This is a genomic window from Variovorax sp. KK3 (assembly GCF_001984055.1).
In the GTDB taxonomy this organism is placed as follows: domain Bacteria; phylum Pseudomonadota; class Gammaproteobacteria; order Burkholderiales; family Burkholderiaceae_C; genus Variovorax.
Genome location: NZ_LYVO01000020.1, coordinates 1 through 95,682 on the forward strand (window position 1 = coordinate 1; position 95,682 = coordinate 95,682).

At 67.0% G+C, this 95,682-nt stretch carries 79 protein-coding genes and 2 pseudogenes; 23 read left to right on the forward strand and 58 right to left on the reverse strand.

Features of this window, described 5'->3' with window-relative positions:
• The 4 genes from B0W80_RS11915 to B0W80_RS11930 form a co-directional block, all read right to left on the reverse strand.
• Positions 1–671 (reverse strand): hypothetical protein (locus tag B0W80_RS11915; protein ID WP_076999355.1); only part of this gene is annotated, 671 nt, incomplete at its 3' end.
• Positions 672–699: 28 nt separating this feature from the next.
• Positions 700–2,127, reverse strand: a complete 1,428-nt coding sequence (locus B0W80_RS11920; RefSeq protein WP_076999356.1) for a sensor histidine kinase KdpD — start codon at positions 2,125–2,127, stop codon at positions 700–702.
• On the reverse strand, positions 2,127–3,503 hold the full coding sequence (gene miaB / locus B0W80_RS11925; protein WP_076999357.1) for a tRNA (N6-isopentenyl adenosine(37)-C2)-methylthiotransferase MiaB: 1,377 nt from the start codon (positions 3,501–3,503) through the stop codon (positions 2,127–2,129). The genes B0W80_RS11920 and miaB overlap by 1 nt, the downstream gene beginning before the upstream one ends.
• Positions 3,504–3,631: 128 nt before the next feature.
• The gene (locus B0W80_RS11930) at positions 3,632–4,096 is read right to left on the reverse strand and encodes a hypothetical protein (protein WP_076999423.1); all 465 of its coding nucleotides are present in this window, start codon (positions 4,094–4,096) and stop codon (positions 3,632–3,634) included.
• 219 nt (positions 4,097–4,315) lie between these two features.
• Between B0W80_RS11930 and B0W80_RS11935 the strand changes: the two genes are divergently transcribed.
• Positions 4,316–5,569: an efflux RND transporter periplasmic adaptor subunit gene (locus tag B0W80_RS11935; protein WP_083745331.1), complete on the forward strand. Its 1,254-nt coding sequence runs from the start codon at positions 4,316–4,318 to the stop codon at positions 5,567–5,569.
• Positions 5,566–8,730, forward strand: coding sequence for an efflux RND transporter permease subunit (locus B0W80_RS11940; protein ID WP_076999358.1), 3,165 nt, complete (start codon positions 5,566–5,568; stop codon positions 8,728–8,730). The genes B0W80_RS11935 and B0W80_RS11940 overlap by 4 nt, the downstream gene beginning before the upstream one ends.
• Before the next feature lie 21 nt (positions 8,731–8,751).
• Here B0W80_RS11940 and B0W80_RS11945 read toward each other — a convergent pair whose 3' ends face one another.
• Entirely contained in the window at positions 8,752–9,195 is a 444-nt protein-coding gene (locus B0W80_RS11945) for a VOC family protein (RefSeq protein ID WP_076999359.1), read from the reverse strand.
• Positions 9,196–9,316: 121 nt separating this feature from the next.
• Between B0W80_RS11945 and B0W80_RS11950 the strand changes: the two genes are divergently transcribed.
• Positions 9,317–10,216, forward strand: a complete 900-nt coding sequence (locus tag B0W80_RS11950) for a LysR family transcriptional regulator (RefSeq protein WP_076999360.1) — start codon at positions 9,317–9,319, stop codon at positions 10,214–10,216.
• On the opposite strand, the gene B0W80_RS11955 is transcribed toward B0W80_RS11950, so the two are convergent.
• The 7 genes from B0W80_RS11955 to B0W80_RS11985 are packed head-to-tail and all read right to left on the reverse strand — an operon-like array spanning position 10,194 to position 27,565.
• The gene (locus tag B0W80_RS11955) at positions 10,194–12,233 is read right to left on the reverse strand and encodes a hypothetical protein (protein ID WP_143684586.1); all 2,040 of its coding nucleotides are present in this window, start codon (positions 12,231–12,233) and stop codon (positions 10,194–10,196) included. The two genes, B0W80_RS11950 and B0W80_RS11955, sit on opposite strands and share 23 nt — an antisense overlap.
• A 40-nt stretch (positions 12,234–12,273) precedes the next feature.
• Positions 12,274–12,732, reverse strand: coding sequence for a hypothetical protein (locus B0W80_RS11960; protein WP_076999362.1), 459 nt, complete (start codon positions 12,730–12,732; stop codon positions 12,274–12,276).
• A gap of 54 nt (positions 12,733–12,786) precedes the next feature.
• Positions 12,787–13,734: an alpha/beta fold hydrolase gene (locus B0W80_RS11965; protein ID WP_076999363.1), complete on the reverse strand. Its 948-nt coding sequence runs from the start codon at positions 13,732–13,734 to the stop codon at positions 12,787–12,789.
• Positions 13,727–14,533, reverse strand: coding sequence for a serine aminopeptidase domain-containing protein (locus tag B0W80_RS11970; RefSeq protein WP_076999364.1), 807 nt, complete (start codon positions 14,531–14,533; stop codon positions 13,727–13,729). Before B0W80_RS11970 ends, B0W80_RS11965 begins: the two co-directional genes overlap by 8 nt.
• Positions 14,530–15,261 carry a 4'-phosphopantetheinyl transferase superfamily protein gene (locus B0W80_RS11975; protein ID WP_076999365.1) on the reverse strand — a complete coding sequence of 244 codons (732 nt, stop codon included), beginning with the start codon at positions 15,259–15,261 and terminating at the stop codon, positions 14,530–14,532. Before B0W80_RS11975 ends, B0W80_RS11970 begins: the two co-directional genes overlap by 4 nt.
• Positions 15,262–15,272: 11 nt before the next feature.
• Complete coding sequence (locus B0W80_RS11980; protein WP_076999366.1) at positions 15,273–20,285, reverse strand: non-ribosomal peptide synthetase; 5,013 nt, start codon at positions 20,283–20,285, stop codon at positions 15,273–15,275.
• A complete protein-coding gene (locus tag B0W80_RS11985) occupies positions 20,282–27,565 on the reverse strand; it encodes a type I polyketide synthase (RefSeq protein WP_076999367.1) in 7,284 nt (2,427 codons plus the stop codon). Before B0W80_RS11985 ends, B0W80_RS11980 begins: the two co-directional genes overlap by 4 nt.
• A gap of 20 nt (positions 27,566–27,585) precedes the next feature.
• Here B0W80_RS11985 and B0W80_RS34870 point away from each other — a divergent pair, with 20 nt between their 5' ends.
• Positions 27,586–27,891 carry a hypothetical protein gene (locus B0W80_RS34870; RefSeq protein WP_218668893.1) on the forward strand — a complete coding sequence of 102 codons (306 nt, stop codon included), beginning with the start codon at positions 27,586–27,588 and terminating at the stop codon, positions 27,889–27,891.
• Positions 27,892–27,934: 43 nt separating this feature from the next.
• Here B0W80_RS34870 and B0W80_RS11990 read toward each other — a convergent pair whose 3' ends face one another.
• From B0W80_RS11990 to B0W80_RS12010, 5 genes are read right to left on the reverse strand one after another with little or no spacing between them, the layout of a single operon-like run.
• Positions 27,935–28,576 carry a histidine phosphatase family protein gene (locus tag B0W80_RS11990; RefSeq protein ID WP_076999368.1) on the reverse strand — a complete coding sequence of 214 codons (642 nt, stop codon included), beginning with the start codon at positions 28,574–28,576 and terminating at the stop codon, positions 27,935–27,937.
• 41 nt (positions 28,577–28,617) lie between these two features.
• Positions 28,618–29,253, reverse strand: a complete 636-nt coding sequence (locus B0W80_RS11995; RefSeq protein WP_076999369.1) for a DUF4136 domain-containing protein — start codon at positions 29,251–29,253, stop codon at positions 28,618–28,620.
• A gap of 38 nt (positions 29,254–29,291) precedes the next feature.
• Positions 29,292–30,215 (reverse strand): tRNA 2-thiocytidine(32) synthetase TtcA, encoded by a 924-nt coding sequence (gene ttcA / locus B0W80_RS12000; protein WP_076999370.1) that lies wholly within the window; start codon positions 30,213–30,215, stop codon positions 29,292–29,294.
• On the reverse strand, positions 30,212–30,604 hold the full coding sequence (locus B0W80_RS12005; RefSeq protein WP_076999371.1) for a dihydroneopterin aldolase: 393 nt from the start codon (positions 30,602–30,604) through the stop codon (positions 30,212–30,214). Before B0W80_RS12005 ends, ttcA begins: the two co-directional genes overlap by 4 nt.
• A complete protein-coding gene (locus B0W80_RS12010; RefSeq protein WP_076999372.1) occupies positions 30,601–31,398 on the reverse strand; it encodes an SDR family oxidoreductase in 798 nt (265 codons plus the stop codon). The genes B0W80_RS12005 and B0W80_RS12010 overlap by 4 nt, the downstream gene beginning before the upstream one ends.
• A gap of 20 nt (positions 31,399–31,418) precedes the next feature.
• Between B0W80_RS12010 and B0W80_RS12015 the strand changes: the two genes are divergently transcribed.
• The 5 genes from B0W80_RS12015 to B0W80_RS12035 all read left to right on the forward strand — a co-directional run bounded on the left by B0W80_RS12015 (position 31,419) and on the right by B0W80_RS12035 (position 36,308).
• Positions 31,419–32,519, forward strand: coding sequence for a class I SAM-dependent methyltransferase (locus B0W80_RS12015; RefSeq protein WP_076999373.1), 1,101 nt, complete (start codon positions 31,419–31,421; stop codon positions 32,517–32,519).
• A gap of 124 nt (positions 32,520–32,643) precedes the next feature.
• Positions 32,644–33,528: a TauD/TfdA family dioxygenase gene (locus B0W80_RS12020; RefSeq protein WP_076999374.1), complete on the forward strand. Its 885-nt coding sequence runs from the start codon at positions 32,644–32,646 to the stop codon at positions 33,526–33,528.
• A 19-nt stretch (positions 33,529–33,547) separates the two neighbouring features.
• Positions 33,548–34,561, forward strand: a complete 1,014-nt coding sequence (locus B0W80_RS12025) for an ABC transporter substrate-binding protein (RefSeq protein WP_143684589.1) — start codon at positions 33,548–33,550, stop codon at positions 34,559–34,561.
• A 71-nt stretch (positions 34,562–34,632) separates the two neighbouring features.
• The gene (locus B0W80_RS12030; protein WP_076999426.1) at positions 34,633–35,442 is read left to right on the forward strand and encodes an ABC transporter ATP-binding protein; all 810 of its coding nucleotides are present in this window, start codon (positions 34,633–34,635) and stop codon (positions 35,440–35,442) included.
• The gene (locus tag B0W80_RS12035; protein WP_076999375.1) at positions 35,439–36,308 is read left to right on the forward strand and encodes an ABC transporter permease; all 870 of its coding nucleotides are present in this window, start codon (positions 35,439–35,441) and stop codon (positions 36,306–36,308) included. The genes B0W80_RS12030 and B0W80_RS12035 overlap by 4 nt, the downstream gene beginning before the upstream one ends.
• Positions 36,309–36,318: 10 nt before the next feature.
• Here B0W80_RS12035 and B0W80_RS12040 read toward each other — a convergent pair whose 3' ends face one another.
• Positions 36,319–36,699, reverse strand: coding sequence for a DUF5329 family protein (locus B0W80_RS12040; RefSeq protein ID WP_076999376.1), 381 nt, complete (start codon positions 36,697–36,699; stop codon positions 36,319–36,321).
• Positions 36,700–36,847: 148 nt separating this feature from the next.
• Between B0W80_RS12040 and hisN the strand changes: the two genes are divergently transcribed.
• From hisN to B0W80_RS12060, 4 genes are all read left to right on the forward strand, one after another.
• Positions 36,848–37,630, forward strand: coding sequence for a histidinol-phosphatase (gene hisN / locus B0W80_RS12045; RefSeq protein WP_076999377.1), 783 nt, complete (start codon positions 36,848–36,850; stop codon positions 37,628–37,630).
• Between the two features lie 171 nt (positions 37,631–37,801).
• Complete coding sequence (locus B0W80_RS12050; RefSeq protein ID WP_076999378.1) at positions 37,802–38,347, forward strand: helix-turn-helix domain-containing protein; 546 nt, start codon at positions 37,802–37,804, stop codon at positions 38,345–38,347.
• 82 nt (positions 38,348–38,429) lie between these two features.
• Positions 38,430–38,624, forward strand: coding sequence for a DUF2905 domain-containing protein (locus tag B0W80_RS12055; protein WP_076999379.1), 195 nt, complete (start codon positions 38,430–38,432; stop codon positions 38,622–38,624).
• A 56-nt stretch (positions 38,625–38,680) separates the two neighbouring features.
• Positions 38,681–39,610: an ROK family protein gene (locus tag B0W80_RS12060; RefSeq protein WP_076999380.1), complete on the forward strand. Its 930-nt coding sequence runs from the start codon at positions 38,681–38,683 to the stop codon at positions 39,608–39,610.
• Here B0W80_RS12060 and B0W80_RS12065 read toward each other — a convergent pair.
• Positions 39,531–41,066: a PLP-dependent aminotransferase family protein gene (locus B0W80_RS12065; RefSeq protein WP_083745333.1), complete on the reverse strand. Its 1,536-nt coding sequence runs from the start codon at positions 41,064–41,066 to the stop codon at positions 39,531–39,533. The two genes, B0W80_RS12060 and B0W80_RS12065, sit on opposite strands and share 80 nt — an antisense overlap.
• A 188-nt stretch (positions 41,067–41,254) precedes the next feature.
• On the opposite strand from B0W80_RS12065, the gene B0W80_RS12070 reads away from it, so the two are divergent.
• A complete protein-coding gene (locus B0W80_RS12070; protein WP_076999381.1) occupies positions 41,255–41,581 on the forward strand; it encodes a hypothetical protein in 327 nt (108 codons plus the stop codon).
• Between the two features lie 7 nt (positions 41,582–41,588).
• On the opposite strand, the gene otsA is transcribed toward B0W80_RS12070, so the two are convergent.
• The 14 genes from otsA to B0W80_RS12135 form a co-directional block, all read right to left on the reverse strand.
• Positions 41,589–42,974 carry an alpha,alpha-trehalose-phosphate synthase (UDP-forming) gene (gene otsA / locus B0W80_RS12075; protein WP_076999382.1) on the reverse strand — a complete coding sequence of 462 codons (1,386 nt, stop codon included), beginning with the start codon at positions 42,972–42,974 and terminating at the stop codon, positions 41,589–41,591.
• 25 nt (positions 42,975–42,999) lie between these two features.
• Positions 43,000–44,943: a glycoside hydrolase family 15 protein gene (locus B0W80_RS12080; RefSeq protein ID WP_256856553.1), complete on the reverse strand. Its 1,944-nt coding sequence runs from the start codon at positions 44,941–44,943 to the stop codon at positions 43,000–43,002.
• Positions 44,940–45,701 carry a trehalose-phosphatase gene (gene otsB, locus B0W80_RS12085; RefSeq protein WP_143684590.1) on the reverse strand — a complete coding sequence of 254 codons (762 nt, stop codon included), beginning with the start codon at positions 45,699–45,701 and terminating at the stop codon, positions 44,940–44,942. Before otsB ends, B0W80_RS12080 begins: the two co-directional genes overlap by 4 nt.
• A gap of 184 nt (positions 45,702–45,885) precedes the next feature.
• Positions 45,886–46,263: a hypothetical protein gene (locus B0W80_RS34875; RefSeq protein ID WP_143684591.1), complete on the reverse strand. Its 378-nt coding sequence runs from the start codon at positions 46,261–46,263 to the stop codon at positions 45,886–45,888.
• Positions 46,264–46,419: 156 nt separating this feature from the next.
• Entirely contained in the window at positions 46,420–46,797 is a 378-nt protein-coding gene (locus B0W80_RS12090) for a hypothetical protein (RefSeq protein WP_076999384.1), read from the reverse strand.
• A gap of 2 nt (positions 46,798–46,799) precedes the next feature.
• The gene (locus B0W80_RS12095; RefSeq protein ID WP_076999385.1) at positions 46,800–47,324 is read right to left on the reverse strand and encodes an RHS repeat-associated core domain-containing protein; all 525 of its coding nucleotides are present in this window, start codon (positions 47,322–47,324) and stop codon (positions 46,800–46,802) included.
• A 59-nt stretch (positions 47,325–47,383) separates the two neighbouring features.
• A complete protein-coding gene (locus tag B0W80_RS12100) occupies positions 47,384–48,265 on the reverse strand; it encodes a transglutaminase family protein (RefSeq protein ID WP_083745335.1) in 882 nt (293 codons plus the stop codon).
• Between the two features lie 346 nt (positions 48,266–48,611).
• Positions 48,612–49,664 (reverse strand): response regulator, encoded by a 1,053-nt coding sequence (locus B0W80_RS12105; protein WP_076999387.1) that lies wholly within the window; start codon positions 49,662–49,664, stop codon positions 48,612–48,614.
• The gene (locus tag B0W80_RS12110) at positions 49,661–51,010 is read right to left on the reverse strand and encodes a sensor histidine kinase KdpD (RefSeq protein WP_256856554.1); all 1,350 of its coding nucleotides are present in this window, start codon (positions 51,008–51,010) and stop codon (positions 49,661–49,663) included. The genes B0W80_RS12105 and B0W80_RS12110 overlap by 4 nt, the downstream gene beginning before the upstream one ends.
• Entirely contained in the window at positions 50,974–52,239 is a 1,266-nt protein-coding gene (gene cqsA, locus B0W80_RS12115) for an alpha-hydroxyketone-type quorum-sensing autoinducer synthase (RefSeq protein WP_076999389.1), read from the reverse strand. Before cqsA ends, B0W80_RS12110 begins: the two co-directional genes overlap by 37 nt.
• A 161-nt stretch (positions 52,240–52,400) precedes the next feature.
• Positions 52,401–53,654: a multifunctional CCA addition/repair protein gene (locus tag B0W80_RS12120; RefSeq protein WP_076999390.1), complete on the reverse strand. Its 1,254-nt coding sequence runs from the start codon at positions 53,652–53,654 to the stop codon at positions 52,401–52,403.
• Positions 53,655–53,691: 37 nt separating this feature from the next.
• Entirely contained in the window at positions 53,692–54,387 is a 696-nt protein-coding gene (locus B0W80_RS12125) for a glutathione S-transferase family protein (protein WP_076999428.1), read from the reverse strand.
• A 78-nt stretch (positions 54,388–54,465) separates the two neighbouring features.
• Complete coding sequence (locus B0W80_RS12130; RefSeq protein ID WP_076999391.1) at positions 54,466–55,050, reverse strand: MgtC/SapB family protein; 585 nt, start codon at positions 55,048–55,050, stop codon at positions 54,466–54,468.
• A 55-nt stretch (positions 55,051–55,105) separates the two neighbouring features.
• Complete coding sequence (locus tag B0W80_RS12135) at positions 55,106–57,127, reverse strand: lytic transglycosylase domain-containing protein (RefSeq protein WP_076999392.1); 2,022 nt, start codon at positions 57,125–57,127, stop codon at positions 55,106–55,108.
• Positions 57,128–57,136: 9 nt separating this feature from the next.
• Between B0W80_RS12135 and B0W80_RS12140 the strand changes: the two genes are divergently transcribed.
• Positions 57,137–57,751 (forward strand): 5-formyltetrahydrofolate cyclo-ligase, encoded by a 615-nt coding sequence (locus B0W80_RS12140; RefSeq protein WP_076999393.1) that lies wholly within the window; start codon positions 57,137–57,139, stop codon positions 57,749–57,751.
• A gap of 12 nt (positions 57,752–57,763) precedes the next feature.
• On the opposite strand, the gene B0W80_RS12145 is transcribed toward B0W80_RS12140, so the two are convergent.
• Positions 57,764–58,747, reverse strand: a complete 984-nt coding sequence (locus B0W80_RS12145; protein ID WP_076999394.1) for a LysR substrate-binding domain-containing protein — start codon at positions 58,745–58,747, stop codon at positions 57,764–57,766.
• A gap of 168 nt (positions 58,748–58,915) precedes the next feature.
• Here B0W80_RS12145 and B0W80_RS12150 point away from each other — a divergent pair, with 168 nt between their 5' ends.
• The gene (locus tag B0W80_RS12150) at positions 58,916–59,239 is read left to right on the forward strand and encodes a DUF2917 domain-containing protein (RefSeq protein ID WP_076999395.1); all 324 of its coding nucleotides are present in this window, start codon (positions 58,916–58,918) and stop codon (positions 59,237–59,239) included.
• Positions 59,240–59,261: 22 nt separating this feature from the next.
• Here the strand turns inward: B0W80_RS12150 and B0W80_RS12155 are convergent, their stop codons facing one another.
• Positions 59,262–59,654, reverse strand: coding sequence for a BLUF domain-containing protein (locus B0W80_RS12155; RefSeq protein ID WP_076999396.1), 393 nt, complete (start codon positions 59,652–59,654; stop codon positions 59,262–59,264).
• Positions 59,655–59,744: 90 nt separating this feature from the next.
• Between B0W80_RS12155 and B0W80_RS12160 the strand changes: the two genes are divergently transcribed.
• Positions 59,745–60,515: a Crp/Fnr family transcriptional regulator gene (locus tag B0W80_RS12160; protein WP_083745336.1), complete on the forward strand. Its 771-nt coding sequence runs from the start codon at positions 59,745–59,747 to the stop codon at positions 60,513–60,515.
• Between the two features lie 123 nt (positions 60,516–60,638).
• Positions 60,639–61,943 (forward strand): lipopolysaccharide biosynthesis protein, encoded by a 1,305-nt coding sequence (locus B0W80_RS12165; RefSeq protein ID WP_076999397.1) that lies wholly within the window; start codon positions 60,639–60,641, stop codon positions 61,941–61,943.
• On the opposite strand, the gene B0W80_RS12170 is transcribed toward B0W80_RS12165, so the two are convergent.
• Together B0W80_RS12170 and B0W80_RS12175 are read right to left on the reverse strand one after the other, a co-directional pair.
• Entirely contained in the window at positions 61,928–62,860 is a 933-nt protein-coding gene (locus tag B0W80_RS12170) for a hypothetical protein (protein ID WP_076999398.1), read from the reverse strand. The genes B0W80_RS12165 and B0W80_RS12170 overlap by 16 nt on opposite strands.
• A 114-nt stretch (positions 62,861–62,974) precedes the next feature.
• Entirely contained in the window at positions 62,975–63,856 is an 882-nt protein-coding gene (locus B0W80_RS12175) for a DUF6279 family lipoprotein (RefSeq protein WP_256856555.1), read from the reverse strand.
• Here B0W80_RS12175 and glmU point away from each other — a divergent pair.
• Complete coding sequence (gene glmU / locus B0W80_RS12180) at positions 63,855–65,279, forward strand: bifunctional UDP-N-acetylglucosamine diphosphorylase/glucosamine-1-phosphate N-acetyltransferase GlmU (protein WP_076999399.1); 1,425 nt, start codon at positions 63,855–63,857, stop codon at positions 65,277–65,279. The two genes, B0W80_RS12175 and glmU, sit on opposite strands and share 2 nt — an antisense overlap.
• A gap of 33 nt (positions 65,280–65,312) precedes the next feature.
• On the opposite strand, the gene B0W80_RS12185 is transcribed toward glmU, so the two are convergent.
• The gene (locus B0W80_RS12185) at positions 65,313–65,795 is read right to left on the reverse strand and encodes an Lrp/AsnC family transcriptional regulator (protein WP_076999400.1); all 483 of its coding nucleotides are present in this window, start codon (positions 65,793–65,795) and stop codon (positions 65,313–65,315) included.
• Between the two features lie 137 nt (positions 65,796–65,932).
• Between B0W80_RS12185 and glmS the strand changes: the two genes are divergently transcribed.
• Positions 65,933–67,813: a glutamine--fructose-6-phosphate transaminase (isomerizing) gene (glmS, locus tag B0W80_RS12190; RefSeq protein ID WP_076999401.1), complete on the forward strand. Its 1,881-nt coding sequence runs from the start codon at positions 65,933–65,935 to the stop codon at positions 67,811–67,813.
• A 474-nt stretch (positions 67,814–68,287) separates the two neighbouring features.
• Here glmS and B0W80_RS12195 read toward each other — a convergent pair whose 3' ends face one another.
• The 4 genes from B0W80_RS12195 to B0W80_RS12215 form a co-directional block, all read right to left on the reverse strand.
• A complete protein-coding gene (locus B0W80_RS12195; protein WP_076999402.1) occupies positions 68,288–70,936 on the reverse strand; it encodes an excinuclease ABC subunit UvrA in 2,649 nt (882 codons plus the stop codon).
• 907 nt (positions 70,937–71,843) lie between these two features.
• Complete coding sequence (locus tag B0W80_RS12205) at positions 71,844–72,983, reverse strand: glutathione-independent formaldehyde dehydrogenase (RefSeq protein ID WP_076999404.1); 1,140 nt, start codon at positions 72,981–72,983, stop codon at positions 71,844–71,846.
• Positions 72,980–73,504: a hemerythrin domain-containing protein gene (locus tag B0W80_RS12210; protein WP_083745337.1), complete on the reverse strand. Its 525-nt coding sequence runs from the start codon at positions 73,502–73,504 to the stop codon at positions 72,980–72,982. The genes B0W80_RS12205 and B0W80_RS12210 overlap by 4 nt, the downstream gene beginning before the upstream one ends.
• Before the next feature lie 487 nt (positions 73,505–73,991).
• Positions 73,992–74,294, reverse strand: a complete 303-nt coding sequence (locus B0W80_RS12215; RefSeq protein WP_076999432.1) for a putative quinol monooxygenase — start codon at positions 74,292–74,294, stop codon at positions 73,992–73,994.
• Between the two features lie 442 nt (positions 74,295–74,736).
• On the opposite strand from B0W80_RS12215, the pseudogene B0W80_RS12220 reads away from it, so the two are divergent.
• Positions 74,737–75,873, forward strand: a pseudogene (locus tag B0W80_RS12220) (IS1182 family transposase); the annotation flags it as partial.
• A 448-nt stretch (positions 75,874–76,321) separates the two neighbouring features.
• Here the strand turns inward: B0W80_RS12220 and B0W80_RS12225 are convergent.
• From B0W80_RS12225 to iaaH, 5 genes are read right to left on the reverse strand one after another with little or no spacing between them, the layout of a single operon-like run.
• Positions 76,322–77,008, reverse strand: coding sequence for an ABC transporter ATP-binding protein (locus B0W80_RS12225; protein ID WP_076999405.1), 687 nt, complete (start codon positions 77,006–77,008; stop codon positions 76,322–76,324).
• Complete coding sequence (locus B0W80_RS12230) at positions 77,005–78,741, reverse strand: ATP-binding cassette domain-containing protein (protein ID WP_076999406.1); 1,737 nt, start codon at positions 78,739–78,741, stop codon at positions 77,005–77,007. Before B0W80_RS12230 ends, B0W80_RS12225 begins: the two co-directional genes overlap by 4 nt.
• Positions 78,719–79,576, reverse strand: a complete 858-nt coding sequence (locus B0W80_RS12235) for a branched-chain amino acid ABC transporter permease (protein ID WP_076999407.1) — start codon at positions 79,574–79,576, stop codon at positions 78,719–78,721. Before B0W80_RS12235 ends, B0W80_RS12230 begins: the two co-directional genes overlap by 23 nt.
• A 2-nt stretch (positions 79,577–79,578) precedes the next feature.
• Positions 79,579–80,730 carry a substrate-binding domain-containing protein gene (locus B0W80_RS12240; protein ID WP_076999408.1) on the reverse strand — a complete coding sequence of 384 codons (1,152 nt, stop codon included), beginning with the start codon at positions 80,728–80,730 and terminating at the stop codon, positions 79,579–79,581.
• A 28-nt stretch (positions 80,731–80,758) separates the two neighbouring features.
• A complete protein-coding gene (iaaH, locus tag B0W80_RS12245; RefSeq protein ID WP_076999409.1) occupies positions 80,759–82,165 on the reverse strand; it encodes an indoleacetamide hydrolase in 1,407 nt (468 codons plus the stop codon).
• A 178-nt stretch (positions 82,166–82,343) separates the two neighbouring features.
• Between iaaH and B0W80_RS12250 the strand changes: the two genes are divergently transcribed.
• Positions 82,344–83,252: a helix-turn-helix transcriptional regulator gene (locus B0W80_RS12250; protein WP_076999410.1), complete on the forward strand. Its 909-nt coding sequence runs from the start codon at positions 82,344–82,346 to the stop codon at positions 83,250–83,252.
• Here B0W80_RS12250 and B0W80_RS12255 read toward each other — a convergent pair.
• The 9 genes from B0W80_RS12255 to B0W80_RS12295 are packed head-to-tail and all read right to left on the reverse strand — an operon-like array spanning position 83,212 to position 93,536.
• Positions 83,212–84,291 carry an enolase C-terminal domain-like protein gene (locus B0W80_RS12255; protein WP_076999411.1) on the reverse strand — a complete coding sequence of 360 codons (1,080 nt, stop codon included), beginning with the start codon at positions 84,289–84,291 and terminating at the stop codon, positions 83,212–83,214. The genes B0W80_RS12250 and B0W80_RS12255 overlap by 41 nt on opposite strands.
• Before the next feature lie 3 nt (positions 84,292–84,294).
• The gene (locus B0W80_RS12260; RefSeq protein WP_076999412.1) at positions 84,295–85,002 is read right to left on the reverse strand and encodes an ABC transporter ATP-binding protein; all 708 of its coding nucleotides are present in this window, start codon (positions 85,000–85,002) and stop codon (positions 84,295–84,297) included.
• 53 nt (positions 85,003–85,055) lie between these two features.
• Entirely contained in the window at positions 85,056–85,805 is a 750-nt protein-coding gene (locus B0W80_RS12265; RefSeq protein WP_076999413.1) for an ABC transporter ATP-binding protein, read from the reverse strand.
• Positions 85,805–86,734: a branched-chain amino acid ABC transporter permease gene (locus B0W80_RS12270; RefSeq protein ID WP_076999414.1), complete on the reverse strand. Its 930-nt coding sequence runs from the start codon at positions 86,732–86,734 to the stop codon at positions 85,805–85,807. The genes B0W80_RS12265 and B0W80_RS12270 overlap by 1 nt, the downstream gene beginning before the upstream one ends.
• Positions 86,731–87,603 (reverse strand): branched-chain amino acid ABC transporter permease, encoded by an 873-nt coding sequence (locus B0W80_RS12275; RefSeq protein WP_076999415.1) that lies wholly within the window; start codon positions 87,601–87,603, stop codon positions 86,731–86,733. The genes B0W80_RS12270 and B0W80_RS12275 overlap by 4 nt, the downstream gene beginning before the upstream one ends.
• Positions 87,596–88,732: an alpha-hydroxy acid oxidase gene (locus B0W80_RS12280; RefSeq protein ID WP_076999416.1), complete on the reverse strand. Its 1,137-nt coding sequence runs from the start codon at positions 88,730–88,732 to the stop codon at positions 87,596–87,598. Before B0W80_RS12280 ends, B0W80_RS12275 begins: the two co-directional genes overlap by 8 nt.
• Before the next feature lie 13 nt (positions 88,733–88,745).
• A complete protein-coding gene (locus tag B0W80_RS12285) occupies positions 88,746–89,891 on the reverse strand; it encodes an ABC transporter substrate-binding protein (RefSeq protein WP_076999417.1) in 1,146 nt (381 codons plus the stop codon).
• 34 nt (positions 89,892–89,925) lie between these two features.
• On the reverse strand, positions 89,926–91,407 hold the full coding sequence (locus B0W80_RS12290; RefSeq protein WP_076999418.1) for an indolepyruvate oxidoreductase subunit beta family protein: 1,482 nt from the start codon (positions 91,405–91,407) through the stop codon (positions 89,926–89,928).
• Between the two features lie 8 nt (positions 91,408–91,415).
• Positions 91,416–93,536: an indolepyruvate ferredoxin oxidoreductase subunit alpha gene (locus tag B0W80_RS12295; RefSeq protein ID WP_076999419.1), complete on the reverse strand. Its 2,121-nt coding sequence runs from the start codon at positions 93,534–93,536 to the stop codon at positions 91,416–91,418.
• A gap of 103 nt (positions 93,537–93,639) precedes the next feature.
• On the opposite strand from B0W80_RS12295, the gene B0W80_RS12300 reads away from it, so the two are divergent.
• Entirely contained in the window at positions 93,640–94,557 is a 918-nt protein-coding gene (locus B0W80_RS12300) for a LysR family transcriptional regulator (RefSeq protein WP_076999420.1), read from the forward strand.
• 21 nt (positions 94,558–94,578) lie between these two features.
• Here B0W80_RS12300 and B0W80_RS12305 read toward each other — a convergent pair whose 3' ends face one another.
• Both B0W80_RS12305 and B0W80_RS12310 read right to left on the reverse strand, forming a co-directional pair.
• On the reverse strand, positions 94,579–95,328 hold the full coding sequence (locus B0W80_RS12305) for an acetoacetate decarboxylase (protein WP_076999421.1): 750 nt from the start codon (positions 95,326–95,328) through the stop codon (positions 94,579–94,581).
• Positions 95,325–95,682: pseudogene (locus tag B0W80_RS12310) on the reverse strand (hypothetical protein); the annotation flags it as partial. The gene B0W80_RS12305 and the pseudogene B0W80_RS12310, both read right to left, overlap by 4 nt.

Consider the following 95,682-nt stretch of genomic DNA (forward strand, 5'->3'; position numbering starts at 1 on the left):
CATTGGGCGGGCTTGGGCGCGGCAGGCGCAACGCTGGCCGGCGGATTGTTGGGGCGCGAGAAGCTGCGCTCGATGGCCCGCAGCGCCTCGATGCGGTCGCTCAGCTGGTCGATGCGGCGCTGGCTGTCGCGCAACTGCTGCGCCTGGCGGTCGCGGTCGTCCTCGACCCGGCGCTGTTCCTGGTAGCGAGCGGCGAGCAGGCGGGCGAGCGGATGCAGCACCTGCGCGTCGTTCGAGGTGTTGGCGATCACGCGTTGGATGAGCCCCAGCGCGCGCGCGAGGTCCGCCGCCGAGCGGGTCTGCGCCAGGGCCAGCGCCAGCTGCATCTGCGCGACGGGAACGTCGCCGGGCTCGCCCAGGCGGGCGATTTCGGCGCCCAGTTCGTTGCCGCCGAGCGGGCGCACGCGGTCGGCGTACACCAGCAGCGCGGCCACCGGCCCCTGCGTCTGCTGCATGAGGATCCACGCCGGCTGGGTGGCCGGCGCCATCGGTTCGGCCTCGACCGGCTGCACCGGCGGCGGTGCGGGCGGTGGCGGCGGAAGCGGTGCGGGCTGCACGGCCACGGACTCGGCCGGCGGCACGGGCGGTGTGGCGCAGGCGGCAAGCAGCACGGACACGCCGGCGACGGTCAGGGCCAGGGCGGATCTGCGGACGATCGAAGACAGGAACATGGGTCGGATGAATGCGCGTGGAGGGTGGTCAGGCGGAGCGCGGAAGCTCGATGCGAAAGCGCGCACCCGGTCCCTCCGGCAGCAGCGTGATGCGGCCGCCATGAGCTGCAATGTACTCCTGCACGATCGACAGGCCGATCCCGGTGCCCTTGACCGCGTGTTCGGGCTGGCGTTCGCCGCGGTAGAAGGGCTCGAACACGCGGTCGCGGTCGCCTTCGGCGATGCCGGGCCCGGCGTCCTGGATCTCGATGGCGGCGCGGTCGACCGTGCTCGACACGGTGATGGCGATGGTGCCGCCGCGGGCCGAGTAGCGAATGGCGTTCGACAGCAAATTGGCCAGAGCGGTGCCCAGCTTCACCGGGTCGACCACCAGCGCGAGCGGCTCGCCCTCGGCGCGCACCGTCAGGCCGTTGGCTTGCCACTGCAGGCGCTGGGCCTCTATCTGCTCCTCGATCAGCGGCAGGATCGGCGTGCGCTGGCGCCGCAGTTCGCGTGCCTCGAACGCGGCGGCGTTGAAGCGAAGCAGCGCTTCGATCTGGCCCTGCAGCGCGATCGTGTTCTGGTTGAGGATCTGCGCCACCTCGCGCTGGGCCGGGTTCAAGGCGCCGGTCACGCCGTCTTCCAGCAGCGAAACGCCTTCGCGCAGCGCGGCCAGCGGGGTCTTGAGCTCATGCGAGACGTGTCGTAGGAAGCGTGCCTTGTCGGCATCGAGTTCCGTCAGCCGCAGCCGCAGCCATTCGAGCTGCTGCGACACGCGCCGGACGTCGGCCGGGCCCTTGATGTCGATCGGCTCGTCCAGCCTGTTTTCGCCCAGGCCGACGATGGCACGCTCCAGCCGCTTGAAGGGCCGAGCCAGCCAGATGCCGAAGGCCAGTGCGAGCGCCACCGCCAGCGCGCTGGCCGCCATCACCTCGCGCATCAGGCGGCGCCGCGCGCTGTCGAGCCGTTGCGCAAGCGCGTTGTTCTGCGTCTCGATCAGGAACTGGGCCTGCTGCGCGATGTTGGTGTTCAGACCGTCGAGATCGCGAAACTGCATCGCCATCGAGCTTTCGCGCGCCAGCGAGGTTTCGGGCGCGCCGCTCATCAGGCCTTCGATCAGCGCGAGCTGGGCTCGCCACTGGTCGAGGCCGACGGAGGGCAGGCCGTTGGCGCCCAGCCGGTCCAGTACCTGGCGCGCGTCGCGCGCGGCGTCTTCGAAGCGCCGGCGCAGCACGCCGTCGTTGAGCACCAGCGACTGGCGGCCGGCGCGCTCCATGGCGGCGCTGCGCTCCGCCAGCGACTGCGCCGCGCCCGACAGCGTGAGCGCGCGCTCGGCGGCATTGCGGCTCTGGGCCATCAAGGTGTCGTACTGGAACACCGAGCGCAGCGACACGCCCACCAGCAGCGCGGTGATGAGCAGGAACGCGAACAGCAGCAGTTGCTGGAACGAGCCGCGCGCCGACTTCAGGCCCGCCATCAGGCGGCGGCCCCTGCGGGCTGGGCGATCTGCACCAGCCTCGATTCGGCGGTCGGCACCTCGCCGCGCAGCGAATAGGCCAGCGAGCGCGTGACGCGCACGTCGATCATCTGCCCGACCAGCCGCGGGTCGCCTTCGAAGTTGACCACCCGATTGCACTCGGTGCGGCCCATCAGCTCGCTGGCGTCCTTGCGCGAGCGGCCTTCCACCAGCACCCGCTGCAGCGTGCCGACCCGTTCCTGGCCGAAGCGCTTGACGTTGGCATCGATGGCGGCCTGCAGCCTCTGCAGGCGCGCCAGCTTGATCGCGTGTGGCGTGTCGTCGTGCAGCTGCGCGGCCGGCGTGCCGGGCCGCGGGCTGAAGATGAAGCTGAAGCTGTTGTCGAATTCGAGCTCGTCGATCAGCTTCATCATCTTCTCGAAGTCGGCATCGGTCTCGCCCGGAAAGCCGACGATGAAGTCGCTGCTGAGTGCCAGCCCGGGGCGGATGGCGCGCAGCTTGCGTACCGTGCTCTTGTATTCCATGGCGGTGTAGCCGCGCTTCATCGCCATCAGGATGCGGTCGGCACCATGCTGCACCGGCAGGTGCAGGTGGCTCACCAGCTGCGGCACGCGGGCGTAGGCCTCGATCAGCCGCGGCGTGAACTCGTTGGGGTGGCTGGTGGTGTAGCGGATGCGTTCGATGCCCGGGATCTCGGCGATGTATTCGATCAAGAGCGCGAAGTCGGCGATCTCGGCCGTGTCGCCCATGCGGCCGCGGTACGCATTGACGTTCTGGCCGAGCAGGGTGACCTCGCGCACGCCCTGGTCGGCCAGGCCCGCCACCTCGACCAGCACGTCGTCGAGCGGGCGGTTGACCTCCTCGCCGCGCGTGTAGGGCACCACGCAGTAGCTGCAGTATTTGGAGCAGCCTTCCATGATCGACACGAAGGCGGTCGCACCGTCCACGCGCGCCGGCGGCAGGTGGTCGAATTTCTCGATCTCAGGGAAGCTGATGTCGACCTGCGGCTGCCCGGCGCGCTCGCGCGCGTGCAGCATCTCGGGCAGGCGGTGCAGGGTCTGCGGGCCGAACACCACGTCGACGTAGGGTGCGCGCGCGATGATGGCCGCGCCCTCTTGACTGGCCACGCAGCCGCCCACGCCGATCTTCACGCCGCGCGCCTTCAGGTGCTTGACGCGGCCCAGGTCGGAGAACACCTTCTCCTGCGCCTTCTCGCGCACGGAGCAGGTGTTGAAGAGGATCAGGTCGGCTTCTTCCACGTCGGTGGTGAGCTCGTAGCCGTCGGCGGCGCGCAGGACGTCGGCCATCTTGTCCGAGTCGTACTCGTTCATCTGGCAGCCGAAGGTCTTGATGAAGGCTTTTTTGGGGGTGGTCATCGAAATTTCCCGTGAATGTGTTGCGCCATCGCGCGACACCGCGCAACTGGCTGCGCCAGGCCGCTGGTGTCGCCCCCGGCGAGGGGGTTGGCGGCTGCGCGAAGTGAGCGAGCCTGGGGCTGAGCCAGTTACTGGCCGTAGCGCGGAAGTTGGTCGAACGGCGTCTTGCCGTCGTCGCGTGGGCCGGTGTCGGCCACGAAGGGCCAGAAGTTCAGCAGGGGCTTGTCGGCACTCGCCCGCTTGGCCCGCGCCTCGTCGGGCGTGAGGATCCATATCTCGTTGACCTGGCCGGCGGGGTCGCGCCGGTAGTTCACCAGCAGGTTCTGGCCGGTCAGGTTGGCCGGCACCACCAGCATGTTCTGTGCGCTGCGGATGCGCACGCCGGGCGCCAGGCGCTCGGGCTGGCCGTCGAGCTGGATTTCGGGCGAGTTCACGACCATAAAGCGGCCGCGCAGCGTGTTCTGGGGAAAGTTGCGGCCGCCGAGCGCGGCTTCGTTCTGCGTCTGAATAGGCTCTTGCGCCGCAGCCGGCGCGAGCACGGCGCACAATGCTACGAAAACGAGAGCATTCCAGGAAGGTTTGCAGCGGTTCATGGTGTTCATCCAGAGGCTGTGGGGTGGGCGCGATTCTATCGGTCGCCCTCGCCGACGCCGGCCTTCGAACGACGCAGCTGTGCGTTCCTTCATGGCCGCTTTACTTAACTTTACGGCGGTGATAGACGCGGGCCCCACACCACTGCTCCAATAGCCAATGTCAGGCAAAAGTGCGCCTCGCAGAGCTGCGGACGCCTTTCTACCCATACCAAAGCGTTCATGAACAAGAAACTCGTCCTTGCCCTCGCGGGTGTGATCGTCCTGGCCGCGGCCGGCGCCTGGAAATGGTCCGGCAGCCGCACGCAAAGCGCCGCGGCCGGCGGGGCACCCGTGGCTTCCGGCAAGAACGCCGTACCGGCCGCCGGTGGCGGTGCGCCGGCCCTGGTCACGCTGGCCTCGGCGCAGAAGCAGGACGTGCCGGTCACGGTGCAGGTCAACGGCAGTGTCGTCTCCCTCAACAGCGTCGAGCTGCGGCCGCAAGTGACCAACACCGTGCGCGAAGTCCACGTGAAGGAAGGCCAGTTCGTCAAGCAGGGCCAGCTGCTCTTCAGCCTCGACGACCGACCGGACCAGGCCAATCTGGCCAAGGCCCGCGCCCAGCAGCAGAAGGACGAGGCCACCATGGCCGACCTGGAGCGCCAGTACCGGCGTAGCCAGGAGCTGGTGGCGCAGAACTTCATCGCCAAGGCCGCTGCCGACGCCACCCTGTCGCAGCTCGAAGCGCAGCGCGCCGCCGTGGCCGCCGACAAGGCCGCGGTGCAGTCGGCTCAGGTGGCGCTGGGCTACGCCACGCTGCGCGCACCCATCGCGGGCCGCATCGGCGCCGTCAATATCTACCCGGGCACGCTGGTGCAGCCCACCCTCACGCTGGTGACCATCACCCAGCTCGACCCGATCGCCGTGAGCTTCCCGGTGCCCGAAGGCCGACTGCAGGACCTGCTGGCCGCCGCCCGCGACCGCACGCCGGTCGAGGCCCTGGTGCCCGGCCGCCGCACGCCGGTGAAGGGCACGCTCAACTTCGTCGACAACACCGTCGATCCGCTGATCGGCACGGTGCGCGCCAAGGCCGTGTTCGACAACGCCGATCAGGGCCTGTGGCCCGGCCAGTTCGTCGAAACGCGCGTCACCGTGCGCACGCTGGAAGGCGCCACCGTCGTCCCGGCGGCCGCGATCATGATGCTGTCCGAGGGCAGCACGGTGTACGTGGTCGATGCCGAGCGCAAGGCGACCCGCCGCAAGATCCAGGTGCTGCACAACTTCGGCACCCAGGCCGCCGTGCGCGGCGTCGAGCCTGGCGAGCAGCTGGTCATCGAGGGCAAACAGAACGTGCGCCCCGGCGGCAAGGTGCGGCTCGACACCTCCGCCACGCAGCCGCCACCGCGCCCGGCCGGTTCGCCCGAGACGACGCCCGGCAGCGCGGCCTCTGCGGAGCCGGTCAAGCAGGCCGTGATCGCGGAGCGGGAGCGCACATGAACATTTCAGAGCTCTGCATCCGTCGTCCCGCGATGACGGTGCTGCTCTCGGCCGCAGCGGTAGTGGCCGGCATCTTCGCCTACTTCCAGATACCCGTCGCCGCACTGCCCAGCTACAACACGCCGGTCATCAACGTCAACGCGCAGCTGCCGGGCGCCAGCCCGGACACCATGGCCTCATCGGTCGCGCTGCCGCTCGAAAAGCAGTTTTCCACCATCCCCGGGCTGCAGACCATCAGCTCGACCAACACCCAGGGCGTGAGCTCGATCACGCTCGAGTTCGTGAGCAGCCGCGACATCGACGCGGCCGCGGTCGACGTGCAGGCCGCGCTGCTGCGGGCCCAGCGCCAGCTACCGGTCGAGCTGACGCAGATGCCCTCGTACCGCAAGGTCAACCCGGCCGATGCGCCGGTGCTCTTCATCTCGATGGTCTCGCCCTCGATGAACCCGGCCGAGCTCAACGACTATGCCGAGAACCTGGTGTCGCCCACGCTCTCGACCATCGACGGCGTGGCCCAGGTCGCGGTGTACGGCCGCAAGGCCTTCGCGGTGCGCATCAAGGCCGATGCCGACCTGCTCAACGCCCGCAGCATCACGCTCGACGAGCTGGCCAACGCGGTGCGGCTGGCCAACGCCAACACGCCCGTGGGCGTGCTCGACGGCCCGCGCCAGACGCTCACCATCCAGGCCAACGAGCAGATGCTGCGCGCCGCCGACTTCGCCAAGGTGATCGTCGGGCAGCGCAACGGCTCACCGGTGCGGCTGGACGAGGTCGCCACCATCGAAGACAGCTTCGAGTCGGTCAAGACTGCCAGCACCTTCAACGGCCAGAACTCCATTTCGCTGGCCGTGCTGCGCCAGCCCAATGCCAACACCGTGCAGGTGGTCGACGCGGTGCGCGCCCTGATGCCCCGCTTCCGCGAGGAGCTGCCGCAGTCGGTCGAGATCAACGTCACCAACGACCGCTCCATCTCGATCCGCGAAGCGGTGCACGACGTGCAGCTCACGCTGCTGGGCACGGTGCTGCTGGTGGTGCTGGTCATCTTCCTGTTCCTGCACCGCGTGGTCGCCACGCTGATTCCGGCGGCCACCATTCCGATCTCGCTGATCGGTGCCGTGGCGCTGCTCTACGCCTTCGACTACAGCCTGGACAACGTGTCGTTGCTGGGCATCACGCTCGCGGTGGGACTGGTGGTGGACGATGCCATCGTGGTGCTCGAAAACATCATGCGCTACGTCGAGCGCGGCATGGAGCCCATGGCCGCCGCCCTGCGCGGCGCGCGCGAGGTGGGCTTCACCATCATTTCGATCTCGATCTCGCTGGTAGCCGTGTTCATCCCGGTCTTCTTCATGCCGGGCGTCATCGGCCTGCTCTTCCACGAATTCGCGGTGGTGGTGGGCCTGGCGGTGATGGTCTCGGCCGTGGTCTCGCTCACGCTGGTGCCGATGCTGGCCAGCCGACTGCTGCGCCACCAGCCGCGCGAAGGCGGCGTGGTGGTCGAGGACGACGAGGACGAGCACCATCCCGAGCCCGGCACCGCCATCGGCCGCGCCTTCGAGCGCGGCTACCGCTGGGTGCACGCCACTTACCTGAGCACGCTCGACTGGACCCTGCGCCACCGCAAGGTGATGCTGGGCGTCGCCGCTGCCACCTTCGCGGCCACGGCCTGGATGTTCGCGACCATCCCGAAGGGCTTCTTCCCCGAAGAGGACATCGGCCAGATCCAGATCACGACCGAGGCCGCCGAAGACATCTCGTTCCCCGCCATGAAGGCGCTGCAGGACCGCGTGTCCGACGCGCTGCAGGCCGACCCCAGCGTGGCCTACGTCAACTCCTTCATCGGTGTCGGCGGTCCCACCGCCACGCAGAATGCCGGTCGCCTGTTCGCCGTGCTCAAGCCGCGCGGCGAGCGCCCGGCCATGCCGCAGGTGCTGGAGCAACTGCGTAAGCGCTTCCGCGAAATCCCCGGCGTCGCGGTCTACATGCAGCCGGTGCAGAACCTGCGCCTGGGCGGCCGCCAGAGCAAGGCGCGCTTCCAGTACACGCTGCAGAGCGTGAACGCCGGCGCGCTCAACGAGTGGGCCGACAAGCTGATGGAGCGCATGCGCGCCGACCCGGCCTTCCGCGACGTGACCAGCGACTCGCAGAACCGCGGCCTGCAGGCCACCCTGCAGATCGACCGCGACAAGGCCGGCGTGCTCGGCGTCGCCGTGGGCGACCTGCGCACCGCGCTCTACAACGCCTATGGCGACCGCCAGATCGGCAGCATCTACGCGCCCAGCAACACCTACCAGGTGATCCTCTCGGCGGCCGACGACGACCGCCAGTTCGAGGAAGACATGTCGCGCCTGTCGGTGCGCAACAAGGCCGGCCAGCTGGTGCCGCTGTCGGCCTTCTCCACCGTCAAGCGAACGGTCGGCCCGACCTCGGTCAACCACCAGGGGCAGCTGCAGGCGGTGACGGTGTCGTTCAACCTGGCGCCCGAAGTGCCCCTGGGCAACGCCACCGGCAAGATCGACCAGTTCAAGAGCGAGCTGAAGATCCCGCAGTCGATCATCACCAGCTACGGCGGCGACGCGGCCGTGTTCCAGAGTTCGCAGTCCAGCCAGGCCGTGCTGCTGGTGCTGGCGGTGCTGGTCATCTACGTGCTGCTGGGCGTGCTGTACGAAAGCTACATCCATCCGCTCACCATCCTGGCCGGCCTGCCATCGGCGGCGGTGGGCGCGTTGCTCTCGCTCAAGCTTTTCGGCTTCGACCTGACGCTGATCGCGACCATCGGCATCCTGCTCCTGATCGGCATCGTCAAGAAGAACGCGATCATGATGATCGACTTCGCGCTGGAGGCGCAGCGCTCCCAGGGCATGGAGCCGCAGGCCGCCATCCGCGAGGCCTGCCGGCTGCGCTTTCGTCCGATCCTGATGACCACGCTGGCCGCGCTGATGGGCGCGCTGCCGCTCGCGCTGGGCCTGGGCGCCGGTGCCGAGCTGCGCCAGCCGCTGGGCGTGGCGGTGGTCGGCGGGCTGATTTTCTCGCAGGTCATTACCCTCTACATCACGCCGGCCATCTACCTGGCGCTCGACCGCTACAGTGGCAGCGGGCCGATGCAGGAGCTGCCGGGCGAAGCGGGCGCACAGCAGCAGCCGGCAGGCCACGCGGCCTGATCCGCGCCGGCCCGCCCGGGCTTACTTGGCGAACAGCTGGCCGATGTCGCCGAAGGCCTTGATCTCCAGCGCGTTGCCCGAGGGGTCCATGAAGAACATCGTGGCCTGCTCGCCCGGCTCGCCCTTGAAGCGGATGTAGGGCTCGATCACGAACTTCGTGCCGGCCGCCTTCAGCCGGCTCGCCATCGCATCCCAGTCGGCCATCGGCAGCACGATGCCGAAATGCCGTACGGGCACGCCGTGGCCGTCCACCGCATTCAGCGCTGTCGTGCCCGTCTCGCCGGGCGCCAGGTGGGCGACGATCTGGTGGCCATAGAAATTGAAGTCGATCCACTCGTTCGAGCTCCGGCCTTCAGGGCAGCCCAGCAGTTCGCCGTAGAACTGGCGGGCGGCGGCCAGGTCGTGCACCGGAAAGGCCAGGTGGAAGGGAGAGAGCAGGGCGGGGTTGGTGGTGGGGGCGTTCATCGCAGGGGCAGAGAAAAGAACAAGAGACAAGCAGAAAAGAAACGGGAGCCCCGATCGTAGGCCTGGATCAGAAAAAGAAAAATCAATACATTTTTGAGCCCAGCATCAAGAGAATTTGTGAATGATCCGCGAGCTCAAGACCCTGATAGCCGTCGCCAGGCAAGGCACCTTCGCCGCCGCCGGCGAAAAGATCGGCCTCACCCAGGCAGCCGTCAGCGCGCAGATGCAGCGCCTCGAGGCCGAGCTGGGCCTGGCCCTGTTCGACCGCACCGGCCGATCGGCCCGCCTCAACGCCAAGGGCCAGGAGACGCTGGCTCAGGCCACCGAGCTGATCCGGCTCTACGCCCAGCTGGGCTCGCGCCACGCGGCCTCGCGCGCCGCGGTGCCGCTCGACATCGGCGCCATCGCGTCGGCGCAGCGCGTGCAACTGGCCGAGGCGCTGGCGGCATTCCATCGAGAGGTGCCGGACTGCCGCACGCGCGTCTTTCCCGGCGTGTCGATGGAGCTGTTGAACCGGGTCGATGCGGGCGACATCGAGATGGCCGTCATCATCCGACCGCCCTTCGCGCTGCAGAGCGATTTGCGCTGGACCACGCTGGCGCGCGAGCCCTTCTGCCTGCTGGTGCCCAAGCGAGTCCAGGGCGACGACTGGGCGGCACTGCTGACCGAACAGCCCTTCGTGCGCTACGACCGTGCGTCCTTCGGCGGCCGCCAGGTCGACCGCTTCCTGCGTGCGGCGCACCTGGAGGTGCAGGACATCTGCGAGCTCGATGAGCTGGACGCCATCGTGGCGCTGGTGGGCAAGGGCGTCGGCGTGGCTTTGGTGCCGCAGACCGCCGCGTACCGGCGCTGGCCGGCCGCAGTGCGGGCTGTCGATCTGGGTCGCCACGCATTTCATCGCGACATCGGCCTGGTGCATCGCGGTGGCCGATCACTCGCCGGACTGGCAGGCAGTCTGGCCGCACACATCAGATCGGCATACCGACGATCAACGCCGGCTACCCCTGACCCAGCGTCTTGAGAACTTCGGAAATCTTGGCGCTCTCTTTGTGGTCATGGCCCGTGGTGGCTAGCAGGATCTGGGATCGACAGTGTTTGTAGAAATCTTGATGGTTGTGCATTTCGTCGACCGTCTTACCGCCCGTCTTGTCGCCGGTTTTTTGCAATTCGTTGAGTGCATCGATCAGGCCCTTCGTGCTTTGCGACGGGCCTAGTCCCAGCTCTTGCTTGACTGCGTACCACGCCGATACCAACCCCTTTGCCAGCTTGCCTCGATCGGCTTCATTCGAGCCTCGTTCAAGCAAGACTTCCAGCGCCATCGCAACCTGCTGTGGCGTGCCGTACACCATCATGCTTCCGACGAGCAGCCCGAAGAATTCGCTGACGAGGTGGCGGCCTCCCAATTCAACGACGACGTCCCGAATGCTCTGCTGGCTGTTCATCCTGTTGAAAATCGGCTTCGCCTCGTAGATCTTCTCCATCACGGGAATGTCGGCCGACATGAGTTCGATGGCTCCTTGGGCGGCACTTGAAAGCTCGACGGGCGTCCGGTCCTTCCGCGCCTGAGCCGCCCGAACCCTTTCGATATCTCTTTCGCGGTCTTTGCGCAATTCGAATGCTTCGTCGAACGATGGCGGCGCAACTCGGTCTCGTGCCGTCTTTTGAAGCATCTCGAGCCTGGAACACAACGACTCACGCAGGTCGATGCGTACCGAGTTGTCGATGTCACTGCGGGCCACTTCCGCCAACTGCTGCAGCGCCATCAACTGAGGCAGCTTCATGCCCGGGTACTCGAGCATGGCTTCGAGGGCCGAGACCAGGCGCTCGGCATCGTCGCTGCTCCCTTGATGGTGGAGCGCAGTGGCGACCCATTTCACCGCGGGGCCCGGCATGCCGGACATAAGGGCGTCCGAGATCGCGCGTTGCATGTCGAAGGGCTTCTTCTCCGAACTCTCGCGTCGACGCAGTTCTACGAGCAAACCGCTCACGAATTTCGCCTGTTCTTGCGACGTCGCCTTGCCGCGGCACAGTTTGGTGATCAGATGCCTGAGTGCGTCGGGACGCTGGCCGAAGCTGTCCGCGGCCTCGCGGATCAAGAGGGGTATGGGTTCGATGTCGAGAAATTGCAGCCCCAGCCCGCGCAGCCTGGGTTCCCTGCCTTCTCGCCTGGCCTCCTCGTTCTCCTTTCCCTGGGTCTCTTGAAGCATCTTCGCCGCGTGAGGCTCGGCGTCGTGAAGTGCCAGGTTGATTCGCCCGATCGACAGCGTCAGCTTCACGTCCAGCGGCTCCCAGAAGGCTGTCAGCTTCTCGATCGCTTCATCGAGGGTCGGCGACTGGTCGCACGCTGCACGCACGACCGACTCGTTGCGCTCGAGCAGCAAGATGAGTTCGTCTCGCGCGCGTGGCGGACAGCCTCGAACGAACAGCTCCAAGTCCCTTGCGCAAGCGCTGATCCCTGAATCGAGAATCTTCTCGACCTGGCGAAGGAAGCGAGCGGCCTCGGGTTTGGCCTCGAGGTCTTCCGCCGATCCTTTCGCTCTCAGGCAGGCCTGCATGCATTCGTAGGCATGCGACTTCGTGAGTTCGGCGGCCACCTCGGGGCTCAAGAGGCAGAAGAAGCGTCGGGCGGCACGCGTGTCGGTCAGGACGATGCGCTGGAGGAGCAATGCCAGATAGGGCGCGAAACCTTTCAACTCGCCGTCCTTGAAGACGACGGCGCGGCTTTGGATCTTGACGATCAGCTCCTGCAGCCCGCCGCTGTCGAGAAGCTCTTTGCATGCGGCTTCGGTGAGGCCGATCGCGTGCACGAGGTCAATGACGACAAAGAGCTCGTTTCCGCTTCTGTAGCCCGTGCTGAGGTCGTTGAAGAGCGCAATCAAATGCTCCGGCCATTTCGCCTTGGTCGTCGACGGAGGGTAGGGTCTGTTCGATGGGGCCTCGGCACCGGATGGCTTTTGATCCGACTTGCGTAACGAATCGACGCTTTGTTTGACGCCGGTTTTGATGCGGCGCGTGAACGACTCAAGGCTGGGAAACATGCTGCGGACCCCTGGGATGTCATGGAGCCCCCTGAGTCACCTACGCCGCCCCTTCGTTCCCGACGTTCAGGACCCGGTCCCACAGTGCAAAGCGCCAGCGCAGGTTGCCGACGACTCGAGCGAACTCGGCGTGGCCCATGCTTTCGCGATCGATCCGAATCCAAAGCACATGGCGTCCCCGGAGGCGGTCCGTGCTCAGCATCCAGCTGCCATCGGCATCGATGCCGAGTTCCAGCAGTTCTTCCGGTTCGGCCTGCTGCTGCGAATCGATGCGGCCTTCGTCGTCCTCGCTCCCTCGACCAGCGCCGTGCGTTGCCGCCTTAGCACCGGGGTTCGCGAAGAACATCAAACTCGCGCCCGACGAACTCTGCTGCACGCCGAGCCAATGTGTGTCGTCGATCGGCACGCTGTAGATGCCGGCTTCGTCGGGAATCGGGGGAGTTCTGCCTTCGCAGGCCAAGAAGTTGTCGACGAGGCAGTCGAGCGGCAGTGTGTTCATGCCGTCGTCAGTAACCTCCGTCGATCGCTTGTTCCCAGGCCTTTCCGAGGTCTTTCAGCTCACCACGTCGTGCTGCAGCGAGCCCTTCACCATGCGGTTGCCAAGCTGCTGGGTGCTGCGACCGGTCGTCGCAGTGATACCGGCGGGTGCGGCGGTCGCGCCCTGCACCACGCGCAGCGCCCAGTCGCACACCACTTCCATGAAGGTCTGCTGCGACGCCATCGAGGTCAGGCTGTGGTCGATGTCGCCGATGAAGCGGTACTCGAAGCGCTGGGTGAAGTCTTCCTGCGCGAAGGGGCCGAGCTGGTCGCGGCCGCGGTCGACCACGTGCACGGTGCCCGTGTAGAAGAGCAGCACCGAGACGTTGCGCTCCGCCACCTGCGTCATCGAGCGGCGGAAGATGGCGGCCGTGACCTCCGGCGGATCGGGTTCGAAGATGTGCGCCGCGGCGGCCGCTGCCGCCTGCGGCGAGAACTTGCGCTTCAGCCAGCGCACGGTCTTGCCGATGACCGCCGGGTTGGTCGGCACTGCCAGGGCGCGCCGGAACTGGCGCTCCAGCTGCGCGCGGCGGCCCGGGAAGGCGTAGCCGTCGAACATCAGCAGGCCCACCACGCGCGCGTCGGCCACCGCCAGCGACAGGCCGTTGGTCGCGCCCGAGCAGAGCCCGATCACGATGAAGCGGCGCACGCCCAGCATGGTCTGGATCAGGTTCATCGCGGCCTGCAGGTCGAGCACGGCCTGGGTCAGGAAATGCTCGGAGCCGCTGGCCGGGCCGCTGTCGCCCAGGCCGGCCAGGTCGAGCCGCACGCTGCTCATGCCGCGAGCCGCCATCTGGCGCGCCAGCTTGACGTTGATGCGGCGCGGGCCGATGCGGTGGTTGGCGCCCATGTTCAGCATGAGGCAGGCGACGGGTGCCAGCGGGCCGTCGGCCGGCGTGGTGATGATGCCGATCAGCGAGCCGTCGGGCCCGAACTGGACGGGTGTCTCTTTGTAGTCAGTCATGGACTTCTGCCAGCAGACGTTGCAACGCCTCGGTGGGGACCATGGCGTTGTTGGGATGCGGGTCGGAGGTCCAGATCAGCGGGTGCTGAAAGGCCGCGATCCGCAGCGGCATGTGGCGGGCCGTCTCCTGGCCCGCCCATTGGTGAGCGGCTTGGTCCTCGGCATCGGCCAGGACCACGGTTTCGTGCAGCGCGGTGAGCTGCAGCGTGTTCGGTGTCAGCGCGCGCAGTTGCTGGCGCATCAGCGGCGACACGCCGAAACCGAACAGCTCGTCGGTGAAGGCGTCGGGGTCGCGCGCCAGCCGGCGGCGCCAGTCGGTGTCAGGCACGCAGAAGGAGCGCTCCAGCGCATCGACGTGGCCCGCACGCAGCGAGTCCATGTAGCGCGTGCCGTCCACGATCGGGTCCCACAGGATCAGGCGGCCCGGGTCGCAGCGGCCGCTCTTGGCGGCCATCACGGCCAGGGTCGCGCCCAGCCGGGCACCGAGCCACAGGATGCGGCGGTCTCCGGCGCGGCGGCGCAGTTCCTCGTGCGCGGTGCAGACGTCGCGGCGCCAGCCCTCGAGGTCGCCGTCGATGTCGTCGCCGGGCGAGTCGCCGCTGCCGTGGTAGTCGAAGCGCAGCACGGCGACGCCGGCGCGCGCGAGGCGGTCGGAGAGCACGCGAAACATGCGGTGCCCACGCACGGCTTCCTGGCCGAGGGGCATGCAGATCAGCACCGCGAGCTTGCCGTCTCGCTCCGGTGCGTGGTAAAGCCCGAACAGCTGCCTGGAGGCGGGGCCGAAGAGCATCGGTGTCATACGCAAATCTCTTGCTCGACCAGCGGGCGCTGTGGCTGAAGCTGCGGTGCCGCGGCGGCCTCTCGGGCCACCAGGCGGGCCACGGCGCACAGCGCACCCTGGACATCATGGAAAGACGATAGTGCCAGATGCACGAGATCGTCGCCCGCGCCGATCCGGACCTCGCAGGTCTCGGGCGTCACGCCGACCTCGAAGCTCCGGGTATCCACCGACAGGCCCATGCCGGTGGCCTTGAGGCAGGCCTCCTTGCGGGTCCAGCAGCAGAAGAAGGCACGCTCGCGTTCCTCGGCAGGCAGGGCGGCCAGCGCGCTGCGCTCGTCGGCGCTGAAATAGTTGTTGGCCAATGCCTCGGCGTCGGGCATCGGGCGCAGCAGTTCGACGTCCACGCCCAGTTCGGCATCGTCGCCCACGGCGATCAGCGCCAGCGACTGGCTGTGGCTCATGTTGAAATGCAGCCCGCCGCCGTCGACCAGCATCGGCTTGCCGAAGGGCCCGAGCGCGAACTCGAGCATCGAGGCCGGGATGCCGCATTGCGACGACAGAATCTCCCGCAGTGCGGCATGTGCGGCGATGAAGCGATTGCGATCCCGCTTGAAGACGAAGCGCCTGGCGCGTTCCCATTCCGCTTCCGACAGCGAAGCCACGGCTTGCGGTGCCGGCGTGGCGTCCAGGTCCACCTGCCAGAGGCGGCAGTGGGCGGTGGTGGTGGAAAGTTGCAGGATCGTCATCGCGGTGGTCCTCAGCCCTTGCGGCCCCAGCCCAGCATGCGGCCCAGCAGGCCGCCACGCTTGGTGCCGCTTTCGGCAGCAGCCGGCGCCGCAGGTGCGGCGTCGATCGCGGTGCCGGCCGCGGCCGAGGCCAGCTGGCCCAGGCTCTCGAACACGTAGCGCCGCGGCTCCACGCGGAAGCCCATCACCTGCTCGGCCTGCTGCACGACGCGCATCGCCAGCAGCGAATCGCCGCCCAGGTCGAAGAAGTTGTCGTTGGCGCGGATGTCGTTCACGTCGACGGCCAGGGCGCTGGCCCAGATCTGCGCCAGCTTGGCCTGCTCGGGCAGCAGCAGCACCTGCGGCTGTGCCGGCCGCGATGCCACCGTCTGCGCGGTGGTGGGCGTCGGCGCGTCGCTGGCGGCCAGGCGCTGCAGGTACACGGCGCTTTCCGAGCCTTCGGGTGCCGACAGCGTGGCCAGCGTGGCGTCGGGCTGCTCCGCCACCCTGCGCAGCAGCTCGAGGTAACGCTCCTTGAAGGCAGCGCCGGTTTCGCGCTTGTAGATGTCGGCGTTGTAGACCACCGCGCCTTCGAGGCCCGTCGGCTTGTCCATCAGCCAGATGCCCAGGTCGTCGGTGGCGCCGCGCTGCGGCAGGTGCATCTGCTTGTGGCGCAGGTTGCCGATGTCGCGCGGCCGTTCGCGGGCGTCCTGGAACGAGAACAGCGCCTGGTACAGGCCCACGCCCTGGGCGCGTTCCTTGAACTCGGGCTCTTCCACCAGGCGCTCGAAGGGCACTTCCTGGTTGCTCATCACGGCGATGAGTTCCTGCCGCACGTAGCGCATGAATTCACCGAAGCGCAGGCTCGAATCGACCTGGAAGGACAGCGGCAGCACGTTGTTGAAGAAGCCCATCACGTTCTCGAGCTCCGGCGCCTCGCGTCCGCGCACCGGCGTGGCGACCACGATGGCGCGGCTCTCGATGATGCTGCTCATCATCACCAGGTAGACGCCGAGCGTCAGCATGCTCAGCGTGACGTCGTGGCGCTGGCACAGCTCGCGCAGGCGGTTGGTGAGCTGCGCGTCGATCGTGATCCACAGGCCGCCGCCCTGGCCGCTCATGCCGGCCTTGCGCGGCATGTCGGGGCGCAGCGCCTTGGGCGTGGGCGAGTTGGCGAAGCGGTCTTTCCAGTAGCGCAGCTGCGTCTCGAAGCCCGGGTCGGTCAGCCACTTCGAGTACCAGTCGGCATAGTCGCCGTGGGTGGCGGCCAGCGCGGGCAGGCCGTGTTCCTCGCCGCGCACCAGCGCGCCGTAGATCGCGGACATCTCGCTCTGGAGCACGTCGAAGGACCAGCCGTCCCACACCAGGTGATGCGGCACGAACACGAAGGCGTGGTCGTCGTCGGCCAGCCGGTACATCGCCGCATGCAGCATCGGCGCCTTGTGGATGTCGATCGGGTTGTCGGCCAGCTCGTGCATGCGCTCGACCAGCTCGGTCTCGCGCTGGTCGGCGGGCACGTGGCTCAGGTCGATCACCGGCAGGTCGTAGCTGACCTTCGGCGAGATCAGCGCGACCGGCTCGCCCGACTCGGGGTGCTTGCCGATGGCCGTGCGCAGCGAGGCCTGGCGGTCGATCATGATGGCCAGCGCCGCCTTGAACTTGGCGACGTCCATCGGCCCGCTCAGGCGGTGCGCGGAGGGCGAGCTGTAGGTCGCGCGGCCCGGATGCAGTTCTTCGACGAAGCGGATGCGTTCCTGCGCGAGGGTCAGCGGCGCGCTGGTGCGACCGGGCAGGTGCGCGATCGGCAGCCGGCGCGGCGCGTCGGTCCCGTTCAAGCCTTCGATGGCCGCGGCCAGTCGCTCGGCGGTGGGCGCCTCGAACAGCAGGCGCAGCGGCACCGTCAGCTCGAACTCGCGCGAGAGCAGCGTGGTCAGCCGCGCCGCCAGCAGCGAGTGGCCGCCCAGTGCGAAGAAGTCGTCGCGGATGCCCATGCCGGGCAGGTTGAGCACCTGTTCCATGGTCTTGAGGACCGTGGCCTCGCGCTCGTTGCGCGGCGCCAGGCGTTCGCCGGCGTCCTTGTGCGTGGCGCTGGGCTTGGGCAGGGCCTTGCGGTCGACCTTGCCGTTGGGCAGCAGCGGAAAGGCGTCGAGCGTCACCACGTGCTGCGGCACCATGTACTGCGGCAGGCGGGCGCGCAGGTGGCGGTCGAGCGCGGCCAGGTCGATCGTGGTGCCGGCCGACGGCGCGAGGTAGGCCACCAGGCGCACGTCGCCCGGCTGGTCTTCGCGCGTCACGACCAGGCTGCGGGCCACGTTGTCGATGTCGTTGCAGCGGGCCTCGATCTCGCCCAGTTCGATGCGGTAGCCGCGTACCTTCACCTGGAAGTCGAAGCGGCCCAGGTGCTCCAGCAGGCCGTCGTTGCGCCAGCGGCCGCGGTCGCCGCTGCGGTAGATGAGCGTCTGCACGCCGTCGATCGCGGTGGTCACGAAGCGCTCGGCCGTCAGCTCGGGGCGGTCGAGGTAGCCGAGCGTCACGCCCAGGCCGCTGATGCAGATCTCGCCCGGCACGCCGATCGGGCAGGGCTGCAGGTTTGCATCGAGGATCCAGACGCCGGTGTTGGCCATCGGCTTGCCGATGGACACGCCGCGCGCCGCCACCAGCGGGCGCTCCATGCGCCACACAGTCGACCAGACGGTGGTCTCGGTCGGGCCATAGAGGTTCCACAGCTCGGTCGTGCGGTCCATCAGGTCGAGCGACAGCTCGGCCGGCACCGGCTCGGCGCCGATCCAGGCGCGGAAGCCGCGCGGGCCGGACCACTGCGCGTCGAGCAGCAGGCGCCACATGCCGGGCGTGGCCTGGAAGATGGTGATGGCTTCCGACTCGAGCATCGCGCGCAGGCGATTGCCGTCCATCGCGACTTCGCGCTGCACGATCACGATCTCGGCACCGGCGGCCAGCGGCAGCATGACTTCGGGCACCGCCATGTCGAAGGACAGGGTGGTGACGGCGGCCAGGCGGTCTTCGGGGCCGATGCCGGGCTCGCGCATCATGCTCTGCAGCAGGTTGGCGACCGCGCGGTGCGGCACGCACACGCCCTTGGGCTTGCCGGTCGAGCCCGATGTGTAGATGACGTAGGCGGCGTCTTCGCCTTGCGGGTCTTGCGCGCCGGGGGGCAGGGCCGTGGCGGGCAGTTGCTGCCAGTCGGTGTCGCGGTCCAGTTGCAGCACGCGCTCGGCCGCGTCGGGGCGCCAGGCCTTGGGCGCGGCGGCGACGCTCGACGAGGTCAGCAGCAGGCCCAGCTTCGCGTCTTCGGCGTAGTAGTCCAGGCGTGCCTGCGGAAAGGCGGGGTCGAGCGGCACGTAGGCGGCACCGCTCTTGAGCACGGCCAGCAGGGCGACGAACATGTCGATGCTGCGGTCCAGGCACAGGCCCACGCGTTCGCCGCGGCCCATGCCGCGCGCACGCAGCGCATGGGCGAGCCGGTTGGAGCGTTCGTCGAGTTCGCGGTAGTTCACGCGCTGCTGGCCATCGCGCAGCGCCGGCCGGATCGGCTGCGACGCGGCATGCGCCACGAAGCCGGCGTGCATCAGCGGCGCGCCCTCGATCGGCGTGGGCGCGGGCTGCAGCGCGCTCAGCGCGTGCGTTTCGGCGTCCGACAGCAGCGGCAGGCGGCCCACGGTCTGCGAGGGCTCGCGCACCACGGCGCGCAGCAGCGTCTCGTACATGCCGAGCCAGCGGCGCACGGTGTCTTCGTCGTAGAGGTCGGCGTTGTATTGCACTTCCATCTGCATCCCGCCGCGCACCGGCATGATGTTCAGGAAGAGCTCGAAGTTCTCGTAGCGCCGGCCGATGCTGCTCTGCTCGACCACCAGGTCGGGAAAGCTGCCGTCGCCGGGCGCGACGTCGCGGTCGACGTTGAAGAGCACGTTCACCAGCGGCAGGCGGCTCGGGTCGCGCGGCACCGGCAGCTTCTTGAGCAGCGCGCCGTAGCCCAGGGTCTGGTGCTCGAAGGCGTCGAGCAGCATGCTGGCCGATGCCTTGGCCAGCTGGTCGAAAGGCATCTGCGCCTCGACACCCACGCGGATCGGCAGCAGGTTGACGCAGTGGCCCACCAGCGTGGGCATGTCGCTGGGCATCTGGCCCGCGGCGGCGATGCCGACCACCAGGTCTTCCTGCGCGGTGATCCGGTGCAGCATGGCCGCGAAGCCGCTGAACATCGTCGCGAACAGGCTGGTGCCGGCGGTGGCGCCGAACTTGCGCAGCCCGTCGATCAGCGACTGCTCGAGGACGTGGTCGATGCGGTAGGCGTTGAAGGTGCGCACGGCCGGACGCGGGTGGTCCAGCGGCAGCTCCAGCACCGGCAGGCTGCCGCCGGCGTAGCGCTTGAGCCAATAGTCGACGTGGGCCTGCATCTCGGGGCTGGCCGACTCCTTCGTTTCCCATGCAGCGTAGTCGGAGTACTGGGCTGCGGCATCGAGTGCCGGGCCGGCGCCGACCTGTTCGGCATAGAGCGCACCGAGTTCTTCGCTGACCACGCCCCACGACCAGCCGTCGCACACCACGTGGTGTGCGCTCAGGATCAGCATGTGATCGATGTTCGACAGGCGGTAGAGCGCGGCGCGGAACAGCGGGCCCTGCTCCAGGTCGAAGCGCTGCAGCACGACGGAGAGGCTGTCTTCTTCGAGCCGGCGCTGCTGCGCGGCGGCGTCGAACGTGCTCAGGTCGTGTTCCGCCAGCGCCACCGGCGTCGGCTCGCCGATCAGCAGCTCGGTGCCGTCCGACGAGATGGTCGCGCGCAGCGACTCGTGGCGTGCCACCAGCCGGTCGAGGGCGAGTGCGAGCGCAGCGGAGTCGAGCGCGCCGCGCAGCCGCAGCCGCATCGATTCGTTGTAAGCCAGCGAAGCCTCGGGGCTCAGCTGGTCACCCAGCCAGACCTCGCGTTGTGCTTCGGTGGTGGGAACGATGCGCTCGATCAACCCTCCCGCGAACGGGTCGAAATCTTCGGCGGCGTCCGGGGCGGACAAGGTGGCGACGGCGTCGGTCATGCTTGGTACTTGGTGAATTTTCCTTGGGCCTTCGGATCGGGGACGAACCAGGCGGGCTGTCCGTCCTTGTCTCTTCCGAGGCGCGCGGTGGGTGTAGGCGGATGCGACGGATCGAGCGTCATCTTGGGTGCGGCGCGGCGCGGCAGCATCTCGGCTTCCTGCAGCTCGGCGACCGACTCCTTGAACGCCGACTTGATGGTGGCGATGTCCTGCTGCGTATGCGATGCGGTCATGAAGCAGGGGAAGTTGTCGAGGATGTGCACGCCACGGCTGCGCATCATCGCGAACAGAAGGTCCTGCAGGGGGTGGTCTTCCAGCCAGGTGATGCGCCAGAGCGAGGAGAAGTACCGGATTTCGATCGGCGCGCCGACTTCGCGGCAGAAGGCCGTGAGCTCGTCGGCCAGCGCCGCGGTGTGCAGGTTGAGCTGGGTCTGCAGCTTGTTGTTGTCCTGCTTGAGGAATTCGAGCGAGGCCTTGGCCGCGGCCAGCGCCAGCGGATGCCGCACGAAGGTGCCGGCGAAGTAGGTGACGCCCACGCCGGGCACCGAGTCGTCGCCGTACTGCCAGGCGCCGCCGTCCAGCGCGTCCATGAACTGGCGCTTGCCGGCGATCACGCCGACCGGGAAGCCGCCGCCCAGCACCTTGCCGTAGGTGGCGAGGTCGGCGCGGATGCCGAACAGGTTCTGCGCACCGCCCAGGTCGCAGCGGAAGCCCGTGATCACCTCGTCGAAGATGAAGCAGGTCTGCGACTTCTCGGTGATGGCGCGGATCTCGCGCAGGAACTCCTTGGGCTGGAACTCGGGCCGCCGGCTCTGCACCGGCTCGACGATCACGGCCGCCAATTCGTCGGCGTGCGTGCGGATGAACTCCAGCGACTCGGGCGCGCCGTACTCGAGCACGCGAATGTCGCCGAACATGCCCTGCATCACGCCCGGCGCTGCCGACATGCCCTTGGCGTTGCGGCCGGCCCGTACCAGCACCTCGTCGAAGATGCCGTGGTAAGAGCCGGTGAAGGTGACCACCGTGTTGCGGCCCGTCACCGTGCGCGCGATGCGCATCGCGCCCATCACTGCCTCGGAACCGGTGTTGCACAGGCCGGCGCGGTCGAAGCCGGTCAGCTCGCACAGCAGTTTCGACACGTCGGCGGCCAGCGGGTGCTGCGGGCCGATTTCGTAGCCCAGGTCGAGCTGCTTGCGCACGGCGTCGTTGATGAAGTCGGGCGTCCAGCCGAACAGGTTCATGCCGAAGCCGTTGAGCACGTCGACGTATTCGTTGCCGTCGATGTCCCACACGCGCGAGCCCTTGGAGCGGTCGACCACGATCTGGTAGGTGATCTCCTTGGTGGCCGGGCGGAAGCCGTTGACCACGCGCGGGTCGGCCATGTGCGAGCGGTTCTCGGCGGTGAAGGCCTTGCTCTTCTGCGTGCGGTCGATGTAGCGGCGGATGAAGGCGGCCAGGCGCGCCTTCTGGCGCTCGGTCGGCTCCTTGCTCTGCGTGTGGATGCGGGCGATGGCGCCGAAGGCCTTCTTGACGTCGTACTTGATGGCCGGCAGTGCTTCTTCGGCGCCCGGCTCCGCGGCCTGCGGGGCCGTGGGGGTATTGGACGCCGTAGCCGCGGCGGAGGCCTCGGGCGTGGGTTGCTCCACCACCTGCGCCGGCAGCACGGGGCTGGCCGGAACCTGTGGCACCGCCGACAGCAATGCGAGTTGCTGTTGCATCAATTGCATCTGCTGCGCGATCAGCTGCTGCACCGCGCCGCCGTTGACGGCGGTCATGGTCATCGCAGGCAGGGGCTGAAGCACCACGGGCGCCGCGGCCATCACCGGCATCGCGGCCACGGCCTGCTGCGGGGCCACGGCTGCGGCTGCCACCGCCACGGGCGCGGCAGGCGCCGCTTCGGGCGGCAGCGTGGCGTCGAGGAACTCGGCCAGCGCGTCGAAGCTGCGATAGCTCTCCATCAGCTGGCGGAAGGTCAGGTTGACCTTGAAGGTCTTCTTGACCTGCAGCGCGGCCTGGGTGAGGGTCAGCGAATCGAGGCCGATCTCGATGAAGGGCACGGTGCCGTCGACATGGCCCATGTCGGCACCGGAAACATTCTCGAAGACCTCGCGCAGGCGGGAAACCAGCGAGGCGCGGCGCGATGGCGCGGAGGCGGGAGCAGATGCAGCAACGGTCATGGCCGGTTCCGGAAGGGTGGTAGACGGGGTGGACAAGGTGATCGCAGAAGAAGGCGTGGCGACGGCAGCAAGGGCGACTGGCGCGGCGCCGCGGGGCACGGCGTCGATCCAGAAGCGCTTGCGTTCGAAGGGATAGGTGGGCAGCCGCACGCGCTGCTTGCGGGTGCGGGTGTCGAGCACGGTCAGGTCGGGCTGCGCGCCCAGCGTCCAGAGACGGCCGGCGGCCAGGCGCAAGGCCAGGGTTTCGTTGTCGCCGCGGTCGCTGCCGAGCGCGACGGCCTGCACCGGCTGGCCGGCCGCGGCGTGCTGGCGCACCAGCATCGTCAGCGTGTTGCGCGGGCCGACTTCGATGAAGAGCGGATGCGACTCGCGGGCCTGCACTTCGCGGATGGCCGGCGAGAAGCGCACGGTCTCGCGCAGGTGGCGGGCCCAGTAGCGCGGATCGGTGGCCTGCTCGGTGGTCAGCAGCTCGCCGGTGAGCGTCGAGTACACCGGCACCAGCGGCGCCGACAGCGTCATGCTGCGCACCAGGGCCTCGAAGGGCGCCACCGCCCCGTCCATCATCGACGAGTGGAAGGCGTGCGAGGTCTGCAGCACGCGGCACACGATGCCGTCGGCTTCGAGGCTGGCGGCGAAGGCTTCGATCAGCGGGGTCGGGCCGGCCGCGACGCTGGCGGTCGGGCCGTTGTCGGCGGCGAGCGAAATGCCTTCGGGCAGGCGCGGCGCGAGCTGCGCGGCCGGCAGTCGCACCGACAGCATCGAGCCGGGCTCCATCGACTGCATGAGCGCGCCGCGGCGGGCAACCAGCCGGGCCGCGTCTTCGAGGCGCATCACGCCCGACAGCACGGCGGCGACGAACTCGCCGACGCTGTGGCCGACCAGCGCCTGCGGATGCACGCCCAGCGCGATCAGCTGGCGGGCCATGGCGTATTCGAGCGCGAAGGTGGCGGGCTGGGTGACGGAGGTCGGCGACAGGGCAGCCGGGTCGTCCGACTGGAGTGCTTGGCGCAGATCGGCGTCCATCGCACCTTCGAAGGCACGCAGGCAATCGTCGAAGGCCGCGCGGAAGGCCGGATGCTGCGCATGCAGGTCCCGGCCCATGCCGTGGTACTGCGCGCCCTGGCCGGGGAACATGAAGACCGGCCGTGCTTCCCACGCGGGTGCCGTGCCGGCGGCGCGCTGGGCCGAATCGGCGGTGCGCAGCGCCTCGACGGCCTGGGCGGCCGAATCGGCCACCACGCACAGGCGGTTCGCGAAGGCCTTGCGGCCGACCTGCAGCGTGTGGGCCGCGTCGGCCAGCGACTGGCCGGGCTGCGCTTCGAGGTGATCGGCAAGCCGGCCGGCCGCGGCCGACAGCGCTGCAGGCGTGCGGGCCGAGAGCACCAGCACCTGCGGGCCGACACCGTTTTCCACGGCGTCGCGCACAGGCGCTTCTTCCACGATCACGTGGGCATTGGTGCCGCCGACGCCGAAGGAGCTGACGCCGGCGCGGCGCGGCTCGGCGGCGCGCGGCCAGTGGATCGGCCGGTTGGCCACGTGGAAGGGCGTGGCCGAGAAATCGATGGCGGGGTTCGGCGCCGTGAAATGCAGCGTGGCCGGAATGCTTTCGGCCTCGAGCGCGAGCGCCGCCTTGATGACGCCGCCCGCACCGGCCGCAGCCACCATGTGGCCCAGGTTGCTCTTGAGCGAGCCGATGGCGCAGAACTGCGTGTCGGCGGTCTGGCGCGAGAAGGCCTTGACCAGGCCTTCGATTTCGATCGGGTCGCCCATCGGCGTGGCGGTGCCGTGCGCTTCCACATACGAGATGCTGCGCGCGTCGAAGCCGGCGCTGTCGAGCGCCGCGGCGATCACGGCGGCCTGGCCGTCCGCGCTCGGTGCGGTGAAGCTGGCCTTGCGGCCGCCGTCGTTGTTGATGGCGGCGCCGCGGATCACGGCGCAGACCGGATCGCCATCGGCCAACGCCTGTGCCAGCGGCTTGAGCAGCACCACCGCCGCGCCGTCGCTGAACACCGTGCCGCGCGCATTGGCGTCGAAGGTGCGGGTGTGGCCGTCGGGCGACAGCATCGCGCCTTCTTGATACAGGTAGCCGCTGTTGGGCGGGCAGGTGACCGACACGCCGCCGGCCAGCGCCATGTCGCACTGGCCGGAACGCAGCGCGTGGAAGGCTTGGGCGATCGCCACCAGCGAGGTCGAGCAGGCCGTGTGCACGCTGACGGCCGGGCCGGTCAGGTTGAGCCGGTGCGCCACACGGGTCGCGATGTAGTCCTTCTCGTTGGCCACCACCAGCATGACTTCGCCGGCGTCCTCGACCAGGTCGGCGCGCGGCAGCAGGTGGCGCTGCAGGTAGGTGCCGTTGTTCATGCCGGCGTAGATGCCGATCGGGCCCGGGTAGCTGTCAGGCACGTGGCCGGCGCGCTCGAAGCATTCCCAGCACAGCTCCAGGAAGATGCGGTGCTGCGGGTCCATCAGCTCGGCTTCCTTCGGGTTGATGCCGAAGAAGGCCGCGTCGAACAGGTCGACGTCCTTCAGCACGCCGCGGCCGCGCACGTAGGAGGGGTCGGCGCGCTCGGGGCCGACCCAGGGGTCGAGCTCCATGTCGTCGAAGAAGCGGATCGAATCGCGTTCGGCGCGCAGGTTGTCCCACAGCTGCTCAACGTCGGACGCGCCGGGGAAGCGGCCGGCCATGGCGATCACGGCGATCGGCTCGTCGGCCCGGTGGTCACGACGCACGGCGCGCGGCATGCGCTGCGGGTCGACGCTCGCGCCGCCTTGGCTGGCCAGTGCGGCGGCGACGCCGGCGGGCGTCGGCGAACCGAAGATCAGTTGCGGCGTGAGGGTGCGGGCGTTGTCCTTCTGCAGGTCGGCGAGCACGCGCAGCACGCGCAGAGAATCGCCGCCCAGGTCGAAGAAGTTGTCGTTGCGTCCGGCGCGGTCGATGCCCAGGGCGCGGGCGAAAGCATCGCACACGCGTGCTTCGGCGGCGCTGCGCGGTTCCTCGAAGGCCTCGGCCATGTCGGGGCGGGCGGCCGCGGGCTTGGGCAGCGCGCGGCGGTCGATCTTGCCGTTGGCGGTGATCGGCAGCGCGTCCATCCAAATGTGCGCGGTCGGCACCATCACTTCGGGCAGCCGCGCAGCCAGATGGTCGCGCACCGATTCCCACGGCGTTTCTTCGCCGGCCGCCACCAGGTAGGCGACCAGGCGGGCATTGCCGGTGGCGTCCTTCAGGGCCTGCACGCAGCTCGACTGAATGGCGGGATGCGTGGCGAGGGCCGCCTCGATCTCGCCGATTTCGATGCGGTGGCCGCGGATCTTCACCTGGCCGTCCTGGCGGCCGAGGAATTCGATGTTGCCGTCGTGCGCCAGCCGCACGCGGTCGCCGGTGCGGTAGAGCAGGCCGCCGGCCACGAAGGGGTCGGCGACGAAGCGTTCGTTCGTGAGTTCGGGCCGGTTCAGGTAGCCCTTCGCCACGCCGCGGCCGCCCAGGCACAGCTCGCCGGCCATGCCCGCGGGCAGCAACTCGAGCGACGGGCCCGTCACGTAGGCGGTGGTGTCCTTGATCGGAATGCCGATCGGCAGCGTGGCCGCGTCGGCCGGCAGGTCGGCCGGGATCGCGTAGGCGGTCGCGATGGTCGTGCATTCGGTCGGGCCGTAGGCGTTGACCAGTTTGAGCGCCGGCAGGGCCGCGAGCGAGCGCCGCACGTGCGGCACCGAGATCGCCTCGCCGCCGATGAAGATCTGCTTCACGCCGGCCAGGTGCGACGGGTTGCCGTCGATCACGGTGTTGAACACCGCGGCGGTCGTGAAGATCGTCGTCACGCCGAAGGCGCCGATGGTGCGGGCGAGGCCCGGGCCGGTCGGCATGTCTTCGTCGTGGACCGCGCAGCAGCCGCCGTTGAGCAGGGCACCCCAGATCTCGGCAGTCGACACGTCGAAGCCCAGTGGCACGCTGTGCATCACCACGGATTCGGCCGACAGGTCGACGTAGGCCGCATCGACCACCAGCCGGATGATCGAGCGATGGCAGATGGCGGTGCCTTTGGGCAGGCCGGTGGAGCCCGATGTGTAGATGGTGTAGGCGACCGTTTCGCCGTCGATGGCGACCGGCTGAAACGCCACGCCGGCCTCGGCGGGGACGTCGTCCGCGCGCACCAGCGTCAGGCCTGCGGGCAGCTCGGCACTGCGCTGCGCGTTCGTGACCACCACGCGGGCGTCGGCGTCGCGCACCATGAATTCGAGGCGATCGGGTGGCAGGCTGGACACCAGCGGCAGGTAGGCCGCGCCGGTCTTGACGATGGCCACCAGCGCCACGATGGACAGCGCCGAGCGGTCGAGCGCGACGCCGACGATCGTGCCGGGCGCCGCGCCCGCGGCCTGCAGCCGGGCGGCGAGTTCGGTCGCGCGGCGGTCCAGCTCGCGGTAGCTCATGCGCGTCTGGCCGTCCACCAGCGCCAGGGCGTCGGGACGCTCGGCGACGTGGCGCTCGAACAGGGCCGTCACGCTCGCTGCGCGGTCGTAGGGGGTGGCGGGCAGATTCCAGGCGTGGAGCTGCTGCTCGCGCTGGGCGGCCGACAGGGTGGCGATGGTGTGCAGCTCGGCCGTGGCGTCGGCGGCCAGCAGTTGTTCCGCGATGGCGGCCACGGCCTGGAGCAGTTCCGATGCGGTGCCTTCGTCGCAAAGGCCGGCGTCACGCGTGAGTACCAGCTGCGCGGTCGGCTGGGTCGAATCCAGGGAGATCAGGATGTTGGTCGGCTGCCGGGCCGAACCGGCACCGCGGCGGGCCGCGTCGACGCCGGCCAGCCAGGACGCCACGGCGGTCGACGGCCGGCAGTCGATGCGGCAGGTCCGGGAGGCTTCGTGCAGTTCCACACTCTCGATGCCGGTCCAGCGTGCCTGCGCGAGCGCCCAGGCCGCGAGAAAGGGGGTATCGGGAAGCCAAGCTGCCGCGCGCACGCTGGACTCGGCGCGACCCGTCAGGGCGGCAGCCAGGTCGAGGGAGGTCCGGATCTGGTCTTCGCCGCCCGTGCGGATGTCCGCAGAGGCGAAGAGGTCGAGCAGTGCCAGGGCAGAGTCCTGGGGGCCGGTTTCGCGGTGAGAGCTTTCCATGGCCGTGGGCTTCGTCGTCGATGGAGATTCAGATGGATCGGGTTGAGGCGGCTATGAAAGTTGTTGTTTCAGAGCTGCAATATAAATACAAAGTGTTCAAATTTCTCTACTCCGAATGGCGCATCGGGTATTCACCGCAGACCCGAACCCCTATGCCTTTTGGTGGAAGCCTCCTGCAACACCGGATGCATCTCGTTGCACCTGACCTACAGCTGAGTGGTCCGGTCGACACGATTGTGCCTTGGTTCTTACAATTTGAATACAAACAGGCTACTTCAAACCCGGCAAAACCGGGAAGAACTCATAGAAAAGTGCTATTTACTTGAATCTGCCGCGCGCGAGGCCGGAAGGCCGTTGTAACGATTGCCGTCAGGCCGCGGCCTCGTCCAGCGTGTCCTGGTCCAAGTGCCCTGTATCGCCCCAGCCGACGAGCGTGAACCCCTGGGGAGTCCAGAGAAGCCGGTTGATGGCCGCATTGCCCAGGTGCCAGGTGCGCGGCGCCTGCAGCTCCTGGCCGGTCGCGGCGCGGTAGAGCACGTCCATCACGCCGCCGTGGGCCACCAACACGACCAGCTCGCCGGGATGGCGCTGCGCCAGGCTCGACGCGATGCCGGTCACCCGTTCACGGAAGGCCAGGAGTGACTCGCCACCGCCTTCGGGTGCGAAGGCCGGATCGCGGGTGCGCCACAGCCGGGCCTGCTCGGGCAGCGAAGCGTCGATGTCGGCGAAGGTGCGGCCCTCGAAATGGCCGAAAGCCCGTTCCCGCAGGCCGGGCTCGGGCTCCACCTCGAGGCCGCGCGGGCGTGCGATCGCCTGGGCGGTCTGCCAGGCACGGGCGAGGTCGCTGGCATAGATGGCGCCGATCTCCTCGTCCGCCAGCGCCTGGCCGACGCGCTCGGCCTGCCAGAGGCCGGTGGCGTTGAGGGCGATGTCGAGCTGGCCCTGGATGCGCGTGTCGACATTCCAGGCGGTTTCGCCATGGCGCACGGCAATCAGTCGGGTGGCCTCCATCGGGCAAATTCTAGGCGTCGGCCTTCGATCGCCTTGTCGGATCAGTTCCTCGACGTCGGAATCTCGATGTCGACCCGGCGCTCGCCCGCCGGCGGGGTCGGAAAGCCCTGAAGCGCGGCCTGGAACATCACGGGCAGCACGGCCGCGCTGCGGTTGTAGGGGCCGTCGTTGCGTGCCCGGGTTTCGTACACCACGCGGTTGGACGGCAGCTCGCGCAGCACCACGCTGACCTCGCGCGCATACCAGGGGTTGGCCGGCGGCGTGAAGGCCGGCCCGTACCAGCCGCCGCCGTACCAGCCACGCCCGTACCAGCCCGCCCCGTAGCCCCAGGGCCGGTTGCGGTAGTAGCCCGGCCACAGGCCGCCCTGGTAGTACCAGGGGTCGGCCCAGGGCGAGAGCTCGGCCGTCACGCGGGCGCCGATCTGCGCGGTGTACTGGGCATTGGCGTCGTCGCGGCGCAGGCCGGCACGCTCCAGGGCAGGGCCGGCCATCTCTTCCAACTGCTGTTGCTGCGCCTCGCTGGCTTGCTGGGAGGGCAGGCGCTCGAAGCGGTAAGTGGCACCCGCGGGCACCGCCTGCAGGCTGGAGAAGCTGCGGACCTCGCTGTCGACCACCCAGCGGGTGGCGCAGCCGCTGAGGCCGAGGGTCAGCGCGAAGGCGGTCAACAGGTGCTTCATGCGGATCTCCTTGCCGGGGTGCCGGGCACCTGCGGCGGCTAAAGCTGCACGACGCGCAGCGGCGACGGCATCGGGAACTCCGGCGGGTCGAAGGCCTTGTCGCCATCGTCGTCGGCCACGCCGGTCGCCTTCAGACCCTTGAAGTCGAACGACGTTCCGTCCAGCAGGTGCGAGGGCACGACGTTCTGCAGGGCGCTGAACATGTTCTCCACCCGGCCCGGGTGCTTGCGCTCCCAGTCGCGCAGCATCTCGCCGACCTGCTTGCGCTGCAGGTTCTCCTGGCTGCCGCACAGGGTGCAGGGAATGATCGGGAAGGCGCGGTGCTGCGCCCAGCGCGTCGTGTCCTTCTCGGTCACGTAGGCCAGCGGCCGTATCACCACGTGCCGGCCGTCGTCGCTGACCAGCTTGGGCGGCATCGACTTGAGCTTGCCGCCGAAGAACATGTTGAGGAAGAAGGTCTGCAGCACGTCGTCGCGGTGGTGGCCCAGCGCGATCTTGGTCGCGCCCAGCTCGTCGGCCACGCGGTAGAGGATGCCGCGGCGCAGCCGGCTGCACAGCCCGCAGGTGGTCTTGCCCTCGGGGATGACGCGCTTGACGATGGAGTAGGTGTCCTGCTCCTCGATGTGGAACGGCACGCCCAGCGCCTTCAGGTAGTTGGGCAGCACCTCTTCGGGAAAGCCGGGCTGCTTCTGGTCGAGGTTGACCGCGACGATGTCGAAGTGCACCGGCGCGCGGGCTTTGAGCTTGAGCAGGATGTCGAGCAGCGCATAGCTGTCCTTGCCGCCCGACACGCAGACCATGACCTTGTCGCCCGCCTCGATCATGTTGAAGTCGAAGATCGCGCGGCCGACTTCGCGGCACAGGCGCTTTTCGAGCTTGTGGGCCTCGCGTTCGATCTTCAACGTGTTCGCAGGCGCATCGGGGCCCTGCGCCGCTCCATCGTCGATCCATACAGCGCTCATGGCTTGCTCCTGAACACCTCGACGCCGACCGCCTCGCAGTCGGGGTACACGTCGGGCTTGGCCGTCGACACCCGCGCCGCGTGCACCTTGGGATGCAGCAGCACCTGCTCGAGGATGTCGTCGCACAGCGTTTCCTGCAGGTGGATGTGGCCCTTCGACAGCCGCGTGGCGACGGTGCGGCGGATGAAGTCGTAGTCGACCACCTCGTCGAGCTCGTCGGCCTTGGGCGTGGAGACGTCCAGCGGCACGTAGAGGTCGACGTTGATGATCACGCGCTGTTCGGCACGCTTCTCGAATTCGTGCACGCCGATGTTGATCCAGACCTCGTAGTCGCGCAGGAACACGCGCCGGCAGGTGGCGAGCAAGGGGTCGATGGGTGTGTGGCTCATGGCTTCGGGGCCTTCAGTAGCTCGTCGACGACGAACATGATGTCGCGTGGCAGCGGCACGAGGTGCTGGCCGTTGTCCACGCTCAGGGTGGTGCCGGTCACGCTGGGCGTGCCGGCCAGGAAGACGCAGGCGCGCGCCACGTCGGCCGGGTCGATGGGCCGGCGCATCAGGTTGGCATGCGCCGCTCGGCGAAAGTTGGCCTCGTTTTGCGGCCCGCTGGTGAAGAGGATGCCGGGCGCCACGCCGCACACGCGCAGCGCAGGCGCCAGCGACTGTGCCTGCAGCGCCACCGCGCGCTCCAGTGCGAGCTTGGAGACGGTGTACGAGAAGTAGTCGGGGTTCAAGTTGTAGACCTTCTGGTCCAGCACGTGGATCGCGCAGCGGTCGATGCCGTCGCCATCGCGGGCTTGTCGGGCCAGCAGGCGCGCGAAGTCGAGCGGGGCCATGAGGTTCACGCCCAGCTGGCGCATCGCCGCGTCTTCCTCGAAGTCCAGGCCGGTGTCCGGCTCGAAGGCCGAGGCGTTGTTGACGATGCAGCAAAGCGGTCCCTCGGCGCCGATGTGATCGAGCAGCGAACGCCGGCCGGCGCTGCTGCCGATGTCGGCCTCGACCGCCGTCGCCTGCAAGCCCTCGGCCCGCAGCCGCGCACACAGCGCCTCGGCATCGTCGCGCGACGAGCGGTACTGGCACCACACCGCCCAGCCCGCGCGCGCGAAAGCCTCGCAGACGGCGGCGCCGAGCCGCCGGCCGCCGCCGGTCACGAGCACGCCGGGGCGTGGAGTGGGTTCGCGCATGCTGATAGATTTCCTGACTTATGACCGAGGACCACGGCGCCGAGCGCGCGGACCCCCTGAGCCGGATTATCGACGCGGCCCTGCAGCGCGCCGGTGGCTGGCTGCCCTTCGACCGCTTCATGGCCCTGGCCTTGTACGCGCCCGGCCTGGGCTACTACGCGAACGCGAGCCGCAAGTTCGGTCGCATGCCCGAGTCCGGCAGCGACTTCGTCACCGCGCCCGAACTCACGCCCTTGTTCGGCCGTGTCCTGGCGCGGCAGGTGGCCGAGGCGCTGGAGCGCACCGGCACCGACACGCTCTGGGAATTCGGCGCCGGGTCCGGCGCGCTGGCCGTGCAATTGCTCGAAGCGCTGGGCGACCAGGTGGCGCACTACCGCATCGTCGACCTGTCCGGCACGCTGCGCGAACGCCAGCAGCATGCGCTGGCCGCCCATGCCGGCAAGGTCGAATGGCTGTCGGAGCTGCCGGAACACATGCGCGGCGTGGTGGTCGGCAACGAAGTGCTCGATGCGATGCCGGTGCAACTGCTGATGCGGCGCAGCGGCCGGTGGTTCGAGCGCGGTGTGGTGCGGCGGCAGGACGGCGCCCTCGCCTGGGACGATCGACCCACCGAACTGCGCCCGCCCCTCGACATCGAAGGCCCCCACGACTACTTGACCGAGGTCCATCCCCAGGCCCGCGCCTTCATCGCCACGCTGGCCGAGCGGCTCGAGCAGGGCGCCGCCTTCTTCATCGACTACGGCTTTCCCGAGGCCGAGTACTACCACCCCCAGCGCCACATGGGCACCGTGATGTGCCACCGCGGCCACCTGGCCGACGCCGATCCGCTGGCCGATGTCGGCCTGAAGGACATCACGGCGCATGTCGACTTCACCGGCATCGCGCTGGCCGGGCAGGACGCCGGCCTCGCCGTGCTGGGCTACACCAGCCAGGCGCGTTTTCTGCTCAATGCCGGGCTGCTGCCGATGCTCGAAGCCGCTACGTTGCCCGAACGCACGCTCGCCGCGCGCCTGATCCACGAGCACGAGATGGGCGAGCTGTTCAAGGTGATCGGCTTCGCGGTGGGCGAGGGCTGGGACGCCCTGGGTTTTGCCGAGGGAGACCGCAGCCATACGCTGTAGCAAGCAGGGCGCACGGGGCGCCGCGCAGCCTCAGTTTTGTTGGCTCTGAGCTAACAACGAACTATTCGTTGGCATCAGGCGGCCAGGCTTCTACAGTCCGCGGTTCCCCGTTGAACCGTATCGAATGTCTGCCCCGCCCGATTCCGCACCCGCCCAGGACTTCGAGATCCGCCGTTTCGATGCGCCCGTCGGCGCCGAGGTGATCGGCCTCGACATCGGTCGCCCCATCGACGCCACCGATTTCGCGCGCATCCACCGCGCGCATCTCGACCACCACGTGCTGGTCTTCCGCGACCAGCGCATCACGCCCGACCAGCACATCGACTTCAGCCGCCGCTTCGGCCCGCTCGAAATCCACGTGCTGCACCAGTTCCACCTGCAGGACCATCCCGAGATCCTGATCGTGTCGAACATCAAGAAGCCCGACAGCGAGCCGCTGGGGCTCGGCGATGCCGGCGCGTACTGGCATTCCGACATCTCCTACAAGCCGAAGCCCAGCCTGGGTTCGCTGCTCCACGCGCAAGAGCTGCCGAGCGAGGGCGGCGACACGCTTTTCGCCGACCAGCACCTGGCCTGGGAAGGCCTGTCGCCCGAGCTGCAGCAGCGCATCCTGCCCCTGAAGGCCGAGCACAGCTACCTGGCCAAGTACGAGGAACTGCGCGCCAAGAATCCGTGGCGCCCCAAGCTGTCGGAAGAGCAGGTCGCCAAGGTCGCCCCGGCCGTGCAGCCGGTGGTGCGCACGCATCCCGAGACCGGCCGCAAGGCGCTCTTCGTCAGCGAGCATTTCACGACCCGCATCGTCGGCCTGCCGCAGGCCGAGAGCGACGCGCTGCTGGCCGAACTCTTCGCGCATAGCGTGAAGCCGGAGTACGTGTTCCGCCACCAGTGGGCGCCGCACGACCTGGTGTTCTGGGACAACCGCTCGCTCATGCATCTGGCCGCGGGCACGCCCGACCACCTGCGCCGCAAGCTCTACCGCACCACGATCGTGGGCGTCACGCCTTTCTGACACTTCGAGTTCCCGATCCATGAAGACCACATTCGCACGCCGCGCCGCGGCACTCATCGCCGGCATCGGGCTGGCCGTCGGCAGCCTGGCCGCCCATGCCGAAGGCCGCATCCGCATTGCCGAGCAGTTCGGCATCGTCTACCTGATGCTCAACGTGGCCCAGGAGCAGAAGCTCATCGAGAAGCACGCCAAGGCGGCCGGCGTCGATGCCAAGGTCGAGTGGGTCAAGCTCTCGGGCGGCTCGGCGGTCAACGACGCGCTGCTGTCCGGCAACATCGAGATCGCCGGCGCCGGCGTCGGCCCGCTGCTGACGCTGTGGGACCGCACGCACGGCAAGCAGAACGTGCGCGGCGTGGCCTCGCTCGGCAATTTCCCGTACTACCTGGTCACGAACAACCCGAACGTGAAGTCCATCGCCGACTTCACCGAGAAGGACCGCATCGCACTGCCGGCCGTCGGCGTGTCGGTGCAGTCTCGCGTGCTGCAGCTGGCATCGGCCAAGCTCTGGGGCGACAAGGAGTTCAACCGCCTCGACAAGATCAGCGTGGCCCTGCCGCACCCCGATGCAGCCGCGGCCATCATCAAGGGCGGCACCGAGATCACCGGCCACTTCGGCAACCCGCCCTTCCAGGAGCAGGAACTCGCGGGCAACCCGAATGCGCGCATCGTGCTCAATTCATACCAGGTGCTGGGCGGGCCGGCCTCGGCCACCGTGCTCTACGCCACCGAAAAATTCCGCAGCGAGAGCCCCAAGACCTACAAGGCCTTCGTCGACGCGCTCGACGAGGCGGCGCGCTTCATCACGGCCAACCCCGAGAAGGCGGCCGACATCTACCTCAAGGTGAGCAACGCCAAGATCGACCGCGACCTGCTGCTCAAGATCATCAAGAACCCCGAAGTGCAGTTCAAGACCGTGCCGCAGAACACCTACGTGCTGGCCGAGTTCATGCATCGCGTCGGCGCCATCAAGAACAAGCCCGCCTCGGTGAAGGACTATTTCTTCGATGACGCGCAGAACGCGGCCGGGAACTGAGCGTGTCGTCTGCATCCGCGCTGGCCTTGCGCCGCGGTGTGTCGGGTTCGCCCTTGCGCGACCCGGCGCCGGTGCGCGCCGACGCCGATGCCGGCGTGGCAACTGGCACCGGCGCGCTGCTGCAGGTCGACGGCGTCAGCCTCGAATACCGCACGGCGCAGCGCGTGGTCCGCGCCACGCACCAGGTGAGCTTCGACGTGTTCGAGGCCGATCGCTTCGTCCTGCTGGGCCCCTCCGGCTGCGGCAAGTCGACGCTGTTGAAGGCGGTGGCCGGCTTCATCCCGCCGGTCGATGGCGAGATCCGGCTCGACGGACGGCGCATCGTGCAGCCCGGCCCCGACCGCATCGTCGTGTTCCAGGAGTTCGACCAGCTGCCGCCCTGGAAGACCGTGCGGCAGAACGTCATGTTCCCGCTGCGCGCCTCGGGTGTGCTGGGCCGCAAGGAGGCCGAGGAGCGCGCGCTGCACTACCTCGACAAGGTGGGCCTCGCCCGCTTCGCCGACGTGCATCCGCACCAGCTGTCGGGCGGCATGAAGCAGCGCGTGGCCATCGCACGCGCGTTGGCCATGCAGCCACGCGTGCTGCTGATGGACGAGCCCTTCGCGGCGCTCGACGCGCTCACGCGCCGGCGCATGCAGGAAGAGCTGCTCGCGCTGTGGGAAGAGGTGCGTTTCACGCTGCTCTTCGTCACGCATTCGATCGAAGAGGCCTTGCTGGTCGGCAACCGCATCGCCTTGCTCTCGCCGCACCCGGGCCGCATGCGTGCCGAGATCAACAGCCACGGCTTCGACCAGCACAGCCTGGGCGGTGAAGCGTTCCAGGCCACCGCGCAGCGCATCCAGCGGCTGCTGTTCGAGGAAGAGCAGGTCGCTTCGTCATGAGTTCGATCCATCCGCCGGTGCGTCCGGAATACGAGCGCGCGCTCGAACCCTTCACGGCGCTGGCCGTCGATCGGCCGCTGCCGCTGGCCACCCGCATCTGGGCCCAGGGCTGGCTGCGCAAGGGGCTGATCCTCGCCGCGCTGGCGATGCTGTGGGAACTGCTCGCGCGCTGGCAGGACAACGACCTGCTGCTGCCCACCTTCGGCGCGACCGCGCTGGCCCTGGTGCAGGGCCTCGTGAGCGGCGAGCTGCTCGACAAGGTGCGCATCTCGCTCGGCGTGCTGCTGCAGGGCTACCTGGCCGGCGTGCTGCTGGCCTTCGTGCTGACCACGCTGGCGGTGTCGACCCGACTCGGCCGCGACCTGCTGGACACGCTCACGTCCATGTTCAATCCGCTGCCTGCCATCGCGCTGCTGCCATTGGCCCTGCTGTGGTTCGGCCTGGGCCGGGGCAGCCTGGTCTTCGTGCTGATCCACTCGGTGTTGTGGCCGCTGTCGCTGGCCACCTATGCGGGCTTCCAGGGCGTGCCCGAGACCCTGCGCATGGCGGGCCGCAACTACGGGCTGACGGGGCTGCGCTACGTGCTGCAGATCCTGGTGCCGGCGGCGCTGCCGTCCATCCTGTCGGGCCTCAAGATCGGCTGGGCCTTCGCCTGGCGCACGCTGATCGCGGCCGAACTGGTCTTCGGCGCCTCGTCGGGCCAGGGCGGCCTCGGCTGGTACATCTTCCAGAACCGCAACGAGCTCTACACCGACCGCGTCTTCGCCGGCCTCGCGCTGGTCGTGCTGATCGGGCTGGCGGTGGAGAACCTGGGCTTCGCCACGCTCGAGCGGCTGACGGTGCGCCGCTGGGGCCAGCAGCGCTGATCGCCTTCGTTCAGGCCTTGGGCTTGGGCTGCCGCTGCCGCATCGCGCGCAGCTCCTGCAGCATGAAGGCCTTGGCCTCGCGCGGCTTGGCGTCGCCCATCTGAACCATGTAGGCCTTGCCCGTCACTTCCGAACGGGTGGCGCAGCGGTCGATGAAGTCTTCCGCGGTCACGATCTTCTTGCGGAAATGCTCGTACTTGGCCCGCAGGTGCTTGGCGGCCTCGTCGGCGTCGTGCGGCTCGCCGTTGCGCAGGAACTTCATCGTCTTCATGCCCTGCACGCGATCGATCAGCGCGGTGATTAGGCGATGCTCTTCCGGCGAGGGCGTGGCCCGTGCGAGCAGCGGAACAAGCGCCAGGGCGGCGAAGTGAAGGCAGTGTCGGCGGCGCATGCAGTCCCCTGAGGATGTGTTGTTCGGCCCATGCTCGCCCAGCACCGGCGCGCTGTCAAACGCGACGTCGACCCCGCAGTCGAACGCGCTGCCGGCTGCGGGCTCGGTTCTAATGCCATCTCTTTTCCGTCGCCGCCCAGACGCTGCCATGAGCTCCATCGATCCCCGACAAGACACCCTTCGCCTCGCCCACGCCCTTGCCGATGCGGCTGCCGCCCATTCGCTGCGCCTGTTCCGCACCCCGCTGGAGGTGATCGCCAAGGCCGACGAGAGCCCTGTCACCCAGGCCGACCGCGCGGCCGAGGCCGCGATGCGCGAGATCCTGGCCGCCGAGCGGCCGGCCGACGGCATCTACGGCGAGGAGCACGGCAGCACCCGCGTGGAGGCCGATGCGGTCTGGGTGCTCGACCCCATCGACGGCACCCGCAGCTTCATCACCGGCTCGCCGCTGTGGGGCACGCTGATCGGCCTGCTGCACCGCGGGCGCGTCGAACTGGGCGTGGTCGACATGCCGGTGCTCGGCGAACGCTGGATCGGCCAGGCCGGCGTGGGCGCGCAGCGCAACGGGCGGCCGGTGCGCGTGAGCACCTGCGACAACGTCGCCGCTGCGCGGATCTTCACCACCTCGCCCGACATCTTCGGCCCGTCGGAGTGGGAAGCCTTCGATCGCCTGAGCCGCCGCTGCGCGATGCGCCGTTTCGGCGGTGATTGCTACAGCTACGCCCAACTGGCCGGCGGCACCATCGACCTGGTGGTGGAGACGGGTCTGCAGCCTTACGACTACCTTGGCCCCGCGGGCCTGATCGAGGCCGCGGGGGGCGTGATCACCGACTGGGCGGGCCGTCCCTTGGGCCTGGGCTCCGATGGCCGCGTGGTCGCCGCAGCCACGCCGGCGCTGCACGAAGAGGCGCTCGCGATCCTGAACGTGTAGCGTCCGGCCGCCGTCGCGGACATGCCGCGCTTCGGGACCCATGTCCCGGGTGCGATGCCCACGCGGCCGCCTGCGGCCGGGCGCGCGGGACAAATGCCCCGGGACGGAAGCCACCCCCGGCCCGAACAATCGAGGCTCCCAACGATGTTTCATGTCTTCAGGGAGTCAGCGATGTCCGTCCACGCCATTCGAGCCGCGCCCGCCGAGCGCCCGACCTTGTTGTCCACGCAGCAGGCGTCCCGCCCGCATGGGCGGTCCATCGAGCCCTGTGCGCAGCCGCAGCAGGGCGAAGTGTTCGGCCGCTGGCTCGAAGACCGCATCGGCGAGCGCCGCTCGCTCGACGGGCAGGCCGGGCGCGTGGCGTCCGCGGCGATGGGCCTGCTCGAGGCGCCGGGGCTCGCGGTCGATACGCTGGCACGCACCCACCGCGTGAGCCGGCGACAACTGGAGCGCGATTTCCGCCGCTGGCTGGGCATGGCGCCCGCCGCCTTCGCCCGGCTGGTGCGCCTGCAGCGCGCGGCCTGCTCGATCGCCGAGGGCCTGCCGCTGGCCGAGGTGGCTGCCGCGCACGGCTATGCCGACCAGGCCCACATGACGCGCGCCTTCGCCGACGGCGCCGGTGTGACGCCGCGCCAGGTGCGCGAGCGCGGCGCTGCGGCGTCCGCCTTGCATGCGGCGGTCGCGCGGCGGCTGGTCGGGCGGCCCCTGGCGGCCTGACGCCGCGCGCGCCCCGGCGCGCGGCATGGCCTTGCGCGGGGCCAAAGGCGGCCCTGTGCGCACGGGCCGCTAGACTGTTCCGATGATTCGCTGGCTGATCGTCGTCGTCCTCGCGCTCCTGCTCATGAGCGGGCTGACGCAGTGGCTGCGGCGCTTCGGCTTCGGGCGCCTGCCCGGCGACTTCGAGTTCCGCGCCTTCGGCCGCGATTGGCAATTGCCTATAGGCAGCACCGTCGTGCTCAGCATGATCGCGGCATTGATCGCGCGATGGATCTGAGCCCGCGCTCCCACCCCATCACCTGACCGAAGACCTCACCCCATGGACATGAACCGATGAGAGCCTGTGTAGACATCGGCGGCACCAAGGTCGCCGTGAGCCTGTCGGCCGACAGCCGTTCGCGCGACCTGATCGGCCGCACCACCGAACCAACCGCCAAGACCGGCAGCAACGACGCGGTGGCGCAGCAGATCCTGCGGCTCGTCGACCAGGTCTGCGCGGCGCAGAACATCGACCCTGCGACGGTCGACCGCGTGGGCGTGTCCTCCGCCGGCCCCTTCGTGCTGCGCGACGGCATGTTCGAGCTGGCCACGCCCAACATCTGCGGCGGCATCGCCGGCCCGGCGCGCGGCCTGCCCAACGACTGGATGACGGCCACGGTGGAGGCCCCGCTGAAGCAGCGCTTCGCCCACGTGCGGGTCGAGAACGACGCGGTGGCCGCGCTGGAGGCCGAGCGCAAATGGGGCGCGCTGAAGGGCTCCGACCACTGCGCCTACGTCACCTGGAGCACCGGCGTGGGCGTGGGCCTCTGCGTCGACGGCCGCGTGCTGCACGGCAAGAACGGCAACGCGGGCCATGCCGGCCACAGTTTCGTGTCGGACGACGACAACGACGCGCTGTGCGGCTGCGGCAACCATGGCGACGTCGAAGCGCTGGTGGCAGGCAACTCCATCGCGCGCCGCTTCGACCATCCTCCGCCCGAGCTATTCGCTGCCGCGCTGGCCGGCGAGCCGAAGGCGCTGGCCATCACCGACGGCCTGTGCCGCGTGATGGGCCGGATGCTCTACAACCTGATCGCCACGCTCGACCTCGAACGCATCAGCCTGGGCGGCAGCGTGTTCTGGCACAACCGCGATTTCCTGCTGCCGCGGCTCGCGGCCCAGATCGACGGCAAGCTCGAAGCGCTCACGCAGGATGCGGTGCTGGTGCCGGCAGGTCTGGGCGAGCAGGTGGGCGACTACGCGGCGTTGGCGCTGCTGGATTGATCGTCTCCGTCACGATCTCCCCCAGGCGCCGCAGGGCTGCGTCGACCGCGTCGCCATAAGGCCAGCCGCAGTTGATGCGCAGGTAGTGGTCGAAGCGCGAGGAATTCGAGAACAGCGTTCCCGGCGCCACCACGATGCGTTCGGCCAAGGCCGCCGTGAACACGCGCTCCGATGACAGCCGCTCCGGCAGTTCCACCCACAGCTGCAGCCCGCCCGGCGGCAGGTTGATGCGCGTGCCCTCGGGAAAATAGCCGGCGATCGCATCGGCGGTCTGCTCGCGCTGGGTCTTGAGGCACTGGCGCAGGTGCCGCAGGTGGCGATCGTAGGCGCCGGTGCCCATGAACTGGCCGGCGGCGGCCTGCGACAGCTCTTCGTTGTTGCGCGTCTGCGCGAACTTCAGCATCTCCACCCGCGCCTGCCAGCGCCCCGCCGAGATCCAGCCCAGCCGCAGGCCTGGCGCGAGGATCTTGTGCAACGAGGCGCAGTGGATCACGTTGCCCGTGGTGTCGAAGGACTTGAGCGCGCGCGGCGGCACCGCCGCATCGACCAGCTCGCTGTAGGTGTCGTCCTCGATCAGCGGAATCGCGTGCTGGTCGCACAGCGCGGCCAGGCGTGCCTTGTGGCTGTCGGGCATCACGCTGCCGAGCGGGTTCTGCAGGTGCGGCACCACCAGCACGGCCTTGATGTTGTCGTAGGTGCGGATGGCGAGGTCGAGCGCCTCGATCGAGATGCCGGTCTGCGGGCTGGTCGGAATCTCGAGCGCGCGCATGCCCAGGCTTTCGAGCACCTGCAGCAGGCCATAGAAGGTGGGCGACTCCACCGCCACCGTGTCGCCCGGCTGGGCCACTGCGCGCAGCGCGAGGTTGAGCGCCTCGATGCAGCCGTTGGTCACCAGGATCTCGTCGGGCGAGATCGTCATGCCCACGCGCAGGCTGCGCTGGGCCAGCACTTGGCGGAAGGGCAGGTTGCCCTTGAGCGGTGCGGCCACTGCCAGCATGCCGGGCCGCTGCCGCAGCAGGCGCGCCATGGCGTTGCGCAGCGCCTCGGCGGGGTACAGCTCGGGCGCGCCGCGGGCGATCGACAGGTCGAGCTTTTCGGGCGTCTGCCGGCGGCGCGCCACGAAGTCGGACACCTTGGCGTGAATGCCGACGTATTGCGCCGGGTCGGGCGCCTGGTCGGCCTGGGGCTCGTCCATCGGCGCCATCGCCAGCCGCCGCGGCCGCCGCACGAAGTAGCCCGAACGCTCGCGCGCCTCGACCCAGCCTTCGCTTTCCATCGAGCGGCACAGCTGCAGCGCGGTCGACAGGCTGATGTCGTGCTGCTTCATCAGGTTGCGCAGCGAGGGCAGCTTGTCGTCGGGCTTGAGCGAGCCGGCACGGATGGCGTCGAGGTAGTGCGCGGCCAACTGGCGATAGAGCGGCGCGGCGTGCTGTGCTGCTTGCAACGTGGAGTCCATGGCGTCGATGCTCCTGGATTGGCGGCGGTGGCAACAGATGCAGATCGGCGGAAAACGACCATAACAGATGGCCTGAACCACCTGCTGTTATGGCGTCGATAAGCGTTCGCTGTGCCTGTTTTTCGAGCAGCGTACTGCCTACGATTTCAGGCACCGAACCACTCTTTTCCACTTTCTGAGAGCCAGCCATGAACACCCGCGACCTTGCTCCCGTGACCCATCTGCTGCCCGGCCAGTCGCTGCGCGTGGCCCTCGATGCCGGCGCCTCGCTGCTGGTGCTCGAAGGCCGCGTGCGCGTCGCATCGCCGCCCTCGTGGTTCGGCGAAACCGTGCTGACCGTCAAGAACGACTACCAGGCCGGCGAGGTCTACGTGGCCGGGCAGGGCGGCTGGATCGAGCTGAGCGCACAGGGCGCGGCGAGCGTGCAGGGCATCGCGCAGCCGGCGGCGCCGGCGCGTCGGCCCGGCGAATCCCGCGTCTCGCGGCTGCTTCAGCTGCTGTTCGCGCCGGCCTGAGGCCGCTTCAGCGCACGCTCTCTGCCGCGCGCAGCGCGTCGAGGAAGCTGCGCCGCCACCAGTGCACGTCTTGCGCGCGGATGCGCGACAGCAGCTTCTGGTGGCGCTCGCGCCGCTCCTCCAATGGCATCTGCAACGCCTGCTGCACCGTCTCGGCGGTGCCGTGCGTGTCGTAGGGGTTGACCAGCAGCGCCTCTTTCAGCTGCTCGGCCGCGCCCGCGAAGCGCGAGAGCACCAGCACGCCCGGGTCGGCCGGGTCTTGCGCGGCGATGTATTCCTTGGCCACCAGGTTCATGCCGTCGCGCAGCGGCGTCACCAGCCCGACCGCCGCCGCGCGGCAGAGCCCCGGCACCCGCTTGCGCGCCACCATGCGGTGGATGTAGCGCACCGGCATCCAGTCGAGCTCGCCGTAGTCGCCGTTGATGGCGCCGCACAGCGATTCGAGTTCGCGACGGATGTCGGCGTATGCATCGACCGACTCGCGGGTGGGTGAGGCGATCTGGATCAGCGTCGCGCTGCGCCGGTTCTCGGGATAGTTGGCCAACAGCTCGCGGAACGAGCGCACGCGGTTCGGGATGCCCTTCGAATAGTCGAGCCGGTCGATGCCCAGCAGCAGCCGCCGGCTGGAGTACTCGCGGCGCATCGTGTCGAACATGTCGCGCGAGTCCTTGGCCTGGGTGAGCGCTTCGAACTCGTCGACGTCGATGCCGATCGGAAAGGCCTGGCAGCGCACGGTTTGCCCGTAGGCGCGGTAGAGGCCGTCGCCCTTGACCTCGCCGTTGGCCTCGTTGTACACGTACTGCTCGAAATGCTGCACGTCCTGGTTCGACTGGAAGCCGATCAGGTCGTAGGCGAACAGCGAGCGCATCAGCCATTCGTGCTGCGGAATCGCCGCCATGATGATGTGCGGCGGCAGTGGAATGTGCAGGAAGAAGCCGATGCGCTGCCGGCAGCCCATGCCGCGCAGCTCGGCCGCCAGCGGGATCATGTGGTAGTCGTGCACCCAGATGATGTCGTCGGGCTTGAGCAGCGGCAGCAGCTTGCGTGCGAAGAGCTGGTTCACACGGCGGTAGCCGCCGATGAAGCCCGCGTCGAAGTTGGCCAGGTCGAGCCGGTCGTGGAACACCGGCCACAGCACGTCGTTGCTGTAGCCCAGGTAGTAGCTGTCGTGGTCCTCGCGGCTCAGGTCGATGGTGGCCAGCGTGACCTTGCCGGCCTGCTGGCTGCGCAATTCGCCTTCGCCGGTGGGGCCGTCTTCGACGATGTTGCCGCTCCAGCCGAACCAGAGGCCGCCGGTCTGCTGCAGGCTTTCGCCAAGGGCGACGGCCAGGCCACCGGCAGCGGGCTTGCGAGGGTCGGCGATGCGGTTGGATATGACGACGAGACGGCTCATGGACTTCTTGTTTCGGTGCCCGCGCTCAGATGCACGAGTCCCAGGGCGCCGACAGTCGGGTCGCCGCGTTGATGATGCCGACCATGGAGTAGGTCTGCGGGAAGTTGCCCCACATCTCTCCAGTGACCGGATGGGTGTCTTCCGAGAGCAGGCCGAGCGGGTTGCGCGCGGCCAGCATGGTCTCGAAGATCTGCCGCGCCTCGGCCTTGCGGCCGATCTTGGCCAAGGCGTCGATGCGCCAGAAGGTGCAGATGTTGAAGGCGGTCTCGGGCTTCCCGAAGTCGTCGGCCGCCTCGTAGCGGCGCATGTAGGGTCCGTCGCACAGCGACTTTTCCATGGCCTCGACGGTCGAGATGAAGCGCGGGTCGCGCGCGTCGATGAGGCCCACCTCGACCATCAGCAGCACGCTCGCATCCAGCTCGTGCCCGCCGAAGCTCTCGGCGAAAGCCTGTCGCTCTTCGCACCAGGACTTGGTCAGGATCTCCTCGCGCATGCGCGAAGAATGGCCGTGCCAGTACGCGGCGCGCTCCGGCAGCCCGAGCGCGCGCGCCACCTTGGCGATGCGGTCGCAGGCAGCCCAGCTCATGAGCGCCGAGCTGGTGTGCACGCGGGCGCGGGTGCGCAGCTCCCACATGCCGGCGTCCGGCGTGCCGTAGACCCGAATCGCCTGCTCGCCCACCGCCTCGAGATGCGGAAACTCGGCCACGCCGCCGCGGCTGAGCAGCCGGTGGTCGTGGAAGGCCTGTGACGCGCCCAGCACGATGTTGCCGTACACGTCGTGCTGAAAATGCTCCTGCGCTTGGTTGCCCACGCGCACCGGGCCCATGCCGCGGTAGCCGCCCAGGCCTTCGACGAACGACTCGGGCAATTCGCGTTCCAGCCCGATGCCGTAGAGCGGCTGAACGTGTTCGCCGTGCGAGCCGATCACCACGTTGGCCAGCCAGCGCAGGTAGTCCTCCATGGTGCCGACTTCCGACAGGCTGTTGAGCGCGCGCACCACGAAGAAGGCGTCGCGCAGCCAGCAGTAGCGGTAGTCCCAGTTGCGCTCGCTGCCCGGCGCCTCGGGGATGCTGGTGGTCATGGCCGCGACGATCGCGCCGGTGTCCTCGTAGAGCGACAGCTTCAGCGTGATCGCGGCGCGAATCACCGCGTCCTGCCATTCGAAGGGAATGGCCAGCCGCTTGCTCCAGGTGCGCCAGTAGGCGATGGTTTCCTGCTCGAAGTGACGCGCCGTGTCGGCGATGCCGTCCATCAGCGTTTCGTCCGCACCGAGCAGGAAGTTGTGCTCGCGCGACAGCACGAAGGGCTGCTTCGACAGCACGTGCGCGACCGGTGCGTCGGTGTTCAGGCGCAGCGCGAAGTCGGGCCCCACGTAGCGGATGTGGTTGCTGCCGCGCGTGATCTCCGGCGGCGCAACGCCCCATTGAAAGCGCGGCGCCAGCGAGATGCGCACGCGCGGCGTGCCCTGGATCGGCTTGACGCGGCGCACGATGGTCAGCGGGCGGAAGTAGCGCGAGCGGCTGTAGAAGCGCGGCGCGAAGTCGGTGATCTCGACGCCCTGGCCGGCACTGTCGAAGAGCTGGGTGCGCAGCACGGCCGTGTTGGGCTCGTACCACTGCTTCGACGAAGCGAAGTCTTCGATCTCGATCGCCCAGTCGCTCGCGTCGTCGCCCGGGTGCAGCAGGGCATTGAACACCGGATCGCCGTCGAAGCGAGGCAGGCAGCACCACACCACACGGCCACGCGAGTCGATCAGCGCGCTGTAGGCGCAGTTGCCGATCACGCCTACGTTGAGCGATGCCTCGGCCGGCGGGCCGAAGCCTCCGCGCGCGGCGGGCTGCGTTGCAGCTTCCGGGTTGGCAGCAGGCTTGTCGCTCGCGCCGGCGGCTTCGGCCATCGAATCGCCGGCCCGGCTTTCCTGCTTCTTCTCTTCCTCCTGCGGCTTGACCTCTGCGGGGTTCTTGGTCATTCAGGGGTTCCTCGCGGCTTGGATGGCGAATCGGCCAGCACTTTACGCGCCTCGACGAGCCATTCAAATACCGCGCGGGGTGAATCGAGCCGATGCAGGGCCAGGCTGGGCCCCGAGCCCACCTTGATCGCCACGCCGCCGCGCGGCTGCACCACCGCGAAGCCGTGTTCGTCAGTCGTGTCGTCGCCGGCGAAGAACGGCGTGCGGCCGACGAAGGGTGCCTCGCGCAGAAAGGCGTCGATGGCGGTGCCCTTGTTGACGCCAGCGGGCTTGACTTCGAACACGAACTTGCCGTGCAGCAGCTCCAACTGCGGCTGATCGGCGATGATCCGCGCCAGCGCGTCGCGGCACACCGCTTCGAGCTGGGGCGCGAGCCGGTAGTGCAGGGCGATGGCGGCATGCTTGCGTTCCACCAGCAGGCCTTCGTAAACGCGGGCCAGCTCGTTGGCCGTGTCCAGCACTTCTGTCAGGTCGGGCGCACGCTGCTCCTGCATCTGCCCTTCGAAATCGCGCCGCTGCACGCCGTGCTCACCGGCGGCCGGCAGCCGCAATGGGGCGAGAAAGCGGTCCAGCACGTCGATCTGCCGACCGGACACCACGGCGAGCGCGCCGCCCAGCAGGTCGCTCAAGTCGCTGAGCAGCGGCACCAGCGCCGCGGGCACGTCGATCGCCTCGGGCGTCTCGGCGATCGCCACCAGCGTGCCGTCGAAATCAAGAAAAAGCGCAGCGTCGCGCGTGAGGCTGGGGGGCGTCTGCATGGGGAAAACCATAGCAGGTTCGGCAGAGGCGGAACGTCGGCGAAACGCCCATTCGGGTGGTACGCGAGCAAAGGGCAGGGAGGACGCTGTGCGCGGGCACGCTTCGCTTTGCGGCCAGCGTGCGCGTGCCCCAATGCACGGCAGCGATGCGTTTGTCGTGAAGCGCCTCGTCTACGATGCTCGACTAGTTCGTATGTTCCAAATACGCCTGAGCGAGAGCGAAATCTTCAACGCTCCATCGCGGATCCTTCAAGTCCACAGCCGTTTGCAATCGCCGCCTGAAGATGTGCTCCACCGCTTCTGGGCGAATACTTGATGGCTTGAGTTCCAGCATACTTTTTGCGAGCATATGAATCACCGTGTAGATGGACCAATGAAGTTCGCGCACGACAACTTCTTCCTTGCTGCCAATATGAGGATCCTCGATCTCTTCGAGCAATGTCCACAACCCACGGATTGAGTGGTGGTCGCCGCTTCGATTCTGAATCTCTGCAAGATTTACGGTTTCAGGCCACTCTGCTACTGCGCGGTGGAAAAGATCTACAAAGTTTGCTTGTGTCACCGCTATTCCATGATGCGGCCGTCTGGGCAGATGCTGCTGGTGGCCTTCCCATCCCCAGACCTTTCGATCAGGCCATTGCTTTCATTGAGCACCGCCATGGCTGGCGGTGCACGTTCCCGCACAGAGCCGTCTTCGCATTGGCTCCCGCCGCTTCCGCTAGTTCGTGCTCTCCAAATAGGCCTGAGCGAGAGCGAAATCTTCAGCTCTCCATCGCGGATCCTTGAAGTCCACTGCCGTTTGCAATCGCCGCCTGAAGATGTGCTCCACCGCTTCTGGGCGAATAGTCGACGGCTTAAGCTCTAGCATACTTTTTGCGAGCATGTGAATCATCGTGTAGATGGACCAATGAACTTCGCGTACGACCACTTCTTCCTTGCTTCCGATATGAGGATACTCAATCTCCTCAAGCAATCTCCCTAACCCGCGGATTGTGTAACGGTCACCGCTTTGCCTCTGAATCTCTGCAAGATTCACCGTTTCAGGCCACTCCGCTAAAGCGCTTTGGAAGAGAGCTGCAAAGTTTGCTTCTGTCATCGCTATTTCCTGATGCGGCCGTCTGGCCAAATGCTGTTCGGTGGCCTTCGCTTCTCCCAGGACTTTCGATCTGGCCATCGCTTCCATTGATCACCGCCATGACCGGCGGTGTCACGCTCCCACACAGAGCCGTCGTTGCATTGCTTTCCAGGGGTTCCGTAAATCGGTATGAATTTGTCGGGAGCGAAGTCCGGGTTGTCAGGATACACAACTGGATCGCCGTCTTCTGCCAGAATTGGCCCGAACACGTTCCAGCCAACCCACGCACCCACACCGGCTCCGATGACGCCGCCGGCAACCAGACCCGGCGGGCCAAAGACAGAACCGATTTCAGCTCCGCTGATGGCACCGGCGAGGGGGTTCAACCCGTCCGGATCGGTGTACTTCAACGCATCGTTGAGTGCGTACGGGGCGCGGTTCCAGCCAGCTTCAAGGCCCTTCGGGTCGGGCTGCGTATATCGGCCATCTGGCGGCCTATAGCTCCGGTGGCCGTTGTAGTCGAGGCCGCTTTCTTTGTCGAAATACATCGCGGTCGCCAACGACGAACATACAAGGCACCATAGTACGACGGCAATCTTTAAATATTTCATTCCGCCCGAATCCCCCCTGCGTTACGTACATTCTCAATCGCGACATACCCAAGTTCAAAGGCCTTCCTCATCATCGCTTTGGACGCTTCGGCATGGCGGCTCGATTCCTCTCCTTTGGTGACTTTGGCATACGCCTGATGGATGGCGCTGATTTGCTCATAGGTTTCGGCCCGCCGAGGAGTTAGGAGCAATGAGGCCTTCAGATATTCCAGACACTTTGGTGTGTCGCTCATTGCATATACAAAAGCGTTGGCCGTCATCAGCAGACCCAATTGCTCGCGATAACTCAAGGGTCGCATATAGCAACCCGAACGCAGCCCAATGGAGGTGACCCCATTTCGGCGGATGTAATCGGCGTCGGAGAAATATTTGCCGCCGCTTGTGGTTTCGATGTTGAGTTCCGGGAAATCTCGATGAACATATCTGACAAAGAGATGATCGGGCACGCAAACAATGTGAACCGGGTAGCCGAGCCTTTGACCAACTGCAACATACAAGAGTGGCATGGTCACGCAAATACCCTTCTTGGTATCCAAAATCCCGTCGAGCAAGTAGTTCCGCTGGTTTTCCCGAGCCAGCGGATGATGGTCGTACTGAAAGCCATTTTCACGAAAGAGTACATCGCGCATGGCAAGTGTGCGCTTAACGGGATCGGTCGCGCCATCGAGTTTGGAACGAACAGCAGTCACAAGCGCGTCGAGCTGCTTCGAATACGCTTCCACATCGAGTGCGGGCCTGAACTCCTGAGCCAAGATAAGTGCGACCCGACCGATATCGATCCTTTCATCCGAAAGCCATCGCAATTGATTGACACTGCCGCTTGCCCATGCAACTGGCGCGCTCAACGCTGCTCCTGCGAGCAGAGTGCGTCTCTTCATCGAGCCTCCCTAATAGTTGCGGACAACAAATGCGGCAAAGATCCCCAGCGCCGCACAAGCGATAAAAAACGCGGCGCGCAGGATTGAAGCCAAGCGTGACCTCTGACTGAGGCATGATCTGCCCTGTAAGCGGTGGCCGCCTCTCTTGAATGAATCGAAGTTGGTCGAGAGACTCGCGGAGATTGTGGTCTTACACATTGAGGTACCGAGCGTGAAAGGTTCTCTGGGGCTGCCCCTCGTGATGAGCGGCGCGTTGTAGCGACGCGTCGTCCCGCGGCAGGCGAAGGCTGTCACGCTATCGACAAAGCATCTTTGTGTCGTGTCTCCGCGAGAATTGATCAGATTTCTAGCTCGGTTCTTTGCTTGACGGCGGTCGCGCCCAACGCTCACGCCAGATCCTCTTCTCATCGAGCTTCTTGAGGTAAGTCGTATAGAAGCTGAAGCGATCGGAGCGAAAGCCTTGTGGACTTTCCACCAGGGTCCAGCTGAGTTTTTCGCTTCCAGATATCTCGGAAGCGGGATGGAGGTAGTCGCGCCAATCTTGATAGATCGGCGAATAGCTTCCTTCGGTCTTGTAGAAATAGGAGATGAAGGCTCCGCTACGAAGCATCCCGACAAGCTCCTCGGGTGCCGACTGGTCCGATGCGATCTCGTGAGCGGCACGTGCCTGATCGGAGTTTTGAACGATGAAGAGGTAATACTTGCCGGTCGCGTCGAGCATCAGAATGCTTTCGGGTGCGCAGCACAAATAGTGTTCGACGATTTGCAACTGTTCGCACAGTGAATCGAAAACACGTACCACGGCTTCGTTGGTCATGAACCGATGCGGGCCGATCGGAAGATAGCTCGACAATGGCTTTTGCATGCGATCGAAATAATCGAGCTGTAACTCGCGAATCGCCTGATTCAGCGCTGGAGTGGCGTCATCCTGCTGTTTCCGGATGAAACGGTCGATCAAACCTTTGTTGAACGCTTCGACCGCAAGACGCTCGTCGGCTTTGCCGGTCATCAGGATTTTTCTTGTCCAAGGGTTATGAAATCGCCTGCAGAACTCCAATCCATTGATTCTAGGCATGTCGTAGTCGACAACCACGACCGAGATTTCTTCGAACCGGTGGTCGTTGTAGACTTTTCGATGAATATCTCCGAGTTGGAGATCGATGACTTGCCGCTGCTGATCTGCTTCGTCCCGACCTTCATAAAGTCGGACAAGGTTTTCTCCGTTCCTGGCACGCCATTTGAACCCGTCGGTGTCCAGCGCGCTCCTTGCGGAACCAAAAAATCGTGAAGCAAGCAACTGATCGAGTCCGAGACTCAAGTTCATCAAAAAATCGTTGCTGTCGTCGATGAACCCAACGGTTGTCGGAAAGTGAAAAGATGGAATTGAAGTTCTGCTCATGATTCGATTGTTGGGAATGTCAAAATGAACTCGGAAAACTCACTCGGAACCGATGCACATCTGATGGAGCCGCCAAAGGCCTCCACGACATCCTTGCAGAAAGCAAGACCGATCCCTGAGCCCAGTATGTCGCCATCCGGAGAAGAGGATGAGTAAAAGCGCTTGAAAATATGCGGCATGATCTCTGACGGAATGCCGGATGCGGTATCTTTGAATATTAATTGATTGTTTTTTGAAGATTTTTGGGTATGGATGAATATTCTTCCTTTTCCGGTATCGACGATCTGTCGCAAAGAGTTTTTCAGTAAGTTGAAAATGACGTGGATCATTAGAAGCTCTACACCTTTGAAGTTGAAGTCGGTGTCGAAAATGCACGAAATCTCGTCTCTTTCTTCGTCGGAAAAGGGATAGCGTGCCAGCGCGATTTGAATACAGTTTTTAATTGAACATGTGACAAACTCTTGAGGCTTCACCGTTGCCGGACGCACGTCATTGATTAGCATGTCGATGATGGCATTTGAATAATTGGCTTCCGTCTCTATGCGTTTTAGCACACCGGCGATCGCATCTAAATGGGGTGGCCTTATGTAAGTCACGGAAAGCGCGTGCTCGCGAGCTTGTTCATAAGCGTCGAGAAGTATTGGCAAATATTTGTGCAGACCCGAGGCGCCGACTCGAATTGATGTCAATGGTGTGCGCAGCTCATGCGCGATGCTCCCGGCAGTGGCCAACATCGCGCGTTCCTGCTCAAGGCGTATGGCCTCGGTAACGTAGTTCGCCAACGTGCCCAGGATCACTGCGAAGAGGATGATGGGCAAATGAGTCAGTGTGACCGGTTCGATATGAGCATTTTCCGTGCTGAGCCAGTACGCTACCCACGCCAGGCATACTCCCGCGACCGCATGAAAAACCAGAATGAGCCAGTCCAGCATCAGCACCATCACGAATACAGCGATGAGAGAAGATTCAATCCAAACCGCAGAGCTCTGATTCTTAAAAAGCATCAACGAAAAGAAGAACGGCAGTGCGTAGAGGACTGAAAAATGCCAGTAGGCAGATCGACATTTTTGAAGACGCGGCCACCAGCGGTGTTCGAAGGCAATTGGCACAAATAATGCGCTGCCAATCACTCTCAGCAGCAGGTTTTCGTAAGGCTGCGGAAAAATGTAATACCAAATCACGTAATACAACGGAAAGCCAACGATCGCAACCAATGCAAAAGACCTCCGGCGGCGTTCGAAGTACTCTGCATTTCGACTGGCGCGTTCGGCCAAACGCCGGATCGAGCGCCGCATGGCGATTCTTGTTTTCATTCGAACATCACTCGCTTTTTTGGCGGAATGCATTGACGCTTACGGCGTGAGGACGGCCATTCTGTCAATTTCACCTCGTGTCTGATGTCGCGGCAAACGCGAGCAATGCGTTCGAGGTCGTCTTTGCTCAGTGCCGCGTTGACTGAAAATCGCATCAATGATCGGTTTCTCGGTGTTGCAGGCGCGCAAAACACAGAACCGAAAATTCCTTTGGCCTCGAGCGCGTCACGTAAAGCGATCGTTTGGTGCTCGGATCCCGATTCGAGCGCAATGATTTGACTTTCGCTATTCCCGAGGTTGTAGCCAAAATCCTCCAAGCAACTTCTTAAATAACCGGCATTGCTATGAAGCAAATCCCGGCGCCAGCCTTCGCACCGAACAATATCCAAGGTTGCGTTCAATCCTGCGATTTCGTGAGGCAACAGCGTGGAGCTAAATATTGCAGGCCTGGATTCGAACTTGAAATAGTCGCTGAACCTTTCCGAACAAGTGATAAAACCTGCACGTCCGGCAAAAGCTTTTGCCAAACTCGCTGTTCGAAAGTGAACACGATTGATAAGCCCCATCGACGCAACCATTCCTTCTCCCCTTGGGCCATGCGTGCCAAGCGAATGTGATTCGTCAACGACGAGCACGCATCCTAGAACGTCGCAAACAGATGAAAAATCAACCAATGGACAAACGCTGCCGTTGGTGCTGTAGATAGAATCAACGACAACTACTCCTGGTCCATAACGACGCACTTGCCGTTCAAGGTGATCAGCATCGTTGTGAAAGATCGTCACAGGTTTGGCGCCGGAACTGCGGATTCCTTCCCATAATGAGTTGTGCGCAAGCACGTCGGCAAACACGGGCGTGTTCGAGCTTGCAATTGCCTGTATCAGCCCGGTATTTGCGCACCATCCTGATTGACATAGCACACCAGCTTCGGCTTGCATGAAAGAGGCTAGGCGTTTTTCCAGCTCGAGTTGCGGGGAAGCTCCGTGCAAAAATATGCCCGACATCGGCGCACCGTTCCCGTGTTGGAGAACGCTGTCCGCGGTCGCAGAAACTATTTTCGGATGCCTGGAAATTGACAGGTAGTCATTGCTCGACAAGTGCAAAGCGTCGATGCCCGGGACACGGCCGCGCATGATGTGCCCGCCGTTCCAACTGTCCCGGACTCGTTCCTGGTAATAGCGTTCTATTCGATCCTGAAGAAAGCTCGGGATCGAAGGTTGGCATGAATTAAAAGCTGACGGTACCGCGGAAATGTCGGCCATTATTAGTTCCCCCTGGGTTGGCAACCGTTGTCGAGGGCTCAGTACAGCAATTTGCACGAGCCCGTTTTTTTATCAACAGTTGGATTGGTAATCGCGCCTTGTTTGAAAGGACGCAAAATTACCCTAGGCGAACAGCTCCCGGAAAGCGCTGCAACAGTTGCTCAGATTCTGGCGAGCAAGCGCTCCACTGCCGCGACCCGCGCTTTCCGAATCGCCTCCGCGATGCGAGGCCCGGCCGCACCTGCCGCCAGTGCATCGGCCGCGACGGAGGCCGTATCGACGGCCTGCGCGGCCTCGAGCGCTGCCAGCAGTGCGGGTCGCGGCTGGTAGGGGATGTGCTCCAAGCCGAGCCTTCCTCTCGCGTCGCATTCGCACGCCAGCAGCACCTCCGCGAAGCGCCCTGGCTTGCGAAACGCATCGCAGCGCTCCAGCAGCCGCACCAGTGCCTGCGCCCCCAGGCTTTCGCTTCGGTGGATGTTCCCGTGCTCCCGCGCCACCACCTCCGCCAACTCACGCAGCCCCACCGGCACACGCCAGCGCTCGCACACACCGCGCAGCAGCCCCACGCTGCGCTGCTCGTGGCCGATGTGGCGTGGCAGCACGTCGGTGGGCGTGGTGCCTTTGCCGAGGTCGTGCACCAGGCACGCGAAGCGCACGGACAAGGGCGCCGCGAGCCGGGCGGCCATGTCCAGCACCAGCATCAGGTGCAGGCCGGTGTCGACTTCGGGATGGTGGGCTTCAGGCTGCGGCACGCCCCAAAGGCGGTCGACCTCCGGCAGCAGCACGGTGAGCGCACCGCAGCTCCGCAGCACGTCGAACATGCGCGACGGCTTGGCCTCCATCAGGCCGCGCGCGAGTTCTTGCCACACGCGCTCGGGCACGAGTGCATCGGCCTCGCCCGCATCGACCATCTCGCGCATGAGCGCCATGGTTTCGGGCGCGATGCCGAAATCGGCGAAGCGCGCGGCGAAGCGCGCCACGCGCAGGATGCGCACCGGGTCTTCACGGAAGGCGTCGGTCACGTGGCGCAGGCACTTGCTTTCCAGGTCGCGGCGGCCGTGGTACGGATCGACGACGTGGGCCAGGTCCAGCTTGGCGCCCACATGCTCCGCCGGCAGCGCGATGGCATTGACCGTGAGGTCGCGCCGCGCCAGATCCTGCTCGAGCGTGACTTCGGGCGATGCGTGGATGACGAAGCCGCGGTAGCCGGGCGCGCTCTTGCGTTCGGTGCGGGCCAGCGCGTATTCCTCGCGCGTGTCGGGGTGCAGGAAGACGGGAAAGTCGCGGCCGACGGGCAGGTAGCCCTGGGCGACCATGTCCTCGGGCGTGGCGCCGACCACGACCCAGTCGCGGTCGCTGCCGGGCAAGCCCAGCAGGGCATCGCGTATGGCGCCGCCGACGAGGTAGGTTCTCATCGGCTGGAGTTTAGAAGGCCCGGCGGCCCGAGCCGAATCAGCGCTGGACGCGATAGGGCTCATCCATGACCACGAAGCGCTTCTCGACCAGCGCCTCGTCGATCCAGGCCTTGACGCCGGGCAGCTGCTGCACGCGTTCGATGTAGGCCGTGATGTCCGCCGGCACGGGCAGCGCGAAGGTCTTGATGCGCACGCCGACCGGTGCGAAGTAGGCGTCGGCGATGCCGAAGTCGCCGAAGAGCATAGGCCCGCCGTGCGCTTTCAAGAGGCCGCTCCACATCTGCACGATGCGCGCGAGGTCGGCGCGCACCTGGGGCTGGTCGCGCAGGATGATGCGGCCCTGTTCGCGCAGGTCGGCCTCGATGTTCATGCCGCAGTGGTTGCGCAGCGCGCCGAATCCGGCATGCATCTCGGCGCAGACGCTGCGTGCGTGCGCGCGGCGAGCCTTGTCACGCGGCCAGAGCGATTTGTCGGGGTGGTTCTCGGCCAGGTATTCGCAGATGGCCAGGGTGTCGTAGACGACGATGTCGCCGTCGACCAGCACCGGCACCCGGCCGGCCGGGTTGATGGCCTCGACGGTCTTCTTGAAGTGCGAGTCCGGATCGAACGCGGTGCCGTCGGCATCGAAGGGCACCATGACCTCGTCGAAGGCGATGCCGGCCTGCTTCATCAGCACCCACGGGCGCATCGACCAGGACGAGTAGTTCTTGTTGCCGATATAGAGCTGGGGCATGGCCATCCTTCCGCAAATCCCACGATGCTAGCGGCCGGCCGCGGCGCGATTGATGCCGAAGGCGCGCCGGATTGATGCTCAGCGGCGCTGGTCGTCGTTGGCGGCGTTGTCCGAGCGCCTGGCGTCGTCGCCGGGCGAGACGATCACGCGGCGCTTGCCGTCGTCGGCCGGCGGGCCGACCACGCGCTCGATGGCCTTCACGAACTGGGGCACCAGTGCGAGCACGGCCAGCGCGAGAAGGGTGCTGAGCACGGCCGTGACTTCGCGGCCGAGTCCGCAGGCCATGCCGATGGCAGCCGTCATCCACAGGCCGGCCGCGGTGGTGAGGCCCTGCACCTGTTGTTCGTCCTTGCCCTGCTTGAGGATGGTGCCGGCGCAGAGAAAGCCGACGCCGGCGACCAGGCCCTGGATCACGCGGCTCATGTCGGCCGGCTCGATGCCGGACTGCTGCGGGATCAGCACGAACATCGCCGAGCCGATCGCCACCAGCATGTGGGTGCGCACGCCGGCGGCTTTGCCTTGCTGCTCGCGTTCGAAGCCGAGCGCGAAGCCCAGGATCGCGGCCAGCACCAGGCGCACCACGATGCGGGTGACCTGTGCGATGTCGCCGACGTCCGAGAACTCGGTGGCGATCGTGTCGGTGACCGCGTCCCACCAGCTCAAGAGTCACCCCCAGCCGGCTGTGCGGTGTGGCTCACGACACTAGCCGGGGCAATGGTCAAGGCAGGTCCTTGTTGGGCTCCGGCTCGGCGGCGTTGCGCGGGCCCACGGAGCCCAGGCGGTCTTTGAGCGACTGGGGGCGGCCGGTGATCAGCGCGGCGTAGTTGGTGGTGTTGGCCAGCACCTTCTTGACGTAGTCGCGCGTCTCGTTGAAGGGCACGTTCTCGGCCCAGATGGCGGCTTCCATGACCGGGCCGTTGCGCCAGCTGCGCGGCCGCCCGGGGCCGGCGTTGTAGGCGGCGGCGGCCAGGGCCATGGAGCCGTCGAAGTCGTCGAGCGCGAGCTTCAGGTAGTTGGTGCCGATGGTGATGTTGGTGTCGCGGTCGTTGATCTGGTTGGGCGTGAAGCCGTTCATGCCGATCTTGCGGGCGGTCCAGCGCGCGGTGGCGGGCATCACCTGCATCAGGCCCGAGGCGCCGACGCCGGAGCGGGCGTCCATGATGAAGCGGCTTTCCTGCCGGATCAGGCCGTAGACGTAGGCGGGGTCGAGGCCGATTTCCTGGCTTTTCTGCAGCACCGTGTCGTGAAAGGGCATGGGGAAGCGTTGCTCCGCATCGATGGCGCCCTTGGTTCGCTCGCTGGTGTTGATGCAGCGGTCCCACACCTCGCGCTGGCAGGCGAAGTCGGCGGCGGCCAGCAGCTCGCGGTCGCCCATGCCCCCCTTGTCGTGCAGGTTGGTGGCGTAGTTCCACTCGCGCACGCCTTCGGAGCGCAGGCCCAGTGAGATGGCGTAGAGGGCTCGGTTCAGCGACGGGTTGCCGCGCGCCGCAGCTTTTTCTTCCGCAGTGAGCGGGGCAGGGCGCGTCGGCGAACTCGCGCGCTGGCCCAGTTCTTCGAGGGCCAGCAGCTCGTAGAAGCCGCGCGTGCCGGCGATGGATTCGTAGAGCGCGCGGGCTTCGGCGCGGCGCTCGTCGCCGCCCTGGGCATCCAGGGCGCGGGCCTTCCAGTAGATCCAGGTCGGGTCTTTCTGGGTGGACTCTTCCATGGCATTGATGGCGGCGCGCACTTCCTTCCAGTTGCCGGTGCGCAGTGCGGCGCGTGTCTTCCAGGCCAGCATGTCGTCGGACAGGTCGGCGTTCTTGGTGACGTTGGCGAAGGCGCCGTTGGCAGCAGGCGAGAGCTTGACGGCGTACTGCCGGCCGATCGCGCCCCAGATCCAGTTGCGCTCCTCGGGCGAGAGCATCACGCTCCACTTGCTCTCGACTTGCGAGGCTGCCATGTCCGGGTCGGCGATGACCATCTTGATCAGCGCTAGCGTGACCAGCTCGCGGCGCTCCTTGCCGGGCGCGATGCCACGGCCGGCAAGAAACTTGGCCATGCTGGCGTTGAGCTCGTCGAACAGCGGCACGGCATCGGGCGAGGCCAGGTTGACGGCGGCGCGCGCGGCCTGCGGGCGGTTGGCCTCGATCGACAGGCGAGCCTTCTTCCATGCGTCGTTGGGCGACATCATGCGGGCCGAGATCAGGCGGTCGGCAGCGGTCAGGCAACCGTCGTCGAGCTCGCGCTGGCCCAGCCAGGTGCGGCGCACCTCGTCGGCCTGCGCAGCGTTGGGCGTGCCCGAACGCAGGGCGTCGACGAGCACGGCATAGCAGCGCACCTGCGGGTCGTCGTTCATGCGAAAGGCGGGGTGCAGCTGGGCGAAGCCGTCCCAGTCGCGGCGCTGGCCCAGCAGGATGAGCCAGTCGTTGCGAAGGCGGTCTTCCTGATACGTGCCAGCGTAGCGTGCGAGGAAGTCCTGCACCTCGAGCGCGCTGGCCTCGCCGAGCCGCGACTTGAGTTCCCAATACGCGGCCCAGGGCTCGAGCAGGTGGCCGCGTGCTTGCGGCAGCAGGGCGGAAAGGCGGGCCTTGTCGCCGCGCTGCGCGGCTTGCCTCATCTGCAGCACCACGTCGTCGTTTCCGCTTTGCGCACGCGCCGGCTGCAGCAGCGTGGCGGCTGCGAGGGCGAGTGGAAGAAGAAGGGTGGGGAAAGGAGCGCGGAGGAAGGTGCGCACCGGTGACAAAATGCTTGCGAACTGCATCGGGGGATTATGGACAAGTCAAAGGGCGCCGACACCTCGGCAACTGCCAACTTTCTCAAGCAACAGCTGCGTTCCGCACTGATCGAGCAGCGCCTTGCGATGCCTGACCGGCTGCAGCGTGCCGATCTGCTGCAACGCGTGATGCGCATCTGGCTGGTGGGCCGGCCCGACACGGTGATCGGTGCCTATTGGCCGATCAAGGGCGAGTTCGATCCGCTGCCCGCGCTGCACCGCTGGAAGGAAGACGGCGAACTGCAAGGCGAGCGGCAACGCCGCCGCATCGGCCTTCCGGTGGTGGACAAGGTGCACAAGACGCTGACCTTCCATGCGTGGTACCCGGGCTGCCCGATGGAGAACGACGCCTACGACATCCCCAAGCCCAAGGACACCGAGCTGATCGTGCCGACGCTGCTCTTCGTGCCCTGCCTGGGGTACAGCGCGGGCGGCTATCGGCTGGGCTATGGCGGCGGCTTCTACGACCGCACGCTGGCTGCGCTGGAGCCGCGGCCCTTCACGGTCGGGCTGGGCTTCACCAATGGCTTTCTCGACGACTTCGAGCCCGAGGCACACGATCTTCCTTTGGACGCGATCCTGAACGACAACGGGGTCGTCTGGCCTGTCTAGGCGCTTCCCCGCTCAGTCCATCTGATCGATGGTGTCGGGGTCCGGCACTTCGCCGATGGTCTCGCGCGTGATGGCGGCCTGCGCCTCCAGCCAGTCGCGAAAGGCCTGGATTTCCGGCCGCTGCGTGCTGCGCGGGCCGACCAGGAGCCAGTAGGCCATTGGTGAATCGAGGCCGTGCTGCGGCAGCACCTGCACCAGGTCGCCGTTGGCCAGGCTTTCGGCGATGAGCGAGCTGCGCGCCAGCACCACGCCTTGGCCGGCCAGCGCGGCCTGCACCATCTGGTAGGCGTAGTTGAAGTAGAGCCAGCGCTTGGGCTGGGCGCGCTGCAGTTCGTTCACGTCGAACCAGCGCCGCCAGGTCAGCCACTCGAGATGCGTGCGGTGCGCGTCGCCGGCTTCGATGAGCGTGAACTTCGCGATGTCGGCCGGCGACTTGATGGGCGGGCTGCTCTTGATCAGCCACGGGCTGGCCACCGGCGTGAGCGTCTCGCCGAAGAGGCGGATGGCGCCGCTCGGCATGCTGGAAGCCGGGCCGTAGCGCAGCGCGATGTCGATGTCCGCCAAGTCCATGTCGACCGCCGAATCGGTGGCGTCGATGCGGATGTCGATGTCGGGGTTGTCTCGCTGAAAGGCCTCGAGCCGCGGGATCAGCCACATCGACGCGAAGGACGCGAAGGTGGTGAGCGACACGCTCTTGCGCCCCGCGCTCTGCCGTATCTGCCGCACGGCGCCGTCGATGCGCGGCAGCGCCTGCTGCACCGCCAGCAGCAGTTGCGCACCGGCGCTGGTGAGCTCGACGGCACGCGTGTGGCGCAGGAACAGGCTCACGCCCACCTCTTCTTCAAGGGACTGGATCTGCCGGCTCACGGCCGACTGGGTGAGCGCCATCTCCTCGGCGGCGGCGCGGAAGTTCAGGTGCCGGGCCACCGCCTCGAAGGCGCGCAGATGGCCGGCCGAGATGGGGCGGGAGCGCAGGTGGGTCTGCGAGTACTGCATGGGAGAGTCCGATGCGGGTCGGCCCGATTGATGCGAAAGCGGAATCAGTAGGCTACCGCGTTTTCATTGGACCGCCAACGGAGGAGCGCCGATCATTCATTCCCGAAGCGCGATGTTGCGCTGATCTGGAGAAACCTCTTCCGTTCTCTTCCTTCTTAGGAGCCCAGTATGTCTGCCGTCTGCACCACCACCACCACGTTCCCGTCGTCCCCGGTCCTGGCCAAGCGCCCGGCCACCGTCCCGCCGGCCGTGCGCCGCGGTGCCTGGCAACTGGGCTACGGCGAGGCGACCAGCATCAAGGCCTCCAGCGCCAGCATCCTGCGCGTCCGCCAGGGCCGCGTGTGGGTGACGCGCGACGCCACCGCCCAGTGGGGCAGCGAAGACCTGGTGCTCGCACCGGGCGAGACGCTGCGCATCGAGGCCGGCGAACGCATCGTGATGGAGCCGTGGGACACCCATGGCGCCACCTACAGCTGGGACGCCGCGGCCTGAACGCCTGTTCCGTGACGTCGTTCTAGATATCGAGCCGGGGGCGCAGCGCGAGGAATTGCGCCAGCGCCTCCGCGCCGTCGAGCATGCACAAGTCCTCGACGTGATCGGTTTCCTCGACATGGGCCAGCCCCATGTCGAAGCGCAGGTAGCGGCGAACGTCGAGCGCACCTTCGTGCAGCACCTTCATCTCCACGTGCCGCGGATCGGCCTCGATCCGATCCAGCAGGCGCAGCACGTTTCCGCGCGGCCCCTCGATGTGATGGCAGAAGTGCATGCCGTCGAAAACCAGCAAGCCCGTGATCGACTCGTGCGCGTTGCGCGCGCGGGCCTGGGACACGATGTGGCCGACGGCGTCGGTCGGGCACTGGGGCGCCAGCAGGCTGCAGTAAAGGATCTCGTGAAGCGGCTCGGACATGCGGGGGATCGATGGGCGAGGGGAGTGTAGGAGTGCGCTTCCAGTTGCGAAATGTGAAAAGACATACGCCGTCCAGCCTATATTCCGGCGGTGAACTTCGAGGAACATCTCCAAGCCATTCCGCCGCCGGCGGGTGAGCATCCATGCCATCGCTGCGCCCTGCGCGGCAACTCTGCCTTCCTGCCGGTCTCGGCAGAAGACCTGCGCGTCATCGAGTCCTTCCGCAATGGGGCGCGCGTGGTGGAAGCAGGCCGGCCGGTGATCGAGGAAGACCGCCCGAGCCCGCAGCTCTACACCATCTATTCGGGCTGGGCGTTCCGCTACAAGACGCTGAGCGACGGCCGCCGCCAGATCCTCGGCTTCCTGCTGCCGGGCGACTTCATCGGCCTGCAGGACGAATTCGCCGACAGCCATACGCACGGCGTGGAAGCCGTCACCGACGTCACGCTCTGCACCTTCGTACGCGAACGGCTGTGGCCGCTGTTCCAGGCGCAACCGAAGCTGGGTTACCACATCACCTGGCTGGCCGCGCGCGAAGAGAAGATGGTCGACGACAACCTGGTCACGGCCGGCCGGCGCAACGCGGCCGAACGGGTCGCGATGCTGCTGATGCACTTGTACCGCCGTGCCGAGCGCGTGGGCATGGCGCGCGAAGGCTGGGTGGAGTTTCCGTTCAATCAGCAGCACATCGCCGACGCGCTGGGCCTGTCGCTGGTGCACACCAACAAGACGTTGCGGCGCCTGCAGCGGCTCGGCCTGTATCGGCTGGAAGGCGGCTGGCTGCGCATCATGGAGCCGCATGCGCTCGAGGCGCTGGGCGACTACTTCGAGCGTCCGTTGCAGCCCACACCGTTGATCTGATCGGGCCGCTGGCTTGCCGGGTGGTCACGGGCTTCGCGTATCGTAGAGGCCCGTCTGCATTTGCAGGCGCTGCCACCCACCCGGCGCCCTGCCGGCCAATCCCCTGACCGCCGCCGCCCACCCGTGAAGCTCCTGCCCCGTCTGCGCCAGATCGCCATGGTCGGCGGCGTCGAAACCTTCGGCGTCGCCATCGGCGGCATTGCCGGCCTGCTCATCGTCAACGTGCTGCCGAAGGACCAATACGCGGCCTACACCTTCCTCGTCGCCTGCATGACGCTGATCCTGGGCGTCACCGACCTGGGCCTGGCCCATTGCTGCCTGCCCATCGTCGGTCAGCGCGCGGGCGAGCGGAACTGGGTGGTGGGCGTGTGCCACCAGGTTTTTCGCAAGCGCTGGTACCTGCTCGGGCTGGGGCTGGCAGTGGTGGTGCCCTATTGGTTCTACAGTTCGCAGCAGCATGCGTGGTCGGGCTGGCCGTACTGGGTGGCGTCGCTGATGATGGTGTCGGTGGTGCTGCTCACGCTGCGGGAACACTACGCCAGCACCGTGCTGCTGATCCTGAGCCAGATCTCCACGCTGAACCGCGTGGCCTTCAGCGCGCACAGCGTGCGCATCGGCTTCGTGGGGCTCGTGCTGCTGCTGCCGATCACTTCGTGGTCGGTGGTGGGCATCGTGGCAGCGACCGCCGCGGGCAGCTTCGTCAGCGTGCTGCTCTATCGCAAGGCCTTCCGGCGCACCGAGGTGCCCGATGCACGCCTCGACGGCGAGCCGGCGCGCAAGGTGGACAGCGAAATCATCCGCATCGCCAAGCCGCTGGTGCTGCCGGGCATCTTCTACCAGGTGCAGGGAGTCATCACCGTGTTCCTGGTGTCGCTGTTCGGCACCGCCAACATGCTGGCCGAGGTCGGCGCCTTCGGCCGGCTGGCCATGGTGTTGATCGTGGTCGACCGCGTCACCAACGTGCTGCTGTTCCCGGCCATCGCCCGCGCGCCCATGGGGCCGCGGCTGGGCACCATCGTCGCGCAGTCGCACATCGCCTACATCGCGATGGGCTCGCTGGTGCTGCTCACGGCCTTCTTCGTTCCGGACTGGTGGATCCTGCTGCTGGGCAAGCAGTACGCGAGCATGGCGCCGCTGGTGTGGATGGTGTTCCTGGCCTCGATCGTCATGAACGCCTCGGGCTTTGCGTTCCGCACGTTGTCGGTACGCGGCGCGACCTCGGGGCAGACGTACAGCATCGCGGTGACGCTGATCACGCAGGTGCTCTTCCTGTGGCTGGTGGGCATCAGCGACCTGCGCTCGGTGCTGTGGTTCGGCATCGCGACCGCCCTGGCCAACTTCGGCTACCAGTACGCGCTGCTCGCGGCGCGCTGGGTGGGCTGGCGGCGCGAGCCGCTGCCCGAGGACGCGACTCAGGCGCGCCTGTAGACCCGCCCGATCGCCGCGGCGATCTTGAGTGCCCGTTCGTTCTTGCGCAACTCGCCGTCCGAGTACACGCGGATCGGCGCGTTGGCGTAGCGCCAGTACCACTTGCTCGCAGCCGAGGGCGGCCGCCCCTTCAGCGCATGGCCGATGAAGCCGCCGTGCCACGGCTTGATCGAGCCGATGGCGTGCGAGAGGTAGTAGCCGCCGGGCGCGAAGTCCATGGCTTCAGGACCGGCGGTGTTGAGCGGCGCTTCGGTCACGGTCAGCGCGTAGTTGAGCGCGTCCTGGTCGGTGGAATGGAAGAGGGCGGCCGAGCCACCGGCCTTGAGCTGCTTGGCGCCTTCGTTGTAGTCGACCACCAGGTCGCACAGCCGCCGCCACAGGTCGAGAAACTCGAAGTGCGCGCGCGACACCGCGATGAAGCCGGCGTTGTAGTAGCGGTCGAGCCCGCGCCGCGGCGTGGCGCCGTGCGGCTCGAAGAAGCGGGCCCACAACAGGCGCTTGGGGTGCCGCGCCGGAAAGCACCAGTTCACGTCTTCGGCCAGCGAGATGCCGTCTTCGCTGAACCAGCCGCACAGCGAGGCCCAGTCGCACTTGACCACGATGTCGGGGTCGATGTAGGCCACGATGTCCGCCCCGGGCGAGTGCATTTCGAACATCTCGCGGATGAAAGTCGGCTTGTAGTAGGTGAAGTGCAGCGGCGTGTCGAGCTCCAGCATGCGCAGCACCAGGCCCGCGCCCACGGGAAACCGGCCACTGGCGCGGTCATAGGCCGGCGCATCGACGATCCAGCTGGGCAGGGCGCCCCGGTAGCCCACCCACAGTTCGCCCTGGTAGCCGGAGGCGATCAGCGAATTGGCCAGCGCCGCCACGCCGTAGTGGTAGTTCTTCTCGAAAAGCGTGCAGAGGGTGATGTTCATGGAGGGCTGAGGGCCGGGGAAATCTTGCGGGCGATGTGCGCGAGAGTGTAAACAAATGTTGTACTCGTGCTGCAGCGCATCCGCTCTACGGCCGGTTGGCCTGTGACGGATGCCTCAAAGCGCGGCGGCCAGTTGGTCCAGATCGCGCTCGTAGGCCTGCAGGCGTCGCACGGCCTGCTCGCGCTGGCGAGCGCTGGTGCTGTTGTGCAGCTCCGCCAGATTGCGGCAGCCTTCCTGCTGCAGCGCCTCCGCATGGTCGCGCCAGGCGCCGGGCGGCGGGCTGGCGATGTGCAGCACGTAGGTGTGGATGGCGGCACGCGCCTCGGTCGGCGTGGTGCGCACCTGCTGGAAACGGCGCAGCAGGGTCAGCGCTTCCTGCTGGCGCGTTCGGCGCTCCCGGTCGAGCAGCCGCGGGTCGAACACCGACTGGGCCACCTGCGTCTTCAGCAGCTCGCGCTGGGCCGGCTCAAGCGGGCCGTAGAAGTCTTCGTTGCGCTCCAGGAAGCGGTCGAAGCGCTTTTCCTGCCAGCGCGCCGGCGTGCGGTCGAGCCATTCCTTGCGGTAGTCGGCATTGTTCTTCTCGTACTTGCGCTCGAGCTGCTGCAGCTGCGCCGAGCCCAGGCTCAGCGCCAGGGTGGTGCCGGGGCCCTCCGCCTGCACCGCCACGGCGAGCAGGCGTTCACGAATACGGTCGGCGAAGCCGCAGGCCTGCTGCGGCGTGATGTCGCCCGGCGCCAGCGCCTGGGCCTCGCGCAGGAGGGCAGCCACCTTGGGCAACTCGTTGCGGCGGTGCCAGGCCAGCAGCTCGGCCAGCTCGTCGCGCACGCGCGGGGTCTGCGAGCCGTCGAAGTCGAGGTAGCCGTCCAGCCACCAGTAGCTCAGCTCGGGCAGGTTGTTGTAGGCCAGCTTGATCGTGCTGCAGGCGCCGAGCACGATCGTTGCAAGCACCACGCCGATAATTCGCGCCACCCAGAAGCAACGCAGTCGAGAAAGCATGAACAGGACTCCACAGGACAACCAGGAACCGGTCGACGTCGTCATCATGGCCGCAGGCAAAGGCACGCGCATGAAAAGCAGCCTGCCCAAAGTGTTGCATCGTTTGGGCGGGCGTGCGCTGGTGGCCCATGTGGTCGACACGGCCGGGCGCGTCGGCGCCCGCCAGGTCGTGGTGGTCACGGGCCACGGCGCCACGGACGTCGAAGCGGCATTGGCCCAAGGCGTGGCCGGCGTGGTGCCGCAGTTCGCGCGCCAGGTGCCGCAGCTGGGCACCGGCCATGCGTTGCAGCAGGCGGCGCCACTGCTGGCCGACGACGGCATCGTGGTGGTGTTGTCGGGCGACGTGCCCCTGATCGGCGAGGCCACGCTGCGCGACTTGGTCGCCCAGAGCGCAGGCCGCCGGCTCGCGCTGCTCACCATCGAGGCCGACGACCCGACCGGCTACGGCCGCATCGTGCGCGCGCCCGATCCCGAGGGCGAAGGCGAGATCCAGGCGATCGTCGAGGAAAAAGACGCCAACGAGGCGCAGCGTGCGATCCGCGAGGTCTACACCGGCGTGATGGCCGTGCCCACCCAGTTGCTGCGGCCCTGGCTCGCGCGGCTGGACAACCGCAACGCGCAGGGCGAGTTCTACCTGACCGACGTGGTCGGCCTGGCCACGGTCGACGGCGTGCCGGTGGTGACGCATCGCATCGACGACCTGCTCGAAGTGGCCGGGGTCAACACGCCCGTTCAGCTGGCGGGGCTGGAGCGTGCCTTTCAGCGCCGCCAGGCCGACGCGCTGCTCGAGCAGGGCGTGCGCCTGGCCGACCCGGCACGCATCGACGTGCGTGGCAGCCTGGTCTGCGAAGCCGACGTGGAGATCGACGTCAACTGCATCTTCGAAGGCGCCGTCTCGCTCGGCGCCGGCGTGCGCGTGGGGGCCAATTGCGTGATCGCCAATGCACGCATCGACACCGGCGCGGTGATCCATCCCTTCACCCACATCGACGGCGAGAAGGCCGGCGCCACCGTGGGCGTGGCTGCGCGCATCGGCCCCTTCGCGCGGCTGCGGCCCGGTGCGCGGCTCGGGGCCGAAGTGCACATCGGCAACTTCGTCGAGGTCAAGAATTCGACGCTGGCCGCCGGTGCCAAGGCCAACCACCTGGCCTACCTGGGCGATGCCACGGTGGGCGAGCGCGTCAACTACGGCGCCGGCAGCATCACCGCCAACTACGACGGCGCCAACAAGCACCGCACCGTGATCGGCGACGACGTGCACGTGGGCAGCAACTGCGTGCTGGTGGCGCCGATCACCATCGGCGCCGGTGGCACCGTGGGCGGGGGCTCGACCGTGACGAAGAGCACCGAGCCGGGATCGTTGACGGTGTCGCGAGGCCGGCAGGTCAGCATTCCCGACTGGAAACGCCCCAAAAAGAAGTAGCCGCGCGGCTTTGGGAGGCGCGGCCGCCGGCGCCTATGCGCCGAGCGTCGGCAGCGGCATCCGCGTGTCGAACTTCGCGCGCTTCACGCTGAAGAAGGCCTTGACGTTGCGCACGTTCGCATCGGTGGTGAACAAGCGCTGGGCGAGCGCCTGATAGCCCGGCATGTCTCGCACCGTCGCGATGAGGATGAAGTCGGGGCCGGGCGAAACGCGGTAGCACTGCTGCACGGCCGCGTCCGCCACGACGCGGTCCTCGAAGGCGTCGAGCGCGGCCGCGTCCTGGCGGTCCAGTGAAATCTCGATCACGGCGGTGAGCAAGCCTCCAATGCGATCCGGGTCGACGATCGCGACCTCGCGGGCGATCCAGCCGCTTTCGCGCAGCCGCCGAACACGGCGCAGGCAGGTGGCGGGCGACAAATCGAAGCGCTCGGCCAGCGATTGGTTGCTGGCCGAGGCATCGTCCTGCAGGGCGTTGAGTAGAGCAATGTCTACATCATCCATGGCTAAAAAGTTCATATCCAAGCGTTGATTGGAATTTTATTTCAACAAATGAGAGTGATGAAATTTATAGCCAAATATCGTATTCGATTGACGACAAATTTCTAGCCGACCCGCCTACGATCCTGCCTCTTTCCCTCAGCAGGAGTACTTCCATGTGTGGCATCGTCGGCGCCGTCTCCAGCCGCAACATCGTTCCCATCCTCGTCCAAGGCCTGCAGCGGCTCGAATACCGCGGCTACGACTCCTGTGGCGTGGCCGTCCACGCGAGCGGCCTGCAGCGGGCCCGCACCACCGCCCGCGTTGCCGACCTGCTGACCCAGGTCGCGGAGGACCACATCGAAGGCGGCACCGGCATCGCCCACACCCGCTGGGCCACGCACGGCGCCCCGGCCGTGCACAACGCGCACCCCCACTTCAGCCACGGCCCCGGCGAGGACGCCGGCACCGCACGGCCCGGCCGTGTGGCCCTGGTGCACAACGGCATCATCGAGAACCACGAGGCGCTGCGTGCCAGGCTGCAGGCCAAGGGCTACCGCTTCGAGAGCCAGACCGACACCGAGGTCATCGCGCATCTCGTCGACAGCCACTACGACGGCGACCTGTTCGAGGCCGTCAAGGCCAGCGTGCTGCAGCTGCAGGGCGCCTACGCCATCGCCGTGATGTGCCGCGACGAGCCGCACCGGGTGGTCGGCGCCCGTGCCGGCTCGCCGCTGATCCTCGGCCTCGGCAAGGAGGGCGGCGAGAACTTCCTGGCCAGCGATGCCATGGCCCTGGCCGGCGTCACCGACCAGATCGTGTATCTGGAAGAGGGCGACGTGGTCGACCTGCAACCGGGCCGCCACTGGATCGTCGACCGCGCTCACAAGCCCGTCACGCGCAAGGCACGCACCGTGCTCGCGCACAGCGGCGCGGCCGAGCTGGGCCCGTACCGCCACTACATGCAGAAGGAAATCTTCGAGCAGCCGCGCGCCATCGGCGACACGCTCGAAGGCATCGAGGGCATCGTGCCCGAGCTATTCGACGGCGCGGGCCAGGACGGCGCGCCCGGTGCCGCGGCGTGGCGTGTCTTCAAGGACATCGACAAGGTCCTCATCCTCGCGTGCGGCACCAGCTACTACAGCGGCTGCACCGCCAAGTACTGGCTCGAGGGCATCGCGAAGATCCCGACCCAGGTCGAGATCGCCAGCGAGTACCGCTACCGCGACTCCGTGCCCGACCCGACGACGTTGGTCGTCACCATCAGCCAGTCGGGCGAGACAGCCGACACGCTGGCCGCCTTGCGGCATGCGCGGTCGCTGGGCATGGAGCAGACCCTCACCGTGTGCAACGTCGCGACCAGCGCGATGGTGCGCGAATGCAAGCTGGCCTACATCACGCGCGCCGGCGTCGAGATCGGCGTGGCGTCGACCAAGGCCTTCACCACGCAGCTGGCGGGCCTGTTCCTGCTGACGCTCGCGCTGGCCCAGGCCAAGAATCGGCTAGGCGAGGCAGACGAGGCGCGCTACCTCAAGGAGATGCGCCACCTGCCCGTCGCGCTCCAGTCGGTGCTGGCGCTGGAGCCCCAGATCATCAGCTGGGCCGAAGACTTCGCACGCAAGGAAAACGCCCTGTTCCTGGGCCGCGGCCTGCACTACCCGATCGCGCTCGAAGGCGCGCTCAAGCTCAAGGAAGTGACCTACATCCACGCCGAGGCCTACGCCGCCGGCGAACTCAAGCACGGCCCGCTGGCGCTGGTGACCAGCGAGATGCCTGTGGTGGCGGTGGCGCCCAACGACGCCCTGCTCGAAAAGCTCAAGAGCAACCTGCAGGAAGTGCGCGCGCGCGGCGGCGTGCTCTACGTGCTGGCCGACGGTGACACGCACATCGAAAGCGGCGAGGGCCTGCACGTCATCCGCATGCCCGAGCACTATGGCGCGCTGTCGCCGATGCTGCACGTTGTGCCGCTGCAGCTGCTGGCGTATCACACGGCGTGTGCGCGGGGCACGGACGTGGACAAGCCGCGGAACCTGGCGAAGAGTGTGACGGTGGAGTAGGGCGCGCCGGTAGCTTCGGGGCTGGCGTAGGTTTCCTAAAGTTGTGGTCCTTTTCTCCCTGTGAGGACCCCCAGATTTACTAAGAAAATGAGTTGTGGTCATTTTTGACTAAGGGAACTGGGTTTGCTCGCTCCGCCAACGAACGGGGCGCCGAACGCTCGAGCTACCCAAAGCACGACAGTCTCCTAAGCTCAGACCCTTTCGGCAGACGGCAGCACCCCGTCCAACTCGAGCCGGAAGGCGTAGCGCGGGCGGCTTGCCGCATGCTTCTGGACCGCGAAGGACAGTGCGTGCGATTTTCCAGCCTTGCGCTCTCCTCGTGGCTCGGAAGTGATCGCGAAGTCGCGTTTGCTCCAGTATCTTTCGAGAGGATCGACAGAATTGTCGCGGTGGCCATTCGACAAATCTAAAGTGATTCGTGGGGCGTGTCGACCCTGAACGCGTGCCGGTACCGCGCCGTCGACGAGCGACCTGCTAGCTTTCGCGCGACCGACCGTGCAGGACCGGCGCAAGGTAGGGCGCCGTGACGCTGCTTGCCGAAGCAGCCACATGCGCAGGCAGTCCTGCCACTACCACGCGGCCGCCTTCGTGGCCTGCGCCCGGCCCCATGTCGATCACCCAATCGCACGCCGCCACGACCCGCATGTCGTGCTCCACCACGATCACCGTGTTACCCGCAGCGACCAGGCCGTTGAGTTGCAGCATCAGCTTGTCGACGTCGGAGGGATGAAGTCCGGTCGTCGGTTCGTCAAGCACGTAAAGACCGCTGCCACGTTGCGCGCGCTGCAACTCCGTGGCGAGCTTGATGCGTTGTGCCTCTCCGCCCGAAAGCTCGGTGGCGGGCTGGCCCAGGCGCAGGTAGCCAAGCCCGATGGCCTGCAACAGTATCAGCGGGCGCTCCACCGCAGGTTCGTCGATGAAGAAGCCGACGGCTTCGTCGACGGTCATGCGGAGAATGTCAGCGATGCTTTTGTCACGCCAGCGGATGGCGAGCGTTTTCTCGTTGTATCGCGCGCCGTGGCAGGTCGGGCAGGGCGCGTAGACACTGGGCATGAACAGCAATTCCACGCTGACGAATCCTTCGCCCTCGCAGGTGTCGCACCGCCCCTTGGCTACGTTGAAGGAGAAGCGGCCTGCATCGAAGCGCCGCGCCCTGGCCGCGGGCGTGGCGGCGAACAGCTTGCGCACATGGTCGAACAACCCGGTGTAGGTGGCGAGGTTCGAACGCGGCGTACGGCCGATCGGCTTCTGGTCGACATGCACCAGCCTGCGCAGCGATTCCGCGCCGCGGGCGATGTGACCCGTCACGCGGTCCTGCGCCGCTGCCTCGATCCGGTCTTCCTCGTCCTGTGGCCCCTCGTGGCCGAGGTGCGCGGCGACGAGTTCCGTCAAGGCCCGCGTGACCAGGCTCGATTTGCCGGAACCCGAAACACCGGTGACGGCCGTGAGCACGCCGAGCGGAAACTCGATGTCGAGTCTGCTCAGGTTGTTGCAACTGACTTGCGCCAGGGCGAGCCAGCCCGCGGGCTCGCGCGGCGTGCGAGGCGGCGGTGGCGCCGTGTCGAACAGGTAGCGCGCGGTATGCGAGGTCTCGACCGCTCGAAGTCCGGCCGGCGGACCGCTGAAGAGCACCTGGCCTCCCTTTTCGCCGGCATCGGGGCCGACATCGACGAGCCAGTCAGCGCGCCGCATGATGTCGAGGTCGTGCTCGACGACGAAGAGCGAATTGCCGGCCGCCTTGAGTCGGTCCAGCGCAGTCAGCAGAGCCTCGCTGTCTGCAGGGTGCAGGCCGGCGGAGGGTTCGTCGAGGACATAGACGACCCCGAACAGATTCGAGCGGATCTGCGTGGCCAGTCGCATCCGTTGCTGTTCGCCGGGCGACAGCGTTGGCGTGAGGCGGTCGAGCGACAGATAGCCGAGCCCGAGTTCCAGCAGAGTCGTGACGCGCCGGAGCACATCGTGGGCGATGCGTTGGGCAGCGATGCGTTTTTCCTCCGAGAGTGCCGGCGTGTTCCGCACGTCCGGAGCGCCAAGATGGGCCGACCCGCCAGCGGCTGCGCGCTTCGCCGTGGCGCGCCTGGCCGCGTCACGGCTGAGCACGTTGGCGTCGGGCTTCCCGGAAAAGGAGCCGCCCGCTGCCGGTGCCAGCACGCTCGCCAGTTCGGACAGCGGCAGTTGCGACAACGTGCCGATGTCTTTGCCCGCGAAAGTCACCGACAAGGCCTCGCGCTTCAGCCGGCGTCCCTTGCAGGTGGGGCAGGTACTGGGCTCCATGAACCGGGCGACGCGCTTTTTCATGAGGTCGCTCTGCGTGGTCGCAAAGGTGTGCAGTACGTATTTGCGGGCGCCCGTGAAGGTTCCCTGGTAGCTCGGTTCCATCTTGCTGCGCAGTGCGGCGCGTGTTTCTGCGGGCGTGAATCCCGCGTACACCGGCACCGTCGGCTGATCGTCCGTGAAGAGGATCCAGTCGCGCACCTTCCTCGGCAGGGCGCGCCACGGCGTGTCGACGTCATGGCCCAGCGTCACGAGGATGTCGCGCAGGTTCTGCCCATGCCATGCGGGCGGCCAGGCAGCGATGGCCCGTTCGCGAATCGTCAGCGAATCGTCCGGAACCATCGTTCGTTCCGTGACCTCGTAGGTGCGCCCCAGCCCGTGGCATGTAGGACACGCGCCCTGCACCGTGTTGGGCGAGAAGTCTTCGGCGTACAGCATCGGCTGGCGCGGAGGGTAGGTGCCCGCGCGCGAATAGAGCATGCGCAGGGAGTTCGAAATCGTCGTCACGCTCCCGACGGAAGAACGCGCGCTGGGCGTGGCCCGCTGCTGCTGCAACGCTACGGCAGGCGGCAGGCCTGTGATCGAATCGAATTCGGGCACGCCGGCCTGGTCGATGAGACGGCGTGCATAGGGTGCAACCGATTCGAGGTAGCGCCGCTGCGCTTCGGCGTAGAGCGTGCCGAAGGCCAGCGAGGACTTGCCCGAACCCGAAACGCCGCTGAACACGACCAATGCATCGCGTGGCAAGTCGACGTCCACATTCTTCAGGTTGTGTTCGCGTGCGCCGCGGACCCGGACACATGGGTCTGTCCGTGGGCGGTCTTTGCTCTGCTCGGGATCGTCAACCATGGGACCCTTTCTGTGGCGTCGTTCGTCGGGTCGCTACGGCAGGCGGCACCTGCGCAGGCTCTGCATGCACCTTGCACTTTGTCGCACGGCTGCCTTGTAAGTCGCGGCCGCATCCGCGCACACGAACGGAGCTCGCCTCGCTCCGCCAGGCAAGCACGTCGAGTGGCGGCTCGATGACCGAAGCGTGCGCACCGAAATGAAGAACGTTGCAGCCTTTACGATGGCTGCCCTGGGACAATGCAGGTCCAGTATGCTGTCACGCACGATCCGCAGAGTGCGGCCTTCGATGTCCGAAATCCCATTGCATCTAGCGGGCAGGCTGGCGGCTCCCCGCGCACTGCGTCGCGAGATAGCCGACCGTCAGCGGCGCCGGCGTAAATCGCGGATCGTCGCCGTGGCCCGGGTCGAGTCGATGCACCCTGGAGGCGCTGCCGCGATGCACGCCACGTGCCTGCGCCTGACGCGCAAGAAGCTCGGCCAGCGCCTGTAGGCGGCGACATGGTATTGGCACTAACGGTGGTGAACCGAGCTGATTTGCTGGATCCCGACTGGAACGGACCTGTAGCCACCGCGCTGCGGGCGGCAGCTAGACAGCTGTCCCGGCGTCTTGGTTTCAAGAATCAGTTCCCGCCTGAGCCGATGACACACTGCGTGTCTGTCGGAGCTCCGACGCGTTGAAGACGCGAACGCCTTGCCGATCACGAATGCGGTGGTCACCCGCTGATGCTTTCGAGCCGATCAGAGTCGTAGGCGTCGCGTTGCGAACACGGATCCCGCAGCGCGCCCGCCGTACGGCGGTCGCATGCGAGGGCGGCGTAGGGACCATCTGCGACGTTGGAACCACACAACGAGGCGCGGCAAAGCGTCGTCGCGACGCCGTTCCGGGCCCCGCGCCGAAGAGCCGCCGTCAGCGGCCGGGCTTCAGGACCACCTTGGTCCAGCCTTCGTTGCGCTTGTCAAAGTTGTCGTAGCCTTCAGGCGCCTGCTCGAGCGGCAGCTCGTGCGAGACGATGAACGCCGGGTTGACCTTGTCCTTCTCGATCAGTTTGCTGAGGAAGCGGTTGTAGGCCTTGACGTTGCACTGCCCCGTGCCCAGGCTCTGGCCTTTGAACCAGAACATGCCGAAGTCGAACGGCATCTTGCCGACCCGGCCGAGCTTGTCTTCGGAGCCCGGGTCTTGCGGCACGAACACGCCGACGCAGCCGATGCGGCCGGTGAACTTCACGGAGGCGACCAGGTTGTTCATCGTGAGACCCGGCACCTCTTCGCGGTGCAGGTTGCAGCACTGGTAGCCGACGCATTCGCAGCCCCGGTCGGCCCCCTTGCCGCCGGTCAGCTCCATCACCTGCTCCACGCCGTCGCCCTCGGTGTTGTCGATCGGGATCGCGCCGACCTTCTCGGCCAGTGCCAGGCGGTCCTGCTGGGTGTCGACAATCATCACTTGGCTCGCGCCCTTGGTCACGGCGGAGAGCGCCGCCATCAGCCCGACCGGCCCGGCGCCGTAGATCACGACGCTCTCGCCCGGCTTCACGCCCGCCAACTCCGTCGCGTGGTAGCCGGTCGGAAAGATGTCCGAGAGCATTACGTAGTCGTTTTGCTTGGCCTCGGCGTCGCGCGGCAGCACCAGGCAGTTGTAGTCGCCGTAGGGCACCCGCAGCAGCTCGGCCTGGCCGCCTGCATACGGTCCCATGTCGGCGAAGCCGAACGCGGCGCCGGCCATCCCGGGATTGGTCGTCAGGCAGTAGGCGCTCAGACCGCGCTCGCAGTTCTCGCAGAAGCCGCAGCCGACGTTGAACGGCAGCGCCACCCAGTCGCCGATCTTGATGCGATCGACCGCAGGGCCGACCTCGAGGACGACGCCGAGGTTCTCGTGGCCGAGGATGCGGCCGGGCGGCATGTCGGTGCGGCCTTCGTACATATGCAGGTCCGAGCCGCAGATGTTGGTGGTGGTGATCTTGACCAGCACGTCGGTCGAGCGTTCGATCTTCGCGTCGGGCACGTTCTTGACCGAGACGTCGCACGGTCCGTTGTAAACGAGGGCTTTCATGCGTGCTCCTCGATCTGCTCGGGCGTCTTCTCGACGGGCAGCTCAGGCATCCCGCCCGCGGCCGACTTCAGCTCGTGCTTGCGCTCGTACAGCTTCACCGCGAGCCCGCGCAGGTCCAGCGGTGAGTAGCGCGCCTGGAGGAAGACGCGTTCGCGCTCTTCCATCACGTGCGCCATGACCGCCTCGGCGAGCTGCTTCACGCAGTCGTCGTAGCCCTCGTCCGCCGGGCTCGTGCCCTGGATGCGGGCGATCAGGTCCTTGGCCTCCTGGTGCTCTTGCTCGGCATGATCGAGCAGCGCGTCGTCGCCGGTGGCCTTGCGCACCGCCGGGTAGAAGATCTCTTCCTCGATCTGCGTATGGATCGTGAGCGCGGCGCAGATGCGCTGGGCGAGCATCTGGCGATCGGCCGCGGGGGCGCCGAATTCGCGGAGGGCCTGGTAATGGATGAAGAGCTTCTGGACGAGCTTGTGGTCGCCGTCGAGAAGGTCCACCGCGTCTTCGTAGGCAATGGATGTTGACACGGGATACTCCTTCGTTGAGCCGCCGCCTGAGCGTCGTGCTCGGGCGATGGAGTGCGGGAGACCGCCCACACCCAGTGCCGACGGGGACCCCCGTCCGCTGATAGGAAGACAACAAGGGTCGCGCACTCCCAAGGCAGGCAGGTATGTGCGGCCCACTTATGAGAGAAGATGAAGTGACGCTTCCGCTGTTAGAGCGGGCAATGGCTGGGACGCCCGCAGCATTTGTGAAACGATTCAAGCTAGCAGCGCCCGGGACGCCCCGTGTAGGAATCACCAGTTCAAAGTCGTGGATGAACCCTACGAACGAACGAAGGCCTGCAGCGGTTAAGGTAACCCGGAGCGGACGTTTGCCGAACAGCAATTCATGCCCACTAGAGCGGACAGACATCGCAGTGGATCATCCTCGCAACGAAGCGCTGACACCCAAAATCAGCCGCCGTTCCGCAAGCGAAGGCGGAACGTCGGCTGGAGGGCCATGGTGCGTTGTTTAGCCGGGTAGCTTTGCCGCAAGCACGTCGACTTTCTGAATGGACGGCGGCTCGGAGAACAACTCACCGGCCTGGGCCATCAAAGCCGCCGCAACCTTGCCGGACAGATGCGCCTGCCGGCCTGCTTCATTCGGAAAGGCATCGAAGATTCCGAAGGTTGTCGGCCCAAGGCGAATGCCAAACCAAGCGGTAGTGGCGGGCTCTTCCATGACGATAGGAAGCCCACCCACGAGGAAGCTTTCGACCTCTTTCTCTTTCCCGGGCTTCGCTTCTAGGCGAACGAACAACGCGACTTTGACCATGACATGCTTCCTTTGGTTGAACGACACGCGACCGGTCTTGGTCGCATCGGGCACAACAGTCTGCGCCATTTGAATGCCCATGTCGCGAACTATCTTTCGTACATCAACGTCTTGGCAGTGAGCCCCAATCGGCGCGCCCCGGTACGCACTTTTTCAAACCGGAAGTTCGGCATCGAGCTTCTCACCGAATCGGCGGCAATGAACTCCAGACTCGCGCAGCCCTGTCCGCAGCGGCGCATTCGAGCGCTTCGCGCACGAAGAGCGCATCCTCCAGGTCCGGCCGGTACAGCAGTGAAACGAAGGTGCCCTGCGGCCGCACGTCGAGCAGCCTCTCGGAGAGCAGCGTGCGGAAGGCCTCCGCACCGGCGTGCGGCTCACCCCGAACTGTGTCGCCACGTCCAACTCGTTGAGCGCCGTGCCCGGCACCAGGTCCACGTTGACGAGACCCATCGCTGACTTCCGGAGCGACAACGGGGCAGGCATCCTCAACGTCTGCCGCCGCTTCATCGGTCTGTGCCGCGACCTCAAGCTGTTCACGCACGCGATCGTTGCCATCGACGGCAGCAAGTTCAAGGCGGTCAACAGCCGCGACCGCAACTTTACGCCCGGCAAGATCGATGGTCGCCAGCGCCAGAGCGAGCAGAGCATCCAGCGCTACCTGGATGCGTTGGAGACGGCCGATCGCACGCAGCCTGCGGAGGTCGAGGCCAAGACCGAGCGGCTGCAGGACAAGATCAAGAAGCTGCGCGAGCAGATGAAGCAGCTCGATGACACGCGTGAAGAGTTGAAGAAGGAGCCGGACGGTCAACGCCCGCTCACGGATCCCGATGCGCGTTCGATGAACTCACAGGCCACAGGCTCAGGCCTGGTGGGATACAACGTGCAGGCGGTGGTCGAGCCGAGGCACCATCTCATCGTCGCGCACGAGGTGACGAATGTTGGCAGCGACCGTGCGCAACATAGCAGGATGGCCAAGGCTGCTCGCGAGGCGATGGGCAAGACCAAGTTGCAAGCACTCGCAGATCGCGGGTACTTCAATGGCGCGGAGCTCAAGGCCTGCGAGGATGCCGGCATCTTGACCTACGTGCCCAAACCGATGACTTCGAACGCTAAGGCCGAGGGACGCTTCGACAAGAGCGATTTCGTCTATATCGCCAAGGAGGATGAGGATCGGTGTCCCGCAGCGGAGCGGGCCATCTACAGGTGCAACACGCTTGAGAAGAACGGCAACGAGTTTCGGGTCTACTGGACCAGCGCTTGCCCACGCTGTCTGATGAAGGAGCACTGCACGACAGGCGACTACCGGCGCATCCGTCGATGGGAGCATGAAGCGGTGCTCGAGCGCGCTCAGCAACGCCTCGACCGCAAGCCTGTTGCGATGATGCTGCGCAGATGCACCGCGGAGCACGTGTTCGGCACGTTGAAGTACTGGATGGGCTCAACGCACTTCCGCACCAAAACGCTGTAGCACGTGAACACAGAAATGAGCTTGCACGTGCTGGCTTACAACATGAAGAGGGGCATCGCGATCCTGGGCATGACCAGGACAATGAAGGCGATGAGATTGATGGAGGCCTGATCCCTCTCGCACCTCTTCAAAGCTCGATCCGCGATCGTGATGACGCATTTGCAGTGTGTCTACTGGACAACGGGGCTGACACGCCAGCCATACCTTCGACACTGGAGAATCGAGACCGTTTGCACACAACCTCGACCGACAGTAGGCGGCGTAGCTCATTCTCCAGATCGGGATGCGTGAACAGGAGGGGAGCCTGATGCAGCCGCTGCTCAAGCTAGGGCGTTGGAGACATGGCTAAATGGTTGGGGACCTTGTTCCGATGCTGGCCAACGCATTGGCACAGTTCGCGATGGCGGTTCGGGACCGTGAGCGGCTTCTTGGGCTTCCTACCCCAGGAAGCACTGAGAGGACGCCCAAAAAGCGACAATATTTAGTCAAAAATGACCAGAACTTTAGGAACCTACGGCTGGTGATCACGTCGCCCATGAACGCTCGATCGCGCTGAACCTCAAACCACCATGTGCTGTTCGATGCGCTCCCGCCCGAGCTCCGCGAAGCGCCCGTGCAGCACCACTTCGCCGTGGTCGAGAACGATCACCGAGTCGGCGACTGCCGCGACGAATTCCAGGTTCTGCTCGACCACGATGAAAGAAGCCCCGTCGGCCTTGCGCCGGTTCACCGCGGTCGCCATGCGGTCGATGTTCTCCGGCTGAACGCCTTCGGTCGGCTCGTCCAGCATCGAAAGCCTGGCCTGCAGTCCGATGGTGCGGGTGAAGGACAGGAGCTTGCGTTCGCCGCCGCTCAGCGAGCCTGCGCGCTGGTTCAGTCGGCGCTGCAGAAGCGGAAAGAGCGCGAAGAGCTCTTCGTACCGGCTCGTCGCCCGGTCGTTTAAATGAAGCCACAGGTTGTCGGCCACCGTGAGTTCGCCGAACACCACGTTTTCTTGCGGTGCGTAGGCGATGCCCAGCCCGAGGCGCGTGTGAAGCGGCGTCCCCGCGAGCAGGGCTCCGTTCCAGGAGATGCGTCCCCGGGTCAAAGGCAACTGGCCCGCCAAGGCCTTCAGCAACGTGCTCTTGCCGACGCCGTTCCGGCCGACGACGGCCAACGCCTGGCCGGGCTGGACTTGCCCGGACACGCCGCGGACCACGACCGTGTCGCCGTAGCCGCACACCACGTCGTCGAAGGCCAGCGTCATTTGCGGCCTCCCGCGTAGACGGCCCGCACCTCTGCGCTGCCCTGGATCTCGGCGAGCGATCCCTTGGCCAGCAGTCGGCCCTGGTGGAGCACGTACACATCGCCGCCCATGGCGTCCACGGCGGTGATGTCGTGCTCGATGAGCAAAGCCGCGGCACCGATCTGGTGTACGAGCGACTTGATGGCGTCGATCATCTGGTGGGTCTCCGCCGGCGACAGACCGGCACAGGGCTCGTCGAGCAGAACGAGCCTGGGCTCCGGCAAGAGCGTCATCGCCAGTTCGAGCGCCTGCCGGTGCCCCTGCGCCAGCGTCCCCGCTCGCGCATCGAGTCGCGCCTGCAGTGCCTCGAACTCCTTCAGGATGTCGTCGAGCAGCGGGGTATGCCAACCCAAGGCCGACAAGCGCAAGGTATCGAGCCCGGATGCCCGACCGGCCCAGACGGCCAGGCCGAGGTTCTCGCGCACGGTCAGGTCCGGGAACACCGACGGCACCTGCATCTTCCTACCGATGCCTCTGCGCGCCACCCGCCAGGCTGCCCATCCGCCGATGTCGTGGTCGTTCAGCCTGACGCCGCCGCCCAGCAGCGGCAGCCGGCCGGTGATGACGTTGAACGATGAGGTCTTGCCCGCGCCGTTGGGACCGATGACGCATCGAATGCCCGGCCCTCGCAGCGAGAGGGACAGTCCGTCGAGAATGGTCACGCCTGCCTGGCCGGTCTGGACTCCATCGAGCGCCAAGGACACCGGCCCGGCCGCGGCACCGTCGCCAGGTGCAGCAGGCGCAGGCACGTCCTTGGCATGTCGGGCATCCGCCTTGCGCTTGAGAAGTCCGGCCACGCCGTGTGGCAGGAAGAGCACGACGGCGATGAACACGGCTGCCACCACCACTTCCCAATACAGGAACTGCTCGCGGAGTTCGGCGGAGGCATAGCCCACCACGGTCGCTCCCAGCAAAGGTCCCAAGGCGCTGGCCTTGCCGCCGACGGCTGCCCAGATCACGAACTCGGTCGACAGCAGAAAGCTCATCGCCTGCGGCGTCACGATGCCCTGGTGTGCCGCGAACAGTGCGCCGGCCAACGACGCCAGCAGGGCCGAGAACGCGAACGCGTTGGCCTTGATGCGATCCGTGGCGTAGCCGAGCAGTTGAAGACGCTCTTCGTTCTGCGCCACGGCTTCCCAGATCACGCCGATCGGACGGGCCGCGAGCATCGCGAGCACGAGGGTGCTGACGACCGCGCAGGCAGCGACGAGCCAGTACAGCGTCTCGTAGCGCGACGTGCCGGGAATGTCCGGAACGTTGGCCATGCCGTTGAAGCCGCCGGTCAGGCTGCTCCACTGCTGCGCCGCCAGAAAGCCGAGCATCGTCAGCGCGAGGGTGATGAGCGAGAAGTACGGCCCACTGCGCGAACTCCTGGCGAACACCAGCCGGGCGATGACGTAGGCGAGCAGCGCCGGTGCCGCCACGGCCAGCGGCAATGCGGCATACCAGAGGGCATCGTCCTCCGCGGCCTTGAGTCCGCCTCCGAACAGATAGGCCCCGAGCCCGAAGAACAAGGCATGTCCCAAGGGCAGAAAGCCGAGCCGGCCCCAGCAGACGGCCACGCCTTGCGCTGCGATGCCGTAGATCAGGTACAGGGCGATCTGGTAGGCGGTGAACTCGCTGGTCGCCAACGGCAGCACCACCAGCGCGACGGCCAGCAGGGCCGCCGATTTAGCGTCGCGAGAAAAGACCATCGGGTTTCAGCCACAGGAACAGGATAGAAAGCATGAGCACTACCGCATAGCCGCTGGTTTGCCCGGCCAGGCTGCTCGTGACGGCTTGCGAGCCGCCGATGATGCCGACGCCGCCGAAGAGCCCGCCCAGCGTGCCGAGCCCGCCCACGACCAGCACGAAGAAGGCATCGAGCAGGTAGTCGACACCGATGCCGGGTTCGATGCGAATCAGCGGCGCCAGCAGCACCCCCGACAAGCCCGCCAGCACCACGCCGATGACGAAGGCCTGCGATGCGAGCCGCCGGGTGTCGATGCCCAGCGCCTGGGCCAGCACCGGGTTCGCCGTCATCGCCCGCACGCGAAGGCCCGCGGCGCTTCGGCGGTACCAGACGTAGAGGCCCGCCATCACCACGACGGCCAGTGCGATCAGCGCCAGCCGGTAGATGGGGTACTGCGCACCGAGCAGGTTCATCGGCGCGGCCAGGTTCGATTCGACGTTGCGGTACCCGCGCCCGAACACCGCCTCGACCAGCTTGCGCAGCAGCATCGCGAGCGCCCACGTGGCCAGCAAGGTGTCGAAAGGCCTCGCGTAGAGCGGCCGGATCAGCCACCGCTCCACGACGTAGCCGAGCACGCCGCACACCACGACCGCCAAGGGCGCGGCAGTGACGAGGGGCAGGCCCATCTGCTGAACTGTCACCGCCGAATAGGCCCCGAGCATCACGAACTCGCCGTGCGCCATGTTCATCACGCCCAGCAGCCCGAAGACGATGGCCAGCCCCAGCGTGGTGAGCGCGAGCGTGGCCAGTTCGTAGGCGAGGTTGAGGCCATGCAGCAGCAAGCTGCCGTCGGCCATCGTCAGACCTTGCAGGTCTGGCCGGCGCCGACCTTCGGAAAGGTCTTCACCACGCGGAAGCCCTTGTCGGTGACGTCGGCCACGTAGATGTCCTGCTCCACATGGCGGGCCTTGATGGTGGCGCTGCCGCGCGGGCCGGTGTAGGTGGTGCCTTCCGACGCCGCATCCAGCTTGGCGGTGTCGAGGCTGTTGGCCTTCTTCGCCAGGGCCTCCAGCATCAGGAAGCCTTCGTAGGTCGACTCCGCCAGGCCGTTCAGGGCCGGCGCATTGGCACCGTTGGCCTTGGCGTATTCCGCGGCGAATGCCTTCGCGGCCGGTGTGTCGATGGTCGCGAAGTAGCCCGAGCTCGAATACAGGTTGCGTGCATTGCCGACGCCGATGCCGGCCAGCGTGTTCTCTTCGATCAGCGTGCCCAGGCGAATCGCCTTGTCCGAAAGCCCGAAGCTGGCGAAGGCCTTGTTGAAGGTGACCGACGCGCCGCCCACCAGCGACACGAGCACCGCGTCGGCGCCGCTGTCGCGGATGCGGGCGAGGCTGGCGTCGAAGTTGTCGACCGTGAAGGGCAGGTACTCGTCGCCGACCACCTTCGCGCCGGTCTTCTCGATGTAGCCCTTGGCGGCGGCATTGGTGTTGCGGCCCCAGATGTAGTCGTTGCCGATCATGTACCACTTGGTGGGCTTGCGTTCGCCCGCAAGCCAGGGAATGACGGGCTCCAGCTGCTGCTGCGGCGTCTCGCCCTTCACATAGGTGCCCTTGGCGCATTCGCCGCCTTCGTAGACGGGCGTGTAGAAGTAGGGCACCTGGCCCTTGAACAAGCCGACCAGGGCGCCGCGCACCGCGCTGTCGTGCATGCCGATCACGGCCTCGGCCTTCTGGCCCTTCCACAGCTTGAGGGCGGCCTGGCCGGCCTCTGCCGGCGCGAGGCCGGCATCACCGAACAGCAGTTCGATCTTGCGGCCCAGCACGCCGCCGCGCGCATTGAGGTTGGCGGCCGCCATCTCGGCGCAGGCCTTCGACGACGGGCCGAAGAGGCCGGCCGGTCCGCTCTGCGGAATCATGACGGCCACTTTCAGCGGGCCGGCTGCGAATGCGACGGGGAGGGCGCTCGCTGCGCCCGCGGCCAGCGTGGCCTGCAGAAAATGACGACGGTCCATGGAATGCTCCTTCGGGGTTTCCGGGGTTTCAGTAAGACGTTTCGAGCCGAGGTGCCGGCGGAAGGGCCGACTGGACCGCTTCGGCAATGGCCAGGAGTCGACGGTCGGAATGAAGGGGGCCGTCCAGCGCCAGGCCGACCGGCAAGCCGTGCGCCAGGCCGATGGGCAGGGTCACGCCGGGCAACGAGGCATTGCTGCCGGGGTCGGTGTTGCGAATGAAGGTGCCGAAGGTCGGGTGTTGGGCGCCGTTCAGCTCGACCGTCTCGTCCTCGCCGATCAAGGCGGCGGTGCGCGGGGTGGTCGGGAACACGAGCGCTTCGATGCGCTGCGATGCGAAGGTCTGGGCGTACAGCGCCTGCATGCGCTTTCTCGCCTCCAGCGCGCTCTTGTAGACATCTTCCGGAATGCCGCCGCCGGTCAGCAGCGTGCCGACCGCGCCGCGCACGTCGGGGCTGCCGACCGCGGCGATCACTTCTTCGAGCGTCACGCCGCGGTCGCGTGCGTCGAGGTATGCGCGCATGTCGCGCACGAACTCGTACAGCGCGACGGGAAAGCTCACGGAGGCGTTGAGCTCGCCCAGCGCCGGCAGCTCGACATCGACGAGTTCGACGCCTGCCTGCCGCAGCCCTTCCAGGGCGGCTTCGGCCACGCGCTTCGATTCGGCCTCCAGGTCGCTCCAGAATGGGTCGCGCGGTACGCCCAGGCGCAGGCCTTTGAGTTCGACTTTCGAATCGCCGTCCTGCGCGCCGGTCAGCACGGCATCGAGCAACGCGCAGTCGGCAATGGTGTAGGCCAACGGACCGGCCGTGTCGCGCGTGACCGAGATGGGCGCGATGCCCTGTCCCGACACCCGGCCCACCGTCGGCCTGAAGCCGCTGACCCCGCACAGGGCCGCCGGCACGCGCACCGAGCCGCCGGTGTCCGTGCCGATGGCCGCGGGCACGAAGCGCGCGCCGACGACGGCACCGGAGCCGCCGCTGCTTCCGCCGGGAATCCGCGCGTGGTCCCACGGGTTGCGCACGGCACCCGTCACCGCGTTGTTGGTGGTGATGCCGAACGCCAGCTCGTGCATGCCCACCTTGCCCGCGATCAGCGCGCCGGCCGCGCGCAGCCTGGCAACCAGTTCCGCGTCTGCATTCGGCGCCTTGCCGTGCAGCGCGCCGGTGCCTGCCCCGCAGGTCATGCCCGCGGCTTCGATGTTGTCCTTCAGCGCGATCGGAATGCCCAGCAGGGGCAGCCGTTCGCCGGCCGAGAGGCGGCGGTCGGCCTGCTTCGCTTCCTCGCGTAACGCATCGGCATCGAAGCAGGTCCATGCGTTGATGTCGGCGTTGGCTCGCGTGCGCGAGATGCATTCCTCGGCCAGGTCGAGGCTGGTGACGGTGCCGCCATCCAGCAGCTTGCGGATGGCGGAGAGAGGTTGGTCAATGGCGTGCATGGCTCGTTCGTCCTTGGATGACGACCCAATGTATGCAGCGCGCTTGCGTTGCGGACCTATATAAATCGCTAGGGGTCCGGCACGGCTGGGGCTGCACGTAGGGTCAGACCGGGTTTGTGAACGCAACCGCAATGCCTAGCATCGATGTCCCCGCGCATGAACCTTGCTTGAAACCACCATGCATCTCTCCACCGGTCAAACAAGGGCGCTCGCCGACCTCATGCGCCTGGTCGCCAACGCCACCGACGGCGACGAGCTTCGCGAGCGCATGGCGCTTCCGCTGCTCGACCTGTTGCACGCAGACACCTACGTCTCGATGGTGTGGAATGGGGGACGGCAGCGGTTCGAGCGCGTGACCGCGCTCAACATGTCTGCGGAGAACCTGCGTTCCTGGGATGCCTATTTTCGCTTCGTCGATCCCCTGACCTTCCCGATGATGCAGCGGCGCAAGCCGACCGTGGCGACGCAGGTGCTCTGCCAGAGCGACCTGTCACGCACCGAGTTCTTCAACGACTTCCTGCAGCGCGACCGCATGTACTGGGGCGTGAACGTCTACTTCTACGATCGGGACCAGTGCGTCGGCGACGTTCGCATCTGGCGCAACCGGGAGCGCGGCAACTTCGATGCCAGTGAGATCGACATCATGAACATGGTCGAGCCGGCCATCACGGCCGCCCTGTCGCGCCTCAGCTGGAACGAGGCCGCCCCGCGCGTCGAGGAAAGCGAGTCCGCCGAAGCGACGCTGCAGCGCGAGGGGCGACTCAGCAGGCGCGAGGCCGAGGTCGCATGGCTGGTCAGCTGCGGTTGCCCCGACAAGGAGATCCAGAGCCGGCTCGGCCTGGAGTACCCGACCGTGCGCTTCCACCTCGGCAACGCGTTCAAGAAGCTCCGCGTGACCAACCGCGCCACGCTCGTGGGCCGCGTCAAGGTGCTGCTGGCGCACCCCGAGCATGGCGGCCTGGCCGCGGCCATCGCGTTGACGGATGCAGCGCCCGCCGCTATCGCAGAAGAAGCGGTCAGCCCCTCTGCGTTCGCGACCCGCGTCCTCAAGCAGCGTAGCGCGTCACAGCCGGTTCATTCCAGCTGATGCCCACGCCGGGCGTCTCGTCGAGCACGGCGCTGCCGTTCTCGTAGCGGAGCGCGCTGGCGAGGATCGGGCCGGCCAGGTCCATGCGCTCAAGGTAGTGCGCGGTCGGCGTCACCAGCAGCAGGTGCGCGCTGAATTCCGGAAAGATGTGCGACGACATCGGTATGCCGTAGACCTGCGCCAGCGCCGCGGCCTTGAGCCAGCCGGTCACACCGCCGATCTTCATCACGTCCGGCATCGCGAGTTCGCAGGCGCCGGCCTCGAATGCGCGCTGCATCTCGTCGGGCGACAGCCAGTTCTCGCCCATCTGCACCGGCACTCGCGTGCGCTTGCGAATCTCGGCATAGCCTCGCAGGTTCTCCTGGATGGTCGGCTCTTCGATCCAGCCCAGGTGCTCGGCCTCCAGCACGCGGATGCGGCGAATGGCCTCCGGCACCGTGAGTCCCTGGTTGTAGTCGGCCAGGATGCGCGTGTCGGGGCCCACGGTCTTCCTCAAGGCGCGCAACACGGCGATGTCTTCTTCGAGCGTCGCATAGCCCAGCTTGGTCTTGATGGCGCCGTAGCCCGCGCGCGCCGACACCTCGGCCCGCTGGCATCCGAGCTCGATGCCGTCCAGGCTGTGGCTGTCGTAGGCCGGCACGGGCTTGAGATCGCCGCCGAGCACGCGGGCCAGCGGTTGTTTCAGGTGCTGCGCCCAGGCGTCCCACGCGGCCATGTCCAGGCCGGACGTCGCCATCTGCGTGAGGCCGGTCTTGCCCAGCAGGCGCAGGCGCGACGCGAAGACCGCGTCCAGTGCGGCCGGTGCGACCGGCAATCCGGTGATCAGCTTGCCGAGCGCGCATGTCATCTCCAGCGTCGCCGCCAACGCCAGCGGCGTGTAGGTGAAGACGTAGCTGCGCCCGGTGACACCGGCATCGGTCTTCATGTCGATGAGCACGAGCGGCGCGGTGTCGACCACGGCGACGCTGGTGCGAACCGGGTATTCGAGCGGTACGTTCACGGCACGTGCGATCACTTCGACGATTTTTGGAGCAGTCATGTTCTAGATTCCCAAGTAGGCGGAGCGCACGCGCTCATCGGCGGCGAGTTCGGCGGCGGGCCCCGACAGCGAGACCTGCCCGGTTTCGAGCACGTAGGCATGGTCCGCGATGGCCAGGGCCGCCCGCGCGTTCTGTTCGACCAGCAGGATCGGAACGCCGCTCTTCTTGAGGCGCTCGATCACCTGGAACACCTCTTTCACCAGCAGCGGCGCCAGCCCCATCGAGGGCTCGTCGAGCAGCAGCACCTTCGGCCGGCTCATGAGCGCGCGCGCCATGGCCAGCATCTGCTGCTGGCCGCCGGAAAGCTGCCAGGCGCCCTGGTCCTTCTTGGTCCGCAGGATCGGGAACAGGTTGAACATCTCTTCGATTCGTCCGGGGTCGGGCTTGTGGGTGTACCCGCCGAGGCGAAGGTTGTCCAGCACCGACAGGGGCCCGAACACCTGCCGCCCTTCGAGCACCTGCGCCAGGCCGGCGCGCACCCGCTTCTCGGCAGCGAGCTGGGTGATGTCCTGGCCCAGCAGTTCGACGCGGCCGCCCCGCGCCTGGATGAGGCCCGATATCGTGCGAAGCAGCGTGGTCTTGCCTGCGCCGTTCGCACCGACGAGCGCCACGAGCTGGCCGGCCTGCAGTTCCAGATCGACCCCACGCAAGGCCTCGATGCGCCCATAGCCGGCGCAGAGGCCCGCCACCTTGAGGACGGTCGTGGTCATAGGAGCACCTCCGCCTTCGGCTCCGGTATTCGCCTTGGGAGCGGCCCGGCGGCTCATGCGTCGACTCCCAGGTAGGCTGCGACCACGTCGGGGTCGGCGCGAACCTGCTGTGCGGTGCCTTCGGCGAGCTTCCGGCCCTGGTCGAGCACCACGATGTGGTCGGAGATGGACATCACCATCTTCATGTCGTGCTCGACCAGCAGCACGGTGGTGCCGCCCGAGGCGATCTTGCGGATCAGCTCGCCCACGGCGTGCGTCTCGCTGTCGTTGAGGCCGGCCGCGGGCTCGTCCAGCAACAGCAGCCGTGGACTCGCGGCAAGCGCCCGCGCGATCTCGAGCCGCTTGAGCACGCCGAACGAAAGTTGCGTCGCATGCGCATGCCGGGCACTGCCGACGCCCACGTAGTCCATGAGTTCGTGCGCCTTGTCTTCGAGCTTGCGGTCTGCAGCGCGCGTCAGGCCCAGGAAGCCAGCCCACAAGCCGGGGTGGCTGTGCAGGTGCGCGCCGAGCATCACGTTCTCGCAAGCGGTCATGTTCATGCAGACCTGCAGGTTCTGGAAGGTCCTGCACATCCCGCGCTTCGCCAGCGCTTCGGGCGCCAGGCCGGTCACCTCGTTCTGGTCGAGGAAGACCTGTCCCGAGCTGGGCTCGTATACGCCGCTGATCAGGTTGAAGAGCGTGGTCTTGCCTGCGCCGTTCGGGCCGATGACGGCATGCACGTGGCCCTGCCGGACATCGAAGGAGACGTCGTCGACGGCGGAGATGCCGCCGAAGCTTCTGGAGAGCGCCTTGACGGACAGCATCAGCCGCTCCTCTTCTTCAGCCGCAGCGCGATGGAAGGCACCAGGCCCTTGGGCATGAACATCATCGTGAGCATGAGCACCAGCCCGAAGATGATGGCCTCGTAGCCGTGGAACCCGCCCACCAGCTGCGGCAGCATCGTCAGCAGCGCGGTGCCCAGCACGGCGCCGAAGGTGCTCGACATGCCGCCCAGCACGACCATGGTCGCCAGCTCCACCGAATGCGCGAAGGATGCCATCGACGGGCTGATGAAGGCCAGGTAGTGGGCCGTCAGGCTGCCGGAGACCGTGGCGAACACGGCCAATGCGATGAACACCCGCACCTTGAAGGCGCTCACGTCCACACCCACCACCCGGGCTGCGTACTCGGAACCGTGCAGGCCGCGCAGCGCCCGCCCGGCTGGCGACGAGAACAGGTTCAACGACAGCACGATGGCCGCGAACAGGACGACGGCCGACACGGCATACCAGTGGATCAGCTTCTGCAGGGTGAAGCTGCCCATGGTCAGTGGCGGCACGGCCATGCCGTCGGGCCCGCCGGTCCAGCCGACTTCGTTGATGAGCACGATGTTGACGATGACGCCCAGGCCCAGCGTGGCCATCGTCAGCGAATGTCCTTTCAGGCGAAGAATGGGCTTTGCGATCAGCCAGGCGATGACGGCCGACGCCACGGCCGCGGCGGGAATCGAGACCAGCGGCGTCCAGCCGAATCGCGTCGCGGCGATGGCGCTGCCGTAGGCGCCGACCGCCACGAAGGCGGCGTGGCCGATGCTGATCTGCCCCGCGAAGCCCATCAGCAGATTGAGGCCTATGACCGCGACGGCGGCGAGCGCGATGCGGATGGCGATGTCGAGCGTGTAATTGTTCGGCAGCACGAAGGGCAGCAAAACCAGCACGACCGCCGCGGCCGCCAGGGACGTTCGATGCTTCATACCCGGTCCGTCTTGCGGGAGCCGAACAGGCCGTGCGGCATGACGAGCAGCAGGATGATGATCAGCACGAAGGGCACGGCGTCCTTGTAGGCGGACGACACGTAGCCCGCGACCAGCGCCTCGAGCACGCCGACGATGAGCCCACCCACGACCGCACCGACGCCGCTGCCCAGCCCGCCCAGCGTGGCCGCGACGAAGCCCTTCATGCCGAGCATCAGGCCGATGTCGTAGACCGTCGTCGTGATCGGGGACGCTACCACGCCGGCCACGGCGCCCAGGAGCGCAGACAGACCGAAGGACAGTTGCAGGATGCGCCGCGCAGGAATGCCCACCGCCATCGCCGCCATCCGGTTCGAAGCGACGGCCAGCATGGCCTTGCCGGTCAGCGTGCCCTTGAAGAAGGCCGCGCACGCCGCCACCAGCACCGCGGCCGTGCCGAGCACCCAGAGCGCCTGCGGCAGCACATAGGCGCCAAGGATCTGCAGCGGGTTGTCGCCGCTCCACGGCGGCAGCACCTGCTGGTTCTTGCCGAGCACCACCTGCACGACCCCCTGGATGAAGATCGAGGCGCCGATGGTGATGATGATGAGCGACACCACGTCGGCATTGCCGGCCGGCTGGATGGCCAGGCGGTACAGCAGCACGCCCACCAGCACCGTCACCGCGATGCCGACCGCGATCGCGCCGGGCAGCACGATGCCCTGGCCGATCAGCGAGGCCGTGACCATCGCCGACAGCATGAGAAAGTCGCCCTGCGCGAAGTTGATGACGCCGCTGGCGTTGTAGATCAGCGAGAAGCCCAGGGCCGCCAGCGCGTAGACGGCGCCCGTCGTCAGGCCCGAGAAGAGGAACTGAGGGAGGTCAGACATTTTTGTGGACGTGGAGCGGTTGAAGATCGTCGATGCGCGAGGCCCCCAGCAGGGTCATCGTGCGTTCGATTTCGTCGGAGACGAGGCGAAGGGCGGCAGCCGCGCCGGCCTGGCCGTTCGCGGCAAGGCCCCAGATGGCGGGCCTTCCGATGAAGACGCCGCGAGCGCCCAGTGCCAGGGCCTTGACGACGTCGCTGCCCCGGCGGAAGCCGCTGTCGACGAACACGGGCACGCGGCCATCCACCGCATGCACGACGGCAGGCAGTGCCGAGATCGTCGATGGCGCTGCATCGAGCTGCCGGCCGCCATGGTTGGACACCACGATGCCGTCGACCCCATGCGCGATGGCGTGCTTCGCGTCCTCGGGATGCAGCAGCCCCTTCACGAGCAGCGGGCCGTCCCAGAGGCTTCGCAGCCACCGAAGCGATTCCCAGGTGAGGCTTCGGTCCATCGTCCTGGCCAGCAGCGCGGCCTGCAGCTGGGGCGATGCCTTGGCCTCGCCCTCCGACAGGTTCACGAAGCCGGGGGACTTGCCGATCGCCATCGAGAGCGACCACGCCGGATGCGCGACCAGATCGGCCAGCGTGCGTAGCCCGGGACGGAACGGCAGCTTGAAGCCGTTGCGATGGTCGCGCTCGCGCATGCCGCTGACGGGCACGTCGACGGTCAACACCAGCGCGCCGTATGCCGCGTCCTTGGCCCGCTTCACCATCTGCTCGGCGATGCGCCGGTCGGACATGACGTAGAGCTGCAGCCACTGGTTGCCGCTCGGCGCCGACGCGCGCACGGATTCGAGCCGCTCGTTGGAAGCCGTCGAGAGGACGAAGGGCAAGCCCAGCGAGGCGGCGGCCTGTGCCAAGGCCCCGTCGGCACCTCGGCGCACCAGGCCCGCGAAGCCGATGGGCGCGATGCCGATCGGAGAAGCCCACCGCTGGCCGAACACCTCGATGGCGGTGTCGAGCCGGGTCGTGTCCCGCAGGCACGTGGGCAGCAGGTGCAGCGCGCGCAGGTCGGTCTGGTTGCGGACGATGCACTCCTCGTCCTCGGCCGCCCCGTCGACGTAGTCGAACACGAAGCGGGGCAGCCGGGCGCGGGCGCGCGTCCGGAAATCGGCGATCCGGAGCATCATCGGCGGCAAAGGCCTAGCGGACTTCCTTGAACGCGCCGTTCGAGATCTCGATCATCCGGAACGCCGTGTTGTCCAGGCCCATGTGGTCCTGTGGCGTCATCGAGTAGATGCCGCTCACGCCGACGAAGCCCTTGGTGCTTTCGATGGCCGCGCGCACCTTGTCCTTGTCGGTGCTGCCTGCGCGCTTGATGGCGTCCACCACCAGGTAGAGCGCGTCGTGCGCGTAGCCGCCGAAGGTCGACACGTCGGTCTTGTACTTGGTTTCGAAGTTCTTGGCGTACTCCACGCTCACCTTGCGCTGCGGGTCTTCGGCGTTCAGGGCCGACGCGATGAGCAGGGCGGGCGAGGGCATGCGAACGCCTTCCGACGACTTGCCGGCAATGCGCACGAACTCGAGCGAGGCCTGGCCATGCGTGGTGTAAAGCGGCTGCTTCACCGCCAGCTGCTGGTAGTTGCGGGCGATGATGGCGGGCGCCTGGCCGGTGCCGAAGACCAGGATGGCCTGCGCTGGCGACGACTTGATGCGCGTCAGCTGCGGCGTCATGTCGGTGTCCTTCTCGCCGTAGGTCTGGTCCTCGGCGACCTTCATGCCCAGCGCCTCGGCGGCCTTGAGCGTCTCGTTGCGGCCCGACTTGCCGAAGCCGCCGGTGTCGGAGAGCAGGGCGACCTGGGCGAAGCCGCGCTTCTTCATGTCCTCGAGCACCTTGTACGCGGCCATGCGGTCCGAGTGCGGCATCTTGAAGACGTAGGGCTTGACGGGCTCGACGATGACCGAAGCGGCCGCGAGCGACACCGCAGGAATCTTCGCCGCCTCGATCTGCGGCACCATCGCCATGGTGGAGCCGGTGCTCGACGCGCCGATGATGACGTCCACTTCGTCCTGGATGATCAGGCGGCGCGCGAATGCGTTGGCCTTGTTGGCATCGCTGGCGTCGTCGTAGAGCACCAGGCTGAGCTTGCGGCCGAGCACGCCACCCGCCGCGTTGATCTTCTCGACGTACTGTTCGAGCGTCTTCTGTTGCGGGTCGCCGAGGAACGAGGCCGGGCCTGTGGTCGACACCACCGCGCCGATCTTGATGGGGCCGTCGGCCGCGGCGGCGGCGCTCGCCACCGAGAGCAATGCGGCAGCGGTCAGCAGCTTGCGTCGCGTTTCATTCATGGTTGTCTCCTTCTTTGTTCAGGCGTGGATGAAATCAGTTCGCGGGCCGTCGCCGCACGATGTGGATGGGCCGCGCGATCGGCTGCCCGAGCGCCGCGGACAGCTGCTTGCCTTCCGGGTCCGCCAGCGCCGCGATGCGGGCCGCGCGAACCGACTCCGCGCTCGCGCCTTCGCCGATCTGCTTCAGGATGGCGTCGAGGTTGCGGCGGCCGCGCCGGTTCGTTTCGCCGTAGCCCTTGACGAGGTTGCCGCACAGCGCGGCTTCGAGCGCGAGCGGTCCGGGCATGGCCGCCTGCACCGCTGCAAGCCATGCCTCGATGCCGGCCTGCTCCTCGTGATACCTCGACATGTGCCGCCGCAGCGGCCGCAGGCTCCGAAGGCCGCACAGCATCAGGAAGCCCTTGATGGTGTCGGTGCGGATGTACATGCCACGGTGCCAGCCTTGGCCGGCCGCCTTCCGGCGCAGCCAGGCGGCCAGCCTGGGCGGCAGCACCGATGCCATCTCGTCCAGCCCCGGCTTCAGGAACTCGGTCATCTGCAGGGGCTCGCCGCTGCGCGCACCCACCTCGCGGCGCACACGGTCCAGGCGCTCGCGGCGGGTCTTCAGGTGAGCGACGCGGACGACGTCTTCGTAGGACATCCAGAGCGCGAGGTATCTCGCGGCTTCGCGCACGGCGCCCAGGGCCGTCTCGTCGGCGAAAGGCGCCGCCTTCATGAGCTGTTCCACCCGGTCGAGGTAGAGCGTGGCGTAGCGTTCGTCCTGAAAGTCGGTGGTGAGCGCGACGCCCGCGCAGACCACGTCGTGCAGCGACTCCGGCAACGCTCGAACGCGCGCCGGCATCTCGGGCCTGGCGCGGACCGCCGAGTCGAGCTTCTCCGACGCGATGCGACGGCCTTCGGTGGCGTCGAAGCCCGCGGCGAACCCGCGCAGGCTGGCGTCGACGGCCTTTCCCGAACGGCGAATCGCTTCTTCGCAGGCGGCGCGGTCGAATGGCAGAACCCCTGCGGCGCACATGGCGCCGAACATCACCGTGTTGATCACCGTGCCGTTCTGCTGGGCCAGGGCGCGCATGTCGAAGATGACGGCGCGGCGGGCGCGTTGCGTCGCCGCCTCGATGATCCGCACGCTGTCGAAGCGGCCGTCGCCCATGGCGGCTTTTTCGGACACCGCGTATTCGCGATGGGTCGAGGTGACGAGGGTGGTCCGCTGCGGGTCCACGTAGCCGCTCTGGATCGAGCGGCCCGCTTCGACCAGTTCGGAGGCCGCGACGATGTCGACCTGGCCCGGCGTCGGCGTGAGCGACAGCACGGGCTCGCGGCCTGCGAGTGCTGCCCGTGGCTGAGGGAATATTTCGACGTAGTACGTCGTCGCGCCGGTGCGCTGTGCGACGCCGGGAACCGATGTGCTCTGCACAGGAAAGCCGGCATGGGTCGATGCATCGATCAACCAGTCGGCGAGCACACCGCCGCCTTCGCCGCCCATGGCCGCGACCAGCACGCAAACAGGACGTGTCATCGATCGGCTCATGCCGCGAGCCTTTCCACCACCGCCCCACGCACCTTCGCCATGAAGCGCTCGAAGCGGCTCGCGTTCTGGACGATCTCGGCCTTGTAGAACGACGGGCACAAGACCGCGGCGTGGGCGTTCTCGCCGCACAGCCCGCAGCCGACGCAGCCCGCGTTGACGGTCGCCACCGGGTCGGTTCGCAGCGGGCTGGGATTCGGCTTGATGGTCAGCGACGGGCAGCCCGACAACCGGATGCACGAGTGGTCGCCGGTGCACACGTCGTCGTCGATGCCGAAGCGGGTGCGCACGACGCGCTCGCCGGCCTCGAGCTTCGCGGCCACCTGCGGCTTGATGCGCCGCTGCCGCTCCAGCTGGCATTCGCCATCGGCCAGGATCACCTTGAGCCCGCCTTCCGGCGTCGTCATGGCCTCGCGGAGCGTGTCCAGCATCTCTTCGACGCGGTAACTGCCGACCGTGCGAATCCATGTGACGCCGACGCCGCGCAGCGCCTTCTCGATGTCCAGCGTCAACGGGCGCGCGGCCGGCTGCGTCGGCGACGAGGGGATGGCCTGCGTGCCCGTGGCGGACGTGTAGCCGTTCTTCAGGATGACCAGCACCGAGTCCTGGTTGTTGTAGACGGCGTTCACCACGCCGCTGGTGAATCCGTTGTGCCAGAAGCCGCCGTCGCCCATGATGCTGATGGTCCGGTTGGCGAGCAGGGGGCCGACGCCCGACGAACTCGCAAGGCCCAGCCCGTAACCCAGCACGGTGCTGCCGACGTTGAAGGGCGGCAGCGTGCCGAAGGTGTGGCATCCGATGTCGGCATTGACGTGCACCTTGCCGACCTCGGCCTGCAATTGCTTGATGGCGGAAAACACGGGGCGCTCCGGGCAGCCGATGCAAAAGCCCGGCGGACGCGTCGGCACCGGCGCGCCCAGCGCCTGCTTCGAGCGCTCCTTGTCGTCGGTCATCGCGTTGGCCATGGCCGTGGCGTGCCGGGCGTCGAAGCCCGATGGCGCCGCTGCGGCCAGGAAGCGGGCGAAGCCGGGAAGCAGGATCTCGCCCGCGTACTCGCCCGCCATGGGGAGCATGTCCTTGCCATGCAGCCGCGTCGGCGCATCGGCGCGGCGCAAGGCAGACTGCAGCGCTTCCTCGATGTAGTTCGGCTGCCCTTCTTCGACCAGCAGCACCGCGCGCTTGCCGTCGCAGAAGGCCAGGAACTCGTCGGGCACGAGGGGATAGACCACGTTCAGCACGTACAGCGGAACGCGCGACACGCCGAAGGAATCGGCCAGGCCCAGCTGCTGCAGCGCGCGGATGGTGCTGTTGTACAGGCCGCCCTGAACGACGATGCCGATGTCGGCCATGTCGCCATCGAACTGCTCGTTGAGCGCGTGTTCGCGGATGAAGCGCACCGCGGCCGGCCAGCGCTCTTCGACCTTCTGCCGCTCGTGTTCGTAGATCGACGGCGGGAGGTTGATGCGCGCGTAGTCGAAGCTCGGGCTGTCGATAAGCTCGCGCGTCGAGATGCGCGGGCTCCGGTTGTCCTTGCATTCGAAGGTGCCGTGCACGTGGCAGGCACGGATGCGAAGCTGGAGCATCACCGGCGTGTTGCTGGCCTCGGACAGCTCGAAGCTGCGCTCCACCGCGTTCACGATCGACGTGAGGTTGGGGCGCGGGTCCATGAGCCACATCTGCGACTTCATCGCGAAGGCGTGCGTGCGCTCCTGGATGATGCTGGAGCCTTCGCCGTAGTCCTCGCCCAGGATGACCAGCGCGCCGCCCTTGACGCCCGCCGACGCCAAATTCGACAGCGCATCGGACGCGACATTGGTGCCGACGGTGCTCTTCCACGTCACCGCACCGCGCGCGGGGTAGTGGATAGACGCGCCGAGCATCGCGGCCGCGCCGGCTTCGGAGGCGCTGCTCTCGAAGTAGATGCCGAGTTCGTCCAGCAGGTCCCTCGAATCGCCGAGCACGTCGATCAGGTGGGAGACCGGCGCGCCTTGGTAGCCGCCGATGTAGCTCACGCCCGACTGCAGCAGCGCCTTCGTCACCGCCAGGATGCCCTCGCCATGGAAGATCTGGCCTTGCCCGAGGGCGAGCGACCGGACTTCTCCGGCGAATGAACGCTCCATGCTGTCTGTCTCCTGCTGTCTGCTCGTCGTGGTGGCAGGGATGCTATGGTCGGCCTTTCATTCTTCCTATCGATGGAGTACGTGTTACACATCGATGAAAGCCATGTCCGCAGGGTCCGATGCTCCAGCCCACTTCGACCTCAACCTGGTCCGGGCCTTCGTCGCCATCTACGAAACGCGAAGCGTCACCCAGGCCGCCGAGCGCCTGGGCCTTACTCAGCCGACCGTCAGCCATGCGCTGTCGCGTCTGCGGGACCTGTATGGCGACCGGCTGTTCGCACGCGGCGCCCAGGGCCTGACGCCCTCGGTCGTCGCCGAGCGGCTGTACGAACAGTTGAACGTGGCCCTGTCGACCATCGAAGGCACGCTCGAAGGCCGGCAAGGTTTCGACGCTGCCACCTCGTCGCGGCGATTCAGGTTCGCCACCTCGGACATCGGTGCGCTGTTCTTCATTCCACCGGTGCTTCGGCGGCTCCAGTCGATCGCGCCCCGGCTGCAGACGGAGTTCGTCCAGCTGTCGGAAACCGTGGTGAACGATTTGGCCACGGGCGCCCTGGACTTCGCGCTGGGCAACCTTCCGAACCTGCACGAGCACTCGCGGGAGGCGCTGCTCTTCACCGAACGCTATGTCTGCCTGTTGTCCGGCGACTACCCCTTGCCGCGCGGCGGGCTTCGACTCGAAGAGTTCGTGCGGGCTCGCCACGTGATGGTGAGCTCGCCGGTGTCGGGGCATGCGTTGATCGAAAGCGCGCTGTCTCAACGCGGCGTGCGGCGCAACGTCGTCGCCCTGGTGCCGCAGTTCTCCGTGCTGCCCAGCCTGGTGGAAGGCAGCGACCTCGTCGTGGCCTTGCCCGAGCGCGTGGCCCGCCTCTTCGCCAAGGACCGGAGGCTGCAGATCGCAGAGATACCGGTCGCGTTGCCGGGCTTCGAAGTGCGGGTGCACTGGCATGCCCGCTCGGAAAGCTCGGCGGCGCACCGGTGGCTGCGGGACGAACTGATCCAGACCCTCAGCAAGCTCTAGGGCCGGCCCGTCAAGGGCGCTTTATCGCAGGTAGTCGTGCTCGACGGTGCCGAGCGCCAGCGTCATGTCGGCGATGTAGTGCAGCGCCGATTCGACCTTGAGCACCGGCAGTTCCGCCACCGGCGCCAGCGCATGCGGATGCAGCTCGAGCGAGGCCGGGCCGCTCCAGGCGCCGTGCAGCTGGATGTCGGTCATGTAGTAGCGCACCAGCTCGCAGATGCGCGGCGTGCCGTCGACGTGCGGAATGATCTTGAGCAGGAAGTTCGGCTGCGCCGCTGCCGCGAGGATCGGCTCGGGCGCCAGCGTCTTGTGCTTGAAGCCCATCGTGGCCTTGGCGACGCGCACCTTGCCGTAGTCGAGCGTGCCGACGACCACGTCGGTCTCGTAGTCGAGCACCGGCGTCGCGAGCTTCTTCGGAAAGCCCCACAGCTCGCGCCCGCCCGCGATCGGCGGATGGTCGTTCAGGAACATCGCATGCACGAAGCTGCCCTTTTCGACGCCCTTGGCGGTGCGCAACTGCACCGGAATCACCTGGCCCGATTCGGTGTAGTCGCCGAAGCCCGTCGAATCGGGCATGCGGATGAACTCGTACTTGACCAGCGGCTCGACCACCTCGAGCGGCTCGGGCACCACGGCGCGCAACGCGTCCATGTCGGTGCGGTAAGTGATGACGAGGAATTCGCGCCGCATGAAGCGGTACGGCCCCGGCGGAAAGGCCGGGCTGGTCAGGGGCATGGCGAACGCGTTGCGTCGCACGTCTTCGAGTTTCATGATCGATCGGTCCTTTGCAAGTGGGTCTTCGGTGACGCGGCCATCGGGCGCTTGATGCGGATCGCGTCCGGATCGCCCAGGTCGTAGGTGGTCACGCCATTGGTCTGCACGTCGCTGCGCAGTGCCTGCGGGTTGGCCAGCGTGGTGTGCATGTCGCGCTGCCCCGCGGCCCAAACGCCTGCGATCCAGTGCGCGCGCTTGCGATGCGCGTCCAGCTCGGCGAACACGCCGGCCTGGTAGGAGCCGAGCGCGCCGCCGCCCTGGAAGACCAGCGCCTTGGTCGCCGCTTTCATGTCGGCGCGCGTTCGTCGCGTGGCTGGTGCGGCCTTCGGCTTGGGATGCATGGGGCGGGCT

What these genes read in the sequence shown, in the direction of transcription:
- B0W80_RS11920 (WP_076999356.1), bottom strand. Translation starts at nt 2,127, where the DNA reads ATGGCGGGCCTGAAGTCGGCGCGCGGCTCGTTCCAGCAACTGCTGCTG.
- miaB (WP_076999357.1), bottom strand. Translation starts at nt 3,503, where the DNA reads ATGACCACCCCCAAAAAAGCCTTCATCAAGACCTTCGGCTGCCAGATG.
- B0W80_RS11930 (WP_076999423.1), bottom strand. Translation starts at nt 4,096, where the DNA reads ATGAACCGCTGCAAACCTTCCTGGAATGCTCTCGTTTTCGTAGCATTG.
- B0W80_RS11935 (WP_083745331.1), top strand. Translation starts at nt 4,316, where the DNA reads ATGAACAAGAAACTCGTCCTTGCCCTCGCGGGTGTGATCGTCCTGGCC.
- B0W80_RS11940 (WP_076999358.1), top strand. Translation starts at nt 5,566, where the DNA reads ATGAACATTTCAGAGCTCTGCATCCGTCGTCCCGCGATGACGGTGCTG.
- B0W80_RS11945 (WP_076999359.1), bottom strand. Translation starts at nt 9,195, where the DNA reads ATGAACGCCCCCACCACCAACCCCGCCCTGCTCTCTCCCTTCCACCTG.
- B0W80_RS11950 (WP_076999360.1), top strand. Translation starts at nt 9,317, where the DNA reads ATGATCCGCGAGCTCAAGACCCTGATAGCCGTCGCCAGGCAAGGCACC.
- B0W80_RS11955 (WP_143684586.1), bottom strand. Translation starts at nt 12,233, where the DNA reads ATGTTTCCCAGCCTTGAGTCGTTCACGCGCCGCATCAAAACCGGCGTC.
- B0W80_RS11960 (WP_076999362.1), bottom strand. Translation starts at nt 12,732, where the DNA reads ATGAACACACTGCCGCTCGACTGCCTCGTCGACAACTTCTTGGCCTGC.
- B0W80_RS11965 (WP_076999363.1), bottom strand. Translation starts at nt 13,734, where the DNA reads ATGACTGACTACAAAGAGACACCCGTCCAGTTCGGGCCCGACGGCTCG.
- B0W80_RS11970 (WP_076999364.1), bottom strand. Translation starts at nt 14,533, where the DNA reads ATGACACCGATGCTCTTCGGCCCCGCCTCCAGGCAGCTGTTCGGGCTT.
- B0W80_RS11975 (WP_076999365.1), bottom strand. Translation starts at nt 15,261, where the DNA reads ATGACGATCCTGCAACTTTCCACCACCACCGCCCACTGCCGCCTCTGG.
- B0W80_RS11980 (WP_076999366.1), bottom strand. Translation starts at nt 20,285, where the DNA reads ATGACCGACGCCGTCGCCACCTTGTCCGCCCCGGACGCCGCCGAAGAT.
- B0W80_RS11985 (WP_076999367.1), bottom strand. Translation starts at nt 27,565, where the DNA reads ATGGAAAGCTCTCACCGCGAAACCGGCCCCCAGGACTCTGCCCTGGCA.
- B0W80_RS34870 (WP_218668893.1), top strand. Translation starts at nt 27,586, where the DNA reads ATGGAGATTCAGATGGATCGGGTTGAGGCGGCTATGAAAGTTGTTGTT.
- B0W80_RS11990 (WP_076999368.1), bottom strand. Translation starts at nt 28,576, where the DNA reads ATGGAGGCCACCCGACTGATTGCCGTGCGCCATGGCGAAACCGCCTGG.
- B0W80_RS11995 (WP_076999369.1), bottom strand. Translation starts at nt 29,253, where the DNA reads ATGAAGCACCTGTTGACCGCCTTCGCGCTGACCCTCGGCCTCAGCGGC.
- ttcA (WP_076999370.1), bottom strand. Translation starts at nt 30,215, where the DNA reads ATGAGCGCTGTATGGATCGACGATGGAGCGGCGCAGGGCCCCGATGCG.
- B0W80_RS12005 (WP_076999371.1), bottom strand. Translation starts at nt 30,604, where the DNA reads ATGAGCCACACACCCATCGACCCCTTGCTCGCCACCTGCCGGCGCGTG.
- B0W80_RS12010 (WP_076999372.1), bottom strand. Translation starts at nt 31,398, where the DNA reads ATGCGCGAACCCACTCCACGCCCCGGCGTGCTCGTGACCGGCGGCGGC.
- B0W80_RS12015 (WP_076999373.1), top strand. Translation starts at nt 31,419, where the DNA reads ATGACCGAGGACCACGGCGCCGAGCGCGCGGACCCCCTGAGCCGGATT.
- B0W80_RS12020 (WP_076999374.1), top strand. Translation starts at nt 32,644, where the DNA reads ATGTCTGCCCCGCCCGATTCCGCACCCGCCCAGGACTTCGAGATCCGC.
- B0W80_RS12025 (WP_143684589.1), top strand. Translation starts at nt 33,548, where the DNA reads ATGAAGACCACATTCGCACGCCGCGCCGCGGCACTCATCGCCGGCATC.
- B0W80_RS12035 (WP_076999375.1), top strand. Translation starts at nt 35,439, where the DNA reads ATGAGTTCGATCCATCCGCCGGTGCGTCCGGAATACGAGCGCGCGCTC.
- B0W80_RS12040 (WP_076999376.1), bottom strand. Translation starts at nt 36,699, where the DNA reads ATGCGCCGCCGACACTGCCTTCACTTCGCCGCCCTGGCGCTTGTTCCG.
- hisN (WP_076999377.1), top strand. Translation starts at nt 36,848, where the DNA reads ATGAGCTCCATCGATCCCCGACAAGACACCCTTCGCCTCGCCCACGCC.
- B0W80_RS12050 (WP_076999378.1), top strand. Translation starts at nt 37,802, where the DNA reads ATGTCCGTCCACGCCATTCGAGCCGCGCCCGCCGAGCGCCCGACCTTG.
- B0W80_RS12055 (WP_076999379.1), top strand. Translation starts at nt 38,430, where the DNA reads ATGATTCGCTGGCTGATCGTCGTCGTCCTCGCGCTCCTGCTCATGAGC.
- B0W80_RS12060 (WP_076999380.1), top strand. Translation starts at nt 38,681, where the DNA reads ATGAGAGCCTGTGTAGACATCGGCGGCACCAAGGTCGCCGTGAGCCTG.
- B0W80_RS12065 (WP_083745333.1), bottom strand. Translation starts at nt 41,066, where the DNA reads ATGGACTCCACGTTGCAAGCAGCACAGCACGCCGCGCCGCTCTATCGC.
- B0W80_RS12070 (WP_076999381.1), top strand. Translation starts at nt 41,255, where the DNA reads ATGAACACCCGCGACCTTGCTCCCGTGACCCATCTGCTGCCCGGCCAG.
- otsA (WP_076999382.1), bottom strand. Translation starts at nt 42,974, where the DNA reads ATGAGCCGTCTCGTCGTCATATCCAACCGCATCGCCGACCCTCGCAAG.
- B0W80_RS12080 (WP_256856553.1), bottom strand. Translation starts at nt 44,943, where the DNA reads ATGACCAAGAACCCCGCAGAGGTCAAGCCGCAGGAGGAAGAGAAGAAG.
- otsB (WP_143684590.1), bottom strand. Translation starts at nt 45,701, where the DNA reads ATGCAGACGCCCCCCAGCCTCACGCGCGACGCTGCGCTTTTTCTTGAT.
- B0W80_RS12090 (WP_076999384.1), bottom strand. Translation starts at nt 46,797, where the DNA reads ATGACAGAAGCAAACTTTGCAGCTCTCTTCCAAAGCGCTTTAGCGGAG.
- B0W80_RS12095 (WP_076999385.1), bottom strand. Translation starts at nt 47,324, where the DNA reads ATGTATTTCGACAAAGAAAGCGGCCTCGACTACAACGGCCACCGGAGC.
- B0W80_RS12100 (WP_083745335.1), bottom strand. Translation starts at nt 48,265, where the DNA reads ATGAAGAGACGCACTCTGCTCGCAGGAGCAGCGTTGAGCGCGCCAGTT.
- B0W80_RS12105 (WP_076999387.1), bottom strand. Translation starts at nt 49,664, where the DNA reads ATGAGCAGAACTTCAATTCCATCTTTTCACTTTCCGACAACCGTTGGG.
- B0W80_RS12110 (WP_256856554.1), bottom strand. Translation starts at nt 51,010, where the DNA reads ATGCATTCCGCCAAAAAAGCGAGTGATGTTCGAATGAAAACAAGAATC.
- cqsA (WP_076999389.1), bottom strand. Translation starts at nt 52,239, where the DNA reads ATGGCCGACATTTCCGCGGTACCGTCAGCTTTTAATTCATGCCAACCT.
- B0W80_RS12120 (WP_076999390.1), bottom strand. Translation starts at nt 53,654, where the DNA reads ATGAGAACCTACCTCGTCGGCGGCGCCATACGCGATGCCCTGCTGGGC.
- B0W80_RS12125 (WP_076999428.1), bottom strand. Translation starts at nt 54,387, where the DNA reads ATGCCCCAGCTCTATATCGGCAACAAGAACTACTCGTCCTGGTCGATG.
- B0W80_RS12135 (WP_076999392.1), bottom strand. Translation starts at nt 57,127, where the DNA reads ATGCAGTTCGCAAGCATTTTGTCACCGGTGCGCACCTTCCTCCGCGCT.
- B0W80_RS12140 (WP_076999393.1), top strand. Translation starts at nt 57,137, where the DNA reads ATGGACAAGTCAAAGGGCGCCGACACCTCGGCAACTGCCAACTTTCTC.
- B0W80_RS12145 (WP_076999394.1), bottom strand. Translation starts at nt 58,747, where the DNA reads ATGCAGTACTCGCAGACCCACCTGCGCTCCCGCCCCATCTCGGCCGGC.
- B0W80_RS12150 (WP_076999395.1), top strand. Translation starts at nt 58,916, where the DNA reads ATGTCTGCCGTCTGCACCACCACCACCACGTTCCCGTCGTCCCCGGTC.
- B0W80_RS12155 (WP_076999396.1), bottom strand. Translation starts at nt 59,654, where the DNA reads ATGTCCGAGCCGCTTCACGAGATCCTTTACTGCAGCCTGCTGGCGCCC.
- B0W80_RS12170 (WP_076999398.1), bottom strand. Translation starts at nt 62,860, where the DNA reads ATGAACATCACCCTCTGCACGCTTTTCGAGAAGAACTACCACTACGGC.
- glmU (WP_076999399.1), top strand. Translation starts at nt 63,855, where the DNA reads ATGAACAGGACTCCACAGGACAACCAGGAACCGGTCGACGTCGTCATC.
- B0W80_RS12175 (WP_256856555.1), bottom strand. Translation starts at nt 63,856, where the DNA reads ATGCTTTCTCGACTGCGTTGCTTCTGGGTGGCGCGAATTATCGGCGTG.
- B0W80_RS12185 (WP_076999400.1), bottom strand. Translation starts at nt 65,795, where the DNA reads ATGAACTTTTTAGCCATGGATGATGTAGACATTGCTCTACTCAACGCC.
- glmS (WP_076999401.1), top strand. Translation starts at nt 65,933, where the DNA reads ATGTGTGGCATCGTCGGCGCCGTCTCCAGCCGCAACATCGTTCCCATC.
- B0W80_RS12195 (WP_076999402.1), bottom strand. Translation starts at nt 70,936, where the DNA reads ATGGTTGACGATCCCGAGCAGAGCAAAGACCGCCCACGGACAGACCCA.
- B0W80_RS12205 (WP_076999404.1), bottom strand. Translation starts at nt 72,983, where the DNA reads ATGAAAGCCCTCGTTTACAACGGACCGTGCGACGTCTCGGTCAAGAAC.
- B0W80_RS12215 (WP_076999432.1), bottom strand. Translation starts at nt 74,294, where the DNA reads ATGGTCAAAGTCGCGTTGTTCGTTCGCCTAGAAGCGAAGCCCGGGAAA.
- B0W80_RS12225 (WP_076999405.1), bottom strand. Translation starts at nt 77,008, where the DNA reads ATGACGCTGGCCTTCGACGACGTGGTGTGCGGCTACGGCGACACGGTC.
- B0W80_RS12230 (WP_076999406.1), bottom strand. Translation starts at nt 78,741, where the DNA reads ATGGTCTTTTCTCGCGACGCTAAATCGGCGGCCCTGCTGGCCGTCGCG.
- B0W80_RS12235 (WP_076999407.1), bottom strand. Translation starts at nt 79,576, where the DNA reads ATGGCCGACGGCAGCTTGCTGCTGCATGGCCTCAACCTCGCCTACGAA.
- B0W80_RS12240 (WP_076999408.1), bottom strand. Translation starts at nt 80,730, where the DNA reads ATGGACCGTCGTCATTTTCTGCAGGCCACGCTGGCCGCGGGCGCAGCG.
- iaaH (WP_076999409.1), bottom strand. Translation starts at nt 82,165, where the DNA reads ATGCACGCCATTGACCAACCTCTCTCCGCCATCCGCAAGCTGCTGGAT.
- B0W80_RS12250 (WP_076999410.1), top strand. Translation starts at nt 82,344, where the DNA reads ATGCATCTCTCCACCGGTCAAACAAGGGCGCTCGCCGACCTCATGCGC.
- B0W80_RS12255 (WP_076999411.1), bottom strand. Translation starts at nt 84,291, where the DNA reads ATGACTGCTCCAAAAATCGTCGAAGTGATCGCACGTGCCGTGAACGTA.
- B0W80_RS12260 (WP_076999412.1), bottom strand. Translation starts at nt 85,002, where the DNA reads ATGACCACGACCGTCCTCAAGGTGGCGGGCCTCTGCGCCGGCTATGGG.
- B0W80_RS12265 (WP_076999413.1), bottom strand. Translation starts at nt 85,805, where the DNA reads ATGCTGTCCGTCAAGGCGCTCTCCAGAAGCTTCGGCGGCATCTCCGCC.
- B0W80_RS12270 (WP_076999414.1), bottom strand. Translation starts at nt 86,734, where the DNA reads ATGAAGCATCGAACGTCCCTGGCGGCCGCGGCGGTCGTGCTGGTTTTG.
- B0W80_RS12275 (WP_076999415.1), bottom strand. Translation starts at nt 87,603, where the DNA reads ATGTCTGACCTCCCTCAGTTCCTCTTCTCGGGCCTGACGACGGGCGCC.
- B0W80_RS12280 (WP_076999416.1), bottom strand. Translation starts at nt 88,732, where the DNA reads ATGATGCTCCGGATCGCCGATTTCCGGACGCGCGCCCGCGCCCGGCTG.
- B0W80_RS12285 (WP_076999417.1), bottom strand. Translation starts at nt 89,891, where the DNA reads ATGAATGAAACGCGACGCAAGCTGCTGACCGCTGCCGCATTGCTCTCG.
- B0W80_RS12290 (WP_076999418.1), bottom strand. Translation starts at nt 91,407, where the DNA reads ATGACACGTCCTGTTTGCGTGCTGGTCGCGGCCATGGGCGGCGAAGGC.
- B0W80_RS12295 (WP_076999419.1), bottom strand. Translation starts at nt 93,536, where the DNA reads ATGGAGCGTTCATTCGCCGGAGAAGTCCGGTCGCTCGCCCTCGGGCAA.
- B0W80_RS12300 (WP_076999420.1), top strand. Translation starts at nt 93,640, where the DNA reads ATGTCCGCAGGGTCCGATGCTCCAGCCCACTTCGACCTCAACCTGGTC.
- B0W80_RS12305 (WP_076999421.1), bottom strand. Translation starts at nt 95,328, where the DNA reads ATGAAACTCGAAGACGTGCGACGCAACGCGTTCGCCATGCCCCTGACC.